The sequence below is a fragment of the Actinoplanes sp. NPDC048796 genome (assembly GCF_040650035.1).
In the GTDB taxonomy this organism is placed as follows: Bacteria; Actinomycetota; Actinomycetes; order Mycobacteriales; family Micromonosporaceae; genus Actinoplanes.
Genome location: NZ_JBEZGO010000001.1, coordinates 923465 through 1033515, shown reverse-complemented (window position 1 = coordinate 1033515; position 110051 = coordinate 923465). Strand labels below are relative to the sequence as shown.

The window sequence follows — 110051 nt, the reverse complement described above, 5'->3', positions numbered from 1 at the left end:
GATGGCCGGCGATGTCACCCTCGACCGCGGCGCCACGATTCTGGCCGATCTGCTGCGGCGGCTGCACGAGCTGCCGCCGATGGGTGACGGTGACACGATCGTCCACCTCGATCTGCACCCGGAGAATGTGGTGCTCAGCCAGCGCGGGCCTGTCCTCATCGACTGGCGCAACGCCGGCGACGGCCCGGCCGATCTGGACACCGCCCTGGCCGCGCTGATTCTCGCGCAGGTCGCCGTCGGCTCGATCGATCACGAGCTGGGCGGGCGGGCCGGCGAACTGCTCGACCTCTTCCTGGACCGCGCCCCGGGCGATCCGGTTCGTCTGCTGCCGGAGGCCGTCGAGTTCCGGCGCGGGCAGCCGACCATGTCGCCCGAGGAGATCGAGCAGCTGTCGGTGGCCGCCGTCCGAGTGCGAGGAGTGAAGTAGATGCGGGCTCTTGTGCAGACCGTGAGCCGGGCCAGTGTCACCGTCGACGACGAGGTGGTCGGCAAGATCGAGGACGGGTTGCTGGTGCTCGTCGGTGTCACTCACGACGACACGCCGGAGAAAGCCGAGCAGCTGGCCCGTAAGACCTACGAAATGCGCATTTTGGACGACGAGAAGAGCGCCTCCGACCTGACCGCGCCGGTCCTCGTGGTCAGCCAGTTCACTCTCTACGGGGACGCCCGGAAGGGCCGCCGGCCCACGTGGAGCGCGGCGGCGCCGGCGGAGAAGGCCGAACCGCTCGTCACCGCGTACGTCGAAGCGCTGCGCGCCCGGGGGGCGACGGTCGAGACCGGCCGCTTCCGGGCGCACATGCTCGTCGAGAGCGTCAACGTGGGGCCACGCTCGATCTGGCTGGAGATCTAGAAGAACAGCCCGCGCCGCTGCGCCGACTGGCGCAGCCAGTTGTCGAGCTGGGCGCCCCAGTCGGTGTGGTCGACCGTCGCATAGTCCACGTCGAACCGCCCGAACGCGTCGTGTCCCTCGGTGAACAGGCCGCCCCGCTTGTCGATCTCGAGGATCACCTGGAGCTTGTGCGGCGTCGGGATGAACGTCAGCTCGAGCTGGTTGATGCCGCTCGCGTACGCCGACGGCGGGTAGAACTCGATCTCCTGGTAGAACGGCAGGCTCTGCTGCGCCCCGTACACCCGGCCGCGCTCCACGTCGGCCCGGCTGAACCGGAAGCCCAGCCGCAGCAGCGCGTCGAGGAGCCGTTCCTGCGCCGGCAGCGGGTGCACCGCGACCGCGTCCAGGTCGGACTTGTCCACGGCCCGCGCCACCTCGAGCTCGGTGGCCAGGCCCATCGTCATGCCGTGCAGATGTTGCCCGTACACCTCGGTGATCGGAGTTTCCCACGGCACGTCGAATCGGAAGGGTACGTCGTATTTCGCGCCCGGCTCGAGACGGAACGAGCCGGTCAGCCGCTGGCGGTGGAACTCCTGATCGGTGTTGTACTCACTGTCACCGCTTTCCACCTCGACCCGCGTGACCAGGCCGACCGCGAGATATTCGACGTCGACGGCGTGGTCGCCGCCGACGACGTGCACCTGGCCCTCGAGGAATCCGCCCGGCCGGCAGTTGGGGTTGACCAGCACCGTCTCGACTGACGGGCCGCCGACCCCGAAGGCCTGCAACATCTTTTTGAAGACCACTGAACCATCTCCTCCTCGCGGGCGTGTGGGGAACAGTATCGACGCACAGCAACCGACCGGTAGCGGCATTTCGGACACTTGTCGGCTTGGCGACGTCAGGGTTCTCCCTGATTCATGCCACCTGGACGCTTGCCTCACCTCGGCTTAACGCGTCCCGGGCCAAGCTATCGATCACCGGCACGCAAGTGACTGGACAGCTCGAGACGGTTTATCAGCGGGGAGGGGACTGAAAGGTGGTCCTGCAGATGAAGGCGACCGACAACAGCATGACGGACGGTGTCGAGCTCCTCACCGACCTGGACGCCACCGACGAGCGTGGCGTTTCCGCGGACCTGGTCCGGGCCTACCTGAACGGCATCGGCCGGACCCGCCTGCTCACCGCCGTCGAGGAGGTCGAGCTCTCCAAGCGGATCGAAGCCGGCCTCTACGCCGACGAGAAGCTGCCGGAGGCGTCCGACGACCTGGCCCCCCTCCTGCGCGTGATCATCGCCGAGGGCAAGGCGGCCAAGAACCACCTCCTCGAGGCCAACCTCCGCCTGGTGGTCAGCATCGCGAAGCGCTACACCGGCCGGGGCATGGCCTTCCTCGACCTGATCCAGGAGGGCAACCTGGGGCTGATCCGCGCGGTCGAGAAGTTCGACTACACCAAGGGCTACAAGTTCTCCACGTACGCGACGTGGTGGATCCGCCAGGCGATCACCCGCGCGATGGCCGACCAGGCCCGCACCATCCGTATCCCGGTGCACATGGTCGAGCAGGTCAACCGCATGGTCCGCAGCCGTCGCGACCTGGCCGCCACGCTGGGCCGCGAGCCCAGCATCGCCGAGATCGCCAAGGCCATGGGCGTCGAGGAGTTCCAGGTCATCGAGCTCATCTCGTACGACCGCGAGCCGGTCAGCCTCGACCAGGCCGTCGGTGAGGACGGCGAGAGCGCCCTGGGTGACTTCGTCGCCGCCGTCGAGCACCAGCCGGGCGTCGGCCACGGCCAGGGCGAGCTGCGCAGCGAGGTCGAGATCGTGCTGGCCACGCTCTCCGAGCGCGAGTCGGCCGTGATCCGGCTGCGCTTCGGCCTCGACGACGGCCGTCAGCGCACTCTCGACGAGGTCGGCCGCGAGTTCGGCCTGAGCCGCGAGCGCATCCGCCAGATCGAGAAGGTCACGATGCTCAAGCTCCGCGACCCCGAGCGCGCTTCCCGCCTCGAGGCTTACGCCAGCTGAGAAGGCTTACGCCAGCTGAGAAGGCTTACGCCAGCGACCACAGCAAGAATCACCGCCCGGAGAGCCCTCACGCTCCCCGGGCGGTCGCGCTTCCGGCCGCGGTACGCCGCCGAGCCGGCTCGACCGCGGGCGGGGCGGGACCCGACCCGCGCGGTCGCGTTCCTGAGAAGATGAGCGCCATGACGATTTCGCTGCCGATCGACGCCGCGGCCAACGAACTGCTCTCCACCGATCCGCTGGCCCTGCTCATCGGCATGACGCTTGATCAGCAGATTCCGCTGGAGAAGGCGTTCACCTCGCCCTGGGTGCTGGCGCAGCGGCTCGGGCACGCGTACACGGCCGAGGAGCTCGCCGGCTACGACCCCGAGGCGCTCATCGCGATCTTCGCCGAGCCGCCGGCGCTGCACCGCTTCCCCAAGGCGATGGCCTTGCGGGTGCAGGAGGTCTGCCGAGCTCTGGTCGAGAGGTACGACGGCGAGGCCGCTAACCTGTGGGCCGGTGTCGAGAACGGCACCGAGCTGCTTGAGCGGATCGCCTCGCTGCCCGGGTTCGGTAAGCAGAAGTCGCAGATCTTCGTCGCGCTGCTCGGCAAGCAGTACGGCGTGCAGCCCGCCGGCTGGCGTGAGGCTGCCGCCGCGTACGGCGCCGAGGGCTCCTTCAAGTCCGTGGCCGACATCGTCGACGCCGAGTCGCTCGGCCGGGTCCGGGCGTACAAGAAGGAAATGAAGGCGGCCGCCAAGGTCAACTGAGAGTGATGCGTCGAAGTACGTCCATTTCTCCTCCCTCATCGACCGCCCGGTGCCAGGATTTCCGGAGGTGAGGAAAGTTCCGCTTCCAGCGGTTTTCCCCGACTCCGGTTGTCCATGACGCGTTTGCGCACGGCAGTTGAAAGAGAGAGGGGAGATCACCCCCATGCCCTTGACGACGAGCTCCGCCAACGGGCGGGCGACCGATCAGGCCCGGGCCGCCCGGCCGGTCTCAACGCCGGCTTCGACCAGACCACCCGCCCGCGGCGGGGACGCTGACCCGAACCGGCGTCAGGCCCGCTCGGTGGCCAAGCAGCAGCAGGCGGCCGAGCGGATCGCCGCCGCCACCGCCGAGATCTCCGCCCAGAACGCCGAGGCCGCGGAGGCCTCGCGGCAGCTCACCGAGTCGATGCAGCAGATCTCGGCCGGTGCCGAGGAGGCGTCGGGCGCGACTCAGCAGAGCCTGGCCGCGATGAACCAGGTCGAGGAGCGGGTCACCCGCCAGGAGCAGACCACCCAGCAGGTCGCTCAGCTCAGTCAGGCGCTGCAGAACCTGCTCAACGAGACCCGGACGGGCATCAACGGCCTGCTGGCGAACGTGGACGGCGCGGCCACCCGGCAGAGCACCTCGGTCGTGACGATCACCGAGCTGGAGAAGCAGGCCGACGAGATCGGCGAGATCGTCAAGACGGTCGCCCACATCGCCGATCAGACGAACCTGCTGGCCCTGAACGCCGCGATCGAGGCGGCGCGGGCCCGCCAGCACGGCAAGGGCTTCGCGGTGGTGGCCGATGAGGTCCGCACCCTGGCCGAGACCAGTGAGCGCAGCGCCCGGCAGATCCGCGATCTCATCGACGAGGTCCGCGAGGGTGTCACCGCGATCGCGTCCGGGGTGCAGCAGTCGGCCGACACGTCCAGGGGTGAGGTGGAGAAGGGCAAGACCATCACCTCGCAGCTGGAGAGCATCCGGGCCGACATGGGCACGATCATGGCCGGCGCGACCGAGATGGCGACCGCGGCCCAGCAGTCGCGGCGCTCCGCGGGGAACGCCAAGAGTCTTTCCGAGCAGATCGCGGCGGCGGCTGAACAGCAGTCCGCCGCGTGTGAGGAGTCTCTGCAGACGGTCGGTCAGCAGACCCAGGCGCTGCGGCAGAGTGAGCAGGCCGCGGAGGAGCTGTCGGAGATCTCCGACGGCTTGCGCAACAGCACCGACGTCAGCAAGAGCGCCGAGGAGGTCGCGGCGGCGGCCGAGGAGTTGTCGGCCGCGGTCGAGGAGATCAACCGGGCCGCTACGCAGATCAATACGGCGATCAACCAGATCAACGTGGGTGCGCGCACGGCGGCCGAGAAGGGCCAGCAGACCGCCGAGGCGGTCAACCAGATCGAGCAGGGCGCCCAGCTCTCCGCGACCCGCGGCGGCACAGCCGTGGAGCGTTCCGACGTCATCCTGTCCTCGCTCGCCGAGAACAAGACGTCGGTCGACTCGATGATCGAGGCGATCGGCAAGGCGGCCCGCGACGGTATGGAGAACGTCCGCCGGGTGAGTGAGCTCGAGCAGATCTCCCGCCGGATCGACAAGATCGTGGATGCCATCGCGAACGTGTCGATCCAGACCAACATGCTGGCGGTCAACGGCTCGGTCGAGTCGGCCCGGGCCGGCGAGTTCGGCAAGGGTTTCGCGGTGGTCTCCACCGACATCCGCAATCTGGCCCGGGACTCCGCCGACAACGCGGACCGGATCAAGGACCTCGTCAAGGCGGTGCAGGACCGGATCGTCGAGGTTCGCAGCGACCTCGAGGAGACCAGCCGGCAGGCGCTGGCCGAGGCTGAGGCGGCCAAGGCCACCACGGCGCGGCTCGAGGAGATCGAGCGCGACATGCAGCAGGTCCGCGCCGGCAACGCCGAGGTCAAGGAGTCGGCTCAACAGATCGCCGACGTGCTCGGCGAAGTGAAGACCGGTCTCGAGCAGATCTCCACGGCGGCCAGCGAGGCCGAGCAGTTGGCCGCGCAGGCGTCGACCGCGGCCCGCGAGCAGGCGCAGGGCGCCGAGGAACTGGCCGCCGCGGTCGAGGAGATCGCCGCCCTGGCCGACGAGTTGCAGAACGTCGGCTCCTAGACAAGGGACGCACTGATGAGCGACGAGGATCTGACGGCCGCCGAGGACACCATCGACGACGACAACGGATACGTCACCTTCGACATGGCCGGGGAGCGGTACGCCATCCCGATGAGCCGGGTCCAGGAGATCATCCGGATGCCGGCCGTGGTGAAGGTGCCGCTCGGCCCGCCCTCGCTCGAGGGGCTGGCCAACCTGCGCGGCCGGGTGCTGCCGGTGGTGAGCCTGCGCCACTGCTGCGAGATGGAGCAAGCGGCCCACGACGAGACCACCCGGGTGATCGTGGTCGACGGCGGCGTGCCGCTGGGCTTCGTGGTCGACCGGGTGGCCAGTGTGATCAGCATCGACCCGGCCGCGATGGAATCGGCGGAGTCGGTGCAGTCGACCGTCCGCTCTGACGTGCTGGTCGGCGTGATCAAGGCGGACGACGGCGACATGACGACGATCCTCGACGTGGACCGTCTGGTGGGCAGCCAGTTCGATCGGCTCGGGGACCGGGTGCCGAGCACCGACAAGGCGGCCGCGGCCCGGCCGATGAACGAGCGCGACGACGAGGGCGACGCCGAGCGGGACGACACGCTCGAGCTGGTCAGCTTCGCCGTGCAGGGCCAGGAGTACGCCCTGCCGATCGATCAGGTGCAGGAGATCGTGCAGGCTCCCGAGTCGGTCAGCCACGTGCCGAACGCGGGGAGCCGCGTCCTCGGCGTGATCGACCTGCGGGGCCGGCTGCTGCCGGTGGTGAGCATGCGGCGCGTGTTCGGGCTGCCGGTCACGCCGCTGGAGCCGCAGAACCGGATCGTCGTCGTCTCGATCGACGGCGGCGTGGTCGGCGTCGTCATGGACACCGTGCGGGAGGTTCTCCGTGTCCCGCACGAGCTGGTGGCCCCGCTGCCGGGGTTCATGGCCGGCGACGGCCGCAAGAGCGAGGTGGAGTCGGTGTGCCGGCTCGAGGACGGCAAGCGCCTGGTCTCGGTCCTGAGTGTCAACCGGATGTTCGACTCCCCGGAGGTACGCAGCGAGATCGCCGAGCACCAGGGGCCTGAGGACGCATCGCAGATGGGCGAGGAGCAGGGCATGGCCGACGACGGTAGGGGCGACGAGGAACTGTTCGTCGTGTTCCGGCTGGACGACGAGGAGTACGCCGTCGATGTCGACACCGTTCAGGAGATCATCCGGGTGCCGGCGGCGCTGATCCGGGTACCGAAGTCGTTCGACTTCGTCGAGGGCCTGGTCAACCTGCGAGGCACGGTGCTGCCGGTGGTCGACCTGCGAACCCGGCTCGGCCTGCCCCGCGGCGAGCGCGACGAGCGGCAGCGCATCGTCGTGCTGATCATCGGCGGGGTGCGTACCGGCTTCATCGTCGACTCGGTGGCCGAGGTGGCCCGGGTCGGCCGGCAGGTGCTGGAGCCGGCCCCGCAGCTCTCGGCCGAGCAGGCCCGGCTGGTGTCGCGGGTGGCCAACCTGCCCGATCAGAAGCGGATGCTGCTGTTGGTGCAGGTCGACCAGCTGCTCGCGGCCGAGCAGGCCGCGGCGCTGGAGGAGGTCGCGCTGGACGAGGTCGCTGTTCCCTGCGACGACCTTGTCTCCGTCTGACGGGAGCGTCCACGTGGCAACCACATCCGTTCTCGTCGTCGACGACTCGGCTCTGATGCGCCGGGCCATCAAGGCCATCCTCGAGGAGGGCGGCTTCGAGGTCCACACCGCCCGCAACGGCGTCGACGCCCTGGAGCAGCTGTCCCGGCTACACCCGGACGTCGTCACGCTCGACATCAACATGCCGGAGATGGACGGCCTGACCTGCCTCGCCAAGATCATGGCGGAGCGCCCCACCCCGGTCGTCATGGTGTCGTCGCTGACCGAGAAGAACGCTTTGATCACTTTCGAGGCGCTCGAGCTGGGCGCGGTCGACTACGTGGCCAAGCCGGGCGGCACGGTGTCGCTGAACATCGACGAGGTCGCGGCCGAGATCGTCAGCAAGGTCCACGCGGCGTCGTCGGCGCGGATCAGCCGGGCCCGGGGCCTCCGCGAGCGGATGAAGGCCGCGCCGGCCCGTACCGCTCCGTCCCGGCCGGGCAAGGCCGGCGAGGTCGACCTGGTGCTGATCGGATCCTCGACCGGGGGCCCCAACCTGCTCGCCGAGCTGCTGCCGGAGTTGCCGGCCACGCTGGGCGCGCCGGTGATCGTGGCCCAGCACATCCCGGCGTCGTTCACCGCCACCCTCGCGCGGCGGCTGGACGAATTGTGCGCCCTGCGCGTGCACGAGGTCGACCGGATCATGAACGTGCAGCGCGGCAACATCTACCTCGGCAAGGGCAGCAACGACGTGGTCGTCGCCCGGCGCACGGACGGCCTGATCGTCAAGAGCGTGCCGGCCGGCGCCGAGTACCGCTGGCACCCCAGCGTCGACCGGCTGGTCAACTCGGCCCGGCGGCACGTGCCGGACGAGCGCCTGGTGTGCACCCTGCTGACCGGCATGGGCGACGACGGCGCGGCCGAAATGGGCGCGGTGCGGGCCGGTGGCGGCCGCACGATCGCCGAGTCCGAGGAGACGGCCGTGGTCTGGGGCATGCCGGGCGAGTTGCACCGGCGGGGCGGCGCCACCGTCACCCTGCCGTCATACGAGATCGCGGAGCGTCTCGCCGACTGGGTCCGCTGAGAGACGAACAGAGGGGGAAACACCGTGGGACTCGTCCGCCGCAACGCGCCACCGCCCGAGGAGACGGCCGCGCCGCCGTCCATCGACACCCTGATGAGCCAGCTCGACGACCCGGACCCGGACTGCCGCCGGGAAGCGGCGCTCGGGCTCGGTGGTGTCGACGAGGCCGTGCCCGCGCTGCTCAGCCGGGTTGCCGGCGAGGACGAGCCGGCGGTGCGCGACGCGATGCTCACCACCCTGGCTGCGCACGACACGGCGGCCGTGGCTGAGGGGCTCGCCGTCCATCTGGCCACCGACGACGCCGGTCTGCGCACCGCTGCGGCCGAGGCGCTGGCCACCATGCCGGTCGCGGTGCCGGCGATCGTCCCGCGCCTGCTCGCCGACCCCGACCACGACGTGCGGGTGATGACCGCGATGGTCCTCGCCGACCTGCCGCATCCCGGCTCACAGACGTGGTTGGCCCAGATGATCGCCGAGGACGAGCACCCGAACGTGGTCACCGCGGCCATCGACGCCCTGCTTCCGTCGCTCGGCCCGGAGCACCACGACCTGCTTCGTGCCGCCGTGGACCGGTTCCCGGGGGACCCGTTCCTGCGGTTCACGGTCGAGGCGGCCTTGCGATGACGAGTGCGGCCACGGCCGGAGCCGGGCTCAGCGACGCGGAGTTCGAAAAGTTCCGCGAGTACTTCTACAAGCGCACCGGCATCCAGTTCACCTCGGCCAAGCGCTACTTCGTGGACAAGCGCATCGACGCCTGCATCCGGGGCTCGAAGTTCGACACGTTCACGTCCTGGTTCGCCGCTCTGCGCCTGAGTGACCGGTCCGACCTGCTCCAGGAGCTGATCAACCAGCTCACCGTCAACGAGACGTACTTCCTGCGCGAGGACTACCAGTTCGACTCCATGCTCCGGACGGTGCTGCCGGCGGTGCTCGAGGCGCGGGGTGGCGTGAACCGGATCGTCGGGCCGGTCAAGATTCTCTCCCTGCCCTGCTCGACCGGCGAGGAGCCGTACTCGATCGCCCTGCGGCTGCTGGAGGAGTGGCCCCCGATCGACCGGATCGACGTGGAGATTCACGGGGCCGACATCGACAGCGATGTGCTGTCGAAGGCGGGGCACGCCAGCTACGGCGAGCGGTCGCTGCAGCGCGTGCCGAAGAAGTGGCGGGACAAGTACTTCAGCCCGGTCGGCGGGGGCCGGTTCCAGCTCGACGAGGGCATCCGGGGCGCCGTCACGCTGCATCAGGTCAACGTGTGCGACACGAACACGATGCGGGCGTTCCGCGATTTCGACGTGGTCTTCTGCCGCAACGTGCTGATCTATTTCGACGAGCTGTCCAGCCGGCGGGCGGCCGAGAACCTGTACGGCGCCATGCGGCCCGGCGGTTACCTGTTCCTCGGCCACTCGGAGTCGATGAGCCGCATCTCGCCGATCTTCACGCCGACCCGCCTGCCGGAGGGCATCGTCTACCAACGACCGACCGGAGCCAACCGATGACAGAGACCCCAGTGAAGGTGCTGGTCGTCGACGACGCCGCCACGGTGCGGCTGTATCACACCAGCCTGCTGTCCGAGGCCGGCTTCCACGTCGAGGAGGCCGCGAACGGCCTGGAGGCGGTCGAGTCGGCCCTCACCACCGCGTACGACCTGTTCGTGGTCGACGTCAACATGCCGAAGATGGACGGGTACTCCTGCGTCGAGACGCTGCGCTCGGAAACGGTCGGAACGCCCGCGCCGGTCCTGATGATCAGCACCGAGGACCGGCCCGGCGACGCGGACCGGGCCTACGCGGCGGGCGCGAACCTGTACATGGTCAAGCCGGTCTCCGCCGAGCGTCTGGTCCGGGTGGCCCGGATGCTCACCGCCGGATCGGGCATTGCGGCATGAACCCGCTGCTCGCCCAGTTCCTGGCCGAGGCGGCCGACCTGCTGACCCAGGTCGACGAGGGCCTGCTGCAGCTCGAGCGTGACCCGGGCGACCCGGAGCTGGTCAACGAGGTGTTCCGGGCCGCCCACACGTTCAAGGGCTCGTCCGGTCTGTTCGACTTCCCCGAGCTGACCCGGCTCACGCACGCGGCCGAAGACCTTCTCGACGCCGTACGCGGCGGCCGGCTCAACCTCGACTCGGGCATGACCGACGACCTGCTGGCCGCGTTCGACCTGATCCGCGGCTGGCTGGCCCACGTCACCCAGCACGAGCGGCTGCCCGCCAGCGCCGGCGCCGACGCGGCGGTCCTGATCACCAAGCTGCGCGGCCCGCTCGGCGGCGACGCCACCACCCCGGTGGCCGAGAAGGCGCCGGTGGTCCACGTGATCGCCCCGCCGCCGGAGTGGCTACGGCACTTCGACACCGAGTGGCTGGACGAGACCGCGACCTGGCTGGCCACCACGGCCTCGACCTTGCGCTTCGCCCGCTACGCACCCGACGAGGGCTGCTTCTTCCGCGCCGAGGACCCGGTGCATCTGATCAGCCAGGTGCCCGCCCTGGCCAAGATGGCCGTGGTGCCGCCGGACGAGTGGCCCACGCCGGAGGGCTACGACGAGTACACCTGCCTGATCGGCTTCGTACTGGCCGCCCGGGCCGCGCACGGCGAGCTCGACTATCTGTTCCGCTATGTGCCCGATCAGGTCGAGGTGGTCGAGCTCGACGGGGACGCGCTGCGCCGGTTCCTCAACGGTGAGGTGGCCGAACCGGCGCCGGCCTCGACGGCCGAGGCGGAACCGGCCGCCGCCGAGGCGCAGGACCCGGCGCTGGTCCACGACGCGTACGCGCTGCTGACGGCGGCCCAGAGCTCGTTGCGGACCGAGGGTATCGGCGGAGCCCGGCTGGCCTCGATCGCCCACTCGGTCTCCGCCGCCGCGGCCGCCCTGGGCGAGATCACCGAGCTGGCCGACCTGAACGCCGAACAGCTCACCGAGACGGTCAACCGGCTGCTCGGGTCGACCCCACCGCCGCCACCTCCGCCCGCGCCGATCGAGCGGCCGGTGCCGGAGGAGCGGATCGACCGCGGCCGCGCCGACGACCCCGGCGGCCAGGTCGGTACCAAGATCCTCAAGGTCGATCAGGAGAAGGTCGACCACCTGATGGAGCTGGTCGGTGAGCTCAACGTGGCCAAGAACGGCCTGACCTTCCTGGCCGACTCGGCCGAGGAGGAGTTCGGCAGCCGGGTGCTCGGCCGCCGCATCAAGGACCAGTACTCCGGTCTGCACCGGATCGCCGAGGAGCTCCAGGCCTCGGTGATGGACATCCGGATGCTGCCGCTGTCGGTCGCCTTCTCCCGCTTCCCCCGGCTCGTCCGCGACCTCAGCCGCCGGCTCGGCAAGAACATCGAGCTGGTCATGGAGGGCGAGGACACGATGGCCGACAAGGACGTCATCGAGGCCCTGGGCGACCCCCTCGTGCACCTCGTGCGCAACAGCCTCGATCACGGCATCGAGCTGCCCGACGAGCGGACCGCAGCCGGCAAGCCGGCGCAGGCGCGGATCACTCTGAGCGCGGTCGCCGACGGCGACGCGGTGGTCGTGGAGATCGCCGACGACGGGCGTGGCATCAATCCCATGAAGGTCAAGCGCAAGGCGTACGAGAAGGGCCTGATCTCAGAGGAAGAGCTCGAGTCCATGGGTGACGCGGAGGCCGTCGAGCTGGTCTTCCGCGCCGGATTCTCCACCGCCGACCAGGTTTCGGATCTCTCCGGACGGGGAGTCGGCATGGACGCCGTACGGGCCAGCGTGGAGAAGCTCGGCGGCACCGTCACGATGAAGTCGGAGTTCGGCACGGGCAGCGTGACCCGGCTGCGGCTGCCGCTGTCGATGGCGGTCACCCAGGTGATGGTGGTCAGCGTGGCCGGGCAGCGGTTCGGCATCCCGGTCGACCTGGTGGTCGAGACGGTCCGGGTGCCCGGCGGCGAGATCGGCCGGGTGCTGCACCAGGACGTGGTCGTGCTGCGGGGCGAGGTGGTCCCGGTGATCGACCTGGCCCGGGCCTTGCAGATGCCGTGGACGCCGGACGAGACCGCCGATCGGCGCATCCTCATCGTCAGCCTGCAGGGTCAGCGGGTCGGCCTGCTGGTCGAACAGTTCCATCGCGAGGTCGACGTGATCCTCAAGCCGATGGAGGGCCTGCTCGCGTACGCGGACGAGTTCTCCGGCACGGCGCTGCTCGGCGACGGGCTGGTGCTGTTGGTGCTGAACATGAAGGAGGTGCTGGGTCTTGCCGCTCGAGCTCAATGAGACGACCGCGACCCTGAGCGACGTGGTGACCGTCGACGAGGTGGAGCCGCTGGTGGCCTGGCTGCGCGCCACCCCGAAGGCGAAGGTCAACCTGCGCCGTTGCAACCATCTGCACACCGGCGCGCTCCAGGCTCTGCTGCTTTTCCAACCGAAGATTAGCTCGGCACCAGCGAACGCCTTCCTGGCGGAGCAGGTGCTGCCACTGCTCGCGGGGAGCGGTGGCGCAACCAGCCGACCAGAAAGTGAACCTCCATGACCACAGTGATGCTCGTCGACGACTCCGCCACCATGCTCATGAGCCTGAAGTCCATCCTGACCAAGGCCGGGTACTCCGTCGAGACCGCCGGTCACGGCAAGGAGGCGCTCGACAAGCTGGCCAAGGGCGTCAAGCCCAACCTGATCATCAGCGACGTCAACATGCCGCAGATGGACGGGATCACCTTCGTCCGGGAGGCCCGCAAGGCCCCGGGCATGCGTTTCACCCCGATGCTCATGCTGACCACGGAGTCCGAGCAGACCAAGCGCAACGAGGCGAAGTCCGCGGGCGCCACCGGCTGGCTGGTCAAGCCGGTCGCCCCCGAGCAGCTCCTCGGTGTGATCAAGCAGGTCGTCCCGGGCGCGTGAGTTGAGCCCTTTCCCTGGAGGTTTCGATGGCCGGCCTACTCCGCCGTCAGGCGGTGCCGTCCACGCCGGAAGGACCGAGCGTGCGGGCTGATGTCATTGCCGGATCGCTGCGGCCCGTCCCCGAGTTCTGCGAGATCGTCGACGCTCATCTGAACGACGTGATCGAGCAGACCGGTGAGGCCGCGGAGGCGATCGTCACGCAGATGCTGAAGATCGACTCGCTGGCCGAGGTGATGTCGGGCGACGTGTCCCGGCTGGCTGGCACCCTGGGCCGCACCGAGGACCAGCTGCTGCAGGCGAGTTCGTCCAACGAGCAGCTCGTCGACCGGCTGATCCGCTACTTCCTCTATCGGGACGAGCAGGTGCGGGCCCTGGTCGACGAGATGCGCGGCCTCAAGAAGCACGTGACCCAGATCGAGGAGGTCAGCCGGGCGACGAACATCCTGGCCCTGAACGCCATGATCGAGGCGGTCCGGGCCGGCGACGCCGGCGAGGGCTTCTCGGTCGTGGCGGACGAGGTACGCAAGCTGGCCACCCGGTCGTCCCAGGCGGCCAACGGGATCGGCACGATGATCGCCGACCTCACGGCCCGGCTCGACGCGGTGCTCACCGACGACAGCAACTTCGACGAGAACGTCCCGACTGACCTGGGGGCCGACGACACGGCGATGACCCGGCGCCTCAGCGGCATCGCCGACGCCCAGCGGGAGATGTCGGAGATGGTGTCGGGCATCCTGCACGACACCGTGGACGCCGCCCACCAGGTGCAGCATAGCTCGGACGCCCTCATCTCCGAGACCACCGGCGCCGTCGGGCACGTCCAGTTCCAGGACATCAGCCGGCAGATGCTGGAACACGTCGCCGATGCCGTGAGCCAGGTCAAACGCCAGGTCGAGGACACCATCGGGTACGCCGAGGGCGGCGTGCCGGCCGACGCGCTGATCGAGCGGACGATCTCGGCCGAGGATCTGCGAAACCGGCACGTCATGGCCCGGCAACGTGTTACGCACGGTGACAAGGCCGGCGTCGCTGCGGCCGCGGACGACACCCCGTTGATCGAACTCTTCTAGGACGGATTATGGCGCCGAACACCGAGCGGCCGACCGAGGCCGACGCTCTGCGGGCCCTGGCTGAGCTCGTCGGAACCCAGACCGCGACCGGGATGTGGGACCTCTCGGTCCGCACGCTCGGCCTGCACCGCCCGGTCGAGTCGATCGCCGACCTGCGCCGGGTGGCCGAACACATGATGGTCACGGGCGATCTGGTGCGGGTGGCCGGCCGGTCGCTGAAGGTCCGTGCCATCACCTACGACGCACTATCACCGGCAGGAGGACAGCCATGATGCTTCTCGAAGAGCGGCCGCGCGTCGCGATACCCACGGTCGATCGTCTCCTCGACGTGGCTCACCTCGGCCTCGACCGCGAGCAGCCGCGTACCTACCTCCAGGAGATCGTCGACCAGCTCGCCGACCGCGTCGGCGCGCCCTTCGCCCTGATCGACGTGCTCCTGGACGGCGCTCAGGTGTTCCTGGCCGCGCACGGGCCGGTGCCGGCCTGGATCGCCCAGGCCGGCGGCACCCCGATCGAATGGGCGTTCTGCCGTCCGTTCCTGACCGACCGCCGGCCCCGTTTCGTGCGCGACCTGGCGACCGACCCGATGTGGCGGGACAACCCGCTGGTGACTGTCGAGGGCGCACGGTCGTACATCGGCGTGCCGTTGATCTCGCACCGGGGACACGTCATGGGCGGACTGTGCGCGGTGGACCTGGCCCCGCGCGATTTTCCGGCGGAATCGATCGCGACGATGGAGCGACTGGCGGTCGAGGTTATCGACCGTCTTGAATCGGAGGTCGGCACCGGTTCTTGACCGGAGTCCCTGGGCGGCGGGCGGCGATCGGTGCCATGATGGGGGGTCGATCGGAGACCCCATCGTGAAGAAACAGCCGGTTCTGATCACCGACGCCGCTCCCAGCCCCGACGAGCAGTACCGCAGCCGCCAAGTCCGTTACGTCAGCATGATGACCGTCCGGGCACTGTGCCTGATCGTCGGTGCGATCCTGGTCAGCATCCGCCCGCCCCTGCTCGGCCTCTGGCTGGTCCTGTGCGCGGCCGGCATGGTCTTCCTGCCCTGGGCGGCCGTGCTCATCGCCAACGACCGCCCGGCCAAGACCAAGGCCGAGCGGGCCGCCTCCGCCCTGGCCGAGAAACAGCAGGCGACCCTGCCCCGGCACACCACCGAGGACGTCGAATATCTGACCATCGACCTCGAGCCCACCGACTGGGCTCCGGGCGAGACCCGTCAGGGGGAGAAAGGCTGACGGGGACGAGCCCCGATCTGGCCCACGGCCTCGGCCCCCAGCTCGGCGCCGGCCGTCAGCGACGCCTCCGGCGCCGCGCCGGAACACCAGGCCGCGAGCAGACCGGCGGCGAAGGCGTCCCCGGCTCCGGTCGGATCTTTCATGTGGCGTACGCGCCGGGGCGTCACCGACCACACCTGACCGTCCCGGGACGCCCAGGTGGCCCCGGCGCCGCCCCGCTTCACGACCGCGTGCCGCGCGTGCGCGGTCAGCCGCCGCGCCTGCTCGGCCGCCGGGCCGGGCCCGGCCAGCACGTCCGCCTCGTCCGCGTTGCAGAGCAGCACGTCGACGTCGCGTACCCAAGCCAGAAAAGCGGAAGCACCCACCGAGCGCAACGGCGCCGCCGAGGCCGCGTCGACGCTCGTCGTCATGCCGGCGGACGCCTCCAGGGCGGCCAGACCGGCCGGCCGTGACCCGTCGTGCAGCAGCGGATAGCCCGAAAGATGCAGGTGGGAGGCGCCCACCAGGGCGGCTCGCACGTCGTCCGGGTCGAGCAGCAGCGCGGCGCCCCGATCGGTGATCATCGTCCGCTCGTGCGGGCCGGCCAGCACCACGACACTGCCGGTGACCGCGCCCGGGTGGGCCCGCACCGCGCACCGCACCCCGGCCGCCGTCAGCTCGGCCACCCGCTCGCGCCCGGCGAGATCGTCACCGACCGCCGCGACCAGGGTCACCTCGTGCCCGGCGTGGGCCAGCCAGGCCGCCGTGTTGGCGGCCTGACCGCCACCGCCGACGGTGATCGCCGCGTCGGTGTCGGAGCCGGGCTCGATCGGCCCGGCATGAGCCACCAGCACATCGGTGACGAGATCACCGACGACGACGATGCCGCTCACGCCGCGGTGAATCCCAGCGGCGCCGGCGTCGCGGCGGTCGCAACGGCGATCTTGGCGGCCAGCTCGGCGTTGCGCAGGATGATCCGCACGTTGACGGCCAGGCTCTGGCCCTCGGTGCTCTCGTGGAAATGCCCCAGCAGGAACGGGGTGACCGCCTTGCCGGTGATGTGGTCGCGGGCCAGCAGCTCCAGGCCCTCGGCCAGGGTGCGGTCGTGCAGCTCGGTGTCCAGCTGCTCGTCGGTCGGCAGCGGGTTGGCCAGAATCAGCGCGCCGGCCCCGACGCCCTGGTCGGACCGGGCCCGGATGACGTCGGCGACCTGCTCGGGGGAGTCGAGCTGCCAGTCGATGTCGAAGCCGCCGTCGGTGATGAAGAAGCCCGGGAACCGCTTGGTCCGGTATCCGGCCACCGCGACGCCGAGGGTCTCCAGGCGCTCCAGCGTGGCGCCCACGTCGAGGATCGACTTCACGCCGGCGCAGACCACGACGATCGGGGTCTGCGACAGGGTGGTCAGGTCGGCCGACTCGTCGAACGTGACGTTCGCCTCGCGGTGCACGCCGCCGAGCCCGCCCGTGGCGAACACGCCGATGCCCGCGGCGGCGGCGACCGCGCTGGTCGCGGCGACCGTGGTGGCGCCGTCGGCCCGGGTCGCGGCGGCCACGGCCAGGTCGCGTACCGACAGCTTGGCCACGCCCTGGGCCAGCGCCAGGTGCTCGATCTGGGCGTCGTCCAGGCCGACGATCAGCTCGCCGCCGATCATGCCGATGGTGGCGGGTACGGCGCCCTGGTCACGCACGGTCTGCTCGATCTCGCGGGCCACGCGGAGGTTGTCCGGGTGCGGCAGTCCGTGCGAGATGATGGTGCTCTCCAGCGCGACCACCGGCCGGCCGTCCCGGCGGGCACGGGTCACGTGCTCGCCGTATCGAATCGCGAAGTCAGTCACGCCACCTACCGTACGGCTTTGATCATTGGACCGGCCCCGAGGTAGCTGTCACACTTGCGGGTTGGAGCTTTGTTCTCGCCGCCGAGGCCGGGGGACCGGCGGCGACACAACCGAAGGGCAGATTTCACGTGAGCACTCAGATCCTGGAGCGTCCGGAGACCAAGGACGCCGACACCGGGCCGGAGATGTTCCATTACGTCCGTAAAGAGAAGATCGCCGAGAGTGCCGTGATGGGCACGTTCGTGGTGGCGCTGTGCGGCGAGAAGTTCCCGGTGACCAAGTCGCCGAAGCCCGGCTCGCCGGTGTGCCCCCAGTGCAAGGAGATCTACGAAGCGATGACTCGCTGAACGAGGGCATGCTCAGCGCCGACCTGATCGGCGTCGCGGTCTTCGCGGCGTCCGGCGCGTCGGCCGGGGTGATCAAGCGGCTCGACCTGTTCGGTGTCGCATTCGTCGGCTTCATCGCCGCGCTGGGTGGCGGCATCGTGCGCGATCTGGTCATCGGCGCGGTACCGCCGCTGGCGTTCGCCGACTGGCGGTACGCGGTGACCGCGGTGGTCACCTCCCTCGCCGTGTTCTGGTTTCACCCGCAGCTGTCCAAGCTGCGCCGGCCCGTCCTCGTGCTGGACGCGGCCGGACTCGGCCTGTTCACCGTGACCGGCACGCTGAAGGCGCTCGACGCCGGCGTGCCGGCCGTCGGCTCCTGCCTGATCGGCATGCTCACCGCCATCGGCGGCGGACTCGCCCGCGACATGCTGATGGGTGAGGTCCCGGTCGTCCTGCGGCGGGACATCTATGCCGTGGTGGCCCTGGCCGGCGCGATTATTGTCACGATCCTCCGCGGGCTTTCCCTGGATTCCGTCTGGGCGCTGGCCGCAACCGCCCTGTTCATCACTGGTGTCCGGCTCGTCGCGCTGTACCGCCGCTGGTCGGCTCCGGTCGCTGCGCCGTAACCGCCACCGGGTGCCGTCCGCGGCTATGCTGGTTGCCGCCTCCGGCTCTCACGACCGGGGGTTCGTTGTTGTTACGAGGGGACCGTTCGAGCTTTGAGCCCGCCACTGCCGAAACTGGAAACCTTCCCTGACCTGCGTGACTGGCAGCGCAAGGCCCTGGTGACGTACCTGCGTCGCCGCAGCGACGACTTCATGGCGGTGGCCACGCCGGGCGCCGGAAAGACCACGTTCGCCCTGCGGATCGCCGCCGAACTGCTGGCCGACGGCACGGTCGAGGCGGTCACCGTGGTCTGCCCGACCGAACACCTGAAGGCCCAGTGGGCGTCGGCCGCGGCCCGGGTCGGCATCCAGCTCGACCACCAGTTCCGCAACTCCGAGATCCACTCCTCGGCCGACTTCCACGGCGCGGTCCTCACCTACGCCCAGGTCGGCATGGCCCCGGCCGTCCACCGCCGGCGCACCATGACCCGGCAGACCCTGGTCATCCTCGACGAGATCCACCACGCCGGTGACTCCCGCAGCTGGGGCGACGGCGTCAAAGCCGCTTTCGAGCCGGCCGTACGCCGTCTGATGCTCACCGGAACGCCGTTCCGCTCCGACGAGAACCCGATCCCGTTCGTCCAGTACGAGCGCGGCGACGACGGGCTCCAGCGGTCCCGGGCCGACTCCGTCTACGGCTACGCCGACGCGCTCAAGGACCGGGTCGTGCGCCCGGTGCTGTTCATGGCGTACTCGGGAGAGACCCGCTGGCGCACCAACGCGGGCGACGAGCTGGCGGCCCGCCTCGGCGAGCCGATGACCAAAGACCTGATCGCCCAGGCCTGGCGTACGGCCCTCGACCACCGCGGCGACTGGATGCCCCAGGTGCTGCGCGCGGCCGACGCCCGCCTCACCAAACTGCGCGAACACGGCATGGCCGACGCCGGCGGCCTGATCATCGCCAGCGACCAGCAGACCGCCCGGGCGTACGCGAAACTCATCGGCGAGATCAGCGGCGAGCAGGCCACGGTGGTCCTCTCCGACGACGAGGGAGCCTCCGGCCGCATCGCGACGTTCGCGGCGTCGGAGCAGCGCTGGATGGTCGCGGTCCGGATGGTGTCCGAGGGCGTCGACATCCCCCGCCTGGCGGTGGGGGTCTACGCGACGAGCGCGTCCACGCCGCTCTACTTCGCGCAGGCCATCGGCCGCTTCGTGCGGGCCCGCCGCCCCGGCGAGACGGCGACGGTGTTCCTGCCGAGCGTGCCCCACCTGCTCGGCCTGGCCAGCGAGATGGAAGCGCAGCGCGACCACATCCTGGGCGCCCGCAAGGAGAAGGACGGCCTCGACGACGACCTGCTCGAGCGGGCCCAGCGCGAGGAGAATGCGGAAGGCGAGCTGGAGAAGCAGTTCGAGGCGCTGGGCGCCACGGCCGAACTGGACCAGGTCATCTACGACGGCGCGTCGTTCGGCATGGGCGCACAGACGGGCACGGCGGAAGAGGCGGACTACCTGGGCCTGCCCGGCTTGCTGACCCCCGACGAGGTGTCGATGCTGCTGAACAAGCGGCAGTCGGAACAGATGGCGGCCCGCCAGCGCGTCGAAAAGCAGAAGGCGGCAGAACCGGTACCGGCCCAGCGCGAGGCCCCACCGGCGATGACGGCCGGCGAGCGCCGCAACAGCCTCCGCCGCCAGCTGAACACCCTGGTCGCCGCCCACCACCACCGCACCAACCTCCCGCACGGCAAGATTCACGCCGAGCTCCGCCGCCTGTGCGGCGGCCCGCCCAGCGCCCAGGCCACGATCGAACAGCTCGAGGAGCGCATCGCCACGATCCAGACCCTCTGAGTGTTAAGTCCTCTTGACGTCAAGAGGACTTAACACGAGAATGGACGCATGCTTCTCGACAGAGTCGTGCACTGGAATCTTGATCTCGACGGCGATCTCTACGGCGACGAGCGTGAGCGCTACCGGTGGTATGAGGGCATAGCCACGGCCGCCTCGCTGCAGTGGCTGGCGATCCCGTGGGCCGCGGCCATCATGGTCTGGCCGCTGGGCAAGCCGGCCGTCCTGCCGCTCGCGGTCGTGATGGTCCTGCTCTACGTCCCGATGATGCTCAGCACGCTTTATGTGCGCCACCGCCGGGTTGACACCACCCCCCGCTCCTGGAGCGCCAAGCGGGTGTTCCTGACGGTCGTGAACGGTGCCCCGGCCGCCGTGTTCCTGATCGGCTCGCTCTACGTCTACGACCCTGAGGGGGCCATGTGGCGTGGCGCGGTGTTCGGTGGGGCCTTCGGCGCGGTGGCGACTGCGGTGGCCCAGCTCCTCGAGACCCGCCGCCGGCGGCGCCGTGAGGCGGCTCTGGCTCTGGCGGGGGACGACGACTGATGGCGCCGTCATCCGGTCCGGTGCGCGCGCCGGAGGAGGGCGGCGCGGCGGGCACGCGCATCAGGGCCGCCCGCAAAGAGGCCGGCCTGACCCAGCAGGGGCTCTCCGTGGCCGTTCAGGTGAGCCGGCAGACCATCATTGCGATGGAGACGGGCGACTACGCCCCCTCCGTGTACCTCGCCTTGAAGGTCGCCAAGGCGCTCAACACGTCCGTGGAGCGCCTGTGGGGCGAGGAGGTGCCTGTCCCCACCCCGGCCTGACGCCGAGGCGCCAGCGGGCTCTGAGGGCGAGCATGAAAAGGGGCGCCCCACACCGTGGGCGCCCCTTTTTAGAGTCGTTCGGGGGGATCGGCTCTTTTAGTTGGAGTTAGACATCATGTCGGCGCCGCGCCACGTGAACTCCGGATCGGCCGCGTACTGCACTGCGATCTTCACCAGGTCTTCGGCGTACCGGTTGGCGTGGTGTCCGCAGAACACCAGCTCACCGCCACCAGCCAGGGTCAAACGGAGCTTTCCGGCTGCATTGCAGCGGTCGCACCGTTCATCGGCTGCGGTGCCGGCCAAACTATCCGCCGGCGGCGTGAGAGTCGGGGTCATCGCCTTCCTCCTCTGATCGAACCGATGAACACGTTCCTCGGCTACTGCTCACATCGTGCAACACCCTGCACCGTTGCGGCCTTCCCACTGTGCCCCGGGGGGACCGAGGTCACACGTGCTGGGCTAAGTGTGCCGTGATCCAAGGGTGCCACGTCAACGATCACTTCAACACAACGGTCTGATCACCACCCGTTGATGTACGGGTGGTGACCATTTGGACACGCGCTGTTGACTTGGTGCCCTAGTCCAGGTAGTCGCGGAGAACCTGAGAGCGGGACGGGTGTCGCAATTTCGACATCGTCTTGGACTCGATCTGACGAATCCGCTCACGGGTGACCCCGTACACCTGGCCGATTTCGTCCAGCGTGCGCGGCTGGCCGTCGGTCAGGCCGAAGCGCAGCCGCACGACACCCGCCTCGCGCTCGGAGAGCGTCTGCAGCACCTGCTGGAGCTGGTCCTGGAGCAGCGAGAAGGAGACCGCGTCGACCGCGACGACCGCCTCGGAGTCCTCGATGAAGTCACCGAGCTGGCTGTCGCCCTCGTCGCCGATCGTCTGGTCGAGGGAGATGGGCTCACGCGCGTACTGCTGGATCTCCAGCACCTTTTCCGGCGTGATGTCCATTTCCTTGGCCAGCTCCTCCGGGGTGGGCTCGCGGCCCAGGTCCTGGAGCAGTTCGCGCTGGATACGGCCGAGCTTGTTGATGACCTCGACCATGTGCACCGGGATACGGATGGTGCGGGCCTGGTCGGCCATCGCGCGGGTGATCGCCTGGCGGATCCACCACGTCGCGTACGTGGAGAACTTGTAGCCCTTGGTGTAGTCGAACTTCTCGACCGCGCGGATCAGGCCCAGGTTGCCCTCCTGGATCAGGTCGAGGAAGGCCATGCCGCGGCCGGTGTAGCGCTTGGCCAGCGAGACCACGAGCCGGAGGTTCGCCTCGAGCAGGTGGTTCTTGGCCCGCTCGCCGTCGCGGCCGATCCAGCGCAGGTCGCGCTCCATGTTGCGCTCGAGCTTCTCCTCGCCCTCGTCGCAGGCGCGCAGGCGCTCGGCGGCGTAGAGGCCGGCCTCGATGCGCTTGGCCAGCTCGACCTCCTGCTCGGCGTTGAGCAGGGGGACCTTGCCGATCTGCTTGAGGTACGCGCGGACGGAGTCGGCCGAGGCGGTGAGCTCGGCGTCACGACGCGCCTGCTTGAGCGCCTCGGACTCCTCGTCGTCCCACTCGAAGTCGCCGTCGGTGGCCGAGCTGGCGGCGTCGGAGGCGGCGGCCGCGACCATGGCGGCCGGCTCCTCGACGACGACGTCCTCGATCTCGGCGGCGAGTTCCTCGGGATCGATCTCCTCGCCGTCGGCGGGACCCTCCTCGCCGGGCGCGGCGGCCTTGGCGGGGGTCGCCTTCTTGCCGGGCACGGCCTTGGCGGGCGCGGCCTTCTTGGCGGCGGCCTTCTTGGCCGGCGCGGCGCCGGCCGGGTCGGCCGCGCCGGCGGCGGCCGGCTGCTTCGGGGCCGGGGCCGGCGCCTTGCGGGCGGGCGCGGCCTTGGCCGTGGTGGCCTTGGAGGCGGGGGTGGCGGAGCGGGCCGCGGCGACCTTGCGGCGGGTGCTGGCCGAACCGTCGACGACGACGGTGATGGCCGCGTCGACGAGACCGCGAAGAATCTTTTTGGCCTGAGCCGGATTCACCCCGGCGGACTCGAGCGTTCGCGCGACCTCGGCCGACGTGATTTGCCCGCCCGCGCCCTGGGCATGAGCGATCAGGGCCTCGGTGAGAGAACGAACGTCGGCACCGTTCTGGTGGGCTTCTGTCACGAAAGACCTTCCGGAGGCGATGAGGTTGAGCACGGCCATGAGCCCAGCACAGCGCACGGCGAGGAGGCTGGCCGGTGTTGGTGTGGGGACCCCCGGGACGCGGCACCTCGATGGTCTTGGTGTCCGCGAAGCGGTGGGCAGGGGTGAATTGTAGCGCCGTCCTGCGAGATCCTCCCGTCGCAGCACGCCGCCAGGGGCCGCCGACCTCGCCGGAGACGCCCGGCGCGAGAATGGTATCGGCGGAAAGGGCGAAAACGTGAGCGAATTTCGGTCGGTATCGACACCGGGCGTTCTGCTGGAGATCGCGGTGGGAGTGGCCCGGGACGCCGCCGCCACGGCGCGGCGGCTGCGGGCCGAGGCCATCGTCGAGGTGGAGACCAAGAGCACGGCCACGGACGTGGTCACGGCGGCCGACAAGGCGGTGGAACGCCAGGTCATCGAGGCTTTGCGGGAGCTACGGCCGGGCGACGGGGTGCTGGGTGAGGAGTACGGCGACGCGGCCGGCGAGGGTGCCGTGCGATGGATCCTCGACCCGATCGACGGCACAGTCAACTACCTGTACGGGCTACCGCAGTACGCCGTCTCCCTCGCGGCCGAGGCCGACGGCGAGATTGTTGCCGGAATCGTGATCAACGCGGCCACCGGGGACGAGTGGACGGCCACCCGAGGCGGCGGCGCCCACCGCGGCGATCGACGCCTGAAAGTTACGGGACCGGCCGAGCTGAGCCAGGCCCTGATCGGCACCGGCTTCGGGTACGACGCGCGGCGACGGGCCCACCAGGGCCGGGTCCTGGCCGAGTTGATCACCCGGGTGCGTGACATCCGCCGGTTCGGCGCGGCGGCGCTCGACCTCTGCGCGGTCGCCGAGGGCACTCTCGACGCGTACTACGAGAAGGGCCTCAACCCGTGGGACCACGCCGCGGGTGGCCTGATCGCCCAGGAGGCCGGCGCGATAGTGGCCGGGCTGCAGGGAGCGCGCCCGGGCCTCGACATGGTCGTGGCGGCCCCACCAGCGATCTTCAACGATCTGCACGACCTGCTGGTGAGGCTCGACGCGTCCGGCGGCGCCTGAGGATCAGGAGTCGTCGGACTTCTTGAGGCAGCCGCCCGGCGGCACCGTCGGCTCGCCCACCTCGACCAGGGACTGGTTGACCTCGGTGGTGGTGGCGAGCTGGCGGAACTCGTTGCCGATCACGATGTCGATGACGGCGCCCTTGCGCTTGGCGTTGTAGGACATCTTCGACTGGGCGAGGAAGTAGGCGCGCAGCAGCTGCGCCTTGCCGACGGTGTCCGGTCCGTACCGGATCTCGGCCACGCCCTTGAACTTGGTCTTGCTCTCGGCCGGTTTCTGGACCGTGAAGCGCCTGTTCTTGAACTCGTTGGTCACGTTGTCGGCCAGGCCCGAGGAGTTCGTGCCGTTGAAGATCTTGACAGTGACCTCGGCCGGGTCGTCGGGCAGCCGCACGTCGACCATCGGCGCTCCCTCGGGGCAGCCGGCCCCGCTCGTGGCTCCCCCTTGGGAGTCCTTGACGAGCGCCACGATGACGAAGACGACCGCGGCCACGGCGAGCACGCCGACGACGACGAGCGCTCGTACGCGCGCAAAACTCATGGGGCTGGCTCCAGAGATCCGGGGGTGTCGCGCCCGCCGGGGTAGGAGCGGGACCTGTCGGAAGGTTAGCGTCTGCCCGCCAGCCACGCGGAAACAGGGAATACTTCCGGCGCGCCGACGATGATCGAGACGCTTGTACCCCTACCTTGATGTCGCCTCGGTCACATCGGGAACAATGGCGTGCCCGTGCGCGTACAACTCTGCCGCAGTAGCGGTAAGGTTCCGCGCTCGCCGGGGCAGATTCGAGTGTTGGGGGCAGTGTCAGAAATCGTCCGGCGGAACCGGGAACCGAAACAACGTCCTTGACGTTACTAACGCCAAGTGACACATCGATACAGGAGAGTGAAAACCGATGGCCACCGACTACGACGCCCCGCGTCGCGATGAGGTCGACCTCGGCGAGGACAGCCTCGAGGAGCTGAAGTCCCGCCGCGCCGACTCGCAGTCGGGCGCAGTGGACGTCGACGAGGTCGAGGTGGCGGAGAGCTTCGAGCTTCCCGGCGCCGACCTTGCCGACGAGGAGCTCACCGTCAAGGTTCTGCCGATGCAGACCGACGAGTTCCGCTGTGCCCGCTGCTTCCTCGTGCACCACCGCAGCCAGCTGGCGACGGAGCGCAACGGGGAACTGATCTGCCGCGAGTGTGCCTGACCCGGCACTCGCGCGCAGCGCGTCACACCCGTCCGCACGGAAGCGGTCGGGATTGAGGCCGTTGCCCGGTTTGACGGGGGGTCGACACCGGGCATCACGATGACATCAGCAGCCTCGGCCGATGACGGGAGGACGACGATGAGCTCCGAGCAGTCCGTACCGGACGTTGCGAAGGACATAGCGAACGATCCCGTGGAGACGCCGGCGCAGACGGCCGCCGATGTCGAACTCAGCAAGACTGTCGCCGCACTGACCGCCGACGATCTGGAGCCCGAGGGGCGGAGGCAACTCCTCGGCAGGCTCGTCGGCGACGTGCGGCGGCGTGGACTGGGCCAGGTCTTCCGGCCCAAGGCCGCCATCCGGTGGATGGCGGACGTGGTCGCCGACGTCGCCCCGCACGTTCCCGTGCGCGATCAGGCGACCCTGCGGCGGCACTTCCCGGGCCTGAGCGACGACGACCTGGCCGATCGCCTGATCCGCAACGCGCAGCGCACCACGGCCAGCGTGGGCGCGGCCGGCGGCGGCGTCGCCGCGGTGGAGTGGGTGGCCGTGCCGACCCTGCTCTCCGCCCCGGTGCTGCTGGCGGCCGAGACGGTCGCCGTGGTGGCGATCGAGATGAAGCTGATCGGTGAGCTCCACGAGATCTACGGGCAGCCCGTGCCCGGCACGATGGGGCAGAAAGCCGTGTCACTCGTGCAGGCGTGGACCGATCAGCGCGGCGTGAACCCGCTGGTGCCCGGCGTCGGCGTGGCCACCGTGCTCGGCACGGCCGCCCGCCGCGACCTCCAGCAGAGCCTGCTCAAGCGCTTCGGGCGCCATCTGACGATGTTCGGCCCGTTCCTGACCGGCGCCGCGGTGGCGGGCTACCTGAACCGCCGGGCGACCAAGAACCTCGGCGAGCACGTACAGAAAGATCTTCAGAAGAAGAGCCGCAAGATCATTGATGCGGCCTAGGAGCGGGCCGCCAGCAGAGCGGTGGCCAGCTCGACCGGGTGCCGGGTACTGATCACCCAGTAGGGCGTCGGGTCGTCCGGGTCGTCGAGCAGCACCTGCACGGCCGGGCCGATCCACGGCCGCTGGATCACGAAGGCGAGCGGGTGGGCGCCGATGCCCAGCGCCTCGCGCTTGCCCTCCAGGTCGAGCGCGACCACGTCGCCGATGAACCGCACCGGCAGCCGCGCGTCGTCCACCCGGAGCTCGCCGTCGGTCACCTCGACCTTGATCCGCCCGATCCAGGCCAGGACGGCGAGGGTGGCCGGGGTCAGCACCGCGAAGGGCACCCAGAGGGGGAGCGTGGGGAAACCGATGGTGAGCTCCACGCCGAGGATCACCACGACCAGCAGGCCGATGGGCCACATCCACCATCGGAGCGTGAGCCGCTCTCGGTAACTGGTGGGTGCGGTGGTGCGCGCGGGAGACTCCGGTGTCACCCTGGAAGGGTACGGCGCGCCTCCGCGACCGGGCACGGCAGGATGGCAGGGTGGGTGCCGCTTGGCCGACGCCGCACGAGTGAGGAACCTCTGAGTTGAGCGATGTAGTCATCCGGATCCGCCGGATCGACCCCGACCTGCCGCTGCCGGCCTACGCGCATCCCGGTGACGCCGGGGCCGACCTGGTCGCCGCCGAGGACGCCGAGCTCGCACCCGGAGCGCGGCAGGCGATCCGTACCGGTATCGCCGTGGCCATCCCGGAGGGCTACGTGGGCCTGGTCCACCCCCGCTCGGGTCTGGCCGCACGCCTCGGTGTCACGGTCCTGAACGCGCCCGGTACGGTCGACGCCGGCTACCGCGGTGAAGTTCTGGTGATCCTGGTCAACCACGACCGGCACACGCCGGTCAAGATCTCCCGCGGCGACCGCATCGCCCAACTGGTCGTCCAGCGGGTCGAGCGAGCCGCGTTCCACGAGGTCGAGGAGCTCGACGACACCGCGCGCGGTGCCGGCGGGCACGGCTCGACCGGTGGGCACTCAGGTTTGAAGACGGAAGGTGGCAGTGATGTTCTCGCGTAAGCGCGGCGGCCCCAAGCATGTGCGTGCGACCGACGCGCCGCCCTCGGAGGCGCTCGCCCAGAGCCTCGCCGCGGACGACGAGCCGGTGGCGCCCGAGCGCGGCCCCTGGGACGAGAAGTACGCCCCCGAGGGCGTGCAGCGGCTCGACCTGGGCAGCCTGCTGATCCCGGCCGTCGACGGCGTCGAGGTGCGGGTGCAGGCCAACCCGGACGGCGCGGTCGAGCAGATCGTGCTGGTCGACGGCGAGAGCGCCCTTCAGCTCGGCGTGTTCGCGGCGCCCCGCAGCGAGGGCATCTGGGACGAGGTCCGCGAGGAGATCGCCCAGGCCATGGCCTCCGACGGCGTGTCGCCGCGGGAGATCGCCGGTCCGTACGGCGTCGAGCTGGCGGCCCGGGTCAACACCCCGGAGGGGCCGGCCGACGTCCGGTTCGTCGGGGTCGACGGCCCGCGCTGGATGGTCCGGGCGCTGTACCAGGGCGCGGCCGCGGCCGACCCGTCCCGCGAGGGCCGGCTCGGCGAGGTGCTGACCGGTCTGGTGGTCGTCCGTGACTCCGAAGCCCGTCCCGTGCGCGAGGCGCTGCCGCTGCGCCTGCCCAAGGAGATGACCGAGCAGGCCGCCGCCGAGGCGGAGGGTGCTCAGGCGAACGGGCACCAGCCGCAGTAGGGCTCGTGACGGGGATCACCAGAGGCGTACGGTGTAACTCATGAGTAGTACGGACGAGCGCACGGGCCTGCGCAAGTTCTTCGACCGGCTGACGGCCACCGACTCGGAACTCGACGCGCGCGACCTCCAGCGGGAGGTGGCCAAGTGCGGGGCCATGCCGGCCGGCCAGTGCAGCCGGGGCCAGGTCGTCTCGGTGAACGGCCGGTTGCGGACGGTGGCGTACACTCCCCGCACCAACCTGCCGACGCTCGAGGCCGACCTTTGGGACGGTAGCGACGTGGTTACGCTGGTCTTCCTGGGCCGGCGTTCCATCGCGGGCATCGAGCCCGGGCGTCAGCTCACCGCGCGCGGGCGCATCGCGATCCGCGACGACCGCAAGGTGATCTACAACCCGTACTACGAGCTGGAGGCGCCCCGGTGAGTGGCAGCGAGCCGCGACACGCCGCGAACGAAACCGTGGAGGAGCGGCTCGCCGAGGAGGTCGTCGAGGAGCTCGACCTCCACCCGGTCAAGGAGCCGGAGGACGAGCCCCTCCCCTCGATGAGCGAGCAGATCGCCGAGCAGCTCGGCGGTGTCCGCGGGCTGATCGAGTCGAGCCTGCCGGTCTTCGCCTTCGTGATCCTCAACGTGGTCCTCGGCGACGCCGTCGTGGGCCTTGAGAAGCGCACCGCGCTCTACTGGGCGATCGCCGGCGCCGTTCTCTCGGCGGTGGGCATCGGGGCGTACCGGCTGATCCGGAAAGAGCCCGTGCGCCATGCGGTGAACGGACTGTTCGGCATCGCGATCGGCGCCTTCCTGGCCTACCGCACGGGCAAGGCGGAGAACTTCTACCTGCCCGGTATCCTGCTCACCTTCGGGCAGGCGGCGGTGCTGCTGCTCTCGGTGTTCGTGCGCAAGCCCTTGATCGGCTACGCCTGGGGCATCATGGCCAACAAGGGCCAGCAGAACTGGTTCGGCAACCAGCGGCTGTTCCGGACGTTCCAGTGGCTCACCCTGGTCTGGGTGGTCTCGCTCTGCATCCGGGCCGGCATCCAGTACTACCTGTGGGCGCAGGGCGAGGCGAACGCCCTCGGCATCGTCCGCATCCTGATCAGCTGGCCGATCTACGCCGCCACGTTCGCCTTCTCGGCCTGGGCCATCCACCGCGTGACGAGCGCCGGCAAGGCGCCGGCCGCCTAGCGCCGGGCCGCGGCTATTCCTTCTCGCGTGGCCAGATGGCGACGGCGACCAGGACGGCCGCCCAGACACCGACCGGAACGGCGGGCCAGTACCGCTCGAGGTCGCCGTCGCGAATGCTCTGGGCCGCCCAGATCGCATTCATGATCACCGCGCCGCCGAGCCAGTACCGCCACTCGGCCAGCCATTCGCCACGTTCGCGCCGCCGTCGTTCGGCTTCGCGCCGCCGGGCCGGGACGGGCAGGTCCGCCGTCAGGGCGCTGAGCTCGCCGATCGTCGTGGCCCGGGCCGCGAGGGCGGACCGCCGGTCGAACTCGGCGAGGTCGATCCGGCCCTCGCCCAAAGACGACGCCAGATGCTCGGATGTCGTTTCCCGATCGGTGTCGGCGGCTCGTGAGTTCTGGTCCATCGCATCCCCTAAGTTGAGGATACGATCGTATCCTAAAGGAGCTCCATGCCGAAAGTCGTGGATCGCGACGCGGAACGCCGCATCATCGGCGCTGCGCTGCTGAGCGTGCTGGCCGAGCGGGGAGTCGAGGAGGTCAGCGTTCGCACCGTCGCTGCCCGGGCGGGCCGGTCGCCGGGAGCGGTCCAGAAATACTTCCGGACCAAGGAGGAGATGCTGTCGGTGGCGCTCGACGTCGCCGGGGAGCGGACCGAGCGGCGGATGCGCGACGTCGACCGGTCCGGCGCGTCGCGTGAGGTGCTGCGGCGGCTGGTCGTCGCGACACTGCCGCTGGACGCCGAGCGGCGCTCCGAGGCCATCGTATGGAACGCGTTCGCGGCCATGGCCGTCCGCCACCCGCCGTTCGCCGAGGTGCTGCACGAGATCGACCGGGCGGTCACGGCCGATCTGGTGCGCTGGCTGGAGGCCGGCCGGGCCGACGGCACCATCGTGCTGCGCGGAAAGGCGACGGAGATCGCGGACGCCGTCGTGGCGATCTCGGACGGTATCGCCGACCGGCTGCTCTACCACCCGGAGGCCGCGGACAGCCTGCTCGCGGCGCTCGACGCGGCCCTGGCTGTGCTGCTGCCGGCGCCCTAGCCGAGCTCGCGGCCCTCGCTGCCGAGAACGACGGCGCGGATCTGTTCCTCCACCTCGGTGGTGCAGACGAAGATCAGCTCGTCGCCGGCCTCGAGCGGGTCGTCGCCGGTCGGCACCATCACGCGCTTGCCACGCAGGATCGCCACCAGCGCCGAGTCGCGGGGCAGGGGCACCGAGCGGACCGGCTGACCCTCGTACGGCGCGTTGCGCGGCAGGGTGATCTCGACCAGGTTCGCCTCGCCCTGGCGGAAGGTCATCAGCCGTACGAGATCGCCGACCGTGACCGCCTCCTCGACCAGGGCGGCCATCAGCCGGGGCTTGCTCACCGCGACGTCGACGCCCCACTGCTCGTTGAACAGCCACTCGTTCTCGGCCCGGTTGACCCGGGCCACCACCCGCGGCACCGCGAACTCGGTCTTGGCCAGCAGCGACACGACCAGGTTGGCCTTGTCGTCGCCGGTCGCCGCCACCACCACGTCGCACGAGGCCACGTCGGCCTCCTCGAGGCTGCTCAACTCGCAGGCGTCGGCCAGCACCCAGTCGGCCTCGGGCACCCGCTCCGGGCGCAGCTGGCGCGGCTGCCGCTCGATCAGCATGACCCGGTGGCCGTTGCCGATCAGCTCCTGGGCGATCGACCGGCCGACGTTGCCGGCTCCCGCGATGGCGATCCGCATGGTCAGTGCCCTTCCTTGCCGGCGCCGGAGGCGATGTCCAGCACCGTCGCCACGGTCTCGTCGGTGACGAGCATGAAGACCTGGTCGCCGTCCTGGATCACGGTGGACGGCGTGCCGAGCGTGCCCATGCCGAAACGCATCAGGTACGCCACCCGGGCCCCGGTGCGCTCCTCCAGCGCCCTCAGTGTGCGCCCCACCCAGTCGCGGTGCAGCGGGGCCTCGACGATCGAGACCACGCTGGTCGGGTCGCGGAACACCTCGACCGTGCCCTCGGGCACCAGGTGGCGCATCATCCGGTCGGCGGCCCAGCGGATCGTGGCCACGGTCGGGATGCCGAGTCGCTCGTACACCTGGGCCCGCCGCTGGTCGTAGATGCGGGCGACCACGCGGGTCACGCCGAACGTCTCGCGGGCCAGCCGGGCCGAGATGATGTTGGAGTTGTCGCCGCTGGAGACGGCGGCGAAGGCGTCGGCACGCTCGATGCCGGCCTCGCGCATCACGTCGCGGTCGAAGCCGATGCCGGTCACCGTGACCCCGCCGAAGTCGGCGCCGAGCCGGCGGAACGCGTCGGAGTTCTGGTCGATCACCGCCACCGAATGGCCGCGGGCTTCGAGGTTCTGGGCGAGCGTCGACCCGAGCCGCCCACATCCCATGATGACCACGTGCATCCGATGAGGGTCGCATGCGCCTCCCAGAGGCGGCAGGCGGGGCGGGGTCCGTACGCTAGGCACTCGTGGCAAGTACGACCTCTCTCGCCAAGCGGCTGCTGTTGGGCCGGCCGTTCCGCTCCGACAAGCTGCAGCACACGCTGCTGCCCAAGCGGATCGCCCTGCCCGTCTTCGCCAGCGACGCGCTGTCGAGCGTGGCCTACGCCCCCGACGAGATCCTGCTGACCCTCTCCATCGCCGGCGCCGGCGCCTTCTACATCTCCCCGTGGATCACGCTCGCCGTCGCGGTCGTGATGGTCACGGTGGTCGCCAGTTACCGGCAGAACGTCTACGCCTACCCGTCCGGCGGCGGCGACTACGAGGTGGCCACGGTCAACCTCGGGCCGCGGGCCGGTCTCAGCGTGGGCAGCGCCCTGCTGGTCGACTACATCCTCACCGTGGCGGTGTCGACCGCGTCCGGCGTCAACAACCTGGGCTCGGTGGTGCCGTTCGTCGCCGAGCACAAGGTCGCCTTCGCGATCGGCGCCATCGCCATCCTGACCGCGCTCAACCTGCGCGGGCTGCGGGAGTCGGGCACTGCTTTCGCCGTACCCACCTATCTGTTCATCATCGTGATCGTCGGGATGATCCTCACCGGGCTCTTCCGCGTCTTCGTGCTCGGCCAGGACCTGCAGGCGCCCAGCGCCAACCTGGTGATCGCGGCCGAGGAGGACCACCTCACCAGCTTCGGCTTCGCCTATCTGCTGTTGCGGACGTTCTCGTCGGGCTGCGCGGCCCTGACCGGTGTCGAGGCCATCTCCAACGGCGTGCCCGCCTTCAAGCCGCCGAAGAGCAAGAACGCGGCGACCACGCTGATGCTGCTCGGCGGCATCGCCATCGTCATGCTGGTCGGCATCGTGCTGCTGGCCCGGGTCACCCACCTGCAGTACGTCGAGGACCCCAGCCTGCAGATCCTCTCGGCGCCCGACGGATACGTGCAGAAGACGGTCACCGCCCAGCTCGCCGAGACGGTCTTCGGCAACGGCTTCCTGCTGTACGTGGTCGGCGCGGTCACCGCCCTCATCCTGTTCCTGGCGGCCAACACCGCGTTCAACGGCTTCCCGGTGCTCGGCTCGATCCTGGCCCAGGACCGCTACCTGCCCCGCCAGTTCCACACCCGGGGCGACCGGCTGGCCTTCTCCAACGGCATCGTCTTCCTCGCCATCGCGGCGATGGTGCTGGTGGTGGCGTTCCAGGCCGAGGTCACCCGGCTCATCCAGCTCTACATCGTCGGCGTGTTCGTGTCGTTCACGCTGTCGCAGGGCGGCATGATCCGGCACTGGAACCGCCTGCTGCGCACGCAGCGCGACCCCGAGAAACGCCGGCAGATGATCCGCTCCCGGGCCATCAACGCGTTCGGCATGTGCCTCACCGGCGCCGTCCTGATCATCGTGCTGATCACGAAGTTCCTGCTCGGCGCGTGGATCGCGATCGCCGCCATGGTCGTCATCTACGGGCTCATGCTGGCCATCCGCAAGCACTACAACCGGGTGGCCCAGGAGCTGGAGCCGACCGAGGAGCGCCCGATCCTGCCGTCCCGCAACCACGCGGTCGTCCTGGTCAGCAAGGTCCACCAGCCGACCCTGCGGGCGGTGGCGTACGCGCAGGCGACCCGGCCCGACTCGCTCACCGCGGTCACGGTGAACGTCGACGACAAGGACACCCGGCACATTCAGGACGAGTGGGAGCGCCGGCAGATCCCCGTCCCGCTCACGGTGGTCGACTCGCCGTACCGCGAGATCACCCGCCCGATCATCGACTTCGTCAAGGGCATCCGGCGCGGTTCCCCGCGCGACGTGGTGACGGTCTTCGTTCCCGAGTACGTGGTGGGCCGCTGGTGGGAGAACCTGTTGCACAACCAGAGCGCCCTGCGCATCAAGGGCCGCCTGCTGTTCGAACCCGGCGTGATGGTCACCAGCGTGCCGTGGCAGTTGCGGTCCAGCCAGGATCGCGACCTCGACCGGATGGACCGGGGCCTGGTCCGGGCGCCGGCCCGGGGACCGCGTACCCGTGCCGCCTCGTCCGTGGAGCCGACCGATGAACAATGATCCTGATCTGGTCCAGGGTGACCGCGTCGAGCTGACGGTGGGTGCTCCCGCGCACGGTGGGCACTGCGTGGCGCGCCTCGGCGGCCCGCACGGGCGTGTCGTGTTCGTCCGCCACGCGCTGCCGGGTGAGCGGGTCACGGCGGAGATCACGGAGCTGCACAAGGGCTTTCTGCGGGCCGACGCGGTCGAGATCCATGAGGCCTCGCCCGACCGCGTGACGCCGCCGTGCCCGTACGCGCATCCCGGTGGGTGCGGTGGCTGTGATCTGCAGCACGCCTCGGGTGACGCCCAGCTGGGCTGGAAGACGGCCGTAGTGCGGGAACAGCTTTCGCGGTTGGCGGGCATCACTCATTCCGTACGGGTGGAGGCGCTCCCCACCGCTGGGTCGCCCCTCCTTGACTGGCGCACCCGGGTGCGCTATGCCGTTGACGCGCTCGGCCGTCCGGGGCTGCTGAAGCACCGGTCGCACGAGGTGGTGCCGATCGACCGGTGCCGGATCGCGCATCCGGCCATCCAGGAGCTCGACCTGCTGCAGCTCGACTGGCCGGACGCCGACGCCCTGGAGGCGGTGGCCACCAGCGGCGGTGACGTGGCCGTGCTGGCCCGCCGCGGCAGTGCGCCCAGCGACGACCCGACCGAGGCGCCGTCCGGTTTCCGGACCCAGCTGCGGGGCCCGGCCGAGGTCACGGAGCGGGCCGCCGGGCGTACCTGGTCAATTCCGCCCTCGGGCTTCTGGCAGGTCCACCCGCTGGCGGCGGACACGCTCGTCGCCACGGTCCTGGAGATGCTGAAGCCGGTCGAGGGGGAGGTCTCGTGGGACCTGTACGGGGGTGCCGGGCTGTTCGCGGCGGCGGTCGCCACCCGTACGAAAGCCCGGACGACCGTCGTCGAAGCGTCCCCCACCGGCGTCGCCGCGGCCCGGGCCAACCTGGCCGACCTGCCCGGCGCCGAAGTCGTCGAGGCCCGGGTCGACTACGCCCTGAGCCGCCGCCGGGTCACCGGGCCGGTCGACCTGGTCGTGCTCGACCCGCCCCGGGCCGGCGCCGGAGCCAAGGTGGTGAAGGCGGTGGCGGCGGCCCGGCCCCGAGCCGTGGCGTACGTGTCCTGCGATCCGGCGTCGCTGGCCCGGGACATCGGGACGTTTCGTTCGCTCGGCTGGGAACTGGCGGATCTGCGGGCGTTCGACTGCTTCCCGATGACCCAGCACGTGGAGTGCGTAGCGCTGCTGACGCCCTGAAGTTACCGTGTGGTAACCATCCCGCCCGGTGACTTCCGAGGAGTTCACATGAGCACGTTCACCAGCCGTGAGATCCGGCTTGCCGCCCGCCCCCAAGGCTGGCCCGGCGACGACACGTTCGAGGTCGCCGAGGTCACGGTGGGCGCTCCGGCGGACGGGCAGGTGGTCGTCCGGAACCTGTTCATGTCGGTCGACCCGTACATGCGGGGCCGGATGAACGACGTGAAGTCGTACACGCCGCCGTTCCAGGTCGGCGAGCCGCTGGACGGCTCGGCGGTGGGCGAGGTGGTGGCCTCGGCGTCGCCCACGGTGCCGGTCGGCGCCACGGTCCTGCACGGTCTGGGCTGGCGCGAGTACGCGACGGTGGACGCGGCGAAGGTCCGCGCGGTCGACCCGGCGGCGGCCCCCACGCTGTCGGCGTACCTGGGCGTACTGGGCATGACAGGGTTGACGGCGTACGTGGGCCTGCTGGACATCGCCCAGTTCAAGGAGGGCGACACGGTCTTCGTCTCGGGCGCGGCCGGCGCCGTGGGCAGCATCGCCGGCCAGATCGCGAGGATCCGCGGCGCCAAGCGGGTCATCGGCAGCGCCGGCTCCGCCGCCAAGGTCACCCACCTCACGGAGGAGCTGGGCTTCGACGCGGCCTTCAACTACCGCGACGCTCCCGTCCGCAAGCAGCTGCGCGAGGCGGCCCCCGACGGCATCGACGTGTACTTCGACAACGTGGGCGGCGACCACTTGGAGGCCGCCATCAGCAGCTTGAACAAGTACGGCCGGGTCGCCTTGTGCGGCGCGATCGCCCACTACAACGACACGGAGCCACCCGCCGCCCCGCACAACTTGTCGGCCGTGATCGGCAAGGAGCTCAACTTGCGCGGCTACATCGTCACCAACCACGGCGCGCGCATGCCCGCTTTCGCCGCGGACATGACAACGTGGCTGCGCGAAGGCAAAGTCACATGGCAGGAGACCATCGTCGAGGGCGGCATCGAGGCGGCCCCGAGCGCTTTCCTGGGCCTCCTGCGCGGCGCCAATACGGGCAAGATGGTCGTCCGCCTTTAGCGTCCACTTATCCACAGGAGTGTTGGTTGTCCACAGCCCTCCGGAATTGAAGTGCTCGCGCCGTTAATATAGAGAGACCGCCCTCCTTCGCGCATTCGAAAGAAGTAACGAAGGAGGGCGAGTGGTCTCGGGTTTCTTGCCAGCCGACTATTCTTGAATCGGGTGGTCGCATTGAACCCGGCTTCCGGCGTGCAAGGCCGCGCTGACGGGTGTGGCCGCGCTGAGCAAGACCTTCGTCTGGCTCGGGCGGCGGCGCTGAGCAGGACCTTCGTCTGGGCTCGGGCGGCGGCGCTGAGCAGGACCTTCGTCTGGGCTCGGGCGGCGGCGCTGAGCAGGACCTTCGTCTGGGCTCGGGCGGCGGCGCTGAGCAGGACCTTCGTCTGGGCTCGGGCGGCCGCGCTAAGCAAGACCTCCGTCCGGGCTCAGGCGGCCGCGCTGGTGACGGCCGTTGGGCAGACATCGGCTGTTTGGCTCGGCGCGGTGGCCGGAGCCGGAGGCGTTGCTGTGCTGGTGGCGGCCGCTGTGCTGATATCGGCTGTTTGGCTCGGCGCGGTGGCCGGAGCCGGAGGCGTCGCTGTGCTGGTGGCGGCCGCTGTGCTGATATCGGCTGCTTGGCTCGGCGGGGTAGCCGGAACCGGAGACGTCGCTGTGCTGGTGAGGGCCGCTGTGCTGATGGGGACTGCCGGGCTGGCGGTCGCATCGGTGGGACCGGGCGGGCCGGCGGGTGCGGTTGTGGCGACCGGTGGCTGGGTTTCGGCTGCCAGCTCGGCCAGGCGCTGCTTCTCTCGGCGTAACCAGAGCAGTTTGAAGCCGTGGCGCTGAGCGAGTCCCCACTTGCGGCGGCGCTCGTGCTCGCGCCGGAACGCGTCTTTCTCGGGTGACCAATTGCGCGAGAGGGTGCGATCGCGCATGGCTTTCATTTGTTCGCGGGAGAATAGTCCGAGCTGTTGGTATCGCATGACTAATTATCCCGCCGACCGCTCGGAAAGGCCATCCGCGAACCGATGTCGATCGTGCCAAAGTCGCGGGAAAAAATGGTGGTTCGCGATGAGGGATTCCGTGTAACGTTCAGGGTGAAAGGCTCGGAACCGTATAAGCGCAACCGGGAGCACTCGGCGCGACCACGCGCTACCTGACCGTGGAGAGCCTGCCCGGCCAAAGCAGCGTGAGTCGGGGCAACCAGCGCGACTCGGAGTTCCTCCGGGCCTGCCGCCGGCCAGCGCGAGCCGAGCGTGGCGCCGGGCTGGTCGTTCAGCGGGAGCTGGGCGGGGTCGCTGGGCCGGTGGTTCAGCGGGAGCTGGGCGTGGCGCTGGGCCGGTGGTTCAGCGGGAGCTGGGCCGGGCGTGGCGGCGGGCTGGTCGTTCGGCGGGAGCTGGCGTGGCGCTGGGCTGGTGGTTCAGCGGAAGCCGGGCGCGGCGCTGGGCCGGGCGTAGCCCAGGCTGGTCGTTCAGCGGGAGCTGGGCGGGGTCGCTGGGCCGGTGGTTCAGCGGGAGTTGAGCGCGGCGCCGGGGTGGTCGTTCGGCGGGAGCTGGGCGCTGGGTGGGTCGGTGCGTCGGAGTTGGGGCGGGGTGCCCGAGCGGAGCGTCCGGCGTGGACGAGCGTGCTCGGGCAGCCCGGCAGTGGAGGGGGTCAGGAAGTTGCGCGTTCGGCGGCCTGGACGGCGTTGCGGAACAGCATCGCGACCGTGGTGGGGCCTACGCCGCCTACGCGGGGCGTGATGGCGCCCGCTACCTCGGCGCAGGACTCGTCCACGTCTGGCAGGAGGCGGCGACCCTCGTAGCGGACGCCGGCGCCGATGACTGTGGCGCCTGGGCGTACGTGTTCGGGCTGGATGATGCCGGGGACGCCGGCGGCGGCGATCAGGATTTCGGCGCGCTGGGTGTAGCGGGGCCAGTCCTTCACGCCCGTGTGGACCACCGTCACCGCCGCGTTCGCGGTGGGGCGCTTCTGGGCCAGCAGCATCGCCAGTGGGCGGCCCAGGGTCGCTCCGCGGCCCAGGATGACCACCTCGCGGCCGGCTACCGGGATCTCGTAGTGGGCCAGCAGGGCCTCGATGCCGGCGGGGGTGCACGGGAGCGGGCCGGGCATGCCCAGGGACAGGCGGCCCATGTTCAGGGGGTGCATGCCGTCGACGTCCATGTCCGGGTCGAGGGTCTGCAGGGCTGCGTCGTAGTCCAGGTGGGCCGGGATCGGGTACTGGATCAGGACGCCGTGGACGTTCGGGTCCTCGTTGTAGGTGGCGATCACCGACTCCAGGTCCTTCTGGGTCGCGTCGGCCGGCAGGTGCTCGTGGGGGGACTCGAAGCCCAGTTCGGCCGCCTGGCGCTGCTTGATGCGGATGTATCCGGCGCTCGCGTCGTCGTCGCCGACCAGGATGGTGGCCAGGCTCGGGGTTACGCCTCGGGCGCGCAGGCGGGTCACGCGGTCGGCTACGTCGGCTAGGACGGCCTCGGCGACGGGGGCGCCGGGCAGGAGACGGGCTGAAGGCATGGCTGACTCCGCAGGCACGGGTGCCCAGGCGGTCGACTCCCCGTGGCGAGCGCTCCCCGATGGTTGACCCATCCTCTGTGCCGCCAGTCGCGTTCGTACGACAAGCATGCCAGAGGGAACTTGTGACAGTTGTGTGTAGGACACCGCATCGAAACCTCTTGGCGGATGCGCCACGGCGCCACGCCGATAGACTTTCCCCCCATGAGCGAATCCCTCCCCGCCTCCGACGGTCTTCTTTCCGGTGTCACCTCACCGGGTGACCTCAAGCGCCTCAGCCCCGACCAGCTGACCCTGCTGGCGGCGGAGATTCGCGACTTCCTGGTGGCCAAGGTGTCGCGGACCGGTGGTCACCTCGGGCCCAACCTGGGTGTGGTCGAGACCACTCTGGCCCTGCACCGGGTCTTCGACTCGCCGCGCGACCGCGTGCTCTTCGACACCGGGCACCAGGCGTACGTGCACAAGATCGTGACCGGGCGGCAGGACGGCTTCGACATGCTGCGGCAGCGGGGCGGGCTCACGGGTTATCCGAGCCGGGCCGAGAGTGAGCACGATCTGATCGAGAACTCGCACGCGTCGACCGCCCTGTCGTACGCGGACGGTCTCTCCAAGGCTTTCGCCCTGCGCGGCGAGGACCGGCACGTGGTCGCCGTCGTCGGTGACGGCGCGCTGACCGGTGGCATGTGCTGGGAGGCGCTCAACAACATCGCCGCCGCCAAGAACCGGCTGGTCATCATCGTCAACGACAACGGCCGGTCGTACGCGCCGACCATCGGCGGGCTGGCCGACCACCTGAGCACGCTGCGGCTCAACCCGGGCTACGAGCGGGTGCTCGACCTGGTCAAGGACGCGCTGGGCAACACGCCGGTGGTGGGCAAGCCGGTGTACGAGGTGCTGCACGCGGTCAAGCGCGGCATCAAGGACGCGGTGAGCCCGCAGCCGATGTTCGAGGACCTGGGCATCAAATACATCGGTCCGGTCGACGGGCACGACGTCCAGGCGATGGAGTCGGCGCTGCGCCGGGCCAAGGGCTTCAACGCCCCGGTCATCGTGCACTCGGTGACCCGCAAGGGCTACGGATACCGGCCGGCCGAGCAGGACGAGGCCGACTGCCTGCACGGGCCGGGCGCCTTCGACCCGCAGACCGGCGCGCTGACCGCCAAGCCGTCGGTCAAGTGGACGCACGTGTTCTCCGAGGAGCTTGTGAAGATCGCCGACGAGCGGCTGGACGTGGTCGGCATCACCGCGGCCATGGCCGAGCCGACCGGCATCGCCGAGCTGGCCCGTAAATACCCCGAGCGGGTGTACGACGTGGGCATCGCCGAGCAGCACGCGGCCACCTCGGCCGCCGGGCTCGCGATGGGCGGCCTGCACCCGGTCGTCGCCGTCTACGCCACCTTCCTCAACCGCGCGTTCGACCAGGTGCTGCTCGACGTGGCGATGCACGAGCTGCCGGTGACCTTCGTGCTCGACCGGGCCGGCATCACCGGGCCGGACGGGCCGAGCCACTACGGCATCTGGGACATGAGCGTCTTCGGCGCCGTGCCCGGCCTGCGGATCGCCGCGCCGCGCGACGCCGCCACCCTGCGCGAGGAGCTGCGCGAGGCGGTGGCGGTCGACGACGGCCCGACGATCGTGCGGTTCCCGACCGGTTCGGTCGCGGCCGACCTGCCCGCGGTGCGCCGGATCGGCCAGGTCGACGTGCTGCGCGAGGACGAGCGCAAGGACGTGCTGCTGGTCGCGGTGGGCTCGTTCGCGGCCCTGGCGATGGATGTCGCCGGCCGGCTGGCCGAGCAGGGCTACGGCGTCACGGTGGTCGACCCGCGCTGGGTGCGCCCGGTGCCGATCGAGCTGGCCGGCCTGGCCGCGCAGCACCGCCGGGTGGTCACCGTCGAGGACGGCATCCGGGCCGGCGGCGTCGGTGACGCGGTGGCCGCCGCGCTGCGCGACGCCGACGTGGAGGTGCCGCTGCGCGACTTCGGCGTCCCGGCCGGTTTCCACCCGCACGGCTCCCGGGGCGAGATCCTCGCGTCCCTCGGCCTGACCGCCCAGGACATCGCGCGCGAGGTCATCGGCTGGGCCTCGCGGCTCGAGGCGGACGCGGAGCCCGCGCAAGCCTGATTAAACGCTGAAAAGCCGCGGAACGGATTCTGACCGGGGCGACACCGTTATCTGCTCGTTACCTTTGAGGTATGAGCGTTGCCGGCAACACGGTGATCATCGACCTCGGTCTTGATCGGGGCGAGCCCGAGACGTACGGCTCACCCAGCCGTTCCGCGTTCCCGGGCTGGTTCCCCGCGGCCGTTCTGGCCGTGCTCGTCCTGTTCACCGCGACCGCGTCGGCCCAGCCGGCCAAGTCGCCGATCCGGCAGGTCTTCAGCCTCCAGATCGGCCCGGCCGACGCGTACGCGATGAGCGACGACGGCCAGCTCCTGGCCCAGACGTTCGGGCTGCTCAGCTCGTACGACCTTCAGTCCGGCCGAACCCTGTGGGAGGCCGGGCAGTCCACCCCGGCCTACCGCCTGCGCCTGGGCGGCGGCCTGGTGTTGATGCGCCCCTGGAACGCCGGCACCAACGACCCGGGCACCACCGCCGTCTCGGTGACCGACGGGGTGTCCCGCTGGACCCGCGCCGGTCAGGTGGTCACCGTGGCCGGCTCGCCCACCCTGCTCGCGGTCACGCCCCGGCGCAGCCAGTCCGGCGCCGGCCGGCGCGTCGAAGGGCCGATCCAGGCGGTCGACCCGATGACCGGCCGGACCCGGTGGACCGTGCCGGTGCCGGGCAGCGCCGTGCTCACCGGACTGCCCGGGCCGGGTGACGCCGGCACCCGGATGCTGCTGGTCCACGACAACCGCACGATGGAGGTCCGCGACCTCGTCACCGGCGAACAGCTGGTCAGCCGCCAGGTGCCGCCGGCCGACTACGATCCGGCCAACCCGGCCGTCGTCAGTGGCCTGATCCTGCTGCGGCACCCCGGAAACCCCGGCATGGAGATCTCCGCGTACGACCCGGAGACGCTGCGCAACGTGTGGACCATGCCGGCCGACGGCGCGTACGACATCCAGGAGTGCGGCCTGCTGGCCTGCCTGAGCGGGCCGGACGGGATGCGGGCGATCGACCCGTTCACCGGCGACGTGCGCTGGCGGCAGCCCGAGTGGCGGGGCCTTCAGCGGTTCGGGGCGATGTACGTCGCGTACGGCTCACCGGAGCACACCTCGACCCTCGGCCTGATCGACCCGGACGCCGGAACGCTCCAGGTCGACCTCACCGGCTGGCGCCCGGTCACCGGCAGCGGCCTCGACGGCCACCTGCTGGTGACGCGCTCGGTCGAACCGGGAAGCCGTACCATGGTCGCCGTCGCCCGGCCGGGTGAACGCCGTCCACGGCTGCTGGCCGATCTGCCCACGGGCACCGGCGACTGCCAGTCGGCGCCGAGCCGGCTGGTCTGCCGCACGATGTACGGCCAGCTCGTCGTCTGGGCGTACGGCCTGAAGGGTTGAGCATTGGCGCTGATCGAGCTGGACCTGACCGCCCAGCCCGACCCGGCGCCCAGCTCGCCGCCACCCGCCCACCGTTACCGGCTCGGTGGCCTGATCCTCGCGGCCGTGCTCGTGATCGCCCTGGGCGCCTCGGTGCCGGCCGAGCCGGTGCTCTGGCGCTATCTCGGCTCGGTGCCGGTCACCCGCGGCCTGGACGAGCCGTTCGAGCTGGCCGGCGGCGGCGTCTACACGATGAACGTGATCGGGCACGGCCGCGACGTGATCGCGTGGAGCCTGGCCGAGCCGCCGCGGCAGCTCTGGAAGACCCGCTATCAGCTGCCGGAGGAGAACCCGGACGGTCTCGGCTACGGGGGCTTCCACCTCGACCAGGCCGGCGACGTCGCCCTGAGCTCGCACGGGCCGATCACGACGGTGCTCGACCGGCACAGCGGTCAGGTCCGCTGGTCGGTGCCGATGGGGGTGGCCCCGCTGGCCGGCGGCCGGATCGGGCTCGTCCAGGAGCCGCGGTTCCGGCCCGGCACGGTCTACGACCAGAAATCCGGCGACCCGGGCCCGATCTATTTCACGGCCACCGGTGAGCCGCATGTGCAACCGCCGACCCGCACCGACCTGAGCGGCGTCGACCTCTACACCGGGGCGAAGGTCTGGACGGTCAGCGCCGCCGGTGCGGTCGTCGCCACCGTCGCGCCCGGCGATCGGCCGGCCGTGCTGCTGCTCACCTCGGACGGGCTCGAGCGCATCGACGGCGTCACCGGGAAGGTGCTCCGCCGGACGGCCCTGCCCGAGGTCGAGGGGCGGTCGCCGATGAGCGGGGAACTCGTCGGCGACCAGATGATGATCTATTACCACAACACCGACGGCTATCTGGCGTACGAGGCCGCGTACTCACCGGAGACTCTGGCCGCCGCCTGGACGCGCCCGGTGCCGCAGGTCATGGTCCAGGCGGCCGTCTGCTCGGGGCTGACCTGCGGGAACACCCCGTCGGGGCTGGAGGTGCTCGACCCGGCGACCGGCCGGCCGCGATGGCGGGCGCCCGCCAGCGTCGATGTGACCCGCTACGGCCGCTACGTTCTCGAGACGGAGAACCAGAGCGGAGAGCCCGTACGCCTCGTCGACCTGGCGACCGGGGCCCCGCGCGCCGACCTGTCGGGCTGGCGGGCTCAGGTGCCCGCCGCGGCCGGCCAGCCGATCGTCCTGCGGCGCGGCCTGGAAGGCGGTGTGAGCGAGTTCGGGCTGGTGGACGCGCCGCGCGGCCGGGTCCAGGTGCTCGGCACGACCAGTGTGCCGATCAGCGACTGCGCCTCCGACGCGCGGCACATCGTCTGCCGGGCCGAGGACAGCCTGCGCATTTGGGCATACCGCGGCTAGCCGCCGGGAGCGCACACTGGGGGAGGCCGGGGGAGGCGGCATGACGAACGTCGTGATCGACCTCGGTGAGGCGCCCCGGGACGCCCCACCGCCTCCGCCCGATCCGCCCGTGCCGCTCCGGCTGCTGCTCGCGCTGCTGTCGTGCGCGCTGCTCGCACTGCTGGCCGCAGCCGGGCCGGTGCCCCGCTCGGCGGCGCCGATCGTCGTGCCGGCGAGCCTGGGCGACGCGGTGCACGTCTTCGGTGACCAGATGTTCCTGGTCAGCGGATCGACAGTGGTGGGCAACGGTGTCCGGGTGCGCACGATCGACACGTACCGGCTGCCCTCGGTCCGCCCGGTCGACGGCACGGTCGTGACCGTGTCCGGGGCGATCGACCAGGTGCTGCGGGTGGGCGACACGATCGTGGTGAGCTATCAGCTCGACGCGAGCGGCCGGTGGGCGGTCGTGGCCGTCGCCGCCGGCACCGACGACACGCTGTGGCGCCGGCCGGCCCGGCTGGTCGGGGTGGCCGGCGGTCAGGTGCTGCTGGCGGCCGAGGAGGCCTCGCTGGCGGTGGACGCCGGCACCGGGATGATCCGCTGGTCGGTGATCCGCCCGCCGAACGGGGTGATCACCGAGGCCGGCCCCCGGCCGGGCTACCCGCGCTGGCTGGTGGTCCAGTCGCCGAACGGCCGGCTGGAGACCCGGGACGCGTACACCGGAAAGCTCGTCGCCGGCCGTACCGTGCCGCTCAGATCCGAATATGTCTGGCCGGTCGGCGATCTCATCACCGTCGACACCCGCGACGGTTTCACCGCCTACCATCTGCCCGACCTCACGTTCCGCTGGCGGACCGCGGCCGATCTGTCGCAGAGCTGGATGCAGGCCGACTGCGGCGCCCTGATCTGCACGTTCCGGCAGCAGACGGGCATGGTGGCGCTCGACCGGGAGACCGGGCGGGCGCTGTGGTCCTCGGAGCTCTGGGCGTACGCCGAACCGGCCGGCCCCTACCTGGCGGCCACCCGCCTCGACCGGCGCATCGACGAACCGGCGGTGTGGCTGCTCGACCCGGCGACCGGGAAGGCCGTCGGCGACTTCGGCCGCTGGGAGAGCCTGGGCCGCACCGACGACGGCATGATCTACGGCAAGATCGACGTCCGCGGCGAGTACGTCCTCTACTACGGGCTGCTCGACCCGGCCCGCCAGGCGATCCGGGTCACCGGCGCGGCCTCCGGCGTCTCCGGCAACTGCCGGGCCGCCACCGGGGTGCTGATCTGCCGCCTGCTCGACGCCTCGGTCGCCGTCTGGCCCCTTCGGTAGCCTTTCACTTACGGCCTCTTCACACCCGGTCGACGAGGCTGTACCCGGTTGTCGACGGAGGTCTGCGGTGCGTGTGCTGGTGGTAGAGGACGAGCGGAACCTCTGTGACGCGATCGCCCGGGGGCTGCGCCGCAAAGGCATGGCGGTCGACGTGGCGTACGACGGCCTCCAAGGTCATGAAATGGCCTATGTGACCAGGTACGACGTCGTGATCCTCGACCGTGACCTGCCCGGCATGCACGGCGACGAGATCTGCGCGGCGCTGGTCGAGTCGGGCGCGCTGACCCGGGTGCTGATGCTGACCGCGAGCGGCACGGTCGCCGACCGGGTCGAGGGCCTGCAACTCGGCGCCGACGACTACCTGCCCAAGCCGTTCGCCTTCGACGAGCTGGTCGCCCGCGTGCAGGCGCTGGGCCGGCGGGCCACCCCGGCCGCGCCGCCCGTGCTGACCGTCGGCAACCTCGTGCTCGATCAGACCCGCCGGGTCGTCACCCGCGGCGGCACCCCGATCGACCTGACCAACAAGGAGTTCGGCGTCCTGGAAGAGCTGCTGAAGGCCCGAGGGGGCGTGGTGTCGAGTGAGGAACTGCTCGAACGGGTCTGGGACGCCAACACCGACCCCTTCACCACGACGGTACGGGTGACGGTGATGACCCTGCGCAAAAAGGTCGGCGACCCGCCGCTGATCGAGACGGTGGTCGGCGCCGGATACCGGGTGCCGGAACCGGTCGTCCTCTCATGACGGTCTACTCCGGCAGCGCCCACCGCAGCCTGCGGCTGAGCCTGCGCCCCACCCTCCGCCTGCGGCTCACCCTGCTCAACGGCATCCTGCTGGTCGGCGCCGGCGCCATCCTCGTCCTGCTGGCCTGGCTGCTGGTCAGCGACGCGATGGGCTCCGGCGAGGCCCTGCGCTCGGGCACAAGGGTGATGCTGGAGAACGGCGAGACCCGCGACGCGGTCGAGTGGCAGAGCACGCTGGTCTCCCAGGCCTCCCAGGAGGTGCTGGTCAAGGGCCTGGTGGCCCTGCTGGCGATCGGCATCATCGGCACGGCCGGCGCGTACGCGGTGGCCGGCCGGGCGCTGCGCCCGCTGCACGCGGTCACCCAGACGGCCCGGCGTCTCGGCGAGGAGACGCTGGACCAGCGCATCCGCTACTCGGGGGCGGACGACGAGGTGGCCGAACTGGCCCGCACGTTCGACGCGATGCTGGACCGCTTGGCCGGCGCGTTCGAGTCCCAGAAACGCTTCGTGGCGAACGCGTCGCACGAGCTACGAACCCCGCTGGCCGTCATGCGGACCGAGATCGACGTGACCCTCAGCGACGACGAGGCCGACGTCGCGGAGTACCGCCGCATGGCGAAGGTGGTGCGCAACGCCTCGGAGAGGGCGAACGGGCTGGTCGACGCGCTGCTGGTGCTGGCCCGCTCGGAAGCCCAGTCGGGCCGCCGCCTGGTCCGCAAGGTCCCGGCCGACCTGGCGATCAGCGTGACGAACGCGCTGTCGGCGGTGCGGGCCGAGGCGGAACGCCTGAAGCTCCAGGTGACGACCGACCTGCAGCCGGCCTCGGTGGTGGGCGACCCGTCCCTGCTCGACCGCCTGGCGGGCAACCTGATCGAGAACGCGATCCGCTACAACCACCTGCTCGGCAGCCTGTGGCTGCGCACGTCGACGGTGGGCGGCCAGGCGGTCCTGGTGGTGGGCAACACGGGCTACGAGGTGGAGCCGGCCGACGTGCCGGGCTTGTTCGAGCCCTTCCGCCGCGGCGGCTGGGAACGCACGGGCTCCCGCGGCTCGGGCCTGGGCTTGTCGATCGTCCGAGCGGTCTGCGACGCCCACGGAGGCACGGTCTCAGCGGTGGCCCAGGACGGCGGCGGCCTGGAGGTCACGGTCAAGCTCCCGACGGCCGACGCCACCCCGGTCGTGGCCGCCACGGCCGCGGTCAAGCGAGCCAAGGGCCTGGGCGTCGGATAGTCTTCGCAACTCCGTTATAGTCATGTTTCCGACAAAATGAACAAAGCTCATATAGCGCCCTGCATGCTGGTTGTCGACAGTTGTCGCAGCAACTAGTGAGGTGAGCGATGCGTGGGCCGTTGATCGCGACAGAAATAGACGGAATTCCCTTACTGATTGAAGTTGCCGCTGTCTCCGGTAATGAGCCAACGTCGGTTAACAGATTGAATCACTTGACCGATGTTCTGGAAAATGCCAATGCAGTTGTCGAAAGGATGGCAGTAGCTGCTGCGCGTACCGCTCAACGAGTGACTCGGCGTGTCGGAAGTCCTGAGCAAGTCGAGGTTCAGTTCGGCATTAAGTTTTCTACCCAAGGCACCGTCATCCTCGCGAGTGCAAATGCCGAAGCATCGTTGAACGTAAAAGTTATATATGGCCGCGGCCCCACCGATCGCGAATTCCCGGAGAGTGCTACTGAGCGGCCAGCGGATGGCGGTAAAGAGGACGAGCGTGCCGACAACTGAACTGTCAGGTGCTACCGCCTACCATGGTCGGGTCCTTGGTGAAGATGGGGTACCGATTGGTACCTGCTTCCAAGCAGTCCCGGGAATCTTAGTAACGGCGCACCACGTCCTTGACGAAATTGGACGCGCGGTGATCGGGTCGACTGTGTATTTCGAACCGATGGTTAAAAGGCTGGACGGTCAAGAGCCCACAAGAATAGGTGCAACAGTCGAAAAGCTGGACGTGGAAGGCGATATAGCGATCCTGCGGGCCGAGGCGCCGCTCGCCACTAGTGTCCTTCTCTTCAGCTTTGCGTCCATCCAGCCGCCCTCTATGCCTGTTTCTCTCGTGGGATTCGCGGAACGGCGCGAAGCAGGGTGGCCTACTCAATATGATGTCCTCACGGCTCGTGGTGTATGGGAAGGGCAAGCTCAGCAAAGCGGATCGATTGTTACCTATCAAGTAGTTGCGGACGGCGTTGAAAGAGGAATGAGCGGCTGTCCTGTCCGTCGCGTCGCTGACGATGCTGTCGTAGGAATGTTAAGTAGTCGATTTAACAGCGATGACCGATGGTCGCCCGGAAGGGTGCGGATTACTTCGGCCGAGCGAATCGTTGAGCTCCTAAAGAATTACGACTCTATTGCCATCCAGCGGCGGCATATTCCACAGCAGGAGCGAGGTAAGTTATCAGGCGTGGTGCTTGATCGTCTTCAGTTGCGCGATAATCCTATATATTTCACCCCTCCGGAATGGCAACGTCCTCTTCTGGATGCGGCGGCGGCATTCGCTGCCGGTAAGACGGTGGTTGTAGTGTCGCAGCCGGCAGTCGGATCGACGACCTTTGCAGAACGTTTCCTTGCTACAAATTCTCCGCCGTCGATGCGTTTGGTTCGATTGGATCCTGGGGAGTGGGATAAGCCCAGAGCTGGTGCAATTCCGCTGAAGGCTCAAGAGTCTTTTATGCTCGACCTGCGTGACCCAGAACAAGATCTGCCATCAGAGGACTTCTGGAAGAGCGTTAGTGAGATGGCTCCGGATCGGGCTAGTCTCCAATCCCCGCTAATAATAACGATCCGAGAAAGTCTGTGGAACCCCGTCCATGGGGAGCATCTAAAAAACATTCAAGCTGTCTATCTGAATGATGCGCCTAGCTCAATCGAATTGGTTCAGCGCCATCTGGCTAACCGAATTCCCTTATTGAGTGAGATGGTCGATGCTTCGGCTGTTCAAAAACATCTTGTAGGAATGACAGCAGTGCAAGCGGTTGATGCGGTTAGTCGTATCGTCCGGCTGTACCAGCAACGTGTCGTCGATGGGCAGATCCCACTCGACAAATTCCAAGACGATGTTGTAAATCTTCTGGATCGCCACGAAGAAGAGTTAGATGAATTATTCTCTGACCCCGCCGACTGGAGCCCGCGCGACAAAGAGTCCAAGGCTCCGCTCAAGCTGCGGGACAGATGTCTGCTGCTCAGTTTGGCTGGTCGAGAGCGGAGCCGATTCGATCGGCTCGAGACAGATAGCGTCAACCTCCTCGGCAGACTGACCTCTAGCTCTTCTCGGAATCCCGCAGCGTCCAGGGCGGAGGCCCATGAGGTACTTCAGGGCGACGGTCTACGTGGACGCCTTGGACGTATCGGAGCTGATGTTGAGAGGGGTGGATGGATTGCCTTCCGACGTGCAAACTATGCAGACGCGGTTCTGCGGTATGTCTGGGAAAATTATAGTGTTGTTCGCGGACCGCTGGCTTCTTGGCTTGTAGATGTTTCCACCGAGGGGTCAACGCAGGCTACAAGAGTGGCTGCCGTACTGACTGCTCAGATCCGGCGGACGCAGGATTTCGGGTTCGTCAAGGAGCAGCTCGTACCCTTAACTCGAACAGCATCAGCCGATGCGCTCTTGACCAGAATCTTGTCCGATCTGCTCCGCGACCAGCATATGCAGCCTCAAGCAGAGCGGTTGTTGTACAATTGGGCGACGCGACAAGAGCTGCAAGCGATTGTAGTCGAGGCGGCCCGGGGTTTGCTGGGGACCTCTCGCGAGATCATTGGTCTGCGCAGGCTGCGTCGGGTTGCAGATGCAGAAAGGCATGCTGCCGGCATTTTAGAACGTATTCTGAAGATATTCCGTGACGCCGCAGCTGACCCAGAAGCGCAAAGCAGATTCTTATCTGCTGTGAATTCTTGGTGCGCCGAGTCTCCCAGATCCCGATCGTCTCAGCTAGGTTTTATTGCTGCTTTGTCCGCCACCGTGAATGGCTCACTTTGGCTGCTGAGTAGACCTGTGTTAAATGCCTACGCTGTGCCAATGCTTTCTGAGGTGCTGATGGATCGAACGGTTCACGATGCACTTGCTTCTGCTGTAATGGAAATTATTGCCACGAACCCCAGCGACGAGACAATCTTCGAGCTGCTTGCTCGAGCCGCTGCCCGGGGGGCCGGAGGCGCTTTCTTTGACTTCTGTCTTAATCTCAAGGAATTTGAATCTGATTTGGCAAGTGATCCAGTAGATCGGCTCATGTCGAAGATTAAAATTTCCGCTGCTGATGTCGATGGCCATGCGTTGGAAGATTGAGTTGCTTCGGCGACGGGTTGAAGAAGTGCGCAACTCTGACCCTCTATTTGTCGAGTCGGCAGATTCAGGTTTGTATTTTGAAGTATTCTTCTCTGGCGTCTTTCGCCCCGGAAATGCCCGGCATTCGAATCGATCTAGCGTAGTGAAGAGTGAGATCGTAGAAGTTTGCTCCTCCGTGTGCAGAGAATGGTCTATTGATCAATCTGAAGCCGCAGCGGACGCGATTAATGCACGGCTCGGTGTGCCCTACGACTGTCCCAGAGATTATTTCCGAAGCATGGCAGTTCGAGTGGAGATAGTCCGGGAAGAGGAGTCACGTAAGACCGCGCGCAGGATGCGAATCGAGCGGGCGAGGATCGAGCGCCTCCAATTCCTCCGGAATGCTCTGTATTCCGATCCTGCTCTCGTGATGATCGAGCATTTGGATCGACACCCTGAAGATGTGTCGCGATTGGGACGTGTCGAGGATTTCCGCGCGTTGGCCGAAAAGCTCAAGTTCACCGAAAAATGGTGGTGGCCCATACAACTTGCATGGAGTCAGTTGGCGACTGATACTAAGTCGTCCGAGGGTAGAGAATACTCCATAGGCGTGCTAGTCGATGCAATTAAAAGAATCGATGCACGATTGGCTGACCAGTACAAAATTGCGGATTTGACTGACCGGAAGGATCAGTAACCGGGTGACGAAGGTGCCGAAGACGCGGTTAGCGACTCCGGCACCTGACTTCGTCAGCTCTTCGTTTCGACCTGGGCCCTGAGCTTGGGGAACTCGGTCTTGGCGGCGGTGATGGACTTGAAGTACGAGATGATCATGCCGAAGCTGCCCTCGTCGGCCCAGGCGCACAGGGTGAAGGTGGTGCCGGCGGTCTTGCCGCTGCCGCACTTGGCGTAGCCGCCCAGGGTGCCGGTGGGGGCGGTGACGATGTTGTCGATTTTCAGGCCGCCCACGCCGGCGCCGTAGAACGTGGAGTCGAGCTCCGTCTTCGGGTTGGCGATCGGGACCGCGGCGGCGGCCAGCACGACGATGTCCTCGTCGCCGACCGTGCCGTACAGGGCGCCGATGGCCTTGGTGACGCCGGGCATCGTCTTCAGGCTCGACTCGAGGCGTTCGGTCTGCGGCGCGAACTGCTGGTTGGTCAGCTTGGGGCGGCCGCCGAGCTTGGCCGGTTCCACGATCTTGATGGTCGGCGCCGGTGGGCGGGTCGGCTCGGTGGTGCGCGGGGCCGGGTCGGTCGGTTCCGCCGTCGACGTGACGGTCGGGGTCACGTCCGTACCCGTGGAACTGGTGTTGTCGTCCTTGTTGTTGTTGGCGACCAGGTAGATGGCCACCGAACCGCCGACGCACAGGACCAGCACGATGGCGATCGCCGTGAGCACGATCGGCAGCACCTTCGACTTCGGCTTCTGCGGCGGCGAAGGCGGAGGATAGCCGGGCTGGCCGTACTGGGGCTGCTCGTACTGGGGCTGACCGTACTGAGGTTGACCGTACTGCGGCTGCGTGTAGTCGGCCGGCGGCCCGTACTGAGGCTGGGTGTAGTCCGGCTGCGGAGGCTGGCCGGGAGCCGGATACGCCGTCGTCGGCGGATATTGCGGCCCGGGCGGCACGGAGCCCGGAGCGTTGCCCGGCTGGCCGGGATAGGGCTGGTAGGGCTGGCCGGAGGAGGGCTCACCCGGGTTGGGCTGGCCGGGGTACTGGGGCTGGCCGGGGTACGGGGGCTGCGACATCGAGCGCTCCATCATTCGGGTACCTCCGGAGCCTATCGGCCTGCGGCAATGACGCATCTCCGGTGGTCGGGGGAGGTGTGACACACCGAAACGACGATGCCCCGCGCTCCTTCGAGGAGCCCGGGGCATCGGCCTTCAAACCAGGATCAGGCGGGCAGCGAGGCCACGCCCTTCGGCAGGAACCGCTTGCCGGTGACCCGTTCCGAGGTTCCACTGCGGTCCAGGTACGGCGTGACGCCACCCAGGTGCAGCGGGTAGCCCGCGCCCAGGATCATGCACAGGTCGATGTCCTGCGCCTCCGCGACCACGCCCTCGTCCAGCATGATCCGGATCTCCTGGGCCAGCGCGTCCATCGCCTTCTGCCGTACCTCGTCGGAGGTCAGCGGGGCCGAACCGCCCTGGATCAGCTCGGCCACGGCCGGGTTGATCTCGTCGTCCACCATCACCGGGAGCTTGGCGTCGACGATCCGCTTGAGGTTCGGCGAGTCGAGGTAGCGGTCCGGGAACGCCCGGTGCAGGGTCTCGCCCACGTGGTACGCCACGGCCGGGCCGACCAGCTGCAGCAGCGCCATCGGCCGCATCGGCAGGCCGAGCGGGTCCATCGCCACGTTCACCACGTCGAGCGGGGTGCCGGCGTCGATCGCCTGGAAGATCTCGCTGGTGACCCGGGTCAGCAGCCGGTTGACCACGAACGCCGGGGCGTCCTTGACCAGCACCGACGACTTCTTCAGCTCGCGGCCGACCGCGAACGCCGTGGCCAGCGTCGCGTCGTCGGTCTGGTCGCCCTTGATGATCTCGAGGAGCGGCAGGACGGCGACCGGGTTGAAGAAGTGGAACCCGACCACGCGTGACGGGTGCTCCAGGCCGGCCGCCTGCTCGGACACCGACAGCGAGCTGGTGTTCGTGGCCAGGATCGCCTCGGGCGTGACGATCTTCTCGAGCTCGGCCCAGATCTGCTTCTTGAGCTCGAGGTTCTCGAAGACCGCCTCGATCACGAAGTCGGCGTCGGCGAACACCGACTTGTCGACCGAGCCGCTGACCAGGCCGCGCAGCTTGGCGGCGGTGCCCTCGTCGAGCCGGCGCTTGGCGACCAGCTTGTCGATCTGGTCGATGACGTACTGCACGCCCTTGTCGACGCGCTCCTGGTCGAGGTCGGTGAGAACCACGGGGACCTGCAACCGGCGTACGAAAAGAAGCGCCAGCTGCGAGGCCATCAGGCCCGCGCCGATCACGCCGACCTTGGTCACCTTGCGGGCGAGCGACTTGTCGGGCACGCCGACCGGGCGCTTGGCCCGGCGCTGCACCAGGTCGAACGCGTACAGGCTGGCCCTGGCCTCATCGCCCATGATCAGGTCGGCCAGCGCCTGCGTCTCGGCGCCGGTGCCGTCGGAGAACGACGAGTCCTTGGCCAGGGCGAGCAGCTCGAGCGCCTTGTTGGCGGACGGGACGGCGCCGTGCAGCTTCTCGTCGAGCTGCTGCTTGGCGAAGAAGAGCACGCCCTCCCACATGTCCTTGTCGACCTCGGGGCGCTCGACAGTGACCTCGCCCTTGACGACGCCGGCGGCCCACTCGAGCGAGCGCTCCAGGAAGTCGGCCGGCTCGAACAGCTGGTCGGCCACGCCGAGCTCGGCCGCCTGCTTCGGGCGCAGCGTCTTCTGGGTGAGCGGGTTCTGCAGGATGACCTGGGCCGCGCCCGGCACGCCGATCAGGTTGGGAAGCAGCTGGCTGCCGCCCCAGCCGGGGATCAGGCCGATCGCGACCTCGGGCAGGCCAAGCGCCGCCGCGCCGCCGGAGACCGTCCGGTAGTGGCAGTGCAGGGCGACCTCAAGGCCGCCGCCCAGCGCCGCGCCGTTGATGAACGCGAACGTCGGGATCGTCGAGTCCTTCAGGCGGGCGAAGACCCGGTGGCCCAGCTCGCCCAGCTCGACGGCCTGCTCGCGCGAGGTGATGTACGGGATGCCGGTGATGTCGGCGCCGACGCAGAAGATGTACGGCTTGCCGGTCAACGCGATGAACGCCGGGCCCGCCTCGGTGGCCTTGGTGATCGCCTCGTCGAGCGACGCCAGGCCACCCGGGCCGAAGCTGTTCGGCTTCTTGTAGTCGAGGCCGTTGTCCAGGGTGATCAGGGCGGCCTTGGCGGAGAGGCCGGGGACGTCCACGAAGCGCAGGAGCGCCTTGGTGACGACCTCTTTGGGGTGCTCGATCACTTGTCCGCTCCCGTCCAGTTCGGGTTCTCCCAGATCACGGTGCCGCCCATGCCGATGCCGATGCACATGGCGGTGAGGCCGTAACGGACCTCGGGGTGCTCGGCGAAGTGGCGCGCGAGCTGCGTCATCAGCCGGACGCCGGACGAGGCCAGCGGGTGGCCGATGGCGATGGCGCCGCCCCACGGGTTCACCCGCGGGTCGTCGTCGGCGATGCCGTAGTGGTCGAGGAACGCCAGCACCTGGATCGCGAACGCCTCGTTCAGCTCGAACAGGCCGATGTCGTCGATGGTCAGGCCGGCCTTCTTCAGGGCCTTCTCGGTCGACGGGATCGGGCCGTAACCCATGATCTCCGGCTCGACGCCGACGAAGCCGTACGACACCATCCGCATGGCGATCGGCAGGCCCAGTTCGCGCGCGGTGTCCTCGCTGGCCAGCAGCGCGGCGGTGGCGCCGTCGTTGAGGCCGGCGGCGTTACCGGCGGTGACCCGGCCGTGCGGGCGGAACGGGGTCTTGAGGGTGGCGAGCTTCTCCATCGAGGTCTCGCGAGGAGCCTCGTCGGCCGTGGCCAGGCCCCAGCCTTGTTCGGCGTTGCGGATCGCGACCGGGACCATGTCGGGCTGGAGCTTGCCGTCGGCGTACGCCTTGGCCGTCTTCAGCTGCGAGTTCAGGCCGTAGCGGTCGGTGCGCTCCTTGGTGATGCCCGGGAGGCGGTCGTGCAGGTTCTCGGCGGTGGAACCCATGACCAGCGCGGACGGGTCGACGAGCTTCTCGGCCAGGATGCGCGGGTTGGGGTCGACACCCTCACCCATCGGGTGGCGGCCCATGTGCTCGACGCCGCCGGCGATCGCAACGTCGTAGGCGCCCATGGCGATGCCGCCGGCGACGTTGGTGACGGCGGTCATGGCGCCGGCGCACATGCGGTCGATCGCGTAGCCGGGGACGGTCTTGGGCAGCCCGGAGAGGAGGGCGGCGGTGCGGCCGATGGTCAGGCCCTGGTCGCCGATCTGGGTGGTGGCGGCGATCGCTACCTCGTCGACCCGGTCGGGCGGGAGCTGCGGGTTGCGGCGCATGAGCTCGCGGATGCAGCGGATGACCAGGTCGTCGGCGCGGGTCTCGGCGTACATGCCGTTGGCCTTGCCGAAGGGGGTGCGGACGCCGTCTACGAAGACGACCTCGCGTACTTCACGGGGCACAGCAAGCCTCCTTGCGGGCGAGCCCTGAGGGTGTGAGTTCCGATGCTACTCGCCGGTAACTACGGGCGGGTAGGTGGTTGCTGGAATGTCACAGGGCTATTTCGGCCGGCGGGGTCCGGGGTTGCGAAAACCCAGGTCCCGCCGGCCGCGCGCACGCCGGTGGCTCAGGCCGCCGCGGGATCCGGGATGACCTCGGCCAACCGCGTGGCCAGGAGGACCGTCTGCCAGTTTCGCGCGCCGAAACCCTGGAGGGTCGTGGTGATCGTCTGAGGGGTTATGTCCTCGGGCGGGGACCAGGCCAGGCGGCGGATGTAGTCGGGGCTTATCAGGTTCTCCGGCGGGAGCGTGTGTTCTTCCGCCGTGGCTATGACCACCTGGCGGCAGCGGGCCAGGCGGGCGGCCGCCACCGGGTCACGTTCGGCCCAGCGGTGAGGTGGGGGCGGGCCGTCCACCGGCTGGTTCACGGGCAGGGCGTCGTCGGGGAGCGCTCTGGCCTCGTCCAGGGCGTCCAGCCAGACTCGGGCCAGGCGGCGGACCGAGCGGCCGCCGAAGCCGGGGATGGCCAGCAGGGTGCGCTCGTCCTTCGGGTCCTGTTCGGCGGCGGCGACTATCGCCGAGTCGGGCAGGACGCGGCCGGGGGCGCTGTCGCGGCGGGCGGCCACGCCGTCACGGGCGTACCAGAGAGCGCGTACCCGGGATTGGGCCCTTGCTCCGCGTACGCGGTGTATGCCGGAAGTTCGGCGCCAGGGGTCGGGGCGTGTCCGTGGTGGGCGGTCGGCGCTGGCCACCAGGGCCGCGAACTCCTCGGCGGCCCAGGCCGACTTGCCCTGCCGGTCCAGTTCCGCGGCCAGGTGGTCGCGGAGGTCGGTCAGCAGCTCCACGTCCAGGGCGGCGTAGGTGAGCCAGGACTCCGGCAACGGGCGCGTGGACCAGTCGGCGGCGGAGTGGTGCTTCTCCAGCGAGTAGCCGAGCAGCTGCTCGGTCAGGGCGGCCAGGCCCACCCGCTCGAAGCCGGCCAGGCGGGCGGCCAGCTCGGTGTCGAACAGGCGCCGCGGCTTCATGCCGATCTCGGCCAGGCAGGCCAGGTCCTGGCTGGCGGCGTGCAGGACCCACTCGCTGTCGGCCAGGGCGGCGTCCAGGGTGCGCAGGTCGTCCAGGGGCAGCGGGTCGATCAGGACGGTGCCGGCGCCCGCCCGCCGCAGCTGGACCAGGTAGGCGCGCTGGGTGTAGCGGTAGCCGGAGGCGCGCTCGGCGTCCACCGCCACCGGGCCGGTGCCGGCGGCCATGCGGGCGACGACGTCGGCCAGCTCGCCGGAGGTCTCCACCGGGCGCGGAGTGCCGTCGCGGGGCGCGGTCAGGGGTACAGAAGGGGCGGGCGCGGCGTCGGGACCACCAGACGTCGGGTCGGGCGGCTCGGCTTGCGGTCGTCCGTCCCTTGCGGGCTCCGGTGCGTCCCGACGGAGCAGGGGTGCGTCGTCGGTCACTCCGTTACCGTACGGGGAGCCCACCCCACCCGCGCGCAGCCGGGTCCCGGCGCGCCGATTCTCGATCTTTCTTCCGGTCGCCGTGGCGCTGATCCGAACGGCCGTTTGCTCCGTACTACCCTCCGCAGCGCCGTTTACCCGGGAGGCCGCGCCGGATGACCATGACCTTCGAACCGTTCACGCCCGCGGGCACGGCTGAGCAGCGCCAGTACGACGGGCGGCGCCGCGCGGGCGAGCCCGCGGCCGCTCCGGCCTGGGAAGAAACGCCCCGCTGGGAAGAAGCGCCCCGCTGGGAAGAGCCGGCCCGCTGGAACGAACCGGCCGGCGACCCCTGGGCCGAGCCGGCGCCCCGCGCGCGACAGGGATGGGTCGAGGATCCGCAGTGGCAGGTACCGCAGCAGCGGCAGCCGCAGGCGCCGCGCTGGCACGAGGAGATCGCGGCGCCGGTGGCGGTACCGGCGGCCGGCGAGCCTGAGCCGCGGCGCTCGGCCGTCGGCGGGCGGATCAAGCCGCTCGTCGTCGGGGTGGTCGTGCTCCTGCTCCTGGTCGCGGGCTGGCAGGCGTACCGCATCGAATCGATGAGTGACCACAACCAGAGCCTGGCGTCCGGCCTGGCCGCCGAGAAGGACCGGACCGACCGGCTCGAGCAGCAGCTGGCCGGGGTCTTCGATCCCGAGACGGTCTCGTCGAAGGTGCTGCCCAGCGTGTTCCGGGTGCGCGCCGGCAGCTTCACCGGCACCGCCTTCTCGGTCGGCACGAAGGTCAAGGGCAACGAGTCGAACCTGATGACGAACTACCACGTGGTGGCCGAGGTGTGGACCGGCGGCGGGCGCCGGGTGTCGCTCGAACGCGGCAGCACCAAGATCACGGCGAGCATCGTCGATGTGGACAAAGGTAAGGATCTGGCGCTGCTGCACGCCGACACGAAGATCGCGGGACTGGTGGCGGCGCCGGCGACGGTCAAGCCGGGCCAGCAGGTCGTCGTGGTCGGGGCGCCGCTGGGGCTCGACGACACCGTGACCACGGGTGTGATCAGCGCCTACCGGCCGGACGACTCGGACGGGCCGACCATCCAGTTCGACGCGCCGATCAACCCGGGGAACTCCGGTGGGCCGGTGGTCAACGCGACGGGGCAGGTGGTTGGGCTGGCGACTGCCAAGGCTAAGGATGCTGAGGGGATCGGGTTGGCGATCCCGGTGAAGACCGCGTGCGCGACCTTTGCGGTTTGCTGAGCTGTGCTGCTGGCCTCGCTTCGCTCGGCGGGCACTTCGCCCCTTGGGGCAAATGAGTTGAGCCCGGTTTACCAACGCCGCACACCCCGCGGCGTCGGTAAACCGGGCTCAACTCATTTGCGGGCGAAGTGCGACTTTGGTTGCGGTCAACCCGCGCGACGGCGGGCGGTTCGAGGGGGTTGTACGGGGGTGGGGCAGCCGAGGCGCTGGCGGGGGGTCGAGGGGTTGTGCGGGGGTGGGGCAGCCGAGGCGCTGGCGGGGGGTCGAGGGGTTGCGCGGGGGTGGGGTCAGCCGACGCGCTGGTGGTCGGTTAGGGGGGTTACGCCGGGTGGGGGGAGGCCGGCGGTGGAGGCGAGCATGGCGCACCAGCCGAGCAGGTGGGCGGTGAAGTCGTCGGCGGTGGGGGTCCAGGAGGCTCGGACCTCCAGGTCGGCGGTGGGGGGTGGGCCGGCCAGCTCGCCGAAGCGGGTCGACGTGGTCTGGGTGATCGTGCCGCCGATCGCCGTGTAGGCGGCGGCGTGCTGGGCCAGGCCGTCGGTGAGCCAGGTCCAGGCCACCTCGGGCAGCAGCGGGTCGTCGGCCAGGTCGGCCTCGAGCTCGGCCGTGACCAGCGTGACCAGCCGGATGTCGCCGTGCCAGGCCTCGTGGCCGGCCGGGTCGTGCAGCAGGATCAACCGGCCGCCGGCGACCTCGTCGCCGGAGCGCAGCACGGTCGCGCTGAGCGCGAACGCGTAGGGCGCGAGCCGCTGCGGTGCCGCGATCTCCTCGAGGAGGATCTCGGGCCGGGGCGCCGGGACCCGCAGGCCGGCGACCGCGCGCGCGAACGCCGGAGGTTCAGCGGAGGGGGACGCCATGGGGGAAGACTATGCCGCCGCCGCGTGTCCGTAGCCGATCGGCGCGCCCCGCGTGTCGTGGCACGATGGCGCGGTGACCACAGTCTTGAGCAATTCTGCTTTCGTGCGGGCCTGCCGCGGCCTCGACGTGCCGCACACCCCGGTCTGGTTCATGCGGCAGGCCGGGCGTTCCCTGCCCGAATACCGCAAGATCCGTGAGGGCATCGGCATGCTCGACTCGTGCCGGCGTCCCGACCTGGTCACCGAGATCACCCTGCAGCCGGTGCGCCGGCACCACGTGGACGCGGCGATCCTGTTCAGCGACATCGTGGTGCCGATCGCGGCGGCCGGCATCGACCTCGACATCGTGGCCGGCACGGGCCCGGTCGTGGCCGAGCCGGTGCGCACGGCGGCCGGCGTCGAGCGGCTGCGGCCGATCACCCCGGACGATGTCGGCTTCGTCGCCGAGTCGGTCCGGCTGCTGGTCAAGGAGCTGGGCAGCACGCCGCTGATCGGTTTCGCGGGGGCGCCGTTCACGCTGGCCAGCTACCTCATCGAGGGCGGGCCGTCGCGGACCTACCTCAAGACCAAGGCCATGATGTACGGCGAGCCGGCGCTCTGGAACGCCCTGATGTCCCGCCTGGCCGACATCACGCTGGCCTTCCTGCGTACCCAGATCGAGGCCGGGGTCAGCGCCGTCCAGCTCTTCGACTCGTGGGCGGGCGCGCTGAGCGAGGCCGACTACCGCGAGCACGTCCTGCCGTACTCGACGCGGGTGCTGAGCGGGCTGGCCGACGCCGGCGTGCCGCGCATCCACTTCGGGGTCGGCACCGCGGTACTGCTCGAGGCGATGGGCGAGGCGGGCGCCGACGTGGTCGGTGTGGACTGGCGTACGCCGCTGGACCAGGCCACGAAGGTGATCGGGCCCGCCAGATCGGTGCAGGGCAACCTCGACCCGGCGGTGCTGTTCGCCGGCCGCGAGGTCGTCGAGCGTGAGGCGCGCCGGGTCCTCGAGCAGGGCCGGGCGGCGCCCGGTCACGTCTTCAACCTGGGCCACGGCGTGATGCCCGAGACCGACCCGGACGCGCTGACCCGGCTGGTGGCCTTCGTCCACGAGACGTCCGCTCGGTAGGTCACACTCCGCGACCCCCACCGAGGCGACGGGGGCGGCAAGTGGAAGGGTTGAGTTCGTGCGGAAGCGGGTTGCGGTCATCGGAGGCGGCATCGCCGGCCTCGCGGCGGCCGTGCGGCTGCGGGATCTGACGCCGCCGGACACCGAGATCATCGTGTACGAGCAGAGCGGCGCCCTCGGCGGCAAGCTGCGCACCGGTGAGCTGGGCGGGGTGACCGTCGAGCGGGGCGCCGAGTCGTTTTTGATGTCGGGGACCGACGGCGCCGAGTCGGCGGCGGTCGGGCTGGTCAGGCGGCTCGGGCTGGGCGACGCGATCAAGCATCCGGCCAAGGTTCCGGCCGCGCTGGCCTTCGGGGGGCGGCTCGCGCCGATGCCCTCGGGAACCCTCGTCGGCGTACCGGGAAATCTGGCGCAACTCGGCGACGTGGCGCACCCGGACGCCGAGCGTGACCACGACGCGGGCCGTCCGCTGCTCGCCGCCGGCGAGGACGTGGCGGTCGGGGCGCTGGTGCGGGACCGGTACGGCGACGAGGTCGTCGACCGGCTCGTCGACCCGATGCTCGGCGGGGTCTACGCGGGACGGGCCGACGGATTGTCGTTGCAGGTCACGATGCCGCAGCTGGCGCGGACGGCGCGGATCGAGCACACGCTGCAGGACGCCGTGCGGGCCGCGCAGCGGGCGAGTCGCCGCGAGCCGGGCAAGCCGATCTTCGGCGCGGTCGAGGGCGGCATGAGCCGCCTGGTCGGCGCGGCGGCCGCGGCCAGCGGGGCGCGGATCAGCCTGGGTCTTCCGGTACGCGAGATCGCGCGCACGGCCGATGGGTGGCGGCTGCTGCTCGGACCGGTGCCGGCGCCGCGGACCGACGACGTCGACGCCGTGGTGGTGGCCGTGCCCTTCTCACCGGCGGCGCGTCTTTTGTCCGATGTCGCGCCGGCCGCGGTCGCGGCGTTGGGCCGCCTGGACTACGCGAGCGTGGCGTTGGTGGGACTCGCGCTGCCGCCGGGAACGCCGCTTCCGGATCTGTCCGGATTCCTGGTCCCGCCGAGCGAGGGGACGCTCGTCAAAGCGGCCACCTTCTTCACCACGAAGTGGTCGCTGCCGGGCGACGGGCCGGTGATCGTACGGGCCTCGCTCGGGCGGGCCGGCGAAGAGGAACGGCTCCAGTTCGACGACGCGGTGCTGCTGTCCCGGGCCGTCGACGAGCTGGGGCAGCTGATCGGTGACGAGCTTCCGCCGCCGGCCGCCTCGTGGGTGCAGCGCTGGGGCGGTGGCCTGCCGCAGTACGCGCCGGGTCACCTCGACCGGCTGGCCGCGGCCCGGGCCGCGCTGCCGCCGGGCCTGGCCCTGGCCGGCGCGGCGTTCGACGGGATCGGCATCCCGGTCTGCATCGCCAGTGGCGAGCGGGCCGCCGAAGACGTGAGCAAGATGCTGGAGGGTTGAGGGAATGGGCGAGCAGACGAACGCGGCGCGGCTCAACGAGCTGAACGCGACGATCCGGTACACGATGTGGTCCGTCTTCCGGGCCGAGACGCCGCTGCCGGCGCTGCGCGACGAGCTGGCCGGTGAGGTCGACGGCCTCTTCGAGCAGCTCGCGGCCAAGGACGTGACGATCCGCGGCACGTACGACGTGGCCGGCCTGCGGGCCGACGCCGACGTGATGATCTGGTGGCACTCGGAGTCCTCGGACGCGCTGCAGGAGGCGTACTCCCTGTTCCGCCGGACCGTGCTGGGCCGGCACCTGGCGCCGGTCTGGTCGCAGATGGCGCTGCACCGCCCGGCCGAGTTCAACAAGAGCCACATCCCGGCGTTCCTGGCCGGTGAACAGGCGCGGCCCTACCTCTGCGTCTACCCCTTCGTGCGGTCGTACGAGTGGTACCTGCTGCCCGACGCCGAGCGGCGCCAGATGCTGGCCGAGCACGGTCAGCTGGCCCGCGGATACCCGGACGTACGGGCCAACACGGTCGCGTCGTTCGCGCTGGGCGACTACGAGTGGATGCTGGCCTTCGAGGCCGACGAGCTGTACCGCATCGTCGACCTGATGCGTGACCTGCGGGCCTCCGAGGCGCGGCGGCACGTGCGCGAGGAGGTTCCGTTCTACACGGGCCGCCGGCGCTCGGTGGCGGAGATCGTCGCTACCCTGCCGTAACCCGGCGCATGGGGACGTGCGGGATGCCGTCCTCGAGGTATTCGGGCCCGTCCGGCCGGAATCCGAACCTGGCGTAGTAGTCGGTGAGATGAGCCTGGGCGTGCATCACGCTCGGGCGGTTCCCGATGATCGTCAGGGCCTCGGTGATCAGCCGGCCGGCCAGCCCGGTGCCCCGGGCGCTCTTGGCGGTGACGACGCGGCCGATCCGCTGCGTCTCGCCGTCGTCCAGGATGCGCAGGTACGCCCGGATCTCGTCGTCGCGGGTGATCCACAGATGCCGGGTGCCGGGCTCGTCGTCGCGGCCGTCGAGGTCGCCGTACGCGCACTCCTGCTCGACGACGAAGACGTCGGCGCGGAGCTTGAGGATCGCGTACAGGGTCGTCGTGTCAAGATCTCGGAACGAGGCCGACCTGAACTCGTCATGTTGTTCCGGTTGCATGTGCCGAATCGTATGCGGCGCGGCGTCACCCGTATCGTCCCCGGGCGTTGTACGGATGGAAGCCGGAGGTGTGGAGGACTTCATGATCAAGCGGAGCAAGCTCTTCGGCAACAAGACCCGGGTGACCTTCTGCCTGCCTCAGGCGGCGGTCGACGGGAAGGTCAGCGTCGTGGGCACGTTCAACGGGTGGGAGCCGGGCCGGCACGAGCTCAAGCCGCGCCGCGACGGCACCCGCACGGTCAGCGTGACCGTCGGCCCCGGTCACTACCGGTTCCGGTATCTGGCCACGGGCGGCGTCTGGTTCGACGACGAACTAGGTGACGAGCTTCTCGTGTAACGCAATTCGCAGTTTGGGCCGCGTTGCACCGGAGATTCGCTTGACTGGGCAAGCAGATCTACGAGGAGGCAACCATGGCCGGTACGCGGCTCGCAGTCATCTACTACTCGTCCACCGGGACCATCCACAAGATGGCCGAGCGTCTCGCCCAGGCCGGTGAGAAGGCCGGCGCCGAGGTACGGCTGCGCCAGGTGCCCGAGCTCGCGCCGGCCGAGGCCATCGCGTCCAACGCGGCGTGGAGCCAGCACTTCGACAAGACCAAGGACGAGCCCAAGGCCACGGCGGACGACGTGGTCTGGGCCGACGCCGTCCTGTTCGGCTCGCCGACCCGGTACGGCAACGTGGCCAGCCAGCTGAAGCAGTTCATCGACACGCTCGGGCCGCAGTGGGGCCAGGGCCTGCTGGCCAACAAGGCGTACGCGGGCTTCACCGCCTCGATGACCGCCCATGGCGGCCAGGAGTCGACGCTGCTGGCGCTCTACAACACGATCTACCACTTCGGCGGCATCGTGGTGGCTCCCGGCTACACCGACCCGCTCAAGTTCGTCGACGGCAACCCATACGGCGTCTCGCACGTCACCGGCGGCAGCAACGACGCCCCGCTGGGCGACGCTCAGTACGCGGCCCTGGACCACCTGGCGCAGCGGATCGTCGCCATCGGCGGAAAGCTGAAAAGCGAATAAAAGTCGCTTTTCTCGCTAATCTGGCTGTATGACCACGTACGAGACCGCCGACCTGCACACCCGGGTCGCCCGGTACGAGGCCGCCCTGGAAGAGTTGCGGGCGGCGCACAAGGATGTCCGCGCCGTCCTGCAGGACCAGATCCTCTACGAACGGTGGCAGCAGATGGGTGCCGACCTCGGCTTCGTCGCCGACCAGGCGCCGCCGCCCGACCAGCACATCCCACAGATGTCCGACAGCTGGGCGAGTTAGGTTTCTGCTCCACCCCTGGCCACCTGGGGGGTGGAGAGATCCCGGTTGCCGGCCGCAACCGGGACCCGCCGGACGGTCCCACCCCTGCGTGGGCCCGCCCGGCGGGTAGGTTGGCTGCCATGCCCGTCGACACCCAATACGAGGACCTGCTGCGGCGGGTCCTGACCACCGGCACCCCGAAAAGCGACCGCACCGGCACCGGCACGGTCAGCCTGTTCGGTGAGCGCCTGCGCTACGACCTGTCGGCCGGCTTCCCGTTGATCACCACCAAGCGGGTGCACTTCAAGTCGCTGGCGGTCGAGCTGCTGTGGTTCCTGCGGGGCGACAGCAACGTCGGCTGGCTGCGCGAGCGCGGCGTGACGATCTGGGACGAGTGGGCGTCGCCCACGGGCGAGCTGGGCCCGGTCTACGGGGTGCAGTGGCGTTCGTGGCCCAAGCCCGACGGCGGCCACATCGACCAGATCAGCGGCATCCTCGAGACGCTGCGCCGCGACCCCGACTCGCGTCGCATGATCGTCTCGGCGTGGAACGTGGCCGACCTGCCGGAGATGGCGCTGGCGCCGTGCCACGCGATGTTCCAGTTCTACGTGGCCGACGGCCGGCTCTCCTGCCAGCTCTACCAGCGCAGCGCCGACCTGTTCCTGGGCGTGCCGTTCAACATCGCCAGCTACGCGCTGCTCACCCGCATGGTGGCCGACCAGGCCGGGTTGCTGCCGGGCGACTTCATCTGGGTCGGCGGTGACTGCCACATCTACAACAACCACGTTTCGCAGGTCCAGGAGCAGCTGTCCCGCCCGGCGTACGAGTTCCCGCAGCTCTCCCTGAAGCCGAAGCCGTCGCTGTTCGACTACGAGTACGAGGACTTCGAGGTCGTGGGCTACCAGCACCACCCGGCGCTGAAGGCGCCCGTCGCGGTATGACGGTGCACATGATCTGGGCCGAGGCGCACGATCGGGTGGTCGGCGCCGGCGGCGGGATCCCGTGGCGGCTCTCGGAGGACCAGCGGATGTTCCGGGAACGCACCGCGGGCGCGACGGTGGTGATGGGGCGAGCGACCTGGGACTCGCTGCCGGAGCGCTTCCGGCCGCTCCCGGGCCGGCGCAACGTGGTACTGACCCGTGACCCTTCGTGGTCGGCCGAAGGGGCGGAAGTTGTCCACTCGGTGGAGGAGGTGGACCTCACAGGTGAGGTCTGGGTCATCGGCGGGGAGTCGGTGTACGCGGCCTTCCTGCCGCTGGCCGACCACATCCTCCGTACCCGCGTCGACCTGGCGGTTTCCGGCGACACCCACGCCCCCGAGTTGGGTGACGGATGGGTCGTCACATCGTCGCCGGGCTGGCAGACTTCACAGAGCGGTCTGCGGTACGTGGTCGAGGAATTGGTTCGCACAGCGCAAGGCACACGACCAGAGCAGGCGCCGGTTGCCACGGAAAGCTAGTCTTCCGGCCGACGGATGACCGGCACGCCCGGCGCTAGCAGGAAGAGGTCACTCATGCTCCTGTCACCGGTGACACTCTCCGTGGTCACACCGATGTACAACGAGCGCGAAGCGGTCGATCACTTCGTGGCCCGGCTACGGCCCGTCCTGGACGGGCTCGGCGACTCGTACGAGGTGGTGGCCGTCGACGACGGCAGCAGCGACGCGACCGTCTCCCGGCTGATGCAGCTGCGCGCCGACTGGCCCCAGCTGCGGGTGGTGGCGCTGCGCCGCAACGTCGGTCACCAGACGGCGCTGCGGGCCGGCCTGCGGGCGGCCAAGGGCGCGTACGTGGTGAGCATCGACGCCGACCTGCAGGACCCGCCCGAGGTGATCGGCGAGATGCTGGCCGCCGCCCGCCGGGAGAAGGTCGACGTGGTCTACGGGGTGCGCAGCGACCGCAGCACCGACACGGCGTTCAAGCGCCAGACCGCGGGCCTGTACTACCGGGTGATGCGCAAGCTGGTCGGCCCGTGGGTCTCCGACCAGGCCGGCGACTTCCGGCTGATGAGCCGGGCCGTGGTCGAGGTGCTCAACGGCCTGCCCGAGCCGCGCCCGGTCTACCGGCTGATCGTGCCGTCGCTGGGCTTCAGCAGCGCCGAGGTGCCGTACGTGCGGGCCGAGCGGGTGGCCGGCGAGACGAAGTACCCGCTGTCGAAAATGATCAAGCTGACCCTGGACAGCATCACCAGCTTCTCGGCGGCCCCGCTGAAGATCGCGACCTGGCTCGGCCTGTTCAGCTTCTTCGTCTGCGTCGTGCTGATGATCGTCGCGCTGATCACCTGGCTGGCCGACGCCGTGGTGCCCGGCTGGACCTCGCTGTACGTGGCGGTCCTGCTGCTCGGCGGCATCCAGCTGATCTGCCTGGGCCTGCTCGGTGAGTACATCGGCCGCATCTACGCGGCCAGCCAGGGCCGGCCGCCGTTCCTGGTCGCCTTCGACACGGCCGCGCTCGACGTCACCAGCGTGGCGACGCCGGTGCCCGGCGGGCCGCTCGACGATGACGTCGAGGCAGTGGAACTGGCCAGCCAGGCGCCTTCTCGGCGTTCCTAGGCCTTCGGCTCGAGGCGGATCGACAGGCTGTTGACGCAGTGCCGGGTGTTCTTGGCGGTCATCTGCTCGCCGCGGAACACGTGACCCAGGTGCGAGTCACAGTTGGCGCAGCGGATCTCCGTACGGACCATGCCGTGGCTGTAGTCGTTGATCTCCTTGACGGCGCCCGGGATCGCGTCGTCGAACGAGGGCCAGCCGCAGTGCGAGTCGAACTTGTCGTCGCTCGGGTAGAGCGCGGCGCCGCACGCGCGGCAGTTGTACATGCCCTCGGTCTTGGTGTCGACGTACTCCCCGGACCAGGGGGCCTCGGTGCCCGCCTGGCGAAGCACCCGGAACTCGTCGGGGGAGAGGCGGACCCGCCACTGTTCCTCGGTGGTGGGCAGGGTGGTGTCGTTCGTTGCCATGCTTCAAAGGTACGACGCACTCGGGGTGCGGCCCGGTGCGTCGGCCGGTCCGTTGAACCAGGGCATGGACGATGCATCGGCGGCCATCTTCCGGCCCACCTGGCAGCAGGCCCTCGGGCGAGGGCTCTTTCTCGGATCGATCGCGAACGCCGGCCTCTGGCTGCTGGTAGCGGTCCTGAGCTGGGCTGATCTTGCGGTGCCGTCCGGGCCCGGCTGGGTCTTCGTGGCGGTCGGGCCGGCGGTGGCCGGCGCGCTGATCGGGCTGGCGGGCCGTGGGCGTACGGGCACGCAGATCAGTTCGGGCGGCATCCGGACCCGTTCGGTGTTCGCGGACGGCTTAGCCACCTGGGACGACGTGGCCGACATGCGGGCCGAGCGGCGGGGCGCGCGCACGGTGGTGTCGGTCTATCTGAACTCCGGCGCGAGTGTGCGGCTGCGGGCCCCGTACAGCGGTGAGCTCTTCGCGGCGGACCCCAAATTCGAGGGCAAAATGTTCGCTTTGTCCCATCTGTGGCGGAGTCACCGTTTCGGTGGTCTTCCGGGATGATGACCCGCCGAGGCGTCTTAAAGGGTAAATCGGGCATTTGCCGCTAAGCTCCCCTCTCGGACCATGAACACCGCCAGAGAACGGATTAACTCCTCATGAGCTCACTTCGCCGGATCGTCGCCGTCGGACTGCCCACCGCCGGCCTCACCGTCGCCGCCGCCCTGGCCCTCGGCGGGTCGCCCGCCGTGGCCACCGCCGACCAGGCCGCCCAGCCGCGCGTCGCGATCACCACCACCGACCCGGGCCGCCCGGGCGGGGCCGCCGGCTACGGCACCGAGGCGCCCGACACCGACACCCCGACCCGGGGCAACCCGGGCTACGGCAGCCCGGCCCCCACCACGCCGGCGCCCAGCTCGGCCACCCCGAGCACCCCGGCCACCACCACGCCGACCGCCAACACGGACACCGTCCCGGCGGAGACCCCGGCCGGCGCGGCCCCGGCCACCACGGCCCCCGGCGGCGGCGTCAGCGCCGGCGGCGCCCTGCCGGTCACCGGAGCGCCGATGAGCACGCTGGTGGCCCTGGGTGGCCTTCTGGTGGCCGCCGGCGCGGCCTCCGTCTGGTACACCCGGCGCCGCCGCAGCGCCTGACCGAAACGCCACAACGAAGGCCGCCCGGCGTGATGCCGGGCGGCCTTCGGCGTCCAGCGGGTAGCCGCCGATCCCGGTCGCCCGGCGTAGCGGCCATCCACGACGCGCCGGGCCGGTCAGCGGAACTCCCCGGAGGTCGCTAGGCGGCTGTCCGAGCCGCGAAGGTGAAGACGACGAGTTGGGCGTCGCGCCCGGCTCCACCGGCGCCAGGGACGCGCGTTGCCGGTGGCTTCGACCATCGCGGGTGCCCGAGCGCCGAGCGGGCGGGGACGTCGAGCACCAGGGCCAGGTGGCCTCGAACTCCGCGTCGGCGAGTCCGCGTATGCCGTCACCTCACCAGCAGGTTCTCCAGGCGTCGCAGTTCGTCGGCCGGGTCGACGGCCAGGCCCATGTGTACCGGGCCGGCGCGCAGGATCGTGCTGCGCGGCGCGACCAGCCAGCGGAAGCGTTCGCCCTGGGTCATGGCGGCCGCGGCGCCGGCCCCGGTGCAGGTGGCCGACCAGGAGGCCAGGGCCTCGCCGATCGCCTTGACGTCGGCCGACGGGTCGAGGGCGCGCAGCCGGTCCTCGTGCAGGTGGGTGCGGGCCTCCAGGAAGTCGCGGCGCTGGCAGTAGAGGACCACGCCCACGTTGATCAGCTCGCCTCGCTCGATGCGCGGGACGGCCTGGATCACGGCGTACTCGTAGGGGACTCTCATGGCAGCCACGCCTCCGGCTGGGCCGCGCGGGCGGTCAGATGGGAGATGTAGGCGTCTTTGTCGCCGTCGTCCAGCCACTCGTCGGGGACCAGGTCGACGGCCTCCCGGATGAGCGCCGGGGTGATCCGGGCCGCCAGGGCCGGCCCCTCGGTGGCCAGGGCCGTCGCGTACGGCTTCAGCACGTGGTCGTCCCATTTGTACGGACGGTGGACCACCGCTTCGGCGCGGGGCCAGTTGTGGTGGAAGTAGAGGGTCGCGCCGTGGTCGATCATCCACAGGGCGTTGTGCCAGATCAGCAGGTTGGGGTTGCGCCAGCTGCGGTCGACGTTCTCGACGAAGGCGTCGAAGGTGAGCACCCGAGAGGCCAGCCCCGCCTCCACCGGGTGGGCGACCGGGTCGTAGCCGAGCGCGCCGGGCAGGAAGTCCATGCCCAGGTTGGCGCCGGCGCTGGCCTTGATCAGCTCCTGGACCTCTTCGTCGGGCTCGGCCCGGGCCACGACCGGGTCGAGGTCGACGACGGCCAGGTCGGGCACGGGCAGGCCGAGACGGCGGGCCAGTTCGCCCGAGATCACCTCGGCCACCAGCGCTTTGGGGCCCTGCCCGGCGCCGCGGAACTTGACCACGTACGTGCCGAGGTCGTCGGCTTCCACGACGCCGGGCAGCGAGCCGCCCTCGCGCAGGGGTGTGACATAGCGGATGGCGGTGACCTCACGTAGCACGTGGATCACCCTACAAAGGGCCCTGCTTCCGCAGGTCGTCGACCTTGGTCATGGCGGTGCGCAGATCGGACAGCCACTCCTCGGTGTGCTGGCCGACGAGCTTGACGCACCAGGCCAGCGCCTCGGAGCGGGACCGGGCCACGCCGGCGTCGACCAGCGTGTCGAGGATCTGCCGCTCGGGCTGGCGCAGCCGGGTCATCACCGGCGCGGCCAGGTGGGTGAAGAGCTCGTTGGTGTCGCCGCAGCGCACGCCCCAGGCGACCTTGCGCTGGTATCGGTGTTCGACCTGGCGGGCCACCCGCATCCGGTCGTTGCGGGTGTCCTCACGGAACTGGTTGATCCGGCCCGCCTGTGCGGCCGCCCGGTCGGCGTCGGTGGCGCTGTCGCCCAGGTCGGGCGCGGTCACCCGGCCCCAGATGATGATCTCGTCGCGGTCGACGACGACCTCGGGCCGCTCGGTGAACCAGCCGTCGGTCACCGCGCCGGCGACCCAGGCCGCGGCGTCGTCGGCGTTCGGCGGCTCGACCCGTCCCGGCGGTCCCTGTCGGTATCTCATTGCTGAACCTCCCCGGTAAGCGTGATTACAAAATTACACGCTTACGCGCCAGCCGCCAGCCCCCCGGAGCGGGCGCTGAGACGGCAGACTGGGGCGATGGAGCTGCCGATCAACCCACCGGTCAAGCCGATGCTCGCCAAGCCCGTCGCCGAGATCCCGCCCGGCCAGCTCTACGAGCCCAAATGGGACGGCTTCCGGTCGATCATCTTTCGGGACGGGGCCGAGGTGGAGATCGGCAGCCGCAACGAGAAGCCGATGACCCGGTACTTCCCCGAGGTCGTCGAGGCCGTGCTGGCCAACTTCCCGGAGCGGGCGGTGATCGACGGCGAGGTGATCGTGGCCGACACCGAGCGCAACACCCTCGACTTCGAGGCGCTTCAGCAGCGCATCCACCCGGCCGCGAGCCGGGTCAAGCTGCTCAGCGAGCAGACCCCGGCTGCCTTCGTCGCGTTCGACCTGCTGGCGCTCGGCGACGAGGACCTGACCGAGCTGCCCTTCGCCGAGCGCCGGGCTCGGCTGGTCGAGGCACTGAAAGGCGCCAAGGCCCCGGTGTACGTCACGCCGGCCACCGACGATCTCGAGACCGCCCGGCGGTGGTTCGCCGAGTTCGAGGGGGCCGGGCTGGACGGGCTCATCACCAAGCCGACGGACCTGGTCTACCAGCCCGACAAGCGGGTCATGTTCAAGGTGAAGCACAAGCGGACGGCCGACTGCGTGGTCGCCGGCTACCGGGTGCACAAGTCCGGCGAGGACCGGATCGGCTCGCTGCTGCTGGGCCTCTACGACGAGCGGGACGTGCTGGTGTCGGTCGGCGTCATCGGTTCGTTCCCCATGGCCGTACGGGAAGAGCTCTTCATCGAACTTCAGCCCCTGGTGACCGAGTTCGAGGGCCATCCGTGGAACTGGGCGGCCCACGAGCAGGGCGAGCGCACGCCGCGCAAGAACGAGGTGAGCCGCTGGAACGCCGGCAAGGACCTGTCGTTCACGCCGTTGCGGCCGGAGCGGGTGGTCGAGGTCCGCTACGACTACATGGAGGGTGTGCGGTTCCGCCACACCGCCCAGTTCGAACGGTGGCGCACCGACCGTGATCCGCACTCGTGCACCTACGAGCAGCTCGAGCGCCCGGTCCAGTTCAATCTGGCCGAGGTACTGACCAGCCGCTGACCGCGGATTGTCAGACTCACCGGATAGCCTCGGTGGGACAGTCCGACGTCGAAAGGGCAAACGTGCGCCGCTCTCTGCTGGCCGTCGCGGCCGCGCTCGTGGTCACCATCTCGGGCTGCACCGTGCCCTCGTTCGCCCCGGACGGGTCGGGCGACACCACGCCCGCGCCGCAGAGCACGAGCAGCGCGGCGCCGAACACGAGCGGCACCGCCTGGAAGCCCTGCCCCGAGATCCCCGACCAGCTCGTGGGCCGGGGCGCGGCCGGCATGACGTACGACTGCGCCACGGTCTCCGTCCCGCGTGACTGGTCCGATCGGGGCAACGGCCAGACGTACGCGATCGCGATGATCCGGATCCGCTCGGCCACCCAGAAACAGCGGACCGGCTCGCTGCTGATCAACCCGGGCGGCCCCGGCGGCTCCGGCATCGACACCGCGGTCTACCTGTCGTTCGGCCAGCAGTTCGGCGGCCTGCCGACCGCGATCACCGACAAGTTCGACATCATCGGCTTCGACCCGCGCGGCGTCGGCCGTTCCGATCCGGTCAAGTGCATCAGCGCCCAGGACCAGGACGCGAGCTTCGCCGCCGTGCCCGACCCGGTCAGCCAGGCCGACTTCACCAAGGTGGTCGCGCTGAACGAGAGGATCGCCGGCGACTGCGCGAAGAAATACAGCCCGGCCCAGCTGGCCACGTTCTCGACCGTGCAGGCGGCCAAGGACATGAACGCGATCCGCGACGCGGTCGGCGACGAGAAGCTCACCTACCTGGGCTATTCGTACGGCACGCTGCTCGGGGCCACGTACGCCCAGCTCTTCCCCACCAAGATCCGCGCGCTCGTGCTGGACGGCGCGGTCGACCCGAAGCAGAGCTTCATCGAGGGCTCGGAGACCCAAGCCAAGGGCTTCGAGCGCGCGTTCACGAACTTCACGAACTGGTGCAAGGCCAACACCGGCGACTGCCCGATCGCGCCGGACGCGCGAAAGGCGGTCACCGACGCGCTCAAGGCGGCCGACAAGAACCCGGTGAAGGGCGCCGACGGCCGTAACGCCACCTCCGGCTGGATCTTCGTGGCCGTGGTCTCCTCGCTCTACACCGAGACCGGCTGGACGGCGCTGGCCAAGGCGATCGGCGAACTCAAGACGGGCGACGCCGAGGGCGTCTTCGAACTGGCCGACCAGTACGCCGAGCGCAAGCCCGACGGCACGTACAGCAACCTGTTCGACGCCAACCTCGCGGTGAACTGCTCCGACACCAAGGACGCGCCGACGATCGAGGAGGTGCGCCGGCTCCAGGGCGAGTGGCGCAAGAAGTACCCGCTGTTCGGCGGCTCGATGGCGATCGGGATGCTGGCCTGCGCCGTCTGGAAGGGCGACCGTGATCCCTACCCGGCCGCGGCGGCCGTGGGCGCCCCGCCCATCGTCGTGGTCGGCACGACCGGCGACCCCGCCACCCCGTACGAGAACACCGCCGATCTGGCCTCGATGCTCGGCGTCGGGCACGTGCTGACCTGGGAGGGTGAGGGCCACACGGCCTACCCGAGCACGCCGTGCATCGTGCAGGCGGTCGACGGTTATCTCATCGATCTGAAGGTGCCGCGGGAGGGGCTGCGCTGTCCGGCGAAGTGATGCCGTCGCGCGCCGCCATCTGCTCGAGCAGGGCCCGTACGTGCCGCAGGTTCTGCTTGAGCTCCTCCTGCTCCTCGTGCCGGAAGACGTCCCGGTCGACGATGAGCTTGCTGGCGAAGTGCGCGGTGATCAGCGGGATCACGACCAGCACCATCAGCGAGATCAGCAGCCCGGCGATCACCCGGCCCTGCCACGACGCGGGCGAGATGTCGCCGTACCCGACGGTCGACGCGGTCACCACGGCCCACCAGATCGCGTCGCCCAGCGACTTGCCCTTCTCGAAAATGGAGAAGAGCGCACCGCAGACGACGATCAGGATGGCGTACGAGAGAATCAGCGTGCCCGGCGAGTTGGCCAGCCAGACGATCCCGCGATAGACCCTGAGCAGCATCTTTATGGCAGACATCGTGCCCGAGCAACGATCGGAAGGGGAGAGGCGCCTATGTTCCGGATCGCCGAGCGGGCCGACGTTCCCGCGATTCTGGCCCTGTTGGCCGATGACGAGATCAGCCGTTCGCGCGGTTTCGTGTCCGAGGACGTCGACGCGACGATCTGGGCCGCCTTCGAGCAGATCGACGCCGACCCGAACAACGAGCTGATCGTCGGCGACGACGGCGAGATCATCGCGACCTGCCAGCTCACGGTCATCCCCGGCCTCAGCCGGGGCGGGACCAAGCGGATGACCATCGAGGCGGTCCGGGTCCGGGCCGACCGTCGCGGCGGCGGCCTGGGGCGGGCCATGATGGCGTACGCGATGACGCGCGCCCGCGAGCAGGGCGCCGGCCTCATTCAGCTCGCCACCGACAAGCGCCGCACCGAGGCCCGGCGCTTCTACGAGTCGCTCGGCTTCACCGCCTCCCACGAGGGCATGAAGCTGACCCTCGGCTAGGCCCAGTTCCGGGCCAGGCGGTCGAAGACCTCCGGGTCGCTGTGCGGCGGGATCACGCAGAGCAGGTGGCCGCCCGGGGCCTTCAGCGTCACGCACTCGAGCCAGCGGCCCACCTCGACCGCGCCGAGGCCGATCAGCCGGGCCGTCTCGGCCTCGACGTCGTCGGTCTCGATGTCGAAGTGGTAGCGGGGCGCGTCGTCGACGGCCTGCACGGCCAGGTCGTGGTCGGGCAGCACACCGCGCAGCGAGATGAACTGCTCCTCGCCGGGCACGGGCTGGGCCGGTACGCCGAGCGCCTGTGACCAGAAGCCGGCGGCCTGTGGGGCCTCGTTCCGGGGCGCGTCGATCAGGAAGGTCGAGAGCCGACTGCGATGTGCCATGACCGCGTAGTCTCCCGTTCCGGACCGGTTCAATCCACAGGTTTCCCGGGCCGCGCTGTCACTGTGACGAGCGCAATCCCGGAGGTTCTTTCCGGCCCGACCCACCCTCCCAGTTGGCCTTGTTCATCTTGCTGGGCTGCACGCGGGGCGGCTCGCCCGGCATCTTCGGGTGATCGGGCGGGTAGGGCAGGTCACCCAGGCCGTCCTTCTCGTCGCGGGCCGACCACTCCAGCAGCGGGGTGATGTCGTGGGCGACGTCGTCGATAGCCGCGTGCGGGTCACCGATCGCGGCGAAACGCTTCGGCACCGTCCGCAAATCGAAGTCGTCCGGCTCCACATCGGCCAGCTCGTCCCAGGTCACGGGGGCGGAGGCGGTGGCCCGGCTGTTGGCCCGCAGCGAATAGGCGCAGGCGATCGTGCGGTCCCGCGCCATCTGGTTGTAGTCGATGAAGACCCGCTCGCCGCGCTCCTCCTTCCACCACGCCGTGGTGATCGCCTCGGGCCGGCGCCGCTCCACCTCGCGCCCCAGCGCGATCGCGGCCCGCCGCACCTGCACGAAATCCCACTGGGGCGCGATCCGCACGTAGACGTGAACGCCGCGCCCACCCGACGTCTTGGGAAAGCCCACCCAGCCCAGATCGTCGAGCACCTCCCGGATCACCCCGGCCGCAGTCCGCACGTCATCGAAGTCGGTACCCGGCTGCGGGTCGAGATCGATCCGCAGCTCATCGGGCTGATCGGCGGCCGCGGCCCGCACCGGCCACGGGTGAAACACGATCGTCCCCATCTGCGCGGCCCAGGCCACATGAGCGAGATCGACCGGGCACAGCTCCTCCGCCGTACGCATGCTGGGGAACTTGATCGTCGCCCGCTGGATCCAGTCGGGCACCCCGCGCGTCCCGATCCGCTTCTGGAAGAAGGTCTCCCCCTCGATCCCGTCGGGAAAGCGCTGCAACGTCGTCGGCCGCTCCCGCAGCGCCCGCATGATCCCGTCCCCGACGGCCAGGTAGTACTCGAAGACATCGCGCTTGGTGTATCCCTTACCCGGGAACACCACCTTGTCCGGACTGCTCAGCCGCACCGTGTGGCCGGCGATCTCATGCTCTTCCGCTGCGGCTTTCGGCATACCCCGACCCTAAGCCCTGGGTACGACACTCGCGCCCACCCGGCACGGGGAAGCCCAGCCACCCTTCAGTTTTTGGAGAACGATCTCGTCGATGCGGGCATGGTCCGGCGCGACAAGTACTACTTCGGCTTCCAGATCCGGCTCGTGCGGGACCCGGCAGAACTCAGCGTGTCCGCGGGCGAGATGGCAGTGCTCGAGCGGATGGCGCGTCGTCCTGGTCGCACCGATTTCGTCTTCCACCCAACTCGAGGCCGCGCGAAGCTCTCCGCCGGAGAGGGCGGCCTGCCCAATAAGTGCCGGGTGCGAGTCGTCGCCGTCCAGCCGCTGCTCAAGTCGGCGGAGCGGCTCGAAGAAATTCAGGCTCGGCTCTTCCCGTACCTGGGGCTGGCGATCGAAGACCTGGACGGCCGGTCGTCGACTAGTCAGGACTTGTCGGCGGCGCGGGTCAGGCGCAGCACCAGCAAGGTTCCCTCGGTCAGGAGCGTGAGCACGGTCAGGCCCGCGGCGGTTCCAAGGCCCAGCAGGGAGGTCTGGCCGAGCCAGGTGATCGCCGGTGAGGTGGAGCCGAAGGCGTCGGCCCAGTGCTGCACGCCGCTGCCCGGGGTGTCCGGGCCGCCGAGTGCGGCGACCAGGCCGATGACGAGACCGGTCCCGCAGGCCAGGGCGGCCAGGGGGGGGCGAAGTAGAGCCGGAACTCCCACGTGCTGAACCGCCACGACAGGGCCCAGAGCGCCGTGATCAGGGCGGGCGCGGTCCAGGCGAGCGGGGGCACGGACGCCACCCTGCCATATCGCCTTTTTCGAAGCGGCGACCGTGTCACCCGGTCGGGCATTGCCGGGCGGGTGATGGTGTGCGGCCTTAGGCTCGAGGTATGGACTATCAAGTATCGGTCAAGTGCGAACAAATCGCCGAGTGGTACGTGAGGGTCAAGGGGCTCGCGGACGCTCACCACGGGCATGCCACGGGCGATCATCTGAAGGCGCTCGCGGACGAGATCTACGCCGAGGTGCCGTCGGAGTGGTGGGTCAGCCAGCCGGCCCCGCTCGACAACCGGGTGCGGTCCTAGAGGACGAAGGCGTCGGTCCAGAGCTGGCGTGACCGGCCGCCCAGGGCCTCCATCAGGCCGACCGCCTGCTGGTCGGTCAGGCCCGCGACGAAGTCGACGACAGCGCGGCCGCGGGCCCGGTGGAGGCGCTCGGGGGTGCCGGGCGGCAGCTCGGCCTCGGCCAGTTCGACCAGGTCCTGCAGGCGGCGCGGGATGCGTTCCTGCTCGTCGGGGTCGGTCAGCCAGGCCGAGAGCGCCTCGACCAGGGAGGCCAGCAGCCGGCCCTGGCCGCGCTGGTGCAGGGCCAGGTCGGGGCGGGCCAGGACGAACCTGTTCTGCACGAACTTGAGGATCTGCACCTCGTGCCACTGGGCCGTGGCCAGCTGGACGTGGCCGGAGCGGACCGCGGGGTCGGCGATCGTCTGGCACGACTCGACCAGGCGGCGGGTCCAGGTGGCGGAGAACGCCGCTACCCGGGCCTCCGCCTCCAGCGAGCCGTCGAACGGGCGGGCCAGCAGGCCGTCGACCAGCTCGGCCCGGACCAGCTCGACGGCGGCCGCGAAGGCCTCGTCGTCGGCCATCCAGCCGTCCTTGCGGTGCAGCTGGCGGCGCAGCGACTCGATGGCGCCGCCGGCCCGGTTCAGGTCGGTCGACGTGCCCCAGCGCTGCCAGGCCATCAGCTCGGTGGCGACCGCGCCCTGCTGCAGGACGCCGACCCGGTGCACGTCCTCGAGGTCGTGGATGGCGTAGGCGATGTCGTCGGCGGTGTCCATGACCGAGGCCTCGACCGTCTGCTGCCAGTCGGCGACCCGGCCCGCGAACGGGGCCCGGGCCGCGCGCATGTCGTTCGCCTCGGTCGAGTAGGCGTTGAACTTCACCGAGCCGCCGTCGGGGTCGTCGGCCGGCGGGGCCGCTCCGCGCGGCGGCGGGTCCATGAAGCGCGCGGCGCCGCGGCGCGTCCACGGATATTTGAGGATCGCCGCCCGTACGGCGTTCGTCAGATTGAGCCCCAGAGTGGTCTGGCCGCGGCTCTCGGTGCTGGTGACGATGCGGTACGACTGGGCGTTGCCCTCGAAACCGTCGTTGAGGCCCAGGCGATGGCGGGCCAGCCGGTCGAGGACCCGCTCGCCGAGGTGCCCGAAGGGCGGATGGCCCAGGTCGTGGGCCAGGGCGGCCGCCTCGACCACGTCGGGGTCGCAGCCGCCCAGCTTCTCGGCCAGCGACGGGTCGACCCGGTCGGCGATGGCCCGGGCCACCTGGGCGACCTTGAGGCTGTGGGTCATCCGGTTGTGCACCAGCAGGCCGGCGCCGCCCGGGCTGATGACCTGGGTGACGCCGGCGAGCCGGGCGAAGAAGGGTGAACTGACGATCCGGTCGCGATCGACCCGGAACGGGCTCGACGCGAGGTCACCGGGGGCGACGAGACTGTCGCCGAACAGGCGCTGAGCCCGGGGATCATCCATCCCGCGAAGGTTACCTGGCCTGCAGAGCGTCCAGCGCGACGGACATGGCGGCGACCAGACGGCGGTCGACGCGCGGGTCGTGGATGGTGACGACGTACTTGTCGCGCAGGCCCCACTTCTTCACGACCGAGAAGACCGGGCGGTCCGCGATCACGAAGTCGAAGTGGTACGGCAGCCAGGACAGGCTGTCGACGAAGCGGCGCAGGACGGCCACCCACACGTTGGTCTCGCGGCCGATCATCTCGCCGAAGCCGGGCTGCTCGAGGTGCCACGTCGAGCGCAGCAGCGACTCCTTGAAGTTCTTGCGGAACAGCCCGATCGGGGCGCCGTTCGCGTCGACCACGTCGTAGGTGGCGCCCAGGTCGATCACCTGGCGGGCCTTGAAGCCGAGCACCGGCACCGACTTGGTGTCGTCGCTGTAGAGGGTGACCTGCTCCTTGAACGCCATCCGCTTCTGCTGAGCGAACGCGAGCATGCCGGCCTCTTGGCCGTCGGGGGTGACGGCGTGGATCTCGTATTGGTTGACCATCAGCCGGACGCGCTGACGGACGATCAGCTGCTGCTGAGTTTGAAGGGTGTCGACAGTCACGGCGAGAGAGTGTGTCATACCCGGCGAATACTGTGGGGAACCTGAGCACCTCGGTGGCGGCACCCCTGGCCTGGAGGTCAGACTGGGTCAATGGCGAAACGAGGACGTACGGGTTCATTGATCGCGCTGGCTCTGGGCGCGGCGGCGGTCTGGGTGGCGAAAGACATACCCCGCCAGATGGGCGCCAAGGCCAAGGGCGAGCGGCTGGCCCGCATGCAAGCCTCCCCGCAGTACGCCGACGGCAAGTTCCGTAACACCGTGCCGGCCACCGAGATCACGTTCTCCTCGATGCCGCGGCTGCTCGCCGCGACCCTGCGCGACCGCGACGGCCGCCACCCGCACCAGCCGATCCCGCTGGTCACTCCCGACCCGGGCGCCACGGCCGACGGCCTGCACGTCACCTGGTACGGGCACTCGTCGGCGCTGGTCGAGATCGAGGGCAAGCGGGTGCTGCTCGACCCGGTCTGGAGCGAACGCTGCTCGCCCTCGCGCCTGTCCGGCCCCAAACGGCTGCACGAGCCGCCGGTGGCGCTGCGTGACCTGCCGCCCCTCGACGCGGTGCTGATCTCGCACGACCACTACGACCACCTCGACATGGAGACCATCCACAACCTCGTCGACCTGCAGGCGGCGCCGTTCCTGGTCCCGCTGGGCGTCGGGGCCCACCTGGAGCGCTGGGGCGTGCCGGCCACCCGCATCGTCGAGATGGACTGGAACGACACCCACCAGGTCGCCGGTATCGAGTTCGTGGCCACCGCCGCCCGGCACTTCTCGGGCCGAGGGCTGGGCCGCGACGAGACGCTCTGGACCAGCTGGGCCATCAAGGGACCGAACCGCAAGGTCTTCTACTCGGGCGACACCGGCTACTTCCCGGGCTTCGCCCGGATCGGCGAGGAGCACGGCCCGTTCGACGTCACGCTGATCCAGGTCGGTGCGTACGGCGACGCCTGGCCCGACATCCACATGGTGCCCGAGGACGGCGTCGCCACCCACGTCGACGTCCAGGGCGCCCTGATGATTCCGGTGCACTGGGCGACGTTCAACCTGGCCCTGCACGAGTGGCCCGAGCCGGCCGACCGCGCGTGGGCCGAGGCCAAGGCCCGGGGGGTACGGCTGGCCGTCCCGCGCCCGGGCGAGCGCGTCGACGTCGACAACCCGCCGGCGGTGGACGGCTGGTGGCAGCAGATCGCGTAGCGGTCGCGCTGCTGGTGCTCGGCTACGGGGTGACGCCCGCGGGGCTCACCCCCGGCAGCCTGGCCCGGGTGCGGGCGGCGATCTCGTACGTCGAGGCCGGCGGCCGGCCGTCGCGGATCATCTTCAGCGGCGGCTGGGCGCAGGTCCGCGACGGCGCGGCCGAACCGCCGCCGGCCTGCCGCGAGGCCACGCTGATGCTGGAGGCGGCCCGCGAGGCCGGCCTGGGCGAGGTGGCCGAGCTGCGCGCGGAGTGCCGCTCGCGCAGCACGCTGGAGAACCTGCTGCACATCCAGGCCGACGGGCTGCTGGACGGGCTCGATCTGGGCCCGTCGCGGCCGCTCGGGGTGGTCACCCACGCCTGGCATCTGCCGCGCGTGCGGTACCTGGCCGGGAAGGTCCTGGGGCTGCGCGGCGGGGCCCTTCTGGGCATTCCGGCCGCCGGCTCGCCGCCGCTCGACGAGTACGGGATCAGGGCCGCGTCCCGGATCGGCTTCCTCGGCGTACGGGATCCGCAGGAGTTGCTCCGCCGCGAGCGACGGATGGTGGCGTTGTTGCGGCGCGGGGTATAGAGGCCGGCATGGTCCTGCTGCTGCCCGTATATCAGCCCTCGTCCCATCTGCCCGAATTGATCGCCCAGGCCGACGGCCCGGTCGTGGTGGTCGACGACGGCAGCACGCCGCCGGTCACCGGACTGCCCTGCACGGTGTTGCGGCACCCGCGCAACCTGGGGAAGGGCGCGGCCCTGCGTACGGGACTCCGGCATGTCGCCTCGGCTTTTCCGGGGTCGTCGGTGGTGTGCGCGGACGCGGACGGGCAGCATGACATCGCGGACATCAGGCGGGTGGCCGAACTCGTCGATCAGAGCGGCCACATGGTGCTGGGCGTGCGGCGGGTCCGGCGGATGCCGTGGCGCAGCCGGATCGGCAACGCGGTGACACGGCTGCTGTTCCGGGCCACCACCGGCCGCTCGGTGCGCGACACCCAGACCGGCCTGCGCGGATTCCCCGGCGACCTGATCCCGTGGCTGCTCACGGTGCCCGGCGACCGCTTCGAGTACGAGATGAACGTGCTCATGGAGGCGGCGCGCGAGGGCCACCCGTACTCGCAGGTGGAGATCGCCACGACGTACCTGAACGACAACGCGTCGTCCCACTTCGGCCCGGTCGGCGACGCGGTGCGCGTCTATCGGTCGCTGCTGCGTTTCTAGCCGGTGGCGACGGTGTAGGCGGCGAGGAACAGGGTGCCGAGGACCAGGAGCAGACCGACTATCAGCCGGGCGGTGCTTGCGCTTTCCCGGCGTACGGGCCGGGACCTCTGACGTGACGGCATGGCGCCAGTGTGGGGCCCGGCCAGGGTGCGGACCAGGGGATATGTGGGCGGATAGCGCCTAGCCGGGCACCAAGCTCCTGTCGTCTATCCGTCTTTGCGCCAGGGTGAACGGCACAAGCGAGACGGCCAGGTAGAGACCGCCCGCGAGCAGGAGTGCCGGGCGCGGGCCGGCGTGGTCGACGGCGAGGCCGCCCAGGAGACCGCCGAGGGGTACGCCGGCGAAGCCGATCGCCACGGCCAGGCCGAGGACGCGGCCGCGAAGGTGGGCCGGGACGCGTTCGTAGCCCAGGGCCATCAGGATCGGGTTGACGGCGGCGACCGCGAGGCCGGCGCCGAAGGCGATGGCGAGGACCGGCCAGAGGCGGCCGGTGGCGGCGAGCGCGAAGAACCGGGGCGAACCGGCGAGCAGGAAGCAGACGGCGAAGGTGGGCACCCGGGGCAGGCGGGTGGCCAGGGCCGCGTAGAGCAGCGAGCCGACGACGGCGCCGAGCCCGAAGACGCCGCCGAGCAGGCCGAGGACGGCCGGGCCGGCGCCGGACTCGCGCACCCAGACCGGGACGAAGACGATGCTGTACGCCTGGTCGGCCAGATTGGTGAAGAACAGCACGCCGACGATGAGGGCGAAGAGCTTGTCCCGGCGCAGGAACGCGAACCCGGCGGCGAGGGAGGCCAGGTAGCTCTCTCCGGGCTCGCCGGTTTTCACCGAGGTCGGACCGCAGACTCCGGCGGCGATCACCGCTGCGCCGGCGGCGAACGAGGCGGCGTCGATGGCCAGGACGGCGGCCGGGCCGATGGCGGCGACCAGGACGCCGCCGAGGGGGAGGCCGACCAGGATGGCGGCCCGGCCGATGCCGTCGAACAGGGCTGTGGCCCGGGCCATGGGGGTGTCCCCGGCGGCCTGGGGGAGCAGCGCGCGCTTGGCCGTGTTGGTGGCGCCGCCCAGGGCGCCGGCGGCCGCGACGATCGCCACCAGCGGCCCGAACGAGAGCAGGCCCAGAACGTGCAGCAGCGGGACCAGGGCGACGACGGCGGCGCTCGCCGCGTCCGACACGATCGCCACCCGCCGGGCGCCGAGGCGGTCGACGAGCGGGCCGCCGAACATCCCGGCCAGCACGAACGGCAGCGTCTGGGCGAGCGCGACGGTGCCGATCCGGGTCGCCGACCCGGTGGTGGTCAGCACCAGCCAGGGGACGGCCACGCTGGACACATGGCTGCCGGCCAGCGACACCGCCTCGGCGACCAGCAGACTCGCCAGCGGGCGCCGCATCAGCCGTCGCTCAGCGGAAGGATCTGCCGCTGCACGGCCACGCGGCCGTCCCCGTCGTCGCCGCCGTACTCGGCGACCAGGGCGGACATCCGCTCGCGCAACTCGGCGGCCCGCTCGGGACGAAGCCGCAGGATGTCGGTGCCGAGGTGGAGCGCGTCCTGCCACTCGCGCGACACGGCCGGCAGGTTGGCGATGGCGGCCTCGGTCCGCTGGAAGTCGGCCTGGGCCACGGCCCGCAGGTAGCCCTCGGCCAGCTCCCACGACTGCCGGCTCTCCTCCGGCGTCAGCACCGTGCGCCGGCGCGCGGCCCGCCACCAGCGTTCCCGGGCGGTGCCGCGCCCGGCGTCCTCGACCACGAAGCCGTACGCCGCGAGCTGCCGGAGGTGGTAGCTGGTGGCGCCGCTCGATTGCCCGAGCTGCTCGCCCAGCCGCGAGGCCGTCGACGGCCCGCGCTCGCGGAGCAGATTCAACAGCCGTACCCGCAAGGGATGGGCCAGCCCGCGCAGCGTTCGCGGGTCCAGCGCAACCGTCTCGTCGTCGTCCATCATGGATACAAAGATAAATTTGCAAAGGTTTCTTTGCAAGAGCACGGCCGATGGCCGGGGTGGCATACTGCCGCGCATGGTGTTGACGGGGGAGATCCACATCACGTACGGGATCTATCGCAAGATGGCTTTGAGTTCGTACGGTATTCGGCCCACCATCGGGCGGGCGCTGCCGCTGGCGTTCCTGGTCATCGGGGCGGTGCAGACACTGATCGCGGAGAACCCGGACCCGCCGTTTCTGCGCATGGGAGTGTTCTTCCTCGTCATCCCGGCGTTCTTCGAGCTGATGGTGCTGATCAGCTGGGCGCTGCGGCACCAGGCGTACGCCCAGCCGTTCCGGTACGAGTTCGGCGCCACCGGCATGACCGAGCGGACCGCCACCGGCCGCACCGACCTGCCGTGGACCGACGTCACCCGGGTCGACCGCTGGCCCTCCACGTGGATCATCCACTTCCGCGGCGGCCGCTACCTGCGCGTACCCCGCAAGGCGCTGGCCCCGGCCGACCGCCGGACCCTCAACGAGTTCTTCCTGGCCAACCCCGCCGTCTTCGGTTAGCGCCTCAGAGCAGGGCGGCGATCTCGGCCAGCTTCGTGATGGTGGCCCAGTTGCGTTCGGTGCCGTGCTGGTCCAGGCGGCGGGCGATCATGGCGGCGTTGACCGGGTTGCCGTGTACGCGATCGCGGTAGTCGATGTAGACCTCGCGGTCGAGCAGGCGTACGTCGTCGTGGGATTCCAGGAGCTTGGCGCGGGCGGCCGGCGGGTGGTCGGCCAGGAAGACCACCCGCAGGAACGTGGGGCGTGACGTCGCCGCGGCCGGGAACGGGTTGGCGGCGATGATCTCCATGAGGCGGGCGTGGCTGCGGACCATGACCGGCTCGTTCAGGTCGAAGCGCTCGCGCAGGACCTTGTGGATGATGGGACCGACGTCCAGGTCGGAGCGGACCACCACGTTGCCGCTCTGCAGGTGGGTTCTCGCGCCGGGCAGGCCGGCCGCCTCCAGTTCGGCGCGCAGGGCCGCCATCGGGACCTTGTTGCGGGTGCCGAGGTTGACCGCCCGCAGCAGGGCCACCCAGACCGTCATTCGCTGATCGTACGAGGTGGGCGCGGGGTCGGCGGGGCGGGCAGCTCCTCGATCGGGTCCAGCGTGAAGGTCTTCTCCTGGCCGGCGGTCAGCCGCACGTCCTCGCCCTGGTGGCGGAACTCGACGGGTGCGTGCCGGGCCGCGTACGTCACGGAATCGGGGGTGACCGCGACCGAGAGACGGCAGCCGCGCCAGCGCAGGCCGAAGGCCAGGCGGGTCAGCCGGGGCGGCAGGCGCGGCGCGAAGGACAGCCGGCCGTCGTGGTCGCGGAGGCCGCCGAAGCCCATGACCAGGGCCGTCCACGCGCCGGCGCAGGCGGCGATGTGCAGGCCGTCGCCGCCGGACTCGCCGCTGCCGCGCAGGTCGAGCAACGCCGATTCGGCCAGGTATTCGTGGGCTCGGGTCAGGTAGCCGAGTTCGGCCGCGAGCACGGCCTGGATCGGGGCCGACAGGGACGAGTCACGCACCGTGCGGGCCTCGTAGTACGCGAAGTTGCGGCGCTTCTCGTCCAGGGTGAACGCGTCGGGCCGCTTCATCATCGCCAGTACGAGGTCGGCCTGCTTGATCACCTGCTTGCGGTAGAGGTTCAGGTAGTGGTGATGGAGCATCAGCGGATACGCGTCGTCCGAAAAATCCCAGGCGGGCAGCCGGGTGAAGCCGGCCGACTGATCGTGGACCTCCCGCCGCTCGTCATAGGGCACATGGAGCCGTACGGGCGAGCCCGCGGCCCGCAGGTTCTGTTCCACCATCAGGTTCGTGTAGATGTTGTCGTCCATCAGCGCCGTGTACTCGTCGGGCCCGGTGACCCCGGCGATGTGGCCGACGTGCTCCTCGTCGAAGTAGACGACCGACTTCCACAGGCGCGCCGTCTCGTCCAGGAGCTCCTTGCCGGCCGAGCGCATGAAGTCCTCGTCGCCGGTCGCGGCGTGGTAGCGCAGCACCGCGTCGGCGATGTCGGCGTTGACGTGCAGCGCGGCCGTGCCGGCCGGCCAGTAGCCGGAGCACTCGGGGCCGCTGATCGTGCGCCACGGGAAGGCGGCGCCGTCCAGGCGCAGCTCACGGGCCCGGGCGCGGGCCTGGTCGAGGGTGCTGTGCCGCCAGCGCAGGGCCAGTCCCGCGCAGTCGGGATGGGTGTAGGTGAGCACCGGCAGCACGTACGTCTCGGTGTCCCAGAGGGTGTGCCCGTCGTAGCCGTTGCCGGTCAGGCCCTTGGCCGGGATGGGATGCGGGCCGGCCTGGGCCGCCGCCTGCAGGACGTGGAAGAGCCCGAACCGGACGGCCTGCTGGATGTCGGGGTCGCCGTCGACCTCGACGTCGGCGCCGTCCCAGAACTCGTCGAGGTAGTCGCGCTGCTCGGCCAGGAGCACGTCGAAGCCGTCGCGGGCGGCGGCGTCCCGGTCCTTCAGCGCCTGCCCGCGGAGGTCGTCCTCGTTCCAGCGGTACGCGGTGAACTTGTCGAAGCTGATCTCGCCGTGCCCGGTGGCCGTCCACCGGATCAGGTCGAGCGAGGTCACGACGGTGCCCTCGTGACCGGTATGGATCACCGCGGCGGCGACCGGCAGGCCGCTGCGGCGGGTGCGGTGAACCAGCACGTCCGGGTCGCTGGAGACGCTGCGGAAGGGCGTCGTGATGATCGCGCTGGCCCGCGGGTCGTCGCGTTCCGCGGGCAGGGCCTCGTTGACCACCAGATCGGATTCGACGGTCAGGGGCGCGTCGGCTCGCACGGTGTAGCGGACGGCGGTCACCGAGGGGCGTGGGAACGAGACCAGCCGTACGCTGCGTACCCGCACCTCCACTCCGGAGGGTGAGGTCCATTCGACCTCGCGGGTCAGCGTGCCGGCCCGCAGATCGAGGACCCGTTCGTGCCGGGTCAGCGTCCCCGTGCGTACGTCGAAGGGATCATCGCCGACGCGCAGCGCGATCGGCTTCGCGTTGGGCGCGTTCACCACCGTCTCGGTGCGTTCCGGGAACGCGTACCCGGCCTCGGGGTAGGTGACGTCCCGTTCCTCGAAGAGCGAGTTGAGGAAGGTGCCGGGCATCCCGCCCGCGTGCGGCTCGTCGAGGTTGCCGCGCAGGCCGACGTGGCCGTTGCCCAGCGCGAAGATCGACTCGGCCTGGCGCAGTCCGTCGTCGCCGGGCAGGGCGGTCTCGCGTACGGCCCAGGGCTCGGCCGCTCCGATCTCAGACATAGCGCAGGTCCGGCCGCCCGCTGACGTGCATGACGGTGACGCCGGAGGCCAGGGTCGCCCGGCGGCCGGCCTCCTCGTACGACCCGCCGGTGAGCAGGGTCGCGGTCAGGGCGGCCGTGAAGGAGTCGCCGCCGCCGGTGGTGTCCACCGGCTCGCCGTCGGTCAGCGGGATCGTCGCCTGGCCGTCCTTCCAGATGAGAAGGTTGCCGTCCTCCCGGGCCAGGGCGAGCAGGGACGGGCCGCCGTCGAGGACGCCGGCGTCCAGCCCGTCGGCCTCCTTCTCGTCGGCGCGCACCACATCCGCGTACGCCAGAATCGCCCGGTCTTTCACCTCGCCGTCGAGGACGACCAGCTTGCCGGCCTGATGGCCGATCCGGGCCGCGGCCAGCGCCGCCTCGAACGGCTGCTGCAACTGCACGAGTACGGCGTCGGCGCCGGCGATGACGTCCCGCGCGGCCAGCACGTCGTCCTCGGTCAGCAGCACCTCCGGCGGAAGGTGCTCGACGTAGCGGTAGTGCGACCCCGGTTCGAGAATTTCGACGATCAGGCCGGTCAGCGCGCCGCGCCGGCGCACCACCCGGCGTACGTCGATGCCGTCCTGCCGGGCCTGATCGATAAGCACGTCGCCGATCACGTCGTCGCCGGCCACCGCGACCAGCGACGGGCGCACCCCGAGCTGGGCCAGCGCGACGGCCTGGTTGGCGCCCTTGCCGCCCAGCTGCTCGCGGCGGCTGGTCGCCGCGGCCGAGGAACCGACGTCCGGGAGTTCGTCAACGGTCAATACGAGGTCGCGGGCGAGCTGTCCGATCACGGCGGCGGTTGGTGGCGTCACGCCCGACCAATACCCCGCCGACCGACAGAATGTGCGACATCCCAGCCTCTTCACAGGATCGGCGGCCGATCCGGCCACCGAGGGCATTGCGGGACACCAATGCCCTTTCTAGGCTTCCAGGCATCGTAGCCACCTGCGAGGAGCAGCCATGACGAGCAGCAGCCCGGTGTCGTCGGACGCCTACGAATACTTGGACAACATCAACCCCGAGGAGCAGGCCCGTCTCGAGGCCGTCCGCCGCTACCGGCTGGTCGACCAGCCGGTCGAGGACGCGTACGACCGGATCGCCTTCGTCGCGGGCGCCATCTTCGACACCCCGATCGCCACCGTCTCGCTGGTCGAACAGGACCGGGTCTGGCTGGCCGCGTGCCAGGGGCTCAGCGGGGTACGCCAGGTCGGCCGCGAGCCGGGCCTGTGCGCGTCGGTGATCGCCCAGGACGACGTGTACGTCATCAACAACGCCGCGGTCGACCCCCGCACGCTCGAACACCCGCTGGTCCGGGGCGAGCTGGGCCTGCGCTTCTACGCCGCGGCGCCGATCCGGACGCACGACGGCTACCGTCTCGGCACGGTCAACGTGATCGACAACAAGCCCCGCGAGGCCAACCCGCGCCAGCTCAAGGCCCTCGAGCACCTCGCCTCGATGGTCTCGGACGAGCTCGAGCTGCGCCTCATGGTCATCCGCAGCGCGGCCGCCGAGCAGCGCATGCGAGAAACCGTCAACTGATTACGTTTTCGTCGATACGGGTAGTGCGCTGCCCATGAGCACCCCCCGAACGATCGCTGTAGTGGCGCACCAGCGCAAGACGTTCGGCGGCGGCCTGGACGAGCTCCGCCGCCGCCTCACCGACACGGGCGTCGAGGACCTGCTGTGGTTCGAGGTGCCCAAGAGCAAGAAGGCCCCCGACCAGGTCCGGAAAGTCGTCAAGGCCAAGCCGGATCTGCTGGTGGTGTGGGGCGGCGACGGCATGGTCCAGCGCTCGATCGACGTCCTGGCCCGCGAGAAGGGCGGCTCGAAGATCCCGCTGGCCATCATGCCGGCCGGCACCGGCAACCTGCTCGCGTCCAACCTGGGCATCCCCACCGATCTCGAGCAGGCCGTCGACATCGCCCTGCACGGCGACCGGCGCCGCATCGACCTGGGCAAGCTCAACGGCGAGTACTTCGGCGTGATGGCCGGCGTCGGCTTCGACGGCGCGATGATCAGCGACGCCGACCGCAACATGAAGGACCGGCTGGGCAAATTGGCGTACGTGTGGGCCGGCGTCCGCCACGTCAACGGGGAGGCGCCGAAGGCCCTGATCAAGATCGACGGCAACGACTGGTTCGAGGACGAGGCCAGCTGCGTCCTGATCGGCAACGTCAGCAAGATCACCGGCGGCATCAAGGCGTTCGACGACGCGAAACCGGACGACGGCTGGCTCGACGTCGGCGTCGCCACGGCCCAGGGCGCCCTGCAGTGGGCCCGCGCCCTCGGCACGATGGCGGTCGGCCGCAGCGACAGCTCCCCGTTCGTTCGCACCACCCGGGCCCGGCGGGTCGAGGTCAAACTCAAGTCCAAGATGGAGTACGAGCTGGACGGCGGCGCCCGGACGAAGACGAAGACCTTCACGGCCAAGGTCGCCCCGGCCGCGGTGAAGGTGTGCGTCCCTCGGGCGTCAGCCGACCAGCGCTGACGCGTGCGCCCGGCCGCGTGATCCGCCGGATGGGCCTCAGGGCCGAGAGGCTTCGGCGCCGGCCGAAGTGGGCCGGGGAAGGGTGCCCAGCAGGGTCGCGGTCAGGGCCTGCTCCAGGTAGGGCCCCGGCTCCGGGTGAAAGCGGGCCAGCTCCGGTTCGGCCTCGTAGGCGGCCCGGAGGCTGGCCGGGGGCGTGCTGTACGCGGCCAGGATGCCCGCCGTGAGCATGGCCTGCAGGCTGAAGAACGTCGCGTTGTCGCCCAGTTCCGGCAGGTGCTCGCGGAGCAGGGTGGTCATGGTGGTCAGGCGCTCGAGGGAGACGCGCTTGTAGTGGGCGACCACCTCGACCGACACGTTGTGCTCGAGGACGCTGCCCTGCGCGCCGAACAGGTCGCACAGCACCGGCCGCTCGGCCAGGGAGCGGCCGAGGACCGCGGCCACCGCCGTGGCCCGCTCGTCCATCGGCCCCTGGTCGTCGACGCCGGCCGCCAGCTCTCCGGACAGCTCGGTCAGCCACTCCTCGAGGAAGCGGTTCAGCAGTTCCAGCAGGACGGCCTCGCGCGACTCGAAATAGCGCAGCACGTTCGGCTTGGCCAGGCCGACCCGGCGGCTGAGCTCGTTCAACGTCACCGCGGCCACCGGCATCTCGCCGAGCATGGCCGAGGCCGTGTCGAGGATCGCCCGCCGGCGGATCTCCCGCTGCTCCTCGGTTCGCGCCCGCTGGAAGGTCATGATCGCCAGTTTAACTTACGTACCTCCGGTACGTTGACAACGTACCGGAGGTACTTTAGCGTTCATCGCATGGGAAACGAGATGAGCGAAAAGTGGACGACAGCCGCCATTCCGAGCCAGCACGGGCGAGTGGCCGTGGTGACCGGGGCCAACACCGGGCTCGGGTACGAGACCGCCAAGGCGCTCGCCGAGCGCGGAGCGACGGTGGTGCTCGCCGTGCGCGACATCGAAAAGGGCGAGCGGGCCGCGTCCCGCATGAGCGGCGACGTCTCCGTGCAGGCGCTGGACCTGACCTCGCTCGACTCCGTCCGGACCGCGGCGGCGGCCCTCCGGTCCCGCTTCACCGGAATCGACCTGCTGATCAACAACGCCGGCGTGATGTACACGCCGAAGCAGACGACCCGCGACGGTTTCGAGGCCCAGTTCGGCACCAACCACCTCGGGCACTTCGCGCTCACCGGGCTGCTGCTCGACCGGATGCTGCCGGTGCCCGGCTCCCGCGTGGTCACGGTCAGCAGCACCGGCCACCGGATCCGGGCCGCCATCCACTTCGACGACCTGAACTGGGAACGGTCCTACAGCCGGACCGCCGCCTACGGCCAGTCCAAACTGGCCAACCTGATGTTCACGTACGAGCTGCAGCGCCGGCTCGCCGCGCACGGCACCACCGTCGCGCTGGCCGCACACCCCGGCCTGTCCAGCACCGAACTCGCCCGCAACAGCCCGGCCGCCCTGCGGATCCCGCTGACCTGGCTGACCCCGCTGATCACCCAGCCGCCGGCGATGGGCGCGCTGCCGACATTGCGCGCGGCCACGGATCCGGCCGCGCTGGGTGGCCAGTACTACGGGCCCGGTGGGCGCTACGAGATCAAGGGCCACCCCCGGCTGGTCACGTCCAGCCGGCAGTCGTACGACGTGGCCGTTCAGCAGCGGCTGTGGGCGGTGTCCGAAGACCTCACCGGGGTGACGTTCCCGAGCGTGGTGCCCGCTTAACGGGAGCGCAGGTGCTCGACGTAGGCCATCGCCACGGTGGCCAGGACCGGAAGGGCCAAGGTCCACCACAGGCCGTACGCGAAACCGAGCACCACCGCGACCGGCAGCCCGAGGGCGAGCGTCAGCACGCCGACCAGGAAGATCGGTGGCGGGTTGTCCTCGTCCGGATCGGGCGGCGCCGAGGGCGGCAGCTCGGGGTGAGGCAGCGGCAGGTCGGCGAAGATCAGGGCCAGCTCGGACCGGGTCCGGGCCTGCTGGACGGCTGCGACGCGCCGCTCGTACTCGGGCGAAGGCAGGCGTTTCTCGGCCAGATGCTCTTCGAGCGCCTCCTGCGCCGAGTCACGCTCGGGCTCACCGATCAGCAGGTCGGGCGACGGCTCCGGCTCATGCGGCATCGCACTCACCGGCGAGCGGCTTGGACGACGGCTCCGGGCCTCACCCGGCCAGAGTAGACAGCTTCGGCTCGCCCGGCGCCCCGCTCACTCGTGGGTGCGGTGGTCAGCGGTCGGTGGCGGTCAGGGGCTGGGCGGCGGCGAAGGCGACGCTGAGCAGGCCGGCTCGGGTGCGGACCTGGTAGCGGGTGCGGCCGCGCTTCTCGACGGTGCCGGTGAGGCCGGCGTACTTGCCGGCGCCGGTCAGGCGGACTCGGGCGCCGACGGGGATGGGGGCCGGGGTGGGCTCGGGGTGGTGGTTGCTCAGGCGGGCCAGTTCGGCGTCGTAGCGGGGGTCCATGGCGGCCGGGCGGCCGTGATGGGTCCAGGTGTAGCGGGCGGCCAGGTCGAAGCGGGGTGTGCACTTCGGGCACGAGCGGACGCGGACCGGGCGGCGGTGGGCGGTCGTGCGGTGGCCGGCCGGGCAGGTGCCGACCCAGGCGCCGTCGACCTGGGGTGCGTCGGCGGGCAGGCAGCGGCCGCCGGTGTAGCCGATGCGCCGGGCGGTCGCGCGCCACACCCTGTCGTGACCGTGGCCGGAGCCGGCCAGGGCGTGCGCGATCTCGTGCAGCATCGTGTCGGTGACCTGCTCGGGTGAGTACAGGCTGATCAGCGGCCGGGACAGGGTGATCTCTTTGCGGTCCGAGCGGCAGGCGCCGGCCCGGGTCTTGGCGTTGTCGAACGACAGCCGCCAGCCGGCCAGCCTGTGCCGGGCCATGAGATCGGTGGCGAGATCGCGGGCTTGCGTGAGGTCCAACTTCGATACTCCGTGGTGCGAAAACGCCGAGGGGTGGGGCGGGTGAGGTCAGCGGGTCAGGGCGGTGGCCTTGGTCAAGGCTCGGTGCAGGAAGCGGGCGTCGCCGAGCATGGTGCGCAGGCGGCGTTCCAGGCCGGCGATGGGTACCAGGTTCTGTGGGGCGCGCGGGTCCTTGTAGGACGCCGAGGCGAAGCGGGGCAGGGTGGCGCTGGAGATCTCGGCCAGCTCGATGGCCTCGCCGGGGGTGAGGTCGGGGGAGCACTCGACGCGGACGATGCCGGACCAGGGGGCGCCCGAGCCGCCGGGCAGGCGCAGGTACCAGGACCAGCCGCCCCACACCGTGCCCAGGTGGAAGACGGGGGTGCGCTGGCCGGGGCGCAGTGACGTCACGACCGGGGTCAGGGCGCCCGGCAGGTACTGCTTCTGCTGGGTCTTGACGTACCCGATGGTCCGGGGAAGCTGGCGCCGGTTGCGCAGTGGACCGTCGACCACCAGGAGGTCGGCGCCGTCGGAGCCGGTGGCGCGGGCCTCGGACGAGATGTCGATCTCGAGGGCGGTCAGTGACGGCTGGACGGCCGACGGCAGCTTGGACGCCTCGCCCGCGCCCTCGATGCGGTGGACCGTGTAACGGACCGTGCCGGCCTGGACGTCGGAGGCGGTGGGGCTGGCGGTGAACAGGCCGCGGCCGACCTTGGCCCCGACCAGTTCGGCCTGGCCGCGGCCGAGGTCGCAGCGGACCACGCCGGCGGCGTACGAGGCGGCCAGGCCGGCGTACGACGTACCGTCCTCCTCGGCCGTCCACAGGCCGGCGTCGTTGCGGCGGACGCCGTCGACCAGGAAGACGACGTCGGGGCGGCGCACCGAGGCCGACACGTCGATCGGGGCCCACTCGGCGGCCGGGATCTCCACGTCGGTGTCGACCTGGGCGCTGCTGGGCGACGCCGGGCCCTCGCCGCCGTCGGCGCCCTCGTACGAGGCGCCGTACGAGGGATCCCACGCGTCCACGAACATCCTGGTCAAAGGCCAACCCTCTCCACATGGGCGGTACGCGCGTCCTTGCGCACCTCGAACCGGACCGGCACCCGCTCGGCGAGCGCGTTGACGTGGGTGACGACACCGACCATCCGGTCGCCGCGGGCGGCCAGGTTCTCCAGCGTCGCCGCGACCACGTCCAGCGTGGCCGCGTCGAGGGTCCCGAAGCCCTCGTCCAGCACGATCGACTCGAGGCTGGCGGCGGTGGTCGACATGCCGGCCAGCTGCTCGGACAGGGCGAGCGCGAGGGCCAGCGAGGCCTGGAACGTCTCGCCGCCGGACAGCGTGCGCACGCCGCGGCGCAGGCCGGCGTCGTGGTGGTCGATCACGAAGAACTCGCCCTTGTCGTGGATCAGGTCGTACTGGCCGCCGGTCAGTTCGCGCAGGATCCGCGAGGCGCCGCCGACGAGCAGGTCGAGCGCCTCCTCGAGCAGCCAGCGCTCGAAGTTGTTGGCCCGCAGGTGACCGGCGAGGGCCTTGGCGACGCGGCTCTCGCGCTGCAGGGTCATGCGCTGCTCGGTCAGCTCGGCCGCCGAGGCCCGCCGGTCGTCGAGACGCTTCCACGCGGCCTCGGCCCGCTCCGCCGCCACCGCCGCCGCCCGGATGAGATCCGCATCTGAAAGAGAGGAGATGTCGGAAAGTGGCGCGGATGCCCGGGCGCCCGAGGAGTAGCCGGCGGAGGAGCGGGAGGGCGCCGGCACTCCCGCCGCCACGAACAAGTCGGAAATGTCGGAGATGGTGGTGAGGGTGGCCTGGTGGGCGGCGGTGACGGCGTCCTCGGCCTCCGCGCGGGCCGAACGGCGGGCGACGACCAGCTCGGCGGCCCAGGCGACCAGTGTGGACCAGGCGGCGGCGAGGTCGTCGCGGTCGGCCGGAGGTGGGGAGAAGCGGGCGACCCCGTCCCGTACGGCGTCGAACTCGCGCCACGCCGTGCGCTGCTGCTCCTCGGCGGCGACCACGGCCGCCTGCGCCTTGCGGTGAGCCGCGCGTGTCGTCCGTACCGACGAAGCGGCCTGATCGAGCTGCTTCTGGAGCCGGCCCAGCTCGTCGAGCCGCCGCCGCAACGCCTCGACCCCGGGCGACTCGGCCACCGCGGCACGGGCCTCGGCCAGGCGCGACAGGTGGTGCTCGTACTGGGCGCGCTTGCGTTCGAGGTTGCTCTCCAGCTTGCGCGCGACCGCGTCCCGCTGCTTCCAGGTCTGCTCGGCGGCCTCGGCGGCGGCCCGCGCGGCTTTGCCCGCGGCCTCGGCCGCCCGCACCGCCGAGCCCTCCGGTACAGCCGGGACCGTCGTCACCGTCTGCTCGCACACCGGGCAGTTGTCACCCACCGCGAGATGGGCTCGCAGGGCGGCCGCCCGGTCCGTACGCTGGGCCTCCGTGTAGTCGAGGCGGGCCTGCTCGAGCAGCTGGGCCGCGCCGGCGTGCTCACTGTGCGCGAGTTCCAGCGCCGCCACCGCGTCCTTGTGCTCGACGTCGGCCACCGACACCTCGCCCGCGAACCACTCCTCCTGCCCGGTCAGCCGCTGCAACTCGGCGTGCCGGTCGAGCATCAGGCTCAGCGAACCCGCGTCGCCGGCCGCGGCCAGCTCACCCCGTACCTTTTCTTCCTTCTCCTCGGCCGCGCGAACCTCGTCCGCGGCCTCGGCGGCGGTCGCCCTCGCGGCCGCCGTCACGCCGGCGGTCTCCACGCTTGCGGCCGGGGTACGCACGTTGCCCAGCTGCCGCAGCTCCGCGTCGAGCTCGTCCCGCTTCGCGGCGGCGGCCGCCTCGGCCTCCCGCTTGTCGCGCAACCCGGGCACGGCCCGCTCGACGGCGGTCGTGAGCTCCCGCATGCGTACGAGATGGGCCTGTGCCTCCTCGACCGCCTCGTCGGTGGCGTCGGCCAGCCCGGCCAGACTCTGATCGACCACGGCCAGTTTGCCCTCGGCCGTCTGCGCGCGCCCGGTGGCCTTGGTCTGCACCTGTTCGTAGACGTGCAGCCCGAGCAGGTTGACCAGGATCTGCTGGCGGGTGGCCGGCTTGGCGTGCAGGAAGTCGGCGAACTGGCCCTGCGGCAGCACGACACAGCTGGTGAACTGCTCGAACGGCAGGCCGACGGCGTGCTGCACGGCCTCGTCCATCTCGGCCGGGGTGCCCGCGAGGACGTCGCCCAGGTCGTCGAGGTCCATGCCGGTGTCCAGCTTGGTGACGTCGAAGCCGGGCGGCATGAGCTGGAGGCCGGCCCCGGCGGTCTTGACGTTGCCCCGGCCGTCGCGGCGGACGACCCGGGTCGCCACGTAGCGGTCGCCGGCCGACTCGAAGACCAGGCGCACCCGGGCCTCGGTGGCCGAGGGGGCGAGCGCGTTGACGATGCCGCGGGCGCCACCCCAGCGCGGGACCGTGCCGTAGAGGGCGAACGTGATCGCGTCGAGCACCGTCGACTTGCCCGAGCCGGTCGGCCCGACCAGCGCGAAGTAGTCGGCGTCGGTGAAGTCCACGGTGGTCTCGTCCCGGAAAACCGTGAACCCTGCCATGTCGAGCCGTATGGGCCTCATGATTCGACTCCGCTTCGCTCGGTCGAACCTGAGACCAGGCCACTGAGCTGCCTGCGCTCGCTACGCTCGCTCATTTGTTGGTGCTCACCTCGTCGTACAGCTCGTCGAACAGCTCGCGGACGCCGTCCTCGGCGTTGTCCTTGCTGTCCAGGTAGTCGCCGAAGAGCTCGCGCGGTGACCGGCCGGCCCGCTGCGCCATCCGCTCTCCCGTCCGGTCCGGCATCATCTCGGGGTCGATCCGCACCTCGAGCGCGTTGGGCAGCAGCTCCTGCACGTCCTCGCGCAGGCCGACCCGCGGCTTCTCGCGCACCAGAACACGGAGCCAGGCGTCCGGAAGGTTCACCGTCGCGAGCTGTTCGAGGGTGCCGCGGACCGTGCGCAGGGCGATCGCCGAGGAGATCGGCACGTCGCGGACCCGGGCCGCCCGATCGACGCCGACCTCGACGATGGCCACCGACGGGATGTTCTCCTCCTCGCCGAAGTCGATCGCGAGCGGGCTGCCGCTGTAGCGGGTCGGGCAGGGGGCGATGACCTGCTGCGAGCGGTGCAGGTGGCCCAGCGCGACGTAGTGGGTGTTCTGCGGGAAGACGGTGGCGGGCACGGCGTACCCCATGACCGTGTGCGCCTCTCGTTCGCCGCCACCCGTGGTGGCCCCGAAGATCGTGAGATGAGCGGTCAGAAGATTGATCACGCCGGGGTCGGCGAACCGCTCGCTGAGCTTGGCGATCAAACGGCCGAGATGATCGGCGTACGTCTGTGAGGCCTCCGCCGCCGTCAATTCGTACATCTCCGCCGCCCGGATCGCGTACCGCTGCGACAGGAACGGCAGGGCGACCAGCTGCCAGCGCTCGCCGTCCTCGGTCTGGCCGGTGATCAGCAGGTCCTCGGGGTTGGCCAGCACCGAGCCGCGCAGCTCGATGCCGGCCGCGTCGGCCCACGGGCGCAGCGCGTCGAGGGCGGCCCCGTTGTCGTGGTTGCCGCCGATCGCGACCACCCGCGCGCCGGTCTTGCGCAGCGCCGACAGCGCCCGCGTGACCACCCGGGTGGCGTCGGCCGTCGGAGCCGCGGTGTCGTAGAGATCACCCGCGATGATCACCAGATCGGGCCGCTCGGCCTTGGCGATCTCGACGACCTGGCCCAGCACGCGGATGTGCTCCTCGTGCCGGTTCCGGCCCTTGAGTACCTTGCCGACGTGCCAGTCGGAGGTGTGCAGGATGCGCATCGCGGAACCTTAGAACGGAATGTCGTCGTCGAGCGAACCGCCCACGACGGCGAACGGGTCCGCGCCTTGGACGATGGACTTGAGGGAACCGGCGGGCGGGGGGCCGGACTCGGACTTGCGGGTCGCCCAGGCCGGGAACGGGAACTCCACGCACAGCGGCACCGGGATGTCGGGCTGGTTGACGAACATCGTGCCGGGGCGGGCCAGCAGGGCGCGCTGGCGCATCGCGGGCGGCAGGAAACCGTACTCGGGGCGGGCCGCCTCGGCCGGGTCGAGCCGGCCGACCACGCGGATGGCCGAGTTGGTCACGATGCGCCGCTCGACCTCGCTCGCGGTCTGCTGGGCGCCGATCAGGATCACGCCGAGCGAGCGGCCCCGCTCGGCGATGTCGAGCAGCACCTCCTTGATCGGCGAGGTGCCCTCGCGCGGGGCGTACTTGTTGAGCTCGTCGAGGACCACGAAGAGCAGAGGACGGCCGGTGCCGGACTTCTCCTTCTCCTCGAACTCGGTCTTGAGCGTGACACCGACCACGAACCGCTGCGCGCGGTCCGGCAGATTGTGCAGGTCGACCACGGTGACCTGGGCCGACTCGGCCGTCTTGATCTGGTGCGGGCGGCGCTGGGCCAGGTCGCCGCGGATCAGCCGGGACAGGTCGCGCTTGCTGCCGATCAGGCGGCGGGCGAACGCGTTGACGGTGCCCATGTTCACCGCGCTGCCGGCCCAGGTGGACCGGGTGTCGTCGTCGGTGAGCTGCTCGACGATGTGGTCGACGAGATCGCCGTACGACCCGATCCGGCGGCCGTCGATGCTGATGCCGCCCTCGGCCGGCACCGCGTGGCGGTTCAGGTGGGCGGTGACCGAGTGGACCACCATCGTGTACTGCTGGCGCTCGTCGTCGGCGTCGGCGAACACGTACGGCAACAGGCGGGCTGAGCAGAACTCCTCGAGCGTCCAGTAGAACGCGTCGACGCCGGTGAGGCGGCTGCTGACATCGGGCGCGCCGGAGGAGTCGCCCGCTCGTGGGGGCGCGTACACGCGTACGTCAGGGAAAGGGTTGGCCGGTAGCTCGAGAAGCTTGTAAGCGGCCCGCGTGCTCTCGTCGAGCTTGGTGTTGGGGTGATCGAGGAAGAGCAGGTCCTCGCCCTTGACGTTGAAGATCAGCGCGCGGGCGTTGGCCCCGTCGGCGCCGAGCTGGCCCGAGCGGAAGACCGAGTAGAGCAGGAAGGTCGCGAAACTGGTCTTGGTGGCGACGCCCGAGATGCCGGAGATGGACACGTGGGCGCCGCGGGTGCCGTCGAGGAAGTCGGCGTTCAGGAAGACCGGTACGCCGTCGCGGCCGGTGCCCATCGGGATACGCCGCTCCATGCGGTCGAAGTGCAGCGCGGCGTCGCGGGCCTCGCCGGAGGCCCGGTGCACGACGGCGCCGGGAGCGGGTGGCACGTACAGCTCGGGATCGACCCGGGTCGTGGTGATCTCGGCCGCCTCCTGCACCATGGCCGGCAGGGTGCCGTCGGCGATCGCGAAGACGTCGGAGTCGAACTGGGCGCCCTCGTGGCGGGCGCGGACCTGGGTCACCACGCCGGCGATGGTGACCGGCTCGCGGTCGGGGAGCTCGCGCTTGGTGACCACGACGTCGTCGAGCTGCAGGTAGCTGCCGGGGGTCACGGCCGTCCAGAACTGGAGCGGGGTGGCGTCGGCAGTACCTAAGACCCGCCCGACGGGGTCCACGTCCGGTTTGTCATTTTGTTTTCCGCCGCGGGGAAGGGCAGCTTCGTCAGACACGCTGATCATCGTGCACCAGGGGTACGACAAAAGACGCACGCGGAGTGGGTTGGCACACGTTGTCCACAACTTCTGGTGCTCATACACAGAGTTATCCACAAGATCTTGCTCGTACGAGGGAGGCGCGCCCAGCTTCGATACGGTTGCCCGGTGACACTCACTGGGCGCGTCCATGTCGTGGCGGGCGGCACCGGCCGGGCCGGAACGGCCGTCGTGCGCGAATTGATCTCCCGGGGCGCGGTAGTTGCCGTGCCCTCACGTAACCCCTCACGACTCGCCCGGTTGCAGGACAAGATCCAGTCGGATCTGCTGCACGGGTTCGTCGGTGACATATCAGATTTGCCGGATTCGACCCGGCTGCGTTCTTTGATCGCGGCGGAGCTGGGGCCGATCGACGCGGTCGTCGCCTCGCTGGGGGAGTGGTGGGAGGGGGCGCCGCTGGCCGGCCTCGACCCCGCCGTGTGGCAGCGGATCATCTCCGACAACCTGACCAGCCACTTCATGGTGGCGCGGGTATTCCTGCCGGCGCTGGCCGGGCGGGCGGACTCGGTCTATCTCGCGCTCGGCGGTATCGCCTCGGTGCTCGCCGTGGCGGGCTCCGGGCCGATCTCGGTCACCGGGGCCGCCCAGGCCATGTTGATGCGGGTCCTGGCGGCGGAGAACGAGTCCGTACGGCTGCATGAAGTGGACGTCTACACGCCGATCGTCACCGAGGACTGGGACGGCGGGGCGATCGAACCGGGCTGGCTCAGCGGGCGCGACGTCGGGGCCTTCGTGGCCGACGCGCTCACGCCGGGATTCAAGGGCGAGCTGTTCCTGCCGATCCCGGCGGACACGACCTTCCGGCGCAACGAAGCCTAGAAGGCTTTTACGGACCGGGCGCGCCGGTCGCGGGTGGGGTCGGCTCGGGTGGGCGATGCTGACAGTCGCACCAGGAGCCGCCGCGGCACTTGTCGTGTTCCTTCGCGCGACACGCTGGGCAGATCACGCTACGACGATACTCCGATGACACGGCGTGACACTTTCTCCTGAGAGCGATTGACACGGCGGCGCAACCGGTGCGAAACGCCGAGTTGGCACGCTGGACGCCGGAGGCCGGCATCGCTGTGCCGGCCTAAGACGGGAGGAGTTGCATGTTGCTGCGGGTACGAGTCACCCTGCCGGACCGTCCCGGTGCCCTCGGCCAGGTCGCGCGCACGCTCGGCGTGGCCGGCGCGGACATCGTCCAGGTCGTCGTGCTCGAGCGACTCGGCGGCCGCGCCGTCGACGACTTCACCGTCGTGTGGCCCGGCGCCTCCCGCGTGGAACGCCTCCTCGCCGGGCTCGCCGCCATCCCGGGCGTGCAGGTCGACGGCGTCTGGAAGGCGATCGGCGCCCCCGTCAACGGCGGCCACGACGCCGAACTGCTGGCCCAGGTCGCCGCGAACCCGGCCGACGGCCTGGCCACCCTGGTCGACGCGATGCCCGCCCTGCTCGCCGCCGACTGGGCCGCGGCCGCTGTCGTGCCGGCCGACTGGGCCTCGCGCACGGGTGCTCCCCGCGCGCTGACCAACGAGCCGGCCGTGACGTACGCCAGCTGGCGCGCCCCGGCCCCGCTCCAGCTGCCCGAGGTCACCCCGCTGCGGGCCCGCCCGCTCACCGGCGCCGACAACACCAAGTACGCGGTGGCCCCGTTCGGCCGCGACGGTCTGGTGCTCGTGGTGGCCCGCTCGGCCGACGACGAGCTGCCGGCGGCCGCCTTCCACGTGACCGAGGTCGACCGGGTGGCCCAGCTGGTCCGCGCGGCCGCCGTCATCCTGGGCGACCGCCTGAGCCCACCCGTGGCGGCAAACCCCGTGTGATCGGACTCGCACTCAAATCCCAGCTCAAGCAATGTCCGGTTAACACCTGCGGGGCAGTATTGGCGTTGGTACAGCTGACGTGACTCGCCGCCCATCCGGGGCGAGAAGGAGGTGCCGGAGATGGCGCTGTGGCGGATCCGGGCAACGGTCGACGACCGTCCGGGCTACCTTTCCGTGCTGACCGCGAGCCTCGCTCTGCGGTCGGTGAACATCCTGGCCGTGCAGGTGCACACCACCGAGGCGGGCGCCGTCGACGACTTCCTGGTCGACGCGCCCGACTCGATGACCGAGACCGAATTGCTCACCGCGGTCGCCAAGGGCCGCGGCCGCGACGCGTTCGTGGCCCGCGCCGAGGCGCAGGGCCTGGCCGACCAGCCGACCCGGGCGCTGGCCCTGGCCGGCCGGCTGGTGCACGAGCCCGACACGCTGGGCGAGGCGCTGGTCGCCCTGCTCGACGCGACCGAGGTGCGCTGGCGCCCCGAGCCGCTGAGCGGCGGCCCCGGCCACGACACCGAGCGGATGCGCCTGGCCGACCCGGGCGGCGGTTCCCTCGAGGTGCTGCGCAGCGCCCCGGCCTTCACCCCGGCCGAGTACGCGCGGGCGCAGGCCCTGATCGAGCTCTCCGCCGCGATGCTGCGCCGCCGGCGCGAACAGTCCACCCTGCTGCTGCCCGACGGCACCGAACTGGCCGTGCGCCTGGCCACCGCCGACGACCTGGAGGGCGTCCGCCGCCTGCACCAGCGCAGCTCCGCGGAAACCCTGCAGCGCCGCTACCTGGGCGGCGGCGGCCCGAGCGAGGCCCGGCTGCGCCGCCTGCTCGAACCGTCCGGCGCCGGCCGCACCCTGCTGGCCGTCGTGGGCGACCGCGTGGTGGCGATGGCGAACCTGCTCACCGAGGGCGACCTGGGCGAGATCGCCATCCTGATCGAGGACGCCTGGCAGCGCCGCGGCATCGGCACGGCCCTGCTGCGCCGCCTGATGGCCCACGCCGAGCGCAGCGACATCGCGGCCGTGGTGGCCCACACGGCGGCCGACAACGTCGCCATGCTGCGCACCCTGCGCCGCCTCGGCGCCGGCCCGGCCGACCGCGACGGCGGCATGGTCAGCGTCACCCTGCCGATGCCGGTCGAGCGCCCGGTCGGCTCGGTCGACTCGGTGGTCCCCTAAGAGGCGCGGGTGCCGTGCTCCACGCAGGTGGCTGTCCACCCGGTGGGCACCACCTGCACCTTCATCCGGCGGCGGCACTCGGCGCAGTAACGCGGCGGCTCCAGGGCGCGGGCTTTCTCGCAGGCCGCGTGGTCGCCCTCGGCCGCGGCCCCGCCGCACCGGTCGCAGAACACTAGAGCGTCGCCGACAGGGCTTTGACCGGCATCTTCAGGTCGGCCAGCAGCGCCAGATCCTCGGTGGCCGGCCGGCCCAGGGTGGTCAGGTAGTTGCCGACGATCACCGCGTTGATCCCGCCGAGCAGCCCGTCGCGCGTACCCAGGTCGCCGAGGGTGATCTCCCGCCCACCCGCGTACCGAAGAATGGTCCTGGGCATCGCCAGCCGGAAGGCGGCGATGGCGCGCAGCGCGTCCTTGCCCTCGACCACGGGCTGATCACCCAACGGCGTACCCGGGCGCGGGTTGAGGAAGTTCATCGGCACCTCGTGCGGGTCGAGCTCGGCCAGCTGAGCCGCGAACTCCGCCCGCTGCTCGACGGACTCGCCGAGCCCGAGGATGCCGCCGCAGCAGACCTCCATGCCGGACTCGCGCACCATGGTGAGCGTGCTCCAGCGCTCCTCCCACGAGTGGGTGGTCACCACGGTGGGGAAGAAGGACCGGCAGGTCTCGAGATTGTGGTTGTACCGGTGCACGCCCATCTCGACCAGCTCGTCGACCTGCTCCTGGGAGAGCATGCCGAGGCTGGCCGCGACCTGGATCTCGACGGACTCCCGGATCGCCCTGACCCCCTCGCGCATCTGGGCCATGAGCCGCTTGTCGGGCCCGCGCACGGCGGCGACGATGCAGAACTCGGTGGCCCCGGTCGCGGCGGTCTGCCGGGCCGCCTCGACCAGCGACGGAATGTCGAGCCAGACGGACCGCACCGGCGACGCGAACAGCCCCGACTGCGAGCAGAAGTGACAGTCCTCCGGGCAGCCACCGGTCTTGAGCGAGACGATGCCCTCGACCTCGACTTCAGGACCACACCATTTGGTACGTACGTCGTGGGCGAGCTGAAGAAGCTCGGGCAGGTGATCGTCACCGAGGCGCAGAACGTCGAGAATGCCCGCCTCGTCGAGGCCGGCTCCGCCGGCGAGAACCTGGGCACGGGCCTTGTCGAGGATCTCGGGCATGCCCGTACCCTACAGACCTTTGCGCCCGGTAGGACTGTCAGTGGCGGGTGATAGTTTCCCATTCTCGTGATCGCTGGAGGTGTCTTGTCGGGCTGGCTGGAGGAGCTGGATCGCCTGGCCGCGAGCAGGGCCAAGGCGGGGCTCACCCGTCAGTTGAGCCCCCGCCCGACCGCCGTCGACCTGGCCGGCAACGACTACTTGGGACTGGCCGGCGACCCCCGAGTGACGGCGGCCGCGGCCGAGGCCCTGTCCCGCTACGGCCTGGGCGCCACCGGCTCCCGCCTGGTCCGGGGTTCGACGCCGGCCCACGCCGCCCTGGAATCCGAGCTGGCCGCGTGGCTGGGCACCCCGGCGGCCCTGGTCTTCTCGTCGGGCTACATGGCCAACCTCGCCGCGGTCCGAAGCATGGCCACCTTCTGCGACCTGATCGTCTCCGACGCGTACAACCACGCCTCCTTGATCGACGGCTGCCGCATGGCCACCCCCAGAACGATCGTCGCCCCCCACAATTCACCGTCCGCAGTGGCCGCCATCCTCGACGCCCACGCCGCCGCGACCTCCACCTCGGCCGCGCTCCTGGCTTCCTCCGCTGCCGTGCCGCCGGCTTCCTCCCTGGCCGTCCCGCCGCCTTCCGCGACCATTCCTCAGGCCGCGACCTCTTCTCCGGCCGCGACCACTCCTCAGGGCGCGACCACTCCTCAGAGCGCGGCTACTTCTCCGGCCGCGGCCACTACCACTCCTCCGGCGACAGCCACTTCTCCGGTCGCGGCCACGCCCCCGGCTTCGTCCGCGGTGGCGGCGACCTATCCCGGGGTCATGCCGCCGTCTTCCGTGGCCGCGTCTCCGGCTTCGTCCGCACCTCTGGCTTCCTCCGCGGCTGCGGCTGCCTCCTCCGGGGTCGCGCACACGGCTTTCCCTGCGGCCGCGCCGCCGACTTCTCCCGGGGCTGTGGCTGCGGCTTGCTCGGCGGGTGCGGGTGCGGGTGCGGGTGCGGGTGTCGGTGTCGGCGGGGTGGGGCGGCCCCTCGCGCTTGTCGTGACGGAGTCGGTGTTCTCGGTTGACGGCGACCTTGCGCCGCTGGCTGAGCTTTACGAAGTGACCTCCTCCCGGGGTGCTCTGCTGCTGGTGGACGACGCGCACGCCCTGGGGCTGCTGGGTCCCGGCGGCGCGGGCGGTGTCGCGGCGGCGGGCCTCGCCGGGCGGCCGGACGTCGTCATCACCGCGACCCTTTCCAAGTCTCTCGGCGGGGCCGGCGGCGTCGTCGCCGGTCCCGCGCAGTTCATCAAACATCTGGTCGACACGGGCCGTACGTTTATCTATGACACCGCACTGCCCCCTGCCGTTGCAGCCGGCGTCCAAGAATCTTTGCGGATCGCCCGGGCCGCCGATGACCGCCGCGAGGTGGTGGCCGAACGGGCCGCTCGGGCCGTCTCTCGTCTGCGGGCGGCCGGTTTCGACGTGAAGGCTCCGGCGGCCGGCGTACTGTCCGTTGTGGCCCCCGGGCCCGAGGCGGCCCTGGCGTGGGCCGCCGACTGCCGCGACCGGGGCGTCGCCGTAGGCTGCTTCCGGCCGCCGTCCACCCCCGACGGCACGTCGCGCCTGCGCCTGACCCTCAACGCGGGTGTCTCCGACTCCGACTTCGCCCGCGCCCTGGACGTGATCGTGGAGTGCGCCCCGTGAGCAGCAAGCCCCGCCCCCTCCCCACCGGCCCGTCCTGCCCGGACGTGACCGAGGTGGTGACCCGCCTCCCCACGGCGAACGTGGTCCTGACCCGCAGCCCCGGCGCCAAGGGCTTCACGTTCCCGCCGCTGCCGGGCCGCGGCACGGTCCGCACCGCGGGGCCGGTTTCCGAGGCTGCGGTGCCTTCCGCCCGTACGCCGGATGAGGCTCCCGCTCTGGTCGCCGCCACAGCGGTTCGCACTGACGCCGCTGCGCCTTCATCACCGTCCGGGCCGGACATCACAGTGCCGGCTGCGGTCTTGTCCGGCGACGGAGCCGGGACGGGGCTGTCCGAGTCGCCTCTTCGCGCCGATGAGCCGGAGGCCGAGCCCGCGGCTGAGTCGGCCGGGAAGTCGAAGACAACAGCCCCGGTCGAGGAGCCGACGGCCTCGTCTATTGATGCTCTCTCCACTTCGCCGGTCGGGAAGACCGAGGCCTCGTCCGTGGGTGGGTCTGTGGCGGTGCCGGTCGGGGAGCCTGAGGCCTCGTCCGCCGGTGGGTCTGTGGCGGTGCCGGTCGGGGAGTTCAACGCTTCGACCGCCGGCGAAGAGCAGGCCGGTGTCATGCCGGGGCCTTCCGCCGTGAAGGGCGGGTCCGTGACTGACGATGTCCTGCCTTCTGGGGAAATATCGCCCAAACCTTCGTCTGTTCGAGCTGTGGGTCGTGGGCTTTCGGCCGTAGTGGCGCCGGCTGTCTCCTCGCTCGCTGGGCGATCGGGCTTCTCCCCGGGCCAGCAGGCGCCCGCCGAGCCGGCCGGTCACCGCAATTCCACCGAGGCGGCACGTCACCGCGATTGGACCGAGGCGGCAGGTCGCCGCGATTGGACCGAGGCGGCGGGTCACCGCGATTGGACCGAGGCGGCGGGTCAGCGCGATTCGATCGAGGCGGCGGATCACCATGATTCGACCGAGGCGGCGGGTCAGCGTGATTCCACCAAAGCGGCGGGTCGCCGCGATTCCACCGAGGCGGCGGGCCGGCGTGATTCCACCGAGGCGGCGGGCCGGCGTGATTCGACCGAGGCGGCGGCTGGCCGCGATGGCGGCGCGGCCGCAATGTCCTCCGGCGGATTGCCGGGCCGTGCTGGCGTGAATGCGGCTGGGGCGTCGTCCGGTGGCGTGGCTGAAACACTGCCGGCTGAGGTGGACGGTCGTGCCGGCGGTGGCGTGGGTGAGGCGCACGCGGAGGGAACGGCGGCCGGGGAGCCGTCGCCCGCCGGCCAGCCGGAAGGTGTTCCCGCGGAGGCCGCTCCGGACGCCGGGGATCTGTCTGGTGCGGAGGCCGCCAAGGGGCAGCCCGCGCCGCGGCGGGGCGTGCCCGGTGAGTGGCGGGGGATCGTGCTTGTCACCGGCACCGATACCGATGTCGGCAAGACCATTGTCACCGCCGCTGTGGCCGCCGCCGCGCAAGCTTCGGGGCTTCGGGTGGCCGTGATCAAGCCGGGGCAGACCGGCATCGTGACCGGTGCGCCGACCGACATCGAGGTCATCAGCCGGCTGGCGGGACCCGACACCGCCCGTACGCTCGCCGAATATCCCGAGCCCATGGCGCCGCTGGCCGCCGCCACGGTGGCCTCCATGCCGCCGCTCGAACTCTACGAAGTGGTCGACGCCATTCGGGCCGAGGCCGACAAACACGACCTGGTGCTCGTGGAGGGCGCCGGCGGCCTGCTCGTGCCGATGGGTGTGCGGCCCTCCGGTGAGTCGTGGACCGTTGCCGACCTGGCCACCGCCCTCGGTGTCAGCACGATCGTCGTGGCCCGGGCCGGTCTGGGCACGCTCAACCACACGGCCTTGACCCTGGAAGCCCTCAACCGCCGTGGCATCCCGGCCGGTGTGGTCATCGGCGCCTGGCCCTCCCACCCCGACCTGGTTCATTGGGCCAATCTGAGCGAGATGGTCCCGCACCTGCTCGGCGCCCTGCCCTCGGACGCCGGCCGGATGGACCCGGGTGTCTTCCGCCGGTCAGCGCCGGGCTGGCTCACCCCTTCGTTGTACGGCGTCCTCGACAACTGGCGCGTCTGGGCCGAGGAAACGGGCGACGGCCACCATTAGATGGGCCACCACTAGACAGCGCCGGCCAGGACCGAGGTGACCAGCTTCTCCACCTCGGCCGGGCCGGGTGGGGTGTCCTCGTGGCCGGCGAAGACCAGGTGGCCGGTGCCGATCAGGGTCAGGGCCAGGGTGTCCGGGTCGGCCTGTGGCGCCAGGCGGCCCTCGGTCTGTTCGGCCTTCAGATAGCTGGCCAGCACCGTCGCCGCCTCGGTCAGCAGGGGGATGCCGGTGGGGCGGTGGCGGCGGAGGCGGGCCCGGAGTTCGTCACGGGCGATGATCAGAGCCACGATGTGCAGCGCGACCGGGCTGAAGATCGCGGTCAGGGCGCCGGTCAGGTTGGTGACGACCGTCGCCGTGCCGGCGCGGGCCACGACGGTGTGCGGCAGGGCGGCGACGCGGTCCTCGACCAGGGCGGCCAGGAAGTCGTCGAAGTCGGCGAAGTGCCGGTGCAGCACGCCCTTGGCCACGCCCGCCTCGGCGGTCACGGCACGGCTGGTCAGGCCGGCGGCGCCCGCCCGGCGCAGCACGCGGTCGGCGGCGTCGAAGAGCTGCTGTCGTACGTCGCGCAGGGCCACACCGGTCGGCATGCGACCAGGCTATCCAGGCGGGCGCCGGCTCCCTAGAGTGGGCGCATGCCCACTCAACCTCACCACCAGCGCCAGGTCGCCGAGTCCTTCGGGATCGACCCGGGGAGGTACGACCGGACTCGGCCCCGCTACCCCGGCGAGCTGATCGAGCGGCTGGTGGCGCCGGACGTGCTCGACGTCGGGATCGGTACGGGAATCGTGGCCCGCGCGCTGCGGGATCGGGGCTGTCGTGTGCTCGGGGTCGAGCCCGACCCCCGGATGGCCGAGTTCAGCCGGCGGGACGGGTTCGAGGTCGAGGTGGCGACGATCGAGCGGTGGGAGCCGCGCGGGCGGGTCTTCGACGCCGTGGTCGCCGGGCAGGCCTGGCACTGGGTCGACCCGGTGGCCGGCGCGGTCAAGGCCGGTCAGGTCCTGAAGGAGGATGGCCGGCTGACTCTGTTCTGGAACGCCGGCCAGCCGTCGCCGGAGGCGGCCGCCGCGTTCAAGGAGGTCTACGAGCGGCTGATGCCGGAGAGCATGATGGCCCGGGCGTACGGGTCCTCGGCCACCGCCGTGCAGATGTACACCTCGATGCTCGACCGGGCCGAGGAGGGCATGCGGGAGGCGGGCGTCTTCGGGCCGGCGGAGCGGTGGCGGTGGGACTGGGAGCAGGTCTACGGCCGCGGGGAATGGCTCGATCAGCTGCCGGCCCAGGGCGCGCACACGACGCTGCCGCCGGAGCGGCTGGCCGCGCTGCTGACCGCGACCGGTGAGGCGATCGACGCGCTCGGCGGCTCCTTCACGATGGGCTTCGCGACCGTCGCGGTGACCGCGACACGCGCCGTACGTCCTGAAGATCTCAAGAATTCCGGGTGACCGTCAGAACGGACGAAATGCGCCAAGCGGTGCGCATCCGGCGGAGATCACCTGAACGGGCCAAGACATTGCCTGAACGGCTCAGTTGCCCCTTCGGGCAGCCTCTGGGAGCGCTCCCAGATGGTGGGACGGGAACGCTGCGGAAGCGTGGAACTACTTTCCGGTAATGCCGCACCCGTAGTGCGTCGCGCCTGCTCAGAAGGACGTTTCATGGGACCCGTGTGGCTGAGTATTATTCGGCTGCCCTGGCCGTCATATCGGTGCAGATCGATGAATTTTGATCGTCTGCCCACGCGCCTCGTGACTCCTGGCCGGAGTCTCGCGAGACCGGAGGACCGTTTGAGACCGCTCCCGAAAAATTTCCCGTCGGCGTTGATCCCGAGGGCTGTCCCCAGCCGTATCTCAGGCGACGGGGAAAGCTCCGGGCGGAGGTATCGATGCATGCGGTGGCCGAGGATCGGCTGGCGCCGGGCGGGGTTGGCCTGATGACACAGCGTTCCGGTGGACGGTGGCAGTCACTCGACGGGAGCCGTGGTGTGGGCGATGGTGGTTCGGTGATTCCCCGGCAGGCGCCGCGGCACGAGGCTGCGCCCTCGACCGGCCCCAGCCACGAGGACACCTTGGTCAAAATGCTCTACGAGGAGCATGCGGGCCCGTTGCTGATGTTCGTGCTGCGGCTGACCGGCGGTGACCGGCAGCGAGCCGAGGACATCGTGCAGGAGACCCTGCTGCGGGCCTGGCGCAACGCGCACCGGCTCGGCGCCCAGGGTCAGCAGTCGCTGCGGCCGTGGCTGGTCACGGTGGCCCGGCGGATCGCGATCGACGATCACCGCAGCGCCAGCGCCCGGCCGGCCGAGACGTACGACCGGGAGCTCGAGAGCTTCCCGAGTACGGCGGATGACACCGACCGCGTCCTGCAGTCGATGACCGTCTCGGACGCGCTGCGCGAGCTGAGCCAGTCGCACCGCGAGATCCTCATCGAGACGTACTTCCGGGGCCGTACGGTGCCGGAAGCGGCGGAGAAGCTCGGCCTTCCGTTGGGCACCGCCAAGTCACGCGTGTACTACGCTCTGCGTGCGCTGCGGACCGCGTTGCAGCAGCGGGGGGTGACGGAATGACACAGGAAGACCACTTCGACGTCGCGTCGTACGCCCTGGGCGTGCTCGACAGCCGCGACGCCGAGCGCTTCGAGGACCACCTCATCGAGTGCCCGCGCTGCGCGTACGAGCTCGAGTCGTTCGTCGAGGTCGCCGACCTGCTGGCCGACGTCGACGCGCAGTCGGTGATCGCCGCCGAGGAGACCCGGCGCGACGGCTTCATGCTGCAGAAGGTGATCGGCGAGGTCGCCCACGAGCGTCACCGGGCCAACAGCCGGCGGCTCTACTCGCTGGCCGCGGCCGTCGTCATCTTCGCGATGCTCTCGATCGGCGCCTTCTTCGTCGGTGGCCAGGTGGTCGGCGACAAGGGCGGCACCACCACGGGCAACACCACCGCGCAGGGCGGCAGCAGCCAGACCGACCCACTGCCCAACAGTGGCCAGGGTCCGGGCATCGGTGGCCCCGACCTGACCGGTGAGCGTTTCGACGGCGCCGACCCGCGTACGGGCGTACAGGCCTCGGTCGCCTTCGAGCAGAAGGACTTCGGCACCCAGATCCAGTTCGCCATCTCCAACATCACCGGCCCCAAGACGTGCCGGCTGGTCGCCGTGCACACCAACGGCACCACCGAGCCGCTCGTCTCGTGGACGGTGGGCACCAAGGGCTGGGGCACCGCGGCCAACTCGCAGCCGCTGCTGCTCCAGGCGGTCACCGCGACGCCGCGCGCCGACATCGCGCACGTCCAGGTGCAGGAGGTCCCCTCCGGCGAGACCCTGGTTCGCGTTCCGTAATCAATTCCTCACTAAGAGGGCCCGGCCGATTCGGCCGGGCCCTTTTTGGTGTGCGCCGGAGAGCTTGGTACGGAACGGGAGCCCGAAGGGTTCAAACAAAATTCTGGGAAATTGATCGGCGCTTTTTTCAACCCGAAGCGATCCCCGCCGCGTACTACAGCCCGGAAACGCCAGTTGCAGAAATGATGGAGGGCACGTGTTCCCGGAGAAGCGAAAGTTGATGGTTGTCGGCACCGCCATCGCCGCAGCGTTCGCACTGCAGGGTTGCGCCCCGGCCGGATACGGCGGCAACGCCGCCGCCGACTACGGAAACGCCGCGGAGCCCGCCTCCGAGAACGTGGCGGCCACCGCCGGCGCCACCGCCGCCCCGAACGCCACGGCCGACCCCGCCGCGGAGGCCGACCCGAACGCGACAGCGCCTCCCGGCTCCGAGGACGCCGCGCCCGAGCTGAGCGAGGCGGCCGAGACCAACAAGCTCACCGGCACCAAGGTGGCCCGGATGGGCCAGGTCGTCGAGAACGAGGAACAGCAGGTGCTGTACCGCTTCGACAACGACACGAACAGCCCGCCGAAGTCCAACTGCGAGGGTGACTGCCTCAAGGTCTGGCCGGCCGCGCTGACCACCGACGGCAAGCCGACCCTCAAGGGCGTCGACTCCAAGCTGGTCGGGACGATCACCCGGTCCGACGGTTCGAAGCAGCTGACCCTGAAGGGCTGGCCGCTCTACACGTACATCGGCGACACCAAGCCGCACGCGTGGAAGGGCCAGAACGTGGCCGGCAAGTGGTTCGTGATCCAGCCCGACGGGGCCAAGAACCTCACCTGCCTTCCGGCGGTCTCGAAGGCGGTCGCCCCGCCCAAGGACGACGCCGCGGACGACGAGGGCGCGGCCGGCGCCGCCGGGTCGAGCGACGACTCCGGCAGTGACTACAGCTACTGACTTAACCGTCTTTTAAGAATTGCTCGATCGGAGGTTGAGGAAAATGCGTTCGCGGTTGCTGGTGGGCATTTCGGCGGCGATTCTGGCGTTCCTGATCGCCCCCGTCACCCCGGCCCACGCGGCCGGCGGCGACGGTGTCCCGGTCCCCGCGGCGACCGGGCTGTCCGACAAGGGCACCGGCGCGATCTCGGATGCCGACAAGGACTTCGTCATCAAGGTCCGGCTGGCCGGCCTGTGGGAGATCCCGGCCGGCAACATGGCGCAGGAGAAGTCGAACGACCCGCGCGTCGTGGCGATCGGCAAGGCCATCGCGGCCCAGCACGTGACCCTCGACGCCCTGGACCGCGCGGCGGCCAAGAAGCTCGACATCGACCTGCCCAACCAGCCGAACACCGACCAGCAGTTCTGGCTGCGCGAGATGCGCAACGCGACCGGCACGCGGTTCGACCAGATCTTCGTCGACCGGCTCCGGGCCGCCCACGGCAAGATCTTCCCCGCGATCGCGACGATCCGGGCCAGCACTCGCAACGACAGCGTTCGCAAGCTGGCCCAGCAGACCAACCAGTTCGTGCTGACTCACATCACGCTGCTCGAGTCGACCGGCATCGTCGACTACGGGT

116 protein-coding genes, 2 pseudogenes and 1 riboswitch (2 of these 119 running past the window's edge) are annotated in these 110051 nt (G+C 70.3%); of the genes and pseudogenes, 76 read left to right on the top strand and 42 right to left on the bottom strand.

The genetic code is table 11. The features are described 5' to 3' along the window. A protein-coding gene (locus AB0C26_RS04930; RefSeq protein WP_360241623.1) for a phosphotransferase crosses the window boundary here: on the top strand, nucleotides 1-427 show its 3' portion. It extends 251 nt beyond the left edge of the window; 427 of the gene's 678 nt are visible here — the last part of the coding sequence; its start codon lies off the left edge, out of view; the stop codon is at nucleotides 425-427. Continuing rightward, nucleotides 428-850: a D-aminoacyl-tRNA deacylase gene (gene dtd, locus AB0C26_RS04925; protein WP_360241620.1), complete on the top strand. Its 423-nt coding sequence runs from the start codon at nucleotides 428-430 to the stop codon at nucleotides 848-850. Here the strand turns inward: dtd and AB0C26_RS04920 are convergent. Continuing rightward, a complete protein-coding gene (locus AB0C26_RS04920; protein ID WP_360241617.1) occupies nucleotides 847-1635 on the bottom strand; it encodes a sporulation protein in 789 nt (262 codons plus the stop codon). The genes dtd and AB0C26_RS04920 overlap by 4 nt on opposite strands. Nucleotides 1636-1880: 245 nt before the next feature. Here AB0C26_RS04920 and sigB point away from each other — a divergent pair, with 245 nt between their 5' ends. The 15 genes from sigB to AB0C26_RS04845 all read left to right on the top strand — a co-directional run bounded on the left by sigB (nucleotide 1881) and on the right by AB0C26_RS04845 (nucleotide 15538). Further along, nucleotides 1881-2852: an RNA polymerase sigma factor SigB gene (gene sigB, locus AB0C26_RS04915; protein WP_360241614.1), complete on the top strand. Its 972-nt coding sequence runs from the start codon at nucleotides 1881-1883 to the stop codon at nucleotides 2850-2852. 179 nt (nucleotides 2853-3031) lie between these two features. After that, entirely contained in the window at nucleotides 3032-3601 is a 570-nt protein-coding gene (locus AB0C26_RS04910) for an HhH-GPD-type base excision DNA repair protein (protein WP_360241611.1), read from the top strand. Between the two features lie 163 nt (nucleotides 3602-3764). Next, a complete protein-coding gene (locus AB0C26_RS04905; protein WP_360241608.1) occupies nucleotides 3765-5714 on the top strand; it encodes a methyl-accepting chemotaxis protein in 1950 nt (649 codons plus the stop codon). 15 nt (nucleotides 5715-5729) lie between these two features. Beyond that, complete coding sequence (locus tag AB0C26_RS04900; protein ID WP_360241605.1) at nucleotides 5730-7307, top strand: chemotaxis protein CheW; 1578 nt, start codon at nucleotides 5730-5732, stop codon at nucleotides 7305-7307. A 13-nt stretch (nucleotides 7308-7320) separates the two neighbouring features. Continuing rightward, entirely contained in the window at nucleotides 7321-8370 is a 1050-nt protein-coding gene (gene cheB / locus AB0C26_RS04895) for a chemotaxis-specific protein-glutamate methyltransferase CheB (protein WP_360241602.1), read from the top strand. Nucleotides 8371-8394: 24 nt separating this feature from the next. Continuing rightward, nucleotides 8395-8994 (top strand): HEAT repeat domain-containing protein, encoded by a 600-nt coding sequence (locus AB0C26_RS04890; RefSeq protein ID WP_360241599.1) that lies wholly within the window; start codon nucleotides 8395-8397, stop codon nucleotides 8992-8994. Continuing rightward, nucleotides 8991-9866, top strand: coding sequence for a protein-glutamate O-methyltransferase CheR (locus AB0C26_RS04885; protein WP_360241596.1), 876 nt, complete (start codon nucleotides 8991-8993; stop codon nucleotides 9864-9866). Before AB0C26_RS04890 ends, AB0C26_RS04885 begins: the two co-directional genes overlap by 4 nt. Continuing rightward, nucleotides 9863-10255: a response regulator gene (locus tag AB0C26_RS04880; RefSeq protein WP_360241593.1), complete on the top strand. Its 393-nt coding sequence runs from the start codon at nucleotides 9863-9865 to the stop codon at nucleotides 10253-10255. Before AB0C26_RS04885 ends, AB0C26_RS04880 begins: the two co-directional genes overlap by 4 nt. Then, nucleotides 10252-12597, top strand: coding sequence for a chemotaxis protein CheA (locus AB0C26_RS04875; RefSeq protein WP_360241590.1), 2346 nt, complete (start codon nucleotides 10252-10254; stop codon nucleotides 12595-12597). The genes AB0C26_RS04880 and AB0C26_RS04875 overlap by 4 nt, the downstream gene beginning before the upstream one ends. After that, a complete protein-coding gene (locus tag AB0C26_RS04870) occupies nucleotides 12578-12853 on the top strand; it encodes a hypothetical protein (RefSeq protein WP_360241587.1) in 276 nt (91 codons plus the stop codon). The genes AB0C26_RS04875 and AB0C26_RS04870 overlap by 20 nt, the downstream gene beginning before the upstream one ends. Continuing rightward, the gene (locus tag AB0C26_RS04865) at nucleotides 12850-13221 is read left to right on the top strand and encodes a response regulator (RefSeq protein WP_360241584.1); all 372 of its coding nucleotides are present in this window, start codon (nucleotides 12850-12852) and stop codon (nucleotides 13219-13221) included. The genes AB0C26_RS04870 and AB0C26_RS04865 overlap by 4 nt, the downstream gene beginning before the upstream one ends. Nucleotides 13222-13301: 80 nt before the next feature. Further along, nucleotides 13302-14291 (top strand): methyl-accepting chemotaxis protein, encoded by a 990-nt coding sequence (locus AB0C26_RS04860; protein WP_360241581.1) that lies wholly within the window; start codon nucleotides 13302-13304, stop codon nucleotides 14289-14291. 8 nt (nucleotides 14292-14299) lie between these two features. Next, the gene (locus AB0C26_RS04855; RefSeq protein WP_360241578.1) at nucleotides 14300-14563 is read left to right on the top strand and encodes a hypothetical protein; all 264 of its coding nucleotides are present in this window, start codon (nucleotides 14300-14302) and stop codon (nucleotides 14561-14563) included. Continuing rightward, entirely contained in the window at nucleotides 14560-15087 is a 528-nt protein-coding gene (locus AB0C26_RS04850) for a GAF domain-containing protein (RefSeq protein WP_360241575.1), read from the top strand. The genes AB0C26_RS04855 and AB0C26_RS04850 overlap by 4 nt, the downstream gene beginning before the upstream one ends. Nucleotides 15088-15151: 64 nt before the next feature. Next, the gene (locus AB0C26_RS04845; RefSeq protein WP_360241572.1) at nucleotides 15152-15538 is read left to right on the top strand and encodes a DUF3099 domain-containing protein; all 387 of its coding nucleotides are present in this window, start codon (nucleotides 15152-15154) and stop codon (nucleotides 15536-15538) included. Here AB0C26_RS04845 and AB0C26_RS04840 read toward each other — a convergent pair. Next, on the bottom strand, nucleotides 15520-16410 hold the full coding sequence (locus AB0C26_RS04840) for a sugar kinase (protein ID WP_360241569.1): 891 nt from the start codon (nucleotides 16408-16410) through the stop codon (nucleotides 15520-15522). The two genes, AB0C26_RS04845 and AB0C26_RS04840, sit on opposite strands and share 19 nt — an antisense overlap. Beyond that, nucleotides 16407-17351 (bottom strand): pseudouridine-5'-phosphate glycosidase, encoded by a 945-nt coding sequence (locus AB0C26_RS04835; protein WP_360241566.1) that lies wholly within the window; start codon nucleotides 17349-17351, stop codon nucleotides 16407-16409. The genes AB0C26_RS04840 and AB0C26_RS04835 overlap by 4 nt, the downstream gene beginning before the upstream one ends. Before the next feature lie 128 nt (nucleotides 17352-17479). Here AB0C26_RS04835 and AB0C26_RS04830 point away from each other — a divergent pair, with 128 nt between their 5' ends. From AB0C26_RS04830 to AB0C26_RS04810, 5 genes are all read left to right on the top strand, one after another. Beyond that, nucleotides 17480-17698 carry a DUF3039 domain-containing protein gene (locus tag AB0C26_RS04830; RefSeq protein WP_097318628.1) on the top strand — a complete coding sequence of 73 codons (219 nt, stop codon included), beginning with the start codon at nucleotides 17480-17482 and terminating at the stop codon, nucleotides 17696-17698. Nucleotides 17699-17706: 8 nt separating this feature from the next. Beyond that, entirely contained in the window at nucleotides 17707-18303 is a 597-nt protein-coding gene (locus tag AB0C26_RS04825; RefSeq protein ID WP_360241562.1) for a trimeric intracellular cation channel family protein, read from the top strand. 93 nt (nucleotides 18304-18396) lie between these two features. Next, entirely contained in the window at nucleotides 18397-20127 is a 1731-nt protein-coding gene (locus AB0C26_RS04820) for a DEAD/DEAH box helicase (RefSeq protein WP_360241559.1), read from the top strand. A 48-nt stretch (nucleotides 20128-20175) separates the two neighbouring features. Then, a complete protein-coding gene (locus tag AB0C26_RS04815) occupies nucleotides 20176-20667 on the top strand; it encodes a hypothetical protein (RefSeq protein ID WP_360241556.1) in 492 nt (163 codons plus the stop codon). After that, a complete protein-coding gene (locus AB0C26_RS04810) occupies nucleotides 20667-20927 on the top strand; it encodes a helix-turn-helix transcriptional regulator (RefSeq protein WP_360241553.1) in 261 nt (86 codons plus the stop codon). The genes AB0C26_RS04815 and AB0C26_RS04810 overlap by 1 nt, the downstream gene beginning before the upstream one ends. A gap of 96 nt (nucleotides 20928-21023) precedes the next feature. Here AB0C26_RS04810 and AB0C26_RS04805 read toward each other — a convergent pair whose 3' ends face one another. Then, nucleotides 21024-21263: a hypothetical protein gene (locus tag AB0C26_RS04805; protein ID WP_097318633.1), complete on the bottom strand. Its 240-nt coding sequence runs from the start codon at nucleotides 21261-21263 to the stop codon at nucleotides 21024-21026. Nucleotides 21264-21504: 241 nt separating this feature from the next. Beyond that, nucleotides 21505-23067: an RNA polymerase sigma factor gene (locus AB0C26_RS04800; RefSeq protein ID WP_360243527.1), complete on the bottom strand. Its 1563-nt coding sequence runs from the start codon at nucleotides 23065-23067 to the stop codon at nucleotides 21505-21507. Between the two features lie 256 nt (nucleotides 23068-23323). Between AB0C26_RS04800 and AB0C26_RS04795 the strand changes: the two genes are divergently transcribed. After that, nucleotides 23324-24139 carry an inositol monophosphatase family protein gene (locus tag AB0C26_RS04795; RefSeq protein ID WP_360241550.1) on the top strand — a complete coding sequence of 272 codons (816 nt, stop codon included), beginning with the start codon at nucleotides 23324-23326 and terminating at the stop codon, nucleotides 24137-24139. Between the two features lie 3 nt (nucleotides 24140-24142). Here AB0C26_RS04795 and AB0C26_RS04790 read toward each other — a convergent pair whose 3' ends face one another. Beyond that, the gene (locus AB0C26_RS04790; RefSeq protein WP_360241546.1) at nucleotides 24143-24679 is read right to left on the bottom strand and encodes a LytR C-terminal domain-containing protein; all 537 of its coding nucleotides are present in this window, start codon (nucleotides 24677-24679) and stop codon (nucleotides 24143-24145) included. Between the two features lie 352 nt (nucleotides 24680-25031). On the opposite strand from AB0C26_RS04790, the gene AB0C26_RS04785 reads away from it, so the two are divergent. Together AB0C26_RS04785 and AB0C26_RS04780 are read left to right on the top strand one after the other, a co-directional pair. Then, the gene (locus AB0C26_RS04785) at nucleotides 25032-25328 is read left to right on the top strand and encodes a DUF4193 domain-containing protein (RefSeq protein WP_097322121.1); all 297 of its coding nucleotides are present in this window, start codon (nucleotides 25032-25034) and stop codon (nucleotides 25326-25328) included. Between the two features lie 138 nt (nucleotides 25329-25466). Further along, on the top strand, nucleotides 25467-26282 hold the full coding sequence (locus tag AB0C26_RS04780; protein ID WP_360241542.1) for a hypothetical protein: 816 nt from the start codon (nucleotides 25467-25469) through the stop codon (nucleotides 26280-26282). Here the strand turns inward: AB0C26_RS04780 and AB0C26_RS04775 are convergent. Continuing rightward, complete coding sequence (locus tag AB0C26_RS04775; protein WP_360241539.1) at nucleotides 26279-26758, bottom strand: DUF3093 domain-containing protein; 480 nt, start codon at nucleotides 26756-26758, stop codon at nucleotides 26279-26281. The two genes, AB0C26_RS04780 and AB0C26_RS04775, sit on opposite strands and share 4 nt — an antisense overlap. 95 nt (nucleotides 26759-26853) lie before the next feature. On the opposite strand from AB0C26_RS04775, the gene dut reads away from it, so the two are divergent. Genes dut through AB0C26_RS04755 form a run of 4 tightly spaced genes read left to right on the top strand, consistent with a single transcriptional unit; the run spans nucleotide 26854 to nucleotide 29179 of the window. After that, nucleotides 26854-27336: a dUTP diphosphatase gene (gene dut, locus AB0C26_RS04770; protein ID WP_360241536.1), complete on the top strand. Its 483-nt coding sequence runs from the start codon at nucleotides 26854-26856 to the stop codon at nucleotides 27334-27336. After that, the gene (locus AB0C26_RS04765; protein WP_360241534.1) at nucleotides 27323-28000 is read left to right on the top strand and encodes a DUF3710 domain-containing protein; all 678 of its coding nucleotides are present in this window, start codon (nucleotides 27323-27325) and stop codon (nucleotides 27998-28000) included. The genes dut and AB0C26_RS04765 overlap by 14 nt, the downstream gene beginning before the upstream one ends. Before the next feature lie 40 nt (nucleotides 28001-28040). Next, nucleotides 28041-28421, top strand: coding sequence for an OB-fold nucleic acid binding domain-containing protein (locus tag AB0C26_RS04760; RefSeq protein ID WP_097322126.1), 381 nt, complete (start codon nucleotides 28041-28043; stop codon nucleotides 28419-28421). After that, nucleotides 28418-29179, top strand: coding sequence for a DUF3159 domain-containing protein (locus AB0C26_RS04755; RefSeq protein ID WP_360241529.1), 762 nt, complete (start codon nucleotides 28418-28420; stop codon nucleotides 29177-29179). The genes AB0C26_RS04760 and AB0C26_RS04755 overlap by 4 nt, the downstream gene beginning before the upstream one ends. A 13-nt stretch (nucleotides 29180-29192) precedes the next feature. On the opposite strand, the gene AB0C26_RS04750 is transcribed toward AB0C26_RS04755, so the two are convergent. Then, nucleotides 29193-29585 carry a DUF1707 domain-containing protein gene (locus AB0C26_RS04750; RefSeq protein WP_360241526.1) on the bottom strand — a complete coding sequence of 131 codons (393 nt, stop codon included), beginning with the start codon at nucleotides 29583-29585 and terminating at the stop codon, nucleotides 29193-29195. A 45-nt stretch (nucleotides 29586-29630) separates the two neighbouring features. On the opposite strand from AB0C26_RS04750, the gene AB0C26_RS04745 reads away from it, so the two are divergent. Then, nucleotides 29631-30221 carry a TetR/AcrR family transcriptional regulator gene (locus AB0C26_RS04745; RefSeq protein ID WP_360241523.1) on the top strand — a complete coding sequence of 197 codons (591 nt, stop codon included), beginning with the start codon at nucleotides 29631-29633 and terminating at the stop codon, nucleotides 30219-30221. Here the strand turns inward: AB0C26_RS04745 and AB0C26_RS04740 are convergent. After that, nucleotides 30218-30895, bottom strand: coding sequence for a TrkA family potassium uptake protein (locus AB0C26_RS04740; RefSeq protein WP_360241520.1), 678 nt, complete (start codon nucleotides 30893-30895; stop codon nucleotides 30218-30220). The genes AB0C26_RS04745 and AB0C26_RS04740 overlap by 4 nt on opposite strands. A 2-nt stretch (nucleotides 30896-30897) precedes the next feature. Continuing rightward, nucleotides 30898-31563 (bottom strand): TrkA family potassium uptake protein, encoded by a 666-nt coding sequence (locus AB0C26_RS04735; RefSeq protein ID WP_360241517.1) that lies wholly within the window; start codon nucleotides 31561-31563, stop codon nucleotides 30898-30900. Nucleotides 31564-31628: 65 nt separating this feature from the next. Between AB0C26_RS04735 and AB0C26_RS04730 the strand changes: the two genes are divergently transcribed. From AB0C26_RS04730 to AB0C26_RS04720, 3 genes are read left to right on the top strand one after another with little or no spacing between them, the layout of a single operon-like run. Next, complete coding sequence (locus AB0C26_RS04730) at nucleotides 31629-33650, top strand: APC family permease (protein WP_360241514.1); 2022 nt, start codon at nucleotides 31629-31631, stop codon at nucleotides 33648-33650. Then, complete coding sequence (locus tag AB0C26_RS04725) at nucleotides 33640-34887, top strand: TRAM domain-containing protein (RefSeq protein ID WP_360241511.1); 1248 nt, start codon at nucleotides 33640-33642, stop codon at nucleotides 34885-34887. Before AB0C26_RS04730 ends, AB0C26_RS04725 begins: the two co-directional genes overlap by 11 nt. A 48-nt stretch (nucleotides 34888-34935) precedes the next feature. Next, a complete protein-coding gene (locus tag AB0C26_RS04720; protein ID WP_360241508.1) occupies nucleotides 34936-35949 on the top strand; it encodes an NADP-dependent oxidoreductase in 1014 nt (337 codons plus the stop codon). 1629 nt (nucleotides 35950-37578) lie between these two features. On the opposite strand, the gene AB0C26_RS04715 is transcribed toward AB0C26_RS04720, so the two are convergent. Next, nucleotides 37579-38439 carry a tetrahydrofolate dehydrogenase/cyclohydrolase catalytic domain-containing protein gene (locus AB0C26_RS04715; RefSeq protein ID WP_360241506.1) on the bottom strand — a complete coding sequence of 287 codons (861 nt, stop codon included), beginning with the start codon at nucleotides 38437-38439 and terminating at the stop codon, nucleotides 37579-37581. A 15-nt stretch (nucleotides 38440-38454) separates the two neighbouring features. After that, nucleotides 38455-38540, bottom strand: a riboswitch (ZMP/ZTP riboswitch). A gap of 100 nt (nucleotides 38541-38640) precedes the next feature. Between AB0C26_RS04715 and dxs the strand changes: the two genes are divergently transcribed. From dxs to AB0C26_RS04670, 9 genes are all read left to right on the top strand, one after another. Further along, nucleotides 38641-40557 carry a 1-deoxy-D-xylulose-5-phosphate synthase gene (dxs, locus tag AB0C26_RS04710; RefSeq protein ID WP_360241503.1) on the top strand — a complete coding sequence of 639 codons (1917 nt, stop codon included), beginning with the start codon at nucleotides 38641-38643 and terminating at the stop codon, nucleotides 40555-40557. A gap of 71 nt (nucleotides 40558-40628) precedes the next feature. Continuing rightward, complete coding sequence (locus AB0C26_RS04705; protein ID WP_360241500.1) at nucleotides 40629-41936, top strand: PQQ-binding-like beta-propeller repeat protein; 1308 nt, start codon at nucleotides 40629-40631, stop codon at nucleotides 41934-41936. 3 nt (nucleotides 41937-41939) lie between these two features. Continuing rightward, nucleotides 41940-43304, top strand: a complete 1365-nt coding sequence (locus AB0C26_RS04700) for a PQQ-binding-like beta-propeller repeat protein (protein WP_360241497.1) — start codon at nucleotides 41940-41942, stop codon at nucleotides 43302-43304. Between the two features lie 40 nt (nucleotides 43305-43344). Next, nucleotides 43345-44604: a PQQ-binding-like beta-propeller repeat protein gene (locus AB0C26_RS04695; protein WP_360241495.1), complete on the top strand. Its 1260-nt coding sequence runs from the start codon at nucleotides 43345-43347 to the stop codon at nucleotides 44602-44604. A 67-nt stretch (nucleotides 44605-44671) separates the two neighbouring features. Further along, entirely contained in the window at nucleotides 44672-45346 is a 675-nt protein-coding gene (locus AB0C26_RS04690) for a response regulator transcription factor (RefSeq protein WP_097322137.1), read from the top strand. Further along, entirely contained in the window at nucleotides 45343-46575 is a 1233-nt protein-coding gene (locus tag AB0C26_RS04685; RefSeq protein WP_360241490.1) for a HAMP domain-containing sensor histidine kinase, read from the top strand. Before AB0C26_RS04690 ends, AB0C26_RS04685 begins: the two co-directional genes overlap by 4 nt. 107 nt (nucleotides 46576-46682) lie before the next feature. Beyond that, the gene (locus AB0C26_RS04680) at nucleotides 46683-47078 is read left to right on the top strand and encodes a CU044_2847 family protein (RefSeq protein WP_360241488.1); all 396 of its coding nucleotides are present in this window, start codon (nucleotides 46683-46685) and stop codon (nucleotides 47076-47078) included. Further along, complete coding sequence (locus AB0C26_RS04675) at nucleotides 47065-49632, top strand: hypothetical protein (protein WP_360241485.1); 2568 nt, start codon at nucleotides 47065-47067, stop codon at nucleotides 49630-49632. The genes AB0C26_RS04680 and AB0C26_RS04675 overlap by 14 nt, the downstream gene beginning before the upstream one ends. Beyond that, nucleotides 49604-50308: a hypothetical protein gene (locus AB0C26_RS04670; protein WP_360241482.1), complete on the top strand. Its 705-nt coding sequence runs from the start codon at nucleotides 49604-49606 to the stop codon at nucleotides 50306-50308. Before AB0C26_RS04675 ends, AB0C26_RS04670 begins: the two co-directional genes overlap by 29 nt. A 53-nt stretch (nucleotides 50309-50361) precedes the next feature. Here the strand turns inward: AB0C26_RS04670 and AB0C26_RS04665 are convergent, their stop codons facing one another. The 4 genes from AB0C26_RS04665 to AB0C26_RS04650 all read right to left on the bottom strand — a co-directional run bounded on the left by AB0C26_RS04665 (nucleotide 50362) and on the right by AB0C26_RS04650 (nucleotide 56223). After that, nucleotides 50362-51357 (bottom strand): hypothetical protein, encoded by a 996-nt coding sequence (locus AB0C26_RS04665; protein ID WP_360241479.1) that lies wholly within the window; start codon nucleotides 51355-51357, stop codon nucleotides 50362-50364. Nucleotides 51358-51503: 146 nt separating this feature from the next. Then, entirely contained in the window at nucleotides 51504-53564 is a 2061-nt protein-coding gene (locus AB0C26_RS04660) for a 3-hydroxyacyl-CoA dehydrogenase NAD-binding domain-containing protein (protein WP_360241476.1), read from the bottom strand. Further along, nucleotides 53561-54757: a thiolase family protein gene (locus AB0C26_RS04655; RefSeq protein WP_360241473.1), complete on the bottom strand. Its 1197-nt coding sequence runs from the start codon at nucleotides 54755-54757 to the stop codon at nucleotides 53561-53563. The genes AB0C26_RS04660 and AB0C26_RS04655 overlap by 4 nt, the downstream gene beginning before the upstream one ends. 164 nt (nucleotides 54758-54921) lie before the next feature. After that, on the bottom strand, nucleotides 54922-56223 hold the full coding sequence (locus AB0C26_RS04650; protein ID WP_360243524.1) for a ribonuclease D: 1302 nt from the start codon (nucleotides 56221-56223) through the stop codon (nucleotides 54922-54924). A 173-nt stretch (nucleotides 56224-56396) separates the two neighbouring features. On the opposite strand from AB0C26_RS04650, the gene AB0C26_RS04645 reads away from it, so the two are divergent. Then, nucleotides 56397-57473, top strand: coding sequence for a S1C family serine protease (locus AB0C26_RS04645; RefSeq protein ID WP_360241470.1), 1077 nt, complete (start codon nucleotides 56397-56399; stop codon nucleotides 57471-57473). A gap of 287 nt (nucleotides 57474-57760) precedes the next feature. On the opposite strand, the gene AB0C26_RS04640 is transcribed toward AB0C26_RS04645, so the two are convergent. Beyond that, the gene (locus AB0C26_RS04640) at nucleotides 57761-58327 is read right to left on the bottom strand and encodes a DUF3000 domain-containing protein (RefSeq protein WP_360241467.1); all 567 of its coding nucleotides are present in this window, start codon (nucleotides 58325-58327) and stop codon (nucleotides 57761-57763) included. Nucleotides 58328-58400: 73 nt separating this feature from the next. Here AB0C26_RS04640 and hemE point away from each other — a divergent pair, with 73 nt between their 5' ends. From hemE to hemQ, 3 genes are read left to right on the top strand one after another with little or no spacing between them, the layout of a single operon-like run. Next, the gene (hemE, locus tag AB0C26_RS04635) at nucleotides 58401-59438 is read left to right on the top strand and encodes a uroporphyrinogen decarboxylase (RefSeq protein WP_360241464.1); all 1038 of its coding nucleotides are present in this window, start codon (nucleotides 58401-58403) and stop codon (nucleotides 59436-59438) included. A 58-nt stretch (nucleotides 59439-59496) separates the two neighbouring features. Beyond that, nucleotides 59497-60879 (top strand): protoporphyrinogen oxidase, encoded by a 1383-nt coding sequence (gene hemG, locus AB0C26_RS04630; protein ID WP_360241461.1) that lies wholly within the window; start codon nucleotides 59497-59499, stop codon nucleotides 60877-60879. 4 nt (nucleotides 60880-60883) lie between these two features. Next, a complete protein-coding gene (hemQ, locus tag AB0C26_RS04625; RefSeq protein WP_360241458.1) occupies nucleotides 60884-61585 on the top strand; it encodes a hydrogen peroxide-dependent heme synthase in 702 nt (233 codons plus the stop codon). Here hemQ and AB0C26_RS04620 read toward each other — a convergent pair. Next, nucleotides 61572-62024, bottom strand: coding sequence for a GNAT family N-acetyltransferase (locus AB0C26_RS04620; protein WP_360241455.1), 453 nt, complete (start codon nucleotides 62022-62024; stop codon nucleotides 61572-61574). The two genes, hemQ and AB0C26_RS04620, sit on opposite strands and share 14 nt — an antisense overlap. 82 nt (nucleotides 62025-62106) lie before the next feature. Here AB0C26_RS04620 and AB0C26_RS04615 point away from each other — a divergent pair, with 82 nt between their 5' ends. From AB0C26_RS04615 to AB0C26_RS04590, 6 genes are all read left to right on the top strand, one after another. Next, complete coding sequence (locus AB0C26_RS04615) at nucleotides 62107-62361, top strand: glycoside hydrolase family 13 (protein ID WP_360241452.1); 255 nt, start codon at nucleotides 62107-62109, stop codon at nucleotides 62359-62361. 74 nt (nucleotides 62362-62435) lie between these two features. After that, nucleotides 62436-63044, top strand: a complete 609-nt coding sequence (wrbA, locus tag AB0C26_RS04610; protein ID WP_360241449.1) for an NAD(P)H:quinone oxidoreductase — start codon at nucleotides 62436-62438, stop codon at nucleotides 63042-63044. 28 nt (nucleotides 63045-63072) lie between these two features. Beyond that, complete coding sequence (locus AB0C26_RS04605) at nucleotides 63073-63294, top strand: hypothetical protein (RefSeq protein ID WP_360241446.1); 222 nt, start codon at nucleotides 63073-63075, stop codon at nucleotides 63292-63294. Between the two features lie 119 nt (nucleotides 63295-63413). Continuing rightward, nucleotides 63414-64214, top strand: a complete 801-nt coding sequence (locus AB0C26_RS04600; protein WP_360241443.1) for a thymidylate synthase — start codon at nucleotides 63414-63416, stop codon at nucleotides 64212-64214. An 8-nt stretch (nucleotides 64215-64222) separates the two neighbouring features. Next, the gene (locus tag AB0C26_RS04595) at nucleotides 64223-64732 is read left to right on the top strand and encodes a dihydrofolate reductase (RefSeq protein WP_360241440.1); all 510 of its coding nucleotides are present in this window, start codon (nucleotides 64223-64225) and stop codon (nucleotides 64730-64732) included. A gap of 54 nt (nucleotides 64733-64786) precedes the next feature. Next, on the top strand, nucleotides 64787-65824 hold the full coding sequence (locus AB0C26_RS04590) for a glycosyltransferase family 2 protein (protein ID WP_360241437.1): 1038 nt from the start codon (nucleotides 64787-64789) through the stop codon (nucleotides 65822-65824). Here the strand turns inward: AB0C26_RS04590 and msrB are convergent. Continuing rightward, nucleotides 65821-66228, bottom strand: a complete 408-nt coding sequence (gene msrB / locus AB0C26_RS04585) for a peptide-methionine (R)-S-oxide reductase MsrB (protein WP_360241434.1) — start codon at nucleotides 66226-66228, stop codon at nucleotides 65821-65823. The genes AB0C26_RS04590 and msrB overlap by 4 nt on opposite strands. A gap of 64 nt (nucleotides 66229-66292) precedes the next feature. On the opposite strand from msrB, the gene AB0C26_RS04580 reads away from it, so the two are divergent. After that, nucleotides 66293-66775 (top strand): PH domain-containing protein, encoded by a 483-nt coding sequence (locus AB0C26_RS04580; protein WP_360241431.1) that lies wholly within the window; start codon nucleotides 66293-66295, stop codon nucleotides 66773-66775. Nucleotides 66776-66870: 95 nt separating this feature from the next. Continuing rightward, nucleotides 66871-67365 (top strand): LPXTG cell wall anchor domain-containing protein, encoded by a 495-nt coding sequence (locus AB0C26_RS04575; RefSeq protein WP_360241428.1) that lies wholly within the window; start codon nucleotides 66871-66873, stop codon nucleotides 67363-67365. A gap of 328 nt (nucleotides 67366-67693) precedes the next feature. On the opposite strand, the gene AB0C26_RS04570 is transcribed toward AB0C26_RS04575, so the two are convergent. The 3 genes from AB0C26_RS04570 to AB0C26_RS04560 are packed head-to-tail and all read right to left on the bottom strand — an operon-like array spanning nucleotide 67694 to nucleotide 69337. After that, entirely contained in the window at nucleotides 67694-68062 is a 369-nt protein-coding gene (locus tag AB0C26_RS04570; RefSeq protein ID WP_360241425.1) for a DUF3037 domain-containing protein, read from the bottom strand. Further along, nucleotides 68059-68781: a HipA family kinase gene (locus tag AB0C26_RS04565; protein WP_360241422.1), complete on the bottom strand. Its 723-nt coding sequence runs from the start codon at nucleotides 68779-68781 to the stop codon at nucleotides 68059-68061. The genes AB0C26_RS04570 and AB0C26_RS04565 overlap by 4 nt, the downstream gene beginning before the upstream one ends. A gap of 10 nt (nucleotides 68782-68791) precedes the next feature. Next, a complete protein-coding gene (locus tag AB0C26_RS04560) occupies nucleotides 68792-69337 on the bottom strand; it encodes a hypothetical protein (protein WP_360241419.1) in 546 nt (181 codons plus the stop codon). 96 nt (nucleotides 69338-69433) lie between these two features. Between AB0C26_RS04560 and AB0C26_RS04555 the strand changes: the two genes are divergently transcribed. After that, nucleotides 69434-70501, top strand: coding sequence for an ATP-dependent DNA ligase (locus AB0C26_RS04555; protein WP_360241416.1), 1068 nt, complete (start codon nucleotides 69434-69436; stop codon nucleotides 70499-70501). A 62-nt stretch (nucleotides 70502-70563) separates the two neighbouring features. Next, nucleotides 70564-72126 carry an alpha/beta hydrolase gene (locus tag AB0C26_RS04550; protein ID WP_360241413.1) on the top strand — a complete coding sequence of 521 codons (1563 nt, stop codon included), beginning with the start codon at nucleotides 70564-70566 and terminating at the stop codon, nucleotides 72124-72126. Here the strand turns inward: AB0C26_RS04550 and AB0C26_RS04545 are convergent. Further along, on the bottom strand, nucleotides 72077-72517 hold the full coding sequence (locus tag AB0C26_RS04545) for a potassium channel family protein (protein WP_360241410.1): 441 nt from the start codon (nucleotides 72515-72517) through the stop codon (nucleotides 72077-72079). The genes AB0C26_RS04550 and AB0C26_RS04545 overlap by 50 nt on opposite strands. 51 nt (nucleotides 72518-72568) lie before the next feature. Between AB0C26_RS04545 and AB0C26_RS04540 the strand changes: the two genes are divergently transcribed. After that, the gene (locus AB0C26_RS04540; protein WP_360241407.1) at nucleotides 72569-73015 is read left to right on the top strand and encodes a GNAT family N-acetyltransferase; all 447 of its coding nucleotides are present in this window, start codon (nucleotides 72569-72571) and stop codon (nucleotides 73013-73015) included. Here the strand turns inward: AB0C26_RS04540 and AB0C26_RS04535 are convergent. From AB0C26_RS04535 to AB0C26_RS04525, 3 genes are all read right to left on the bottom strand, one after another. Then, on the bottom strand, nucleotides 73012-73395 hold the full coding sequence (locus tag AB0C26_RS04535) for a VOC family protein (protein WP_360241404.1): 384 nt from the start codon (nucleotides 73393-73395) through the stop codon (nucleotides 73012-73014). The two genes, AB0C26_RS04540 and AB0C26_RS04535, sit on opposite strands and share 4 nt — an antisense overlap. A 58-nt stretch (nucleotides 73396-73453) precedes the next feature. Further along, nucleotides 73454-74521, bottom strand: coding sequence for a non-homologous end-joining DNA ligase (ligD, locus tag AB0C26_RS04530; RefSeq protein ID WP_360241401.1), 1068 nt, complete (start codon nucleotides 74519-74521; stop codon nucleotides 73454-73456). Between the two features lie 422 nt (nucleotides 74522-74943). Then, the gene (locus AB0C26_RS04525) at nucleotides 74944-75222 is read right to left on the bottom strand and encodes a hypothetical protein (RefSeq protein WP_360241398.1); all 279 of its coding nucleotides are present in this window, start codon (nucleotides 75220-75222) and stop codon (nucleotides 74944-74946) included. Between the two features lie 170 nt (nucleotides 75223-75392). Between AB0C26_RS04525 and AB0C26_RS04520 the strand changes: the two genes are divergently transcribed. Next, the gene (locus tag AB0C26_RS04520; RefSeq protein ID WP_360241395.1) at nucleotides 75393-75587 is read left to right on the top strand and encodes a hypothetical protein; all 195 of its coding nucleotides are present in this window, start codon (nucleotides 75393-75395) and stop codon (nucleotides 75585-75587) included. On the opposite strand, the gene dgt is transcribed toward AB0C26_RS04520, so the two are convergent. Continuing rightward, nucleotides 75584-77029 carry a dGTP triphosphohydrolase gene (gene dgt / locus AB0C26_RS04515; protein ID WP_360241392.1) on the bottom strand — a complete coding sequence of 482 codons (1446 nt, stop codon included), beginning with the start codon at nucleotides 77027-77029 and terminating at the stop codon, nucleotides 75584-75586. The two genes, AB0C26_RS04520 and dgt, sit on opposite strands and share 4 nt — an antisense overlap. A 10-nt stretch (nucleotides 77030-77039) precedes the next feature. Continuing rightward, nucleotides 77040-77618, bottom strand: a complete 579-nt coding sequence (locus tag AB0C26_RS04510) for a hypothetical protein (protein ID WP_360241389.1) — start codon at nucleotides 77616-77618, stop codon at nucleotides 77040-77042. Nucleotides 77619-77708: 90 nt separating this feature from the next. Between AB0C26_RS04510 and AB0C26_RS04505 the strand changes: the two genes are divergently transcribed. From AB0C26_RS04505 to AB0C26_RS04495, 3 genes are read left to right on the top strand one after another with little or no spacing between them, the layout of a single operon-like run. After that, the gene (locus AB0C26_RS04505; protein ID WP_360241386.1) at nucleotides 77709-78812 is read left to right on the top strand and encodes an MBL fold metallo-hydrolase; all 1104 of its coding nucleotides are present in this window, start codon (nucleotides 77709-77711) and stop codon (nucleotides 78810-78812) included. Next, the gene (locus AB0C26_RS04500; protein WP_360241383.1) at nucleotides 78794-79381 is read left to right on the top strand and encodes a YdcF family protein; all 588 of its coding nucleotides are present in this window, start codon (nucleotides 78794-78796) and stop codon (nucleotides 79379-79381) included. Before AB0C26_RS04505 ends, AB0C26_RS04500 begins: the two co-directional genes overlap by 19 nt. Before the next feature lie 8 nt (nucleotides 79382-79389). Next, nucleotides 79390-80019 (top strand): glycosyltransferase family 2 protein, encoded by a 630-nt coding sequence (locus AB0C26_RS04495; protein ID WP_360241380.1) that lies wholly within the window; start codon nucleotides 79390-79392, stop codon nucleotides 80017-80019. On the opposite strand, the gene AB0C26_RS04490 is transcribed toward AB0C26_RS04495, so the two are convergent. The 3 genes from AB0C26_RS04490 to AB0C26_RS04480 are packed head-to-tail and all read right to left on the bottom strand — an operon-like array spanning nucleotide 80016 to nucleotide 81956. Beyond that, complete coding sequence (locus AB0C26_RS04490; RefSeq protein WP_360241377.1) at nucleotides 80016-80141, bottom strand: hypothetical protein; 126 nt, start codon at nucleotides 80139-80141, stop codon at nucleotides 80016-80018. The genes AB0C26_RS04495 and AB0C26_RS04490 overlap by 4 nt on opposite strands. A 58-nt stretch (nucleotides 80142-80199) precedes the next feature. After that, nucleotides 80200-81408 (bottom strand): MFS transporter, encoded by a 1209-nt coding sequence (locus AB0C26_RS04485; protein WP_360241374.1) that lies wholly within the window; start codon nucleotides 81406-81408, stop codon nucleotides 80200-80202. Next, the gene (locus AB0C26_RS04480; RefSeq protein ID WP_360241371.1) at nucleotides 81408-81956 is read right to left on the bottom strand and encodes a helix-turn-helix domain-containing protein; all 549 of its coding nucleotides are present in this window, start codon (nucleotides 81954-81956) and stop codon (nucleotides 81408-81410) included. Before AB0C26_RS04480 ends, AB0C26_RS04485 begins: the two co-directional genes overlap by 1 nt. A 73-nt stretch (nucleotides 81957-82029) precedes the next feature. Between AB0C26_RS04480 and AB0C26_RS04475 the strand changes: the two genes are divergently transcribed. Next, a complete protein-coding gene (locus tag AB0C26_RS04475) occupies nucleotides 82030-82509 on the top strand; it encodes a YcxB family protein (protein ID WP_360241368.1) in 480 nt (159 codons plus the stop codon). Between the two features lie 4 nt (nucleotides 82510-82513). Here the strand turns inward: AB0C26_RS04475 and AB0C26_RS04470 are convergent, their stop codons facing one another. From AB0C26_RS04470 to AB0C26_RS04460, 3 genes are read right to left on the bottom strand one after another with little or no spacing between them, the layout of a single operon-like run. Further along, on the bottom strand, nucleotides 82514-83035 hold the full coding sequence (locus AB0C26_RS04470; protein WP_360241365.1) for a DUF1697 domain-containing protein: 522 nt from the start codon (nucleotides 83033-83035) through the stop codon (nucleotides 82514-82516). Continuing rightward, nucleotides 83032-85224 (bottom strand): glycosyl hydrolase family 65 protein, encoded by a 2193-nt coding sequence (locus AB0C26_RS04465; protein ID WP_360241362.1) that lies wholly within the window; start codon nucleotides 85222-85224, stop codon nucleotides 83032-83034. The genes AB0C26_RS04470 and AB0C26_RS04465 overlap by 4 nt, the downstream gene beginning before the upstream one ends. Further along, on the bottom strand, nucleotides 85217-86056 hold the full coding sequence (locus tag AB0C26_RS04460) for a PfkB family carbohydrate kinase (protein WP_360241359.1): 840 nt from the start codon (nucleotides 86054-86056) through the stop codon (nucleotides 85217-85219). The genes AB0C26_RS04465 and AB0C26_RS04460 overlap by 8 nt, the downstream gene beginning before the upstream one ends. 148 nt (nucleotides 86057-86204) lie before the next feature. Between AB0C26_RS04460 and AB0C26_RS04455 the strand changes: the two genes are divergently transcribed. Both AB0C26_RS04455 and AB0C26_RS04450 read left to right on the top strand, forming a co-directional pair. Continuing rightward, complete coding sequence (locus tag AB0C26_RS04455) at nucleotides 86205-86783, top strand: GAF domain-containing protein (protein WP_360241356.1); 579 nt, start codon at nucleotides 86205-86207, stop codon at nucleotides 86781-86783. A 34-nt stretch (nucleotides 86784-86817) separates the two neighbouring features. Beyond that, nucleotides 86818-87732 carry a YegS/Rv2252/BmrU family lipid kinase gene (locus tag AB0C26_RS04450; RefSeq protein ID WP_360241353.1) on the top strand — a complete coding sequence of 305 codons (915 nt, stop codon included), beginning with the start codon at nucleotides 86818-86820 and terminating at the stop codon, nucleotides 87730-87732. A gap of 36 nt (nucleotides 87733-87768) precedes the next feature. Here AB0C26_RS04450 and AB0C26_RS04445 read toward each other — a convergent pair whose 3' ends face one another. Then, nucleotides 87769-88464, bottom strand: a complete 696-nt coding sequence (locus AB0C26_RS04445) for a TetR family transcriptional regulator (protein WP_360241350.1) — start codon at nucleotides 88462-88464, stop codon at nucleotides 87769-87771. A gap of 81 nt (nucleotides 88465-88545) precedes the next feature. On the opposite strand from AB0C26_RS04445, the gene AB0C26_RS04440 reads away from it, so the two are divergent. After that, entirely contained in the window at nucleotides 88546-89457 is a 912-nt protein-coding gene (locus AB0C26_RS04440) for an SDR family NAD(P)-dependent oxidoreductase (protein ID WP_360243521.1), read from the top strand. On the opposite strand, the gene AB0C26_RS04435 is transcribed toward AB0C26_RS04440, so the two are convergent. From AB0C26_RS04435 to AB0C26_RS04410, 6 genes are all read right to left on the bottom strand, one after another. Further along, nucleotides 89454-89852 carry a DUF1707 domain-containing protein gene (locus tag AB0C26_RS04435; protein WP_360241347.1) on the bottom strand — a complete coding sequence of 133 codons (399 nt, stop codon included), beginning with the start codon at nucleotides 89850-89852 and terminating at the stop codon, nucleotides 89454-89456. The genes AB0C26_RS04440 and AB0C26_RS04435 overlap by 4 nt on opposite strands. Before the next feature lie 103 nt (nucleotides 89853-89955). Then, entirely contained in the window at nucleotides 89956-90645 is a 690-nt protein-coding gene (locus AB0C26_RS04430) for a SprT-like domain-containing protein (RefSeq protein WP_360241344.1), read from the bottom strand. Nucleotides 90646-90693: 48 nt separating this feature from the next. Then, nucleotides 90694-91665, bottom strand: a complete 972-nt coding sequence (locus tag AB0C26_RS04425) for a hypothetical protein (RefSeq protein ID WP_360241341.1) — start codon at nucleotides 91663-91665, stop codon at nucleotides 90694-90696. After that, nucleotides 91662-94211 carry an SMC family ATPase gene (locus tag AB0C26_RS04420; RefSeq protein WP_360241338.1) on the bottom strand — a complete coding sequence of 850 codons (2550 nt, stop codon included), beginning with the start codon at nucleotides 94209-94211 and terminating at the stop codon, nucleotides 91662-91664. The genes AB0C26_RS04425 and AB0C26_RS04420 overlap by 4 nt, the downstream gene beginning before the upstream one ends. Before the next feature lie 70 nt (nucleotides 94212-94281). Further along, complete coding sequence (locus tag AB0C26_RS04415; protein WP_360241335.1) at nucleotides 94282-95433, bottom strand: exonuclease SbcCD subunit D; 1152 nt, start codon at nucleotides 95431-95433, stop codon at nucleotides 94282-94284. Between the two features lie 9 nt (nucleotides 95434-95442). Further along, a complete protein-coding gene (locus AB0C26_RS04410; protein WP_360241332.1) occupies nucleotides 95443-97224 on the bottom strand; it encodes an ATP-binding protein in 1782 nt (593 codons plus the stop codon). 141 nt (nucleotides 97225-97365) lie between these two features. Between AB0C26_RS04410 and AB0C26_RS04405 the strand changes: the two genes are divergently transcribed. The 3 genes from AB0C26_RS04405 (at nucleotide 97366) to AB0C26_RS04395 (ending at nucleotide 100223) form a co-directional block, all read left to right on the top strand. Further along, nucleotides 97366-98076, top strand: a complete 711-nt coding sequence (locus AB0C26_RS04405; protein ID WP_360241329.1) for an SDR family NAD(P)-dependent oxidoreductase — start codon at nucleotides 97366-97368, stop codon at nucleotides 98074-98076. Between the two features lie 272 nt (nucleotides 98077-98348). Continuing rightward, nucleotides 98349-99056, top strand: coding sequence for an amino acid-binding protein (locus tag AB0C26_RS04400; protein ID WP_360241326.1), 708 nt, complete (start codon nucleotides 98349-98351; stop codon nucleotides 99054-99056). Nucleotides 99057-99176: 120 nt separating this feature from the next. Beyond that, nucleotides 99177-100223 carry a GNAT family N-acetyltransferase gene (locus tag AB0C26_RS04395; protein ID WP_360241323.1) on the top strand — a complete coding sequence of 349 codons (1047 nt, stop codon included), beginning with the start codon at nucleotides 99177-99179 and terminating at the stop codon, nucleotides 100221-100223. A gap of 172 nt (nucleotides 100224-100395) precedes the next feature. Here the strand turns inward: AB0C26_RS04395 and bioB are convergent, their stop codons facing one another. Continuing rightward, nucleotides 100396-101391, bottom strand: coding sequence for a biotin synthase BioB (bioB, locus tag AB0C26_RS04390; RefSeq protein WP_360241320.1), 996 nt, complete (start codon nucleotides 101389-101391; stop codon nucleotides 100396-100398). Nucleotides 101392-101475: 84 nt separating this feature from the next. On the opposite strand from bioB, the pseudogene AB0C26_RS04385 reads away from it, so the two are divergent. The 3 genes and pseudogenes from AB0C26_RS04385 to bioD form a co-directional block, all read left to right on the top strand. Beyond that, nucleotides 101476-101928 (top strand): annotated as a pseudogene (locus tag AB0C26_RS04385) (aminotransferase class I/II-fold pyridoxal phosphate-dependent enzyme); the annotation flags it as partial. A gap of 480 nt (nucleotides 101929-102408) precedes the next feature. Continuing rightward, nucleotides 102409-103071, top strand: a pseudogene (locus tag AB0C26_RS04380) (aminotransferase class I/II-fold pyridoxal phosphate-dependent enzyme); the annotation flags it as partial. Nucleotides 103072-104420: 1349 nt separating this feature from the next. After that, the gene (gene bioD / locus AB0C26_RS04375) at nucleotides 104421-105161 is read left to right on the top strand and encodes a dethiobiotin synthase (protein ID WP_360243518.1); all 741 of its coding nucleotides are present in this window, start codon (nucleotides 104421-104423) and stop codon (nucleotides 105159-105161) included. Between the two features lie 11 nt (nucleotides 105162-105172). On the opposite strand, the gene AB0C26_RS04370 is transcribed toward bioD, so the two are convergent. Continuing rightward, complete coding sequence (locus AB0C26_RS04370; RefSeq protein ID WP_360241317.1) at nucleotides 105173-105748, bottom strand: TetR/AcrR family transcriptional regulator; 576 nt, start codon at nucleotides 105746-105748, stop codon at nucleotides 105173-105175. Between the two features lie 45 nt (nucleotides 105749-105793). Between AB0C26_RS04370 and AB0C26_RS04365 the strand changes: the two genes are divergently transcribed. The 5 genes from AB0C26_RS04365 to AB0C26_RS04345 form a co-directional block, all read left to right on the top strand. Continuing rightward, nucleotides 105794-106603: a class I SAM-dependent methyltransferase gene (locus AB0C26_RS04365; RefSeq protein ID WP_360241314.1), complete on the top strand. Its 810-nt coding sequence runs from the start codon at nucleotides 105794-105796 to the stop codon at nucleotides 106601-106603. A 437-nt stretch (nucleotides 106604-107040) separates the two neighbouring features. Then, the gene (locus tag AB0C26_RS04360; RefSeq protein ID WP_360241311.1) at nucleotides 107041-107721 is read left to right on the top strand and encodes a sigma-70 family RNA polymerase sigma factor; all 681 of its coding nucleotides are present in this window, start codon (nucleotides 107041-107043) and stop codon (nucleotides 107719-107721) included. Continuing rightward, nucleotides 107718-108491 carry a zf-HC2 domain-containing protein gene (locus tag AB0C26_RS04355; RefSeq protein WP_360241309.1) on the top strand — a complete coding sequence of 258 codons (774 nt, stop codon included), beginning with the start codon at nucleotides 107718-107720 and terminating at the stop codon, nucleotides 108489-108491. Before AB0C26_RS04360 ends, AB0C26_RS04355 begins: the two co-directional genes overlap by 4 nt. 220 nt (nucleotides 108492-108711) lie before the next feature. Further along, nucleotides 108712-109431, top strand: a complete 720-nt coding sequence (locus tag AB0C26_RS04350) for a hypothetical protein (RefSeq protein ID WP_360241306.1) — start codon at nucleotides 108712-108714, stop codon at nucleotides 109429-109431. A 43-nt stretch (nucleotides 109432-109474) separates the two neighbouring features. Continuing rightward, on the top strand, nucleotides 109475-110051 hold the 5' portion of the coding sequence (locus tag AB0C26_RS04345; RefSeq protein WP_360241303.1) for a DUF4142 domain-containing protein. It continues 191 nt past the right edge of the window; only the first 577 of its 768 coding nucleotides appear in the window; the start codon lies at nucleotides 109475-109477; its stop codon lies beyond the right edge, outside the window.

Bases quoted from the DNA above. Each gene is read 5' to 3' on its own strand.
- dtd (WP_360241620.1), top strand. From the start codon at position 428: ATGCGGGCTCTTGTGCAGACCGTGAGCCGGGCCAGTGTCACCGTCGAC.
- sigB (WP_360241614.1), top strand. From the start codon at position 1,881: ATGAAGGCGACCGACAACAGCATGACGGACGGTGTCGAGCTCCTCACC.
- AB0C26_RS04910 (WP_360241611.1), top strand. From the start codon at position 3,032: ATGACGATTTCGCTGCCGATCGACGCCGCGGCCAACGAACTGCTCTCC.
- AB0C26_RS04905 (WP_360241608.1), top strand. From the start codon at position 3,765: ATGCCCTTGACGACGAGCTCCGCCAACGGGCGGGCGACCGATCAGGCC.
- AB0C26_RS04900 (WP_360241605.1), top strand. From the start codon at position 5,730: ATGAGCGACGAGGATCTGACGGCCGCCGAGGACACCATCGACGACGAC.
- AB0C26_RS04885 (WP_360241596.1), top strand. From the start codon at position 8,991: ATGACGAGTGCGGCCACGGCCGGAGCCGGGCTCAGCGACGCGGAGTTC.
- AB0C26_RS04880 (WP_360241593.1), top strand. From the start codon at position 9,863: ATGACAGAGACCCCAGTGAAGGTGCTGGTCGTCGACGACGCCGCCACG.
- AB0C26_RS04875 (WP_360241590.1), top strand. From the start codon at position 10,252: ATGAACCCGCTGCTCGCCCAGTTCCTGGCCGAGGCGGCCGACCTGCTG.
- AB0C26_RS04865 (WP_360241584.1), top strand. From the start codon at position 12,850: ATGACCACAGTGATGCTCGTCGACGACTCCGCCACCATGCTCATGAGC.
- AB0C26_RS04855 (WP_360241578.1), top strand. From the start codon at position 14,300: ATGGCGCCGAACACCGAGCGGCCGACCGAGGCCGACGCTCTGCGGGCC.
- AB0C26_RS04850 (WP_360241575.1), top strand. From the start codon at position 14,560: ATGATGCTTCTCGAAGAGCGGCCGCGCGTCGCGATACCCACGGTCGAT.
- AB0C26_RS04825 (WP_360241562.1), top strand. From the start codon at position 17,707: ATGCTCAGCGCCGACCTGATCGGCGTCGCGGTCTTCGCGGCGTCCGGC.
- AB0C26_RS04815 (WP_360241556.1), top strand. From the start codon at position 20,176: ATGCTTCTCGACAGAGTCGTGCACTGGAATCTTGATCTCGACGGCGAT.
- AB0C26_RS04810 (WP_360241553.1), top strand. From the start codon at position 20,667: ATGGCGCCGTCATCCGGTCCGGTGCGCGCGCCGGAGGAGGGCGGCGCG.
- AB0C26_RS04805 (WP_097318633.1), bottom strand. From the start codon at position 21,263: ATGACCCCGACTCTCACGCCGCCGGCGGATAGTTTGGCCGGCACCGCA.
- AB0C26_RS04790 (WP_360241546.1), bottom strand. From the start codon at position 24,679: ATGAGTTTTGCGCGCGTACGAGCGCTCGTCGTCGTCGGCGTGCTCGCC.
- AB0C26_RS04785 (WP_097322121.1), top strand. From the start codon at position 25,032: ATGGCCACCGACTACGACGCCCCGCGTCGCGATGAGGTCGACCTCGGC.
- AB0C26_RS04780 (WP_360241542.1), top strand. From the start codon at position 25,467: ATGAGCTCCGAGCAGTCCGTACCGGACGTTGCGAAGGACATAGCGAAC.
- AB0C26_RS04765 (WP_360241534.1), top strand. From the start codon at position 27,323: ATGTTCTCGCGTAAGCGCGGCGGCCCCAAGCATGTGCGTGCGACCGAC.
- AB0C26_RS04760 (WP_097322126.1), top strand. From the start codon at position 28,041: ATGAGTAGTACGGACGAGCGCACGGGCCTGCGCAAGTTCTTCGACCGG.
- AB0C26_RS04750 (WP_360241526.1), bottom strand. From the start codon at position 29,585: ATGGACCAGAACTCACGAGCCGCCGACACCGATCGGGAAACGACATCC.
- AB0C26_RS04745 (WP_360241523.1), top strand. From the start codon at position 29,631: ATGCCGAAAGTCGTGGATCGCGACGCGGAACGCCGCATCATCGGCGCT.
- AB0C26_RS04740 (WP_360241520.1), bottom strand. From the start codon at position 30,895: ATGCGGATCGCCATCGCGGGAGCCGGCAACGTCGGCCGGTCGATCGCC.
- AB0C26_RS04735 (WP_360241517.1), bottom strand. From the start codon at position 31,563: ATGCACGTGGTCATCATGGGATGTGGGCGGCTCGGGTCGACGCTCGCC.
- AB0C26_RS04725 (WP_360241511.1), top strand. From the start codon at position 33,640: ATGAACAATGATCCTGATCTGGTCCAGGGTGACCGCGTCGAGCTGACG.
- AB0C26_RS04720 (WP_360241508.1), top strand. From the start codon at position 34,936: ATGAGCACGTTCACCAGCCGTGAGATCCGGCTTGCCGCCCGCCCCCAA.
- AB0C26_RS04715 (WP_360241506.1), bottom strand. From the start codon at position 38,439: ATGCCTTCAGCCCGTCTCCTGCCCGGCGCCCCCGTCGCCGAGGCCGTC.
- dxs (WP_360241503.1), top strand. From the start codon at position 38,641: ATGAGCGAATCCCTCCCCGCCTCCGACGGTCTTCTTTCCGGTGTCACC.
- AB0C26_RS04705 (WP_360241500.1), top strand. From the start codon at position 40,629: ATGAGCGTTGCCGGCAACACGGTGATCATCGACCTCGGTCTTGATCGG.
- AB0C26_RS04695 (WP_360241495.1), top strand. From the start codon at position 43,345: ATGACGAACGTCGTGATCGACCTCGGTGAGGCGCCCCGGGACGCCCCA.
- AB0C26_RS04685 (WP_360241490.1), top strand. From the start codon at position 45,343: ATGACGGTCTACTCCGGCAGCGCCCACCGCAGCCTGCGGCTGAGCCTG.
- AB0C26_RS04680 (WP_360241488.1), top strand. From the start codon at position 46,683: ATGCGTGGGCCGTTGATCGCGACAGAAATAGACGGAATTCCCTTACTG.
- AB0C26_RS04670 (WP_360241482.1), top strand. From the start codon at position 49,604: ATGTCGATGGCCATGCGTTGGAAGATTGAGTTGCTTCGGCGACGGGTT.
- AB0C26_RS04665 (WP_360241479.1), bottom strand. From the start codon at position 51,357: ATGTCGCAGCCCCCGTACCCCGGCCAGCCCCAGTACCCCGGCCAGCCC.
- AB0C26_RS04645 (WP_360241470.1), top strand. From the start codon at position 56,397: ATGACCATGACCTTCGAACCGTTCACGCCCGCGGGCACGGCTGAGCAG.
- AB0C26_RS04640 (WP_360241467.1), bottom strand. From the start codon at position 58,327: ATGGCGTCCCCCTCCGCTGAACCTCCGGCGTTCGCGCGCGCGGTCGCC.
- hemQ (WP_360241458.1), top strand. From the start codon at position 60,884: ATGGGCGAGCAGACGAACGCGGCGCGGCTCAACGAGCTGAACGCGACG.
- AB0C26_RS04620 (WP_360241455.1), bottom strand. From the start codon at position 62,024: ATGCAACCGGAACAACATGACGAGTTCAGGTCGGCCTCGTTCCGAGAT.
- AB0C26_RS04615 (WP_360241452.1), top strand. From the start codon at position 62,107: ATGATCAAGCGGAGCAAGCTCTTCGGCAACAAGACCCGGGTGACCTTC.
- wrbA (WP_360241449.1), top strand. From the start codon at position 62,436: ATGGCCGGTACGCGGCTCGCAGTCATCTACTACTCGTCCACCGGGACC.
- AB0C26_RS04605 (WP_360241446.1), top strand. From the start codon at position 63,073: ATGACCACGTACGAGACCGCCGACCTGCACACCCGGGTCGCCCGGTAC.
- AB0C26_RS04600 (WP_360241443.1), top strand. From the start codon at position 63,414: ATGCCCGTCGACACCCAATACGAGGACCTGCTGCGGCGGGTCCTGACC.
- AB0C26_RS04595 (WP_360241440.1), top strand. From the start codon at position 64,223: ATGATCTGGGCCGAGGCGCACGATCGGGTGGTCGGCGCCGGCGGCGGG.
- AB0C26_RS04590 (WP_360241437.1), top strand. From the start codon at position 64,787: ATGCTCCTGTCACCGGTGACACTCTCCGTGGTCACACCGATGTACAAC.
- msrB (WP_360241434.1), bottom strand. From the start codon at position 66,228: ATGGCAACGAACGACACCACCCTGCCCACCACCGAGGAACAGTGGCGG.
- AB0C26_RS04580 (WP_360241431.1), top strand. From the start codon at position 66,293: ATGGACGATGCATCGGCGGCCATCTTCCGGCCCACCTGGCAGCAGGCC.
- AB0C26_RS04575 (WP_360241428.1), top strand. From the start codon at position 66,871: ATGAGCTCACTTCGCCGGATCGTCGCCGTCGGACTGCCCACCGCCGGC.
- AB0C26_RS04570 (WP_360241425.1), bottom strand. From the start codon at position 68,062: ATGAGAGTCCCCTACGAGTACGCCGTGATCCAGGCCGTCCCGCGCATC.
- AB0C26_RS04560 (WP_360241419.1), bottom strand. From the start codon at position 69,337: ATGAGATACCGACAGGGACCGCCGGGACGGGTCGAGCCGCCGAACGCC.
- AB0C26_RS04555 (WP_360241416.1), top strand. From the start codon at position 69,434: ATGGAGCTGCCGATCAACCCACCGGTCAAGCCGATGCTCGCCAAGCCC.
- AB0C26_RS04545 (WP_360241410.1), bottom strand. From the start codon at position 72,517: ATGCTGCTCAGGGTCTATCGCGGGATCGTCTGGCTGGCCAACTCGCCG.
- AB0C26_RS04540 (WP_360241407.1), top strand. From the start codon at position 72,569: ATGTTCCGGATCGCCGAGCGGGCCGACGTTCCCGCGATTCTGGCCCTG.
- AB0C26_RS04535 (WP_360241404.1), bottom strand. From the start codon at position 73,395: ATGGCACATCGCAGTCGGCTCTCGACCTTCCTGATCGACGCGCCCCGG.
- ligD (WP_360241401.1), bottom strand. From the start codon at position 74,521: ATGCCGAAAGCCGCAGCGGAAGAGCATGAGATCGCCGGCCACACGGTG.
- AB0C26_RS04520 (WP_360241395.1), top strand. From the start codon at position 75,393: ATGGACTATCAAGTATCGGTCAAGTGCGAACAAATCGCCGAGTGGTAC.
- dgt (WP_360241392.1), bottom strand. From the start codon at position 77,029: ATGGATGATCCCCGGGCTCAGCGCCTGTTCGGCGACAGTCTCGTCGCC.
- AB0C26_RS04505 (WP_360241386.1), top strand. From the start codon at position 77,709: ATGGCGAAACGAGGACGTACGGGTTCATTGATCGCGCTGGCTCTGGGC.
- AB0C26_RS04495 (WP_360241380.1), top strand. From the start codon at position 79,390: ATGGTCCTGCTGCTGCCCGTATATCAGCCCTCGTCCCATCTGCCCGAA.
- AB0C26_RS04490 (WP_360241377.1), bottom strand. From the start codon at position 80,141: ATGCCGTCACGTCAGAGGTCCCGGCCCGTACGCCGGGAAAGCGCAAGC.
- AB0C26_RS04485 (WP_360241374.1), bottom strand. From the start codon at position 81,408: ATGCGGCGCCCGCTGGCGAGTCTGCTGGTCGCCGAGGCGGTGTCGCTG.
- AB0C26_RS04480 (WP_360241371.1), bottom strand. From the start codon at position 81,956: ATGATGGACGACGACGAGACGGTTGCGCTGGACCCGCGAACGCTGCGC.
- AB0C26_RS04475 (WP_360241368.1), top strand. From the start codon at position 82,030: ATGGTGTTGACGGGGGAGATCCACATCACGTACGGGATCTATCGCAAG.
- AB0C26_RS04470 (WP_360241365.1), bottom strand. From the start codon at position 83,035: ATGACGGTCTGGGTGGCCCTGCTGCGGGCGGTCAACCTCGGCACCCGC.
- AB0C26_RS04465 (WP_360241362.1), bottom strand. From the start codon at position 85,224: ATGTCTGAGATCGGAGCGGCCGAGCCCTGGGCCGTACGCGAGACCGCC.
- AB0C26_RS04455 (WP_360241356.1), top strand. From the start codon at position 86,205: ATGACGAGCAGCAGCCCGGTGTCGTCGGACGCCTACGAATACTTGGAC.
- AB0C26_RS04450 (WP_360241353.1), top strand. From the start codon at position 86,818: ATGAGCACCCCCCGAACGATCGCTGTAGTGGCGCACCAGCGCAAGACG.
- AB0C26_RS04445 (WP_360241350.1), bottom strand. From the start codon at position 88,464: ATGACCTTCCAGCGGGCGCGAACCGAGGAGCAGCGGGAGATCCGCCGG.
- AB0C26_RS04440 (WP_360243521.1), top strand. From the start codon at position 88,546: ATGAGCGAAAAGTGGACGACAGCCGCCATTCCGAGCCAGCACGGGCGA.
- AB0C26_RS04435 (WP_360241347.1), bottom strand. From the start codon at position 89,852: ATGCCGCATGAGCCGGAGCCGTCGCCCGACCTGCTGATCGGTGAGCCC.
- AB0C26_RS04420 (WP_360241338.1), bottom strand. From the start codon at position 94,211: ATGAGGCCCATACGGCTCGACATGGCAGGGTTCACGGTTTTCCGGGAC.
- AB0C26_RS04415 (WP_360241335.1), bottom strand. From the start codon at position 95,433: ATGCGCATCCTGCACACCTCCGACTGGCACGTCGGCAAGGTACTCAAG.
- AB0C26_RS04410 (WP_360241332.1), bottom strand. From the start codon at position 97,224: ATGATCAGCGTGTCTGACGAAGCTGCCCTTCCCCGCGGCGGAAAACAA.
- AB0C26_RS04400 (WP_360241326.1), top strand. From the start codon at position 98,349: ATGTTGCTGCGGGTACGAGTCACCCTGCCGGACCGTCCCGGTGCCCTC.
- AB0C26_RS04395 (WP_360241323.1), top strand. From the start codon at position 99,177: ATGGCGCTGTGGCGGATCCGGGCAACGGTCGACGACCGTCCGGGCTAC.
- bioB (WP_360241320.1), bottom strand. From the start codon at position 101,391: ATGCCCGAGATCCTCGACAAGGCCCGTGCCCAGGTTCTCGCCGGCGGA.
- AB0C26_RS04370 (WP_360241317.1), bottom strand. From the start codon at position 105,748: ATGCCGACCGGTGTGGCCCTGCGCGACGTACGACAGCAGCTCTTCGAC.
- AB0C26_RS04365 (WP_360241314.1), top strand. From the start codon at position 105,794: ATGCCCACTCAACCTCACCACCAGCGCCAGGTCGCCGAGTCCTTCGGG.
- AB0C26_RS04360 (WP_360241311.1), top strand. From the start codon at position 107,041: ATGCATGCGGTGGCCGAGGATCGGCTGGCGCCGGGCGGGGTTGGCCTG.
- AB0C26_RS04355 (WP_360241309.1), top strand. From the start codon at position 107,718: ATGACACAGGAAGACCACTTCGACGTCGCGTCGTACGCCCTGGGCGTG.
- AB0C26_RS04350 (WP_360241306.1), top strand. From the start codon at position 108,712: ATGGTTGTCGGCACCGCCATCGCCGCAGCGTTCGCACTGCAGGGTTGC.